105 protein-coding genes (1 of these 105 only partly in view) are annotated in these 114,141 nt (G+C 66.4%); 44 read left to right on the top strand and 61 right to left on the bottom strand.

Translation table 11 applies throughout. The features are described from left to right. The 3 genes from FQU96_RS00525 to FQU96_RS00515 form a co-directional block, all read right to left on the bottom strand. Positions 1-528, bottom strand: the 5' portion of a protein-coding gene (locus FQU96_RS00525; RefSeq protein WP_146538886.1) for a hypothetical protein. Its footprint begins 42 nt before the window's first position; only the first 528 of its 570 coding nucleotides appear in the window; it begins with the start codon at positions 526-528; its stop codon lies off the left edge, out of view. A 66-nt stretch (positions 529-594) separates the two neighbouring features. Next, a complete protein-coding gene (locus FQU96_RS00520) occupies positions 595-975 on the bottom strand; it encodes a histidine triad nucleotide-binding protein (RefSeq protein ID WP_146538885.1) in 381 nt (126 codons plus the stop codon). Between the two features lie 16 nt (positions 976-991). Next, positions 992-2,245 carry a penicillin-binding protein activator gene (locus FQU96_RS00515; RefSeq protein ID WP_146538884.1) on the bottom strand — a complete coding sequence of 418 codons (1,254 nt, stop codon included), beginning with the start codon at positions 2,243-2,245 and terminating at the stop codon, positions 992-994. Here FQU96_RS00515 and rsmI point away from each other — a divergent pair. The 6 genes from rsmI (at position 2,244) to FQU96_RS00485 (ending at position 7,581) form a co-directional block, all read left to right on the top strand. Beyond that, entirely contained in the window at positions 2,244-3,146 is a 903-nt protein-coding gene (gene rsmI / locus FQU96_RS00510) for a 16S rRNA (cytidine(1402)-2'-O)-methyltransferase (RefSeq protein ID WP_218574564.1), read from the top strand. The two genes, FQU96_RS00515 and rsmI, sit on opposite strands and share 2 nt — an antisense overlap. Beyond that, entirely contained in the window at positions 3,143-3,532 is a 390-nt protein-coding gene (locus FQU96_RS00505) for a YraN family protein (protein ID WP_146538883.1), read from the top strand. Before rsmI ends, FQU96_RS00505 begins: the two co-directional genes overlap by 4 nt. A 12-nt stretch (positions 3,533-3,544) precedes the next feature. Beyond that, positions 3,545-4,423 carry a SirB1 family protein gene (locus FQU96_RS00500; protein ID WP_178130219.1) on the top strand — a complete coding sequence of 293 codons (879 nt, stop codon included), beginning with the start codon at positions 3,545-3,547 and terminating at the stop codon, positions 4,421-4,423. A 37-nt stretch (positions 4,424-4,460) separates the two neighbouring features. Next, on the top strand, positions 4,461-5,411 hold the full coding sequence (gshB, locus tag FQU96_RS00495) for a glutathione synthase (protein WP_146538881.1): 951 nt from the start codon (positions 4,461-4,463) through the stop codon (positions 5,409-5,411). A 19-nt stretch (positions 5,412-5,430) separates the two neighbouring features. Continuing rightward, on the top strand, positions 5,431-6,009 hold the full coding sequence (locus FQU96_RS00490; RefSeq protein WP_146538880.1) for an ankyrin repeat domain-containing protein: 579 nt from the start codon (positions 5,431-5,433) through the stop codon (positions 6,007-6,009). Between the two features lie 183 nt (positions 6,010-6,192). Beyond that, the gene (locus tag FQU96_RS00485) at positions 6,193-7,581 is read left to right on the top strand and encodes a cytochrome B6 (protein WP_146538879.1); all 1,389 of its coding nucleotides are present in this window, start codon (positions 6,193-6,195) and stop codon (positions 7,579-7,581) included. Positions 7,582-7,590: 9 nt separating this feature from the next. On the opposite strand, the gene FQU96_RS00480 is transcribed toward FQU96_RS00485, so the two are convergent. From FQU96_RS00480 to FQU96_RS00465, 4 genes are all read right to left on the bottom strand, one after another. Then, complete coding sequence (locus tag FQU96_RS00480; protein WP_146538878.1) at positions 7,591-8,493, bottom strand: DUF882 domain-containing protein; 903 nt, start codon at positions 8,491-8,493, stop codon at positions 7,591-7,593. 113 nt (positions 8,494-8,606) lie between these two features. Continuing rightward, a complete protein-coding gene (locus FQU96_RS00475; protein ID WP_146538877.1) occupies positions 8,607-9,302 on the bottom strand; it encodes a lipid-binding SYLF domain-containing protein in 696 nt (231 codons plus the stop codon). 134 nt (positions 9,303-9,436) lie between these two features. Then, complete coding sequence (locus FQU96_RS00470) at positions 9,437-9,925, bottom strand: hypothetical protein (protein WP_146538876.1); 489 nt, start codon at positions 9,923-9,925, stop codon at positions 9,437-9,439. Between the two features lie 53 nt (positions 9,926-9,978). After that, on the bottom strand, positions 9,979-10,908 hold the full coding sequence (locus FQU96_RS00465) for a DMT family transporter (protein ID WP_146538875.1): 930 nt from the start codon (positions 10,906-10,908) through the stop codon (positions 9,979-9,981). Positions 10,909-11,098: 190 nt separating this feature from the next. On the opposite strand from FQU96_RS00465, the gene FQU96_RS00460 reads away from it, so the two are divergent. Together FQU96_RS00460 and glmS are read left to right on the top strand one after the other, a co-directional pair. After that, a complete protein-coding gene (locus FQU96_RS00460; protein WP_146538874.1) occupies positions 11,099-11,371 on the top strand; it encodes a hypothetical protein in 273 nt (90 codons plus the stop codon). 13 nt (positions 11,372-11,384) lie between these two features. Next, positions 11,385-13,202 (top strand): glutamine--fructose-6-phosphate transaminase (isomerizing), encoded by a 1,818-nt coding sequence (gene glmS, locus FQU96_RS00455; RefSeq protein ID WP_146538873.1) that lies wholly within the window; start codon positions 11,385-11,387, stop codon positions 13,200-13,202. Positions 13,203-13,208: 6 nt separating this feature from the next. Here glmS and cobU read toward each other — a convergent pair whose 3' ends face one another. From cobU to FQU96_RS00425, 6 genes are read right to left on the bottom strand one after another with little or no spacing between them, the layout of a single operon-like run. Further along, positions 13,209-13,754: a bifunctional adenosylcobinamide kinase/adenosylcobinamide-phosphate guanylyltransferase gene (gene cobU, locus FQU96_RS00450; protein WP_146538872.1), complete on the bottom strand. Its 546-nt coding sequence runs from the start codon at positions 13,752-13,754 to the stop codon at positions 13,209-13,211. Between the two features lie 7 nt (positions 13,755-13,761). Next, complete coding sequence (locus FQU96_RS00445) at positions 13,762-14,415, bottom strand: histidine phosphatase family protein (protein ID WP_146538871.1); 654 nt, start codon at positions 14,413-14,415, stop codon at positions 13,762-13,764. Further along, the gene (locus FQU96_RS00440; protein ID WP_146538870.1) at positions 14,415-15,251 is read right to left on the bottom strand and encodes an adenosylcobinamide-GDP ribazoletransferase; all 837 of its coding nucleotides are present in this window, start codon (positions 15,249-15,251) and stop codon (positions 14,415-14,417) included. Before FQU96_RS00440 ends, FQU96_RS00445 begins: the two co-directional genes overlap by 1 nt. Positions 15,252-15,291: 40 nt before the next feature. After that, positions 15,292-15,588: a hypothetical protein gene (locus tag FQU96_RS00435; protein ID WP_146538869.1), complete on the bottom strand. Its 297-nt coding sequence runs from the start codon at positions 15,586-15,588 to the stop codon at positions 15,292-15,294. Further along, positions 15,560-15,976: a hypothetical protein gene (locus tag FQU96_RS00430; protein WP_146538868.1), complete on the bottom strand. Its 417-nt coding sequence runs from the start codon at positions 15,974-15,976 to the stop codon at positions 15,560-15,562. Before FQU96_RS00430 ends, FQU96_RS00435 begins: the two co-directional genes overlap by 29 nt. Beyond that, positions 15,973-16,623: a TetR/AcrR family transcriptional regulator gene (locus FQU96_RS00425; protein ID WP_146538867.1), complete on the bottom strand. Its 651-nt coding sequence runs from the start codon at positions 16,621-16,623 to the stop codon at positions 15,973-15,975. The genes FQU96_RS00430 and FQU96_RS00425 overlap by 4 nt, the downstream gene beginning before the upstream one ends. Positions 16,624-16,774: 151 nt before the next feature. Between FQU96_RS00425 and FQU96_RS00420 the strand changes: the two genes are divergently transcribed. Next, positions 16,775-18,964, top strand: coding sequence for a TonB-dependent receptor (locus tag FQU96_RS00420; RefSeq protein ID WP_218574563.1), 2,190 nt, complete (start codon positions 16,775-16,777; stop codon positions 18,962-18,964). A 101-nt stretch (positions 18,965-19,065) separates the two neighbouring features. After that, a complete protein-coding gene (gene cobT, locus FQU96_RS00415) occupies positions 19,066-20,097 on the top strand; it encodes a nicotinate-nucleotide--dimethylbenzimidazole phosphoribosyltransferase (protein ID WP_146538866.1) in 1,032 nt (343 codons plus the stop codon). Here the strand turns inward: cobT and FQU96_RS00410 are convergent, their stop codons facing one another. Then, entirely contained in the window at positions 20,098-20,412 is a 315-nt protein-coding gene (locus FQU96_RS00410; RefSeq protein ID WP_146538865.1) for a YdhR family protein, read from the bottom strand. A 45-nt stretch (positions 20,413-20,457) separates the two neighbouring features. Continuing rightward, positions 20,458-21,945: an MFS transporter gene (locus FQU96_RS00405; RefSeq protein ID WP_146538864.1), complete on the bottom strand. Its 1,488-nt coding sequence runs from the start codon at positions 21,943-21,945 to the stop codon at positions 20,458-20,460. 123 nt (positions 21,946-22,068) lie between these two features. On the opposite strand from FQU96_RS00405, the gene FQU96_RS00400 reads away from it, so the two are divergent. The 3 genes from FQU96_RS00400 (at position 22,069) to FQU96_RS00390 (ending at position 24,501) form a co-directional block, all read left to right on the top strand. Next, positions 22,069-22,413, top strand: coding sequence for a YkvA family protein (locus FQU96_RS00400; protein ID WP_146538863.1), 345 nt, complete (start codon positions 22,069-22,071; stop codon positions 22,411-22,413). A 77-nt stretch (positions 22,414-22,490) separates the two neighbouring features. Further along, entirely contained in the window at positions 22,491-24,053 is a 1,563-nt protein-coding gene (rmuC, locus tag FQU96_RS00395; protein WP_146538862.1) for a DNA recombination protein RmuC, read from the top strand. Positions 24,054-24,120: 67 nt separating this feature from the next. Then, on the top strand, positions 24,121-24,501 hold the full coding sequence (locus FQU96_RS00390) for a VOC family protein (protein WP_146538861.1): 381 nt from the start codon (positions 24,121-24,123) through the stop codon (positions 24,499-24,501). A gap of 44 nt (positions 24,502-24,545) precedes the next feature. Here the strand turns inward: FQU96_RS00390 and FQU96_RS00385 are convergent, their stop codons facing one another. From FQU96_RS00385 to FQU96_RS00370, 4 genes are all read right to left on the bottom strand, one after another. Continuing rightward, positions 24,546-25,496 carry a DMT family transporter gene (locus FQU96_RS00385; RefSeq protein WP_178130218.1) on the bottom strand — a complete coding sequence of 317 codons (951 nt, stop codon included), beginning with the start codon at positions 25,494-25,496 and terminating at the stop codon, positions 24,546-24,548. A 143-nt stretch (positions 25,497-25,639) separates the two neighbouring features. Next, positions 25,640-26,080 (bottom strand): SRPBCC domain-containing protein, encoded by a 441-nt coding sequence (locus FQU96_RS00380; protein ID WP_146538859.1) that lies wholly within the window; start codon positions 26,078-26,080, stop codon positions 25,640-25,642. Positions 26,081-26,143: 63 nt separating this feature from the next. Then, positions 26,144-26,803: a CoA transferase subunit B gene (locus FQU96_RS00375; RefSeq protein WP_146538858.1), complete on the bottom strand. Its 660-nt coding sequence runs from the start codon at positions 26,801-26,803 to the stop codon at positions 26,144-26,146. A 21-nt stretch (positions 26,804-26,824) separates the two neighbouring features. Beyond that, positions 26,825-27,529, bottom strand: a complete 705-nt coding sequence (locus FQU96_RS00370; RefSeq protein WP_146538857.1) for a CoA transferase subunit A — start codon at positions 27,527-27,529, stop codon at positions 26,825-26,827. A gap of 150 nt (positions 27,530-27,679) precedes the next feature. On the opposite strand from FQU96_RS00370, the gene FQU96_RS00365 reads away from it, so the two are divergent. The 4 genes from FQU96_RS00365 to FQU96_RS00350 all read left to right on the top strand — a co-directional run bounded on the left by FQU96_RS00365 (position 27,680) and on the right by FQU96_RS00350 (position 31,059). After that, entirely contained in the window at positions 27,680-28,924 is a 1,245-nt protein-coding gene (locus FQU96_RS00365) for a CaiB/BaiF CoA-transferase family protein (protein ID WP_146538856.1), read from the top strand. 138 nt (positions 28,925-29,062) lie between these two features. Beyond that, positions 29,063-30,316 (top strand): threonine ammonia-lyase, encoded by a 1,254-nt coding sequence (locus tag FQU96_RS00360; protein WP_146538855.1) that lies wholly within the window; start codon positions 29,063-29,065, stop codon positions 30,314-30,316. Positions 30,317-30,331: 15 nt separating this feature from the next. Beyond that, positions 30,332-30,592, top strand: coding sequence for a hypothetical protein (locus FQU96_RS00355; protein ID WP_146538854.1), 261 nt, complete (start codon positions 30,332-30,334; stop codon positions 30,590-30,592). Beyond that, on the top strand, positions 30,589-31,059 hold the full coding sequence (locus tag FQU96_RS00350) for a DUF3592 domain-containing protein (protein ID WP_146538853.1): 471 nt from the start codon (positions 30,589-30,591) through the stop codon (positions 31,057-31,059). Before FQU96_RS00355 ends, FQU96_RS00350 begins: the two co-directional genes overlap by 4 nt. Here FQU96_RS00350 and FQU96_RS00345 read toward each other — a convergent pair. After that, positions 31,051-31,527 (bottom strand): DUF2269 domain-containing protein, encoded by a 477-nt coding sequence (locus FQU96_RS00345; protein WP_146538852.1) that lies wholly within the window; start codon positions 31,525-31,527, stop codon positions 31,051-31,053. The two genes, FQU96_RS00350 and FQU96_RS00345, sit on opposite strands and share 9 nt — an antisense overlap. Next, the gene (locus FQU96_RS00340) at positions 31,524-32,819 is read right to left on the bottom strand and encodes an NAD(P)H-binding protein (RefSeq protein ID WP_146538851.1); all 1,296 of its coding nucleotides are present in this window, start codon (positions 32,817-32,819) and stop codon (positions 31,524-31,526) included. Before FQU96_RS00340 ends, FQU96_RS00345 begins: the two co-directional genes overlap by 4 nt. Positions 32,820-32,978: 159 nt before the next feature. Between FQU96_RS00340 and purH the strand changes: the two genes are divergently transcribed. From purH to gcvA, 5 genes are all read left to right on the top strand, one after another. After that, on the top strand, positions 32,979-34,592 hold the full coding sequence (purH, locus tag FQU96_RS00335) for a bifunctional phosphoribosylaminoimidazolecarboxamide formyltransferase/IMP cyclohydrolase (protein WP_146538850.1): 1,614 nt from the start codon (positions 32,979-32,981) through the stop codon (positions 34,590-34,592). Between the two features lie 129 nt (positions 34,593-34,721). Then, complete coding sequence (locus tag FQU96_RS00330; protein ID WP_146538849.1) at positions 34,722-35,231, top strand: ImmA/IrrE family metallo-endopeptidase; 510 nt, start codon at positions 34,722-34,724, stop codon at positions 35,229-35,231. An 18-nt stretch (positions 35,232-35,249) separates the two neighbouring features. Beyond that, the gene (locus FQU96_RS00325) at positions 35,250-36,335 is read left to right on the top strand and encodes a hypothetical protein (RefSeq protein WP_146538848.1); all 1,086 of its coding nucleotides are present in this window, start codon (positions 35,250-35,252) and stop codon (positions 36,333-36,335) included. 57 nt (positions 36,336-36,392) lie between these two features. Further along, positions 36,393-38,414 (top strand): S9 family peptidase, encoded by a 2,022-nt coding sequence (locus tag FQU96_RS00320; protein WP_178130217.1) that lies wholly within the window; start codon positions 36,393-36,395, stop codon positions 38,412-38,414. 143 nt (positions 38,415-38,557) lie between these two features. Further along, a complete protein-coding gene (gene gcvA / locus FQU96_RS00315) occupies positions 38,558-39,511 on the top strand; it encodes a transcriptional regulator GcvA (RefSeq protein WP_146538846.1) in 954 nt (317 codons plus the stop codon). A 110-nt stretch (positions 39,512-39,621) separates the two neighbouring features. On the opposite strand, the gene FQU96_RS00310 is transcribed toward gcvA, so the two are convergent. The 7 genes from FQU96_RS00310 to FQU96_RS00280 form a co-directional block, all read right to left on the bottom strand. Next, complete coding sequence (locus FQU96_RS00310; protein WP_146538845.1) at positions 39,622-40,506, bottom strand: ABC transporter permease; 885 nt, start codon at positions 40,504-40,506, stop codon at positions 39,622-39,624. Continuing rightward, entirely contained in the window at positions 40,493-41,296 is an 804-nt protein-coding gene (locus tag FQU96_RS00305; protein ID WP_146538844.1) for an ABC transporter ATP-binding protein, read from the bottom strand. The genes FQU96_RS00310 and FQU96_RS00305 overlap by 14 nt, the downstream gene beginning before the upstream one ends. A 4-nt stretch (positions 41,297-41,300) precedes the next feature. Then, positions 41,301-42,326, bottom strand: a complete 1,026-nt coding sequence (locus FQU96_RS00300) for an ABC transporter substrate-binding protein (protein WP_146538843.1) — start codon at positions 42,324-42,326, stop codon at positions 41,301-41,303. Between the two features lie 90 nt (positions 42,327-42,416). Then, positions 42,417-42,674, bottom strand: a complete 258-nt coding sequence (locus tag FQU96_RS00295; RefSeq protein WP_146538842.1) for a hypothetical protein — start codon at positions 42,672-42,674, stop codon at positions 42,417-42,419. Next, positions 42,671-43,462 (bottom strand): ABC transporter ATP-binding protein, encoded by a 792-nt coding sequence (locus FQU96_RS00290; protein ID WP_146538841.1) that lies wholly within the window; start codon positions 43,460-43,462, stop codon positions 42,671-42,673. The genes FQU96_RS00295 and FQU96_RS00290 overlap by 4 nt, the downstream gene beginning before the upstream one ends. Then, a complete protein-coding gene (locus FQU96_RS00285) occupies positions 43,456-44,475 on the bottom strand; it encodes an ABC transporter permease (protein WP_146538840.1) in 1,020 nt (339 codons plus the stop codon). Before FQU96_RS00285 ends, FQU96_RS00290 begins: the two co-directional genes overlap by 7 nt. 11 nt (positions 44,476-44,486) lie before the next feature. Beyond that, the gene (locus FQU96_RS00280) at positions 44,487-45,506 is read right to left on the bottom strand and encodes an ABC transporter substrate-binding protein (protein ID WP_146538839.1); all 1,020 of its coding nucleotides are present in this window, start codon (positions 45,504-45,506) and stop codon (positions 44,487-44,489) included. Between the two features lie 158 nt (positions 45,507-45,664). Here FQU96_RS00280 and FQU96_RS00275 point away from each other — a divergent pair, with 158 nt between their 5' ends. Continuing rightward, positions 45,665-46,696 (top strand): MBL fold metallo-hydrolase, encoded by a 1,032-nt coding sequence (locus tag FQU96_RS00275; RefSeq protein WP_146538838.1) that lies wholly within the window; start codon positions 45,665-45,667, stop codon positions 46,694-46,696. 15 nt (positions 46,697-46,711) lie between these two features. On the opposite strand, the gene FQU96_RS00270 is transcribed toward FQU96_RS00275, so the two are convergent. The 3 genes from FQU96_RS00270 to FQU96_RS00260 all read right to left on the bottom strand — a co-directional run bounded on the left by FQU96_RS00270 (position 46,712) and on the right by FQU96_RS00260 (position 50,005). Next, positions 46,712-47,791: an AbrB family transcriptional regulator gene (locus FQU96_RS00270; RefSeq protein WP_146538837.1), complete on the bottom strand. Its 1,080-nt coding sequence runs from the start codon at positions 47,789-47,791 to the stop codon at positions 46,712-46,714. 154 nt (positions 47,792-47,945) lie between these two features. Then, positions 47,946-48,968, bottom strand: a complete 1,023-nt coding sequence (locus tag FQU96_RS00265) for a methionine synthase (protein ID WP_146538836.1) — start codon at positions 48,966-48,968, stop codon at positions 47,946-47,948. Between the two features lie 194 nt (positions 48,969-49,162). After that, complete coding sequence (locus tag FQU96_RS00260) at positions 49,163-50,005, bottom strand: AraC family transcriptional regulator (protein ID WP_146538835.1); 843 nt, start codon at positions 50,003-50,005, stop codon at positions 49,163-49,165. Positions 50,006-50,097: 92 nt separating this feature from the next. Between FQU96_RS00260 and FQU96_RS00255 the strand changes: the two genes are divergently transcribed. The 6 genes from FQU96_RS00255 to FQU96_RS00230 all read left to right on the top strand — a co-directional run bounded on the left by FQU96_RS00255 (position 50,098) and on the right by FQU96_RS00230 (position 56,275). Beyond that, a complete protein-coding gene (locus FQU96_RS00255; protein WP_146538834.1) occupies positions 50,098-50,508 on the top strand; it encodes a DUF2000 family protein in 411 nt (136 codons plus the stop codon). 217 nt (positions 50,509-50,725) lie between these two features. Continuing rightward, a complete protein-coding gene (locus tag FQU96_RS00250; protein ID WP_146538833.1) occupies positions 50,726-52,177 on the top strand; it encodes a Do family serine endopeptidase in 1,452 nt (483 codons plus the stop codon). Positions 52,178-52,274: 97 nt separating this feature from the next. Then, positions 52,275-52,937, top strand: a complete 663-nt coding sequence (locus FQU96_RS00245) for a response regulator (protein WP_146538832.1) — start codon at positions 52,275-52,277, stop codon at positions 52,935-52,937. Further along, positions 52,934-54,262: an ATP-binding protein gene (locus tag FQU96_RS00240; protein ID WP_146538831.1), complete on the top strand. Its 1,329-nt coding sequence runs from the start codon at positions 52,934-52,936 to the stop codon at positions 54,260-54,262. Before FQU96_RS00245 ends, FQU96_RS00240 begins: the two co-directional genes overlap by 4 nt. A 70-nt stretch (positions 54,263-54,332) precedes the next feature. Beyond that, positions 54,333-55,766 carry a DegQ family serine endoprotease gene (locus FQU96_RS00235; protein WP_146538830.1) on the top strand — a complete coding sequence of 478 codons (1,434 nt, stop codon included), beginning with the start codon at positions 54,333-54,335 and terminating at the stop codon, positions 55,764-55,766. Positions 55,767-55,840: 74 nt separating this feature from the next. After that, entirely contained in the window at positions 55,841-56,275 is a 435-nt protein-coding gene (locus FQU96_RS00230) for a carboxypeptidase regulatory-like domain-containing protein (RefSeq protein WP_146538829.1), read from the top strand. Positions 56,276-56,302: 27 nt separating this feature from the next. Here FQU96_RS00230 and FQU96_RS00225 read toward each other — a convergent pair whose 3' ends face one another. The 3 genes from FQU96_RS00225 to nth all read right to left on the bottom strand — a co-directional run bounded on the left by FQU96_RS00225 (position 56,303) and on the right by nth (position 59,516). After that, on the bottom strand, positions 56,303-57,493 hold the full coding sequence (locus tag FQU96_RS00225; RefSeq protein ID WP_178130216.1) for a CaiB/BaiF CoA-transferase family protein: 1,191 nt from the start codon (positions 57,491-57,493) through the stop codon (positions 56,303-56,305). A gap of 207 nt (positions 57,494-57,700) precedes the next feature. Next, positions 57,701-58,831 (bottom strand): 3-isopropylmalate dehydrogenase, encoded by a 1,131-nt coding sequence (gene leuB / locus FQU96_RS00220; protein ID WP_255467749.1) that lies wholly within the window; start codon positions 58,829-58,831, stop codon positions 57,701-57,703. A 37-nt stretch (positions 58,832-58,868) separates the two neighbouring features. Beyond that, positions 58,869-59,516, bottom strand: a complete 648-nt coding sequence (gene nth / locus FQU96_RS00215) for an endonuclease III (RefSeq protein WP_218574562.1) — start codon at positions 59,514-59,516, stop codon at positions 58,869-58,871. A 76-nt stretch (positions 59,517-59,592) separates the two neighbouring features. On the opposite strand from nth, the gene FQU96_RS00210 reads away from it, so the two are divergent. Further along, positions 59,593-60,093 carry a DUF2244 domain-containing protein gene (locus FQU96_RS00210; protein WP_146538826.1) on the top strand — a complete coding sequence of 167 codons (501 nt, stop codon included), beginning with the start codon at positions 59,593-59,595 and terminating at the stop codon, positions 60,091-60,093. Between the two features lie 4 nt (positions 60,094-60,097). On the opposite strand, the gene dapB is transcribed toward FQU96_RS00210, so the two are convergent. Beyond that, positions 60,098-60,901, bottom strand: a complete 804-nt coding sequence (gene dapB, locus FQU96_RS00205; protein WP_146538825.1) for a 4-hydroxy-tetrahydrodipicolinate reductase — start codon at positions 60,899-60,901, stop codon at positions 60,098-60,100. 112 nt (positions 60,902-61,013) lie between these two features. Between dapB and FQU96_RS00200 the strand changes: the two genes are divergently transcribed. Beyond that, on the top strand, positions 61,014-61,610 hold the full coding sequence (locus FQU96_RS00200) for a TetR/AcrR family transcriptional regulator (protein WP_146538824.1): 597 nt from the start codon (positions 61,014-61,016) through the stop codon (positions 61,608-61,610). A 93-nt stretch (positions 61,611-61,703) separates the two neighbouring features. Next, complete coding sequence (locus FQU96_RS00195; RefSeq protein WP_146538823.1) at positions 61,704-62,153, top strand: hypothetical protein; 450 nt, start codon at positions 61,704-61,706, stop codon at positions 62,151-62,153. A gap of 3 nt (positions 62,154-62,156) precedes the next feature. On the opposite strand, the gene FQU96_RS00190 is transcribed toward FQU96_RS00195, so the two are convergent. The 5 genes from FQU96_RS00190 to FQU96_RS00170 all read right to left on the bottom strand — a co-directional run bounded on the left by FQU96_RS00190 (position 62,157) and on the right by FQU96_RS00170 (position 67,723). Continuing rightward, positions 62,157-62,747 carry a DNA-3-methyladenine glycosylase I gene (locus tag FQU96_RS00190; RefSeq protein WP_146538822.1) on the bottom strand — a complete coding sequence of 197 codons (591 nt, stop codon included), beginning with the start codon at positions 62,745-62,747 and terminating at the stop codon, positions 62,157-62,159. Positions 62,748-62,849: 102 nt separating this feature from the next. Continuing rightward, the gene (gene dnaJ, locus FQU96_RS00185; RefSeq protein WP_146538821.1) at positions 62,850-63,980 is read right to left on the bottom strand and encodes a molecular chaperone DnaJ; all 1,131 of its coding nucleotides are present in this window, start codon (positions 63,978-63,980) and stop codon (positions 62,850-62,852) included. Positions 63,981-64,104: 124 nt separating this feature from the next. Beyond that, positions 64,105-66,042, bottom strand: coding sequence for a molecular chaperone DnaK (gene dnaK / locus FQU96_RS00180; RefSeq protein WP_146538820.1), 1,938 nt, complete (start codon positions 66,040-66,042; stop codon positions 64,105-64,107). Between the two features lie 253 nt (positions 66,043-66,295). Then, entirely contained in the window at positions 66,296-66,967 is a 672-nt protein-coding gene (gene grpE, locus FQU96_RS00175) for a nucleotide exchange factor GrpE (RefSeq protein ID WP_146538819.1), read from the bottom strand. A gap of 111 nt (positions 66,968-67,078) precedes the next feature. Continuing rightward, on the bottom strand, positions 67,079-67,723 hold the full coding sequence (locus tag FQU96_RS00170) for a LysE family translocator (protein ID WP_146538818.1): 645 nt from the start codon (positions 67,721-67,723) through the stop codon (positions 67,079-67,081). 177 nt (positions 67,724-67,900) lie between these two features. On the opposite strand from FQU96_RS00170, the gene FQU96_RS00165 reads away from it, so the two are divergent. Next, positions 67,901-68,524 (top strand): TetR/AcrR family transcriptional regulator, encoded by a 624-nt coding sequence (locus FQU96_RS00165; RefSeq protein ID WP_146538817.1) that lies wholly within the window; start codon positions 67,901-67,903, stop codon positions 68,522-68,524. A 67-nt stretch (positions 68,525-68,591) separates the two neighbouring features. Then, entirely contained in the window at positions 68,592-70,262 is a 1,671-nt protein-coding gene (locus FQU96_RS00160; RefSeq protein ID WP_146538816.1) for an acyl-CoA dehydrogenase family protein, read from the top strand. A gap of 3 nt (positions 70,263-70,265) precedes the next feature. On the opposite strand, the gene hrcA is transcribed toward FQU96_RS00160, so the two are convergent. Continuing rightward, positions 70,266-71,387 (bottom strand): heat-inducible transcriptional repressor HrcA, encoded by a 1,122-nt coding sequence (hrcA, locus tag FQU96_RS00155; protein ID WP_146538815.1) that lies wholly within the window; start codon positions 71,385-71,387, stop codon positions 70,266-70,268. 142 nt (positions 71,388-71,529) lie between these two features. On the opposite strand from hrcA, the gene rph reads away from it, so the two are divergent. The 3 genes from rph to hemW are packed head-to-tail and all read left to right on the top strand — an operon-like array spanning position 71,530 to position 74,105. Beyond that, complete coding sequence (gene rph, locus FQU96_RS00150; protein ID WP_146538814.1) at positions 71,530-72,252, top strand: ribonuclease PH; 723 nt, start codon at positions 71,530-71,532, stop codon at positions 72,250-72,252. 49 nt (positions 72,253-72,301) lie between these two features. Further along, the gene (locus FQU96_RS00145; RefSeq protein ID WP_255467747.1) at positions 72,302-72,883 is read left to right on the top strand and encodes a non-canonical purine NTP pyrophosphatase; all 582 of its coding nucleotides are present in this window, start codon (positions 72,302-72,304) and stop codon (positions 72,881-72,883) included. Positions 72,884-72,935: 52 nt separating this feature from the next. After that, on the top strand, positions 72,936-74,105 hold the full coding sequence (hemW, locus tag FQU96_RS00140; protein WP_178130215.1) for a radical SAM family heme chaperone HemW: 1,170 nt from the start codon (positions 72,936-72,938) through the stop codon (positions 74,103-74,105). Positions 74,106-74,169: 64 nt separating this feature from the next. Here the strand turns inward: hemW and FQU96_RS00135 are convergent, their stop codons facing one another. Then, positions 74,170-75,369, bottom strand: coding sequence for a porin (locus FQU96_RS00135; RefSeq protein WP_146538811.1), 1,200 nt, complete (start codon positions 75,367-75,369; stop codon positions 74,170-74,172). 528 nt (positions 75,370-75,897) lie between these two features. Here FQU96_RS00135 and FQU96_RS00130 point away from each other — a divergent pair. Beyond that, on the top strand, positions 75,898-76,464 hold the full coding sequence (locus tag FQU96_RS00130) for a DUF3576 domain-containing protein (protein WP_218574561.1): 567 nt from the start codon (positions 75,898-75,900) through the stop codon (positions 76,462-76,464). A gap of 129 nt (positions 76,465-76,593) precedes the next feature. Here FQU96_RS00130 and FQU96_RS00125 read toward each other — a convergent pair whose 3' ends face one another. Continuing rightward, positions 76,594-77,772, bottom strand: a complete 1,179-nt coding sequence (locus FQU96_RS00125) for an OmpA family protein (RefSeq protein WP_218574560.1) — start codon at positions 77,770-77,772, stop codon at positions 76,594-76,596. A 440-nt stretch (positions 77,773-78,212) separates the two neighbouring features. Between FQU96_RS00125 and leuS the strand changes: the two genes are divergently transcribed. After that, a complete protein-coding gene (gene leuS, locus FQU96_RS00120; protein WP_255467745.1) occupies positions 78,213-80,828 on the top strand; it encodes a leucine--tRNA ligase in 2,616 nt (871 codons plus the stop codon). A 37-nt stretch (positions 80,829-80,865) separates the two neighbouring features. Here leuS and FQU96_RS00115 read toward each other — a convergent pair whose 3' ends face one another. Together FQU96_RS00115 and FQU96_RS00110 are read right to left on the bottom strand one after the other, a co-directional pair. Continuing rightward, entirely contained in the window at positions 80,866-85,164 is a 4,299-nt protein-coding gene (locus FQU96_RS00115) for a translocation/assembly module TamB domain-containing protein (protein WP_146538810.1), read from the bottom strand. After that, positions 85,164-87,008, bottom strand: coding sequence for an autotransporter assembly complex family protein (locus FQU96_RS00110; RefSeq protein ID WP_178130214.1), 1,845 nt, complete (start codon positions 87,006-87,008; stop codon positions 85,164-85,166). Before FQU96_RS00110 ends, FQU96_RS00115 begins: the two co-directional genes overlap by 1 nt. A 446-nt stretch (positions 87,009-87,454) precedes the next feature. On the opposite strand from FQU96_RS00110, the gene lptE reads away from it, so the two are divergent. Genes lptE through FQU96_RS00095 form a run of 3 tightly spaced genes read left to right on the top strand, consistent with a single transcriptional unit; the run spans position 87,455 to position 89,816 of the window. After that, complete coding sequence (gene lptE, locus FQU96_RS00105) at positions 87,455-87,949, top strand: LPS assembly lipoprotein LptE (protein WP_146538808.1); 495 nt, start codon at positions 87,455-87,457, stop codon at positions 87,947-87,949. Between the two features lie 6 nt (positions 87,950-87,955). Further along, positions 87,956-89,035, top strand: coding sequence for a DNA polymerase III subunit delta (gene holA, locus FQU96_RS00100; protein ID WP_146538807.1), 1,080 nt, complete (start codon positions 87,956-87,958; stop codon positions 89,033-89,035). A 19-nt stretch (positions 89,036-89,054) separates the two neighbouring features. Beyond that, positions 89,055-89,816 carry an ADP-ribosylglycohydrolase family protein gene (locus tag FQU96_RS00095; protein WP_146538806.1) on the top strand — a complete coding sequence of 254 codons (762 nt, stop codon included), beginning with the start codon at positions 89,055-89,057 and terminating at the stop codon, positions 89,814-89,816. A 12-nt stretch (positions 89,817-89,828) separates the two neighbouring features. Here the strand turns inward: FQU96_RS00095 and FQU96_RS00090 are convergent, their stop codons facing one another. Both FQU96_RS00090 and FQU96_RS00085 read right to left on the bottom strand, forming a co-directional pair. Next, positions 89,829-90,545, bottom strand: a complete 717-nt coding sequence (locus tag FQU96_RS00090; RefSeq protein WP_146538805.1) for a haloacid dehalogenase type II — start codon at positions 90,543-90,545, stop codon at positions 89,829-89,831. Between the two features lie 185 nt (positions 90,546-90,730). Next, a complete protein-coding gene (locus FQU96_RS00085; protein WP_146538804.1) occupies positions 90,731-91,936 on the bottom strand; it encodes an adenylate/guanylate cyclase domain-containing protein in 1,206 nt (401 codons plus the stop codon). A gap of 133 nt (positions 91,937-92,069) precedes the next feature. Here FQU96_RS00085 and FQU96_RS00080 point away from each other — a divergent pair, with 133 nt between their 5' ends. Next, positions 92,070-93,101, top strand: coding sequence for an aldehyde reductase (locus tag FQU96_RS00080; protein WP_146538803.1), 1,032 nt, complete (start codon positions 92,070-92,072; stop codon positions 93,099-93,101). A 5-nt stretch (positions 93,102-93,106) separates the two neighbouring features. On the opposite strand, the gene FQU96_RS00075 is transcribed toward FQU96_RS00080, so the two are convergent. The 14 genes from FQU96_RS00075 to FQU96_RS00010 form a co-directional block, all read right to left on the bottom strand. Continuing rightward, entirely contained in the window at positions 93,107-94,132 is a 1,026-nt protein-coding gene (locus FQU96_RS00075; RefSeq protein ID WP_146538802.1) for a ParB/RepB/Spo0J family partition protein, read from the bottom strand. Between the two features lie 42 nt (positions 94,133-94,174). Continuing rightward, positions 94,175-95,029 carry a ParA family protein gene (locus FQU96_RS00070; protein ID WP_146538801.1) on the bottom strand — a complete coding sequence of 285 codons (855 nt, stop codon included), beginning with the start codon at positions 95,027-95,029 and terminating at the stop codon, positions 94,175-94,177. Positions 95,030-95,144: 115 nt separating this feature from the next. Beyond that, a complete protein-coding gene (rsmG, locus tag FQU96_RS00065) occupies positions 95,145-95,771 on the bottom strand; it encodes a 16S rRNA (guanine(527)-N(7))-methyltransferase RsmG (RefSeq protein WP_146538800.1) in 627 nt (208 codons plus the stop codon). Positions 95,772-96,744: 973 nt separating this feature from the next. Then, positions 96,745-98,712, bottom strand: coding sequence for a tRNA uridine-5-carboxymethylaminomethyl(34) synthesis enzyme MnmG (gene mnmG, locus FQU96_RS00060; protein WP_146539905.1), 1,968 nt, complete (start codon positions 98,710-98,712; stop codon positions 96,745-96,747). Between the two features lie 441 nt (positions 98,713-99,153). Then, positions 99,154-99,939 carry an SDR family NAD(P)-dependent oxidoreductase gene (locus FQU96_RS00055; protein WP_146538799.1) on the bottom strand — a complete coding sequence of 262 codons (786 nt, stop codon included), beginning with the start codon at positions 99,937-99,939 and terminating at the stop codon, positions 99,154-99,156. Positions 99,940-99,951: 12 nt separating this feature from the next. Next, positions 99,952-101,208, bottom strand: a complete 1,257-nt coding sequence (locus FQU96_RS00050) for an acetyl-CoA C-acetyltransferase (protein WP_146538798.1) — start codon at positions 101,206-101,208, stop codon at positions 99,952-99,954. A 178-nt stretch (positions 101,209-101,386) separates the two neighbouring features. Beyond that, positions 101,387-101,581 (bottom strand): DUF4175 domain-containing protein, encoded by a 195-nt coding sequence (locus tag FQU96_RS00045; RefSeq protein WP_146538797.1) that lies wholly within the window; start codon positions 101,579-101,581, stop codon positions 101,387-101,389. After that, the gene (locus FQU96_RS00040; RefSeq protein WP_146538796.1) at positions 101,578-102,732 is read right to left on the bottom strand and encodes a PepSY domain-containing protein; all 1,155 of its coding nucleotides are present in this window, start codon (positions 102,730-102,732) and stop codon (positions 101,578-101,580) included. Before FQU96_RS00040 ends, FQU96_RS00045 begins: the two co-directional genes overlap by 4 nt. A gap of 15 nt (positions 102,733-102,747) precedes the next feature. Continuing rightward, on the bottom strand, positions 102,748-105,078 hold the full coding sequence (locus tag FQU96_RS00035; RefSeq protein WP_178130213.1) for a TonB-dependent receptor: 2,331 nt from the start codon (positions 105,076-105,078) through the stop codon (positions 102,748-102,750). A 172-nt stretch (positions 105,079-105,250) separates the two neighbouring features. Then, a complete protein-coding gene (locus FQU96_RS00030) occupies positions 105,251-106,210 on the bottom strand; it encodes a FecR family protein (protein ID WP_146538794.1) in 960 nt (319 codons plus the stop codon). 60 nt (positions 106,211-106,270) lie between these two features. Next, on the bottom strand, positions 106,271-106,813 hold the full coding sequence (locus FQU96_RS00025) for an RNA polymerase sigma factor (RefSeq protein ID WP_146538793.1): 543 nt from the start codon (positions 106,811-106,813) through the stop codon (positions 106,271-106,273). Positions 106,814-106,905: 92 nt separating this feature from the next. Further along, entirely contained in the window at positions 106,906-108,747 is a 1,842-nt protein-coding gene (locus tag FQU96_RS00020) for a serine/threonine-protein kinase (RefSeq protein ID WP_178130211.1), read from the bottom strand. A gap of 66 nt (positions 108,748-108,813) precedes the next feature. After that, positions 108,814-110,286 carry a tRNA uridine-5-carboxymethylaminomethyl(34) synthesis GTPase MnmE gene (gene mnmE / locus FQU96_RS00015; RefSeq protein WP_146538791.1) on the bottom strand — a complete coding sequence of 491 codons (1,473 nt, stop codon included), beginning with the start codon at positions 110,284-110,286 and terminating at the stop codon, positions 108,814-108,816. A 70-nt stretch (positions 110,287-110,356) separates the two neighbouring features. Beyond that, positions 110,357-110,917 (bottom strand): helix-hairpin-helix domain-containing protein, encoded by a 561-nt coding sequence (locus FQU96_RS00010; RefSeq protein WP_178130210.1) that lies wholly within the window; start codon positions 110,915-110,917, stop codon positions 110,357-110,359. Positions 110,918-111,104: 187 nt separating this feature from the next. Between FQU96_RS00010 and FQU96_RS00005 the strand changes: the two genes are divergently transcribed. Further along, a complete protein-coding gene (locus FQU96_RS00005) occupies positions 111,105-113,942 on the top strand; it encodes a [protein-PII] uridylyltransferase (protein ID WP_146538789.1) in 2,838 nt (945 codons plus the stop codon). The last annotated feature ends 199 nt before the right edge of the window (positions 113,943-114,141 follow it).

The raw sequence follows: 114,141 nt of genomic DNA, 5'->3' as shown, positions 1-114,141 counted from the left end.
CAGCACGAACTGGGCCGCGTCCTGCGGCGCGCGCGTGACCTGCGACGCTTCCCAGACCACGCGGTTTCGGCTGATGTCGCGCGTGCGCAGCGCGATGCCGTCGCGCGTCACGCAGGTCATCACCTTGTGCCCCTTGGACGTCTCGAACTCATACTCATCGCACGTCTCGCCGGCGACTTTCGCCTCGCCTACGCGCTTGGCGTCACGATCCAGCATGTTCACGGCGTCGCTGGCGCGCTCGGGATCGATCTCCATGGCGATCTTCTGGCCCAGGCGCTGGCTGACGACGGTCGCCGTGCGCGCCGCGAGATCGACATAGATCGCTGCCTTTTTGCCGTCGACATGCGTGTCGATCCGCAACTTGCCGGCGCCGTGGCGCACCGTGGCCGGGTTGCTGCCCTTGCCCGACGTGATGGTTCCCTCGGCACTGTAGTCGGCGGTGGGCTTGGGCATCGTTTCAGCGCGCGGCGCGACCGACGGTACAGCCAGCGCCAGCATGGCGACAGGAAGGAAACCGAGGCGGTGCATAGGCTTACCTGCGAGCAAAAGTGGACACTGCACCCTGGCCGGCCATTGGGGCACCGGGATGGCGGCTCACGCGTCGTCCGGCCGCGGCATGTTGCCCATCCGGTGGCTCATCTGTCGGCCCCCGAAAATGTGAACGTGAAAATGAAACACGATCTGGCCGCCCTTGGGACCGTGATTGGCGACCAGGCGATAGCCCTCCGGCTCCAGGCCCAGGACCCGTGCCGTCTCGCCCACGGCACGCCAGAAGCCAACGACCAGGGCATCCGGCGCCCGGGCGGAGAAGTCGGCGTTCGACACGTAGTCGCCCTTGGGCACGACCAACACGTGGACCGGCGCCAGCGGATTGATGTCGTGAAACGCCAGCGCGTGTTCGTCCTCGTAGACTTTCCGGCACGGCAACTCACCGCGCAGGATGCGCGCAAAGATGTTGTTGCGATCGTACTCCATGCTTCCCCCTACCGGATCAGTTGGTCGGCTGGTCCAGGCTTGAGGGGGCGGGGTCGACAATGCGCACCCGCTCGTTGCCGATTTCCAGCACCGCCAGGGCCCGCTCGACCCGCCCGTCGGCGCGGAACCGGAACAGCCCGTCGAGGCCCTGGAAACCCGCGGGATCGGTCAACCCCGATGCCGTGAAGTCGCCGCCGGGCTTTGCCCGCGCCAGCCGGGCCGCCATGGTGACGGCGTCGTACGCCAAGGTCGCCAGACGATGCGGTGCTTTGCCATGCACAGCCTCGAACTTGCGCTCGAACTCGGCACGCCGCGAGGGATCCGGCGCTGCAAACCAGGCACCCGACAGGCCGCCCTCGGAGGCGATGGCCGGCGTATCCCAGACGCCCGTGCCGATGAGCTGGGCCTTCTTGGCGTCCGGATTGGTCGTCGTCAGGGCCTGCGTCGCGGCTGCCAGCGGCGGTCCCGCGACCGGCAGCAGCAAAGCGGTGGTGCCGCTGCCCTCGGCGGTGATGGCCTGCGTCACGCGATCGACGCCGCCGGTGAGGTTGCCGTCCTTGAAGTTGAAGCGCTCGGCCGCAGCGACCGTGCCGCCGCGCGATGTGACCGCATCACGCAAGGCCTGGGTCGCCTGCTGGCCGTAGGGTGTCGCCGGCGCGAAGGCGGCGAAGCGGCGGATGCCCTTGGACAGCGCATAGTCGGCCACACGACGGACCTGGGTCTGCACGCCCAGTCCCATCGGGTAGACGCCGGGCTGTGCCACGCCCTCGTCATTGGAGAAGCTCACCATCTCCAGGTTGGCGTCACGGGCGGCCAGCGCCGCCGCCGCCGTGGCCGGACCGAACAGCGGCCCCAGCAGGATCACCGCGCCGCTCTGCGCCGCCCGCTGCACGGCAGCCACGGCACGGTCGGGCGAGTCGCCGGTGTCGATCGGAATGATGGCGATGTCGCGACCGGCGCCATCGAAGATCGCCAGTTCCGCCGCCTCCAGCATCGAGTTGCCGATGTCACGCGCGCGTCCCGACAACGGCAGCAGCAGCGCGACCTTGAGCTTGCCGGTGGCCGTCACGCGCGGTGCCGGTTCTGGCCTGGGATCGGCATGCGCGATGGCGGGTGCTGGCGGCGGTGGCGGCGTGCTAGATTGCGGCGCCGTGGTGGTGGCACAAGCACCCAGCAACAGGCCGACGGCCGCCATGGCCAGCCATCCGGCGAAACCGGGTCCCGGGCCGCGGCCCATCGACGGACACGGCGCAAGCGAACGGAGCATCATGGCTGTCCCCACACGAGTAATGCCGGCAGCCGATGACCGTAGCGACGGCGCCGAAGCAAGTAAACCAGCGCCAGGCCTTTACCTTGTGGCGACGCCGATCGGCAACGCCCGCGACATCACGCTGCGTGCGTTGGACATCCTGCGTGCCGCTGACATCATCGCCTGCGAGGACACGCGGGTCACACGCACGCTGCTGACGCTTTACGGCATTTCAGCGACCGTGATCGCCTGTCACGACCACAACGAAGACACTGTCGCCGACCGAATCGTCACCGAGGTCCGCGCCGGCAATATCGTCGCACTGGTCAGCGACGCTGGCATGCCGCTGGTGTCGGACCCCGGTCATCGCGTGGTCCGGGCCGCGATCGACGCCGGCGTACCGGTCACCACCGTGCCTGGTCCGTCAGCGCCGCTGGCGGCCCTGGCATTGGCGGGACTGCCCAATGATCGCTTCCTGTTCGGCGGTTTCCTGCCGAACAAGCAACACGCGCGACGCGAAGCCATCACGGCGCTGGCGGCGGTGCCGGCGACCCTGGTGTTCTTCGAGTCCCCGCACCGCCTCGTCGAGGCCCTGGCCGATCTCGCCGCGTTGCTGGGCGCACGCCCGGCGGCGGTGGCCCGCGAACTCACCAAGCGCTTCGAGGAGGTGCGGCGGGGGCCGCTCGATGTGCTGGCGCAACACTATGGCGACAGCGGACCGCCCAAGGGCGAGATCGTCCTGGTGATCGCGCCGCCGGGACCGCAAGCGGGGCCAACCGAGGACGATATCGACATGGCCCTGCGTGAAGCGCTGGCAGCGACTGGCGTGCGCGAAGCAGCGGCGGAGGTGGCGGCGCGCTTCGGCCGACCGCGGCGCGAGGTCTACGCCCGCGCGCTGGCGCTGAAACGTCAACCCGAATGAAAGGCCGGCCGGCCCCCGGACCGCCCGCCGATCCGCGGCGGATCGCGGCTGACCGGATGGGCCGCTGGGCCGAATGGCGCTGCGTGTGGCGGCTGCGCCTGAGCGGGTATCGCGTGCTGGCCCGCCGATGGCGCGCAACGGCGGGCGAAATCGACATCGTGGTGCGGCGCGGCGACGTGGTGGCCTTCGTCGAGGTCAAGGCGCGGGCCAGCGCGACGGACGCCGCCTTCGCCTTGACAGAGCCACAGTGGCGGCGCATCGCTCGCGCGGCGGAGATGTTCATCGCGCGTCGTCAGGGGTTGGCGGGTTGCGCGATCAGGTTCGACGCCATGCTGGTAACGCCGCGCGGGTGGCCGACGCATGTCGTCGACGCCTGGCGGCCATAGCGACGGATGGCGATGGCGGGCACGTCGACGACTCATGTGAAGAGCGAACTGCTGGAGCGGCTGGCGGCCTTGTGCCCTGTCGACGATGCGACGATCGACGTTGTCGAAGCTGGCCTGGTTCTCTCGGCGCTGCGTCGTTCGGATCTCCAGCTGGCGCCCTATCGCACGCATATGGCCACGCTGTGCGCCGACGTCGCGGCACGGGTGCGCGACAGGCAGGCGCCACCGGATGCGCTGTGCGACGTGTTGGCGAACGGCCACGGCTATCGCGGCGACCGGGAGACCTACGATGACCTGCAGAACGCTGATTTGGCGAGCGTCATCGACCGCCGTCGCGGCCTGCCGGTCGCGCTGAGCCTGATCTGGCTGCAAGCGGCGCGGGCCCAGGGCTGGACCTGCGTCGGCGTGGCGTTCCCCGGACACTTCCTGATCCAGTTGGAAAGCGACGGTGTGCGCACCATCCTGGACCCCTTCAACGAGGGCACCGCGCTGGAACCGGCAGACCTGCGCCGGCTGCTGAAGACCGTGCATGGCGCCGATGCCGAACTGCGGCCCGAGTACGTGACCGCTTTGTCCGATCACGATGTCCTGCTGCGGTTGGAGAACAACATCAAGGTGCGCCAGCTGCGCAGTGGCGACAGTACCGGCGCCACGGCGACGCTGCAGCACATGACCGCCATCGCGCCGGATCGGCCCGAGCTCTGGTTCGAGGCCGGTGCGCTCAATGCGCAGATCGACGCCGTCGGCGCCGCCTGCCGCGCCTTCGACCGGTTCCTGGCAGTCGATGCCCAGACGCCGCCGTCCCAGGACATGGAGGTTTCGGCCGCCCGCGCCAAGGCCCGGCGCGACGCCACGGCTCTCTTGCGCGAATTGCGGCGGCGGCTTAACTGAGCCCGGTGCCGGTTCGACGGCGCCGGAGGATACGTGCATGGGTCTCGCTGTCGCTTTCCAGATGGACCACGTCTCGACCGTCGATATTGATGGTGATTCGACGTTCGTGCTGGCACTTGAAGCGCAGGCGCGTGGCCATACGCTGTATCACTACACGCCGGCCGATCTTTTCTTCCGCGACCGCAAGGTCATGGCGAAGGCACAGCCCATGACGGTCCGCCGCGAGAAAGGCCGACACTACCAGCTGGGCGAGGCCGAGATCCTCGACCTGGCGACGGTGGACGTGGTGTGGCTGCGGCAGGATCCGCCGTTCGACATGGCCTACATCACGACGACGCATCTGCTTGAGCATATCCATCCCAGGACGCTGGTGGTCAACGATCCGGCCCATGTCCGCAATGCGCCGGAAAAGCTGTTCGTGGCGCACTTCGACGGCCTCATGCCGCCGACCCTGATCGCGTCCGATGCGGCCCGCATCCGCGAATTCCGCAACGAGCACAAGGACATCATCCTGAAGCCGCTGTTCGGCAACGGCGGCGCCGGCGTGTTCCGCGTCAAGCCTGATGACGAGAACCTCAATTCGCTGCTGGAGATGTTCTCCAAGGCATCGCGCGAACCGATCATCGCGCAGCGCTACCTGCCGGAGGTCCGCAAGGGCGACAAGCGCATCATCCTGATCGACGGCGAGCCGGTCGGGGCCATCGACCGCGTGCCGGCGGCGGGCGAGTCACGCTCGAACATGCATGTCGGCGGCGTGCCGGTGAAAGCGACCCTGACCACGCGTGATCGCGATATCTGCGCGGCCATCGGCCCGGCGCTGAAGGAGCGCGGGTTGATCTTCGTGGGCATCGACGTGATCGGCGATTGGCTGACCGAGATCAATGTAACGTCGCCGACCGGCCTGCAGCAGATCGACCGCTTCGACGGCGTGAACCTGGAAGGCCGCATCTGGGATGTGATCGAGGCGAAGCGCGCGGCGGGCGCGTGAGACGAGTACGGAGGCGATCATGGCGCGTGGTACGACGATGATCCGTTTGGTGGCAGCATTGGCGCTGGGCACCGCCCATGCCGTCCCGGTTCACGCCCAGGTCGAAATCCTGTTGTCGCGGCCGATGGTGACGGCCGTCGAAAAAGGCGACCTCGCCGGCGTCCAGCAGGGTCTGCTGAAGGGTGAAAGCCCCAACCAGGTCGATGCGCAGCGCCAGCCGCTGCTGATCCTCGCCGTTTCCAAGGGCCATGTCGAAATCGCCGCCGCGCTGTTGAAGGGCGGTGCGATCGTCGACGGCACCGACCGCGAGGGCCGCACCGCCCTGATCCGCGCCGCCGAACGCAACGACCCCGAGATGGTGAAGGTCATTCTGACGCGCAATCCCCGCGTGAACGCCCAGGACCGCCAGGGCGTCTCCGCCCTGATGATGGCGGCACGCAACGGCTCGACCGAGATCGTGCGCGCGCTGATCGACAAGAAGGCCGACCCCAACGTATCAGACTACACTGGCCGCACCGCGATGACCTATGCGCGCGAGTCGCGCCGCGGCGGCGGCTCCATCACGGATCTCCTGCGCAAGGCCGGCGGCAGAGGCTGATCCTTTCCTCTCAACGCTGCGTTGCACGCGACTGTTCGCCGTCGCGTGAATCATCACACGCATGTCATCTTGAACGGATGACGGCCGTGATGTGATGCAACCATTGAGTGCGCTCGCGCATTGCGCATGTGGCCCGCGCGGCTGCCGTACTTGTCGACCTCGCGGGTGAGAGGGAGACCTGATATGCGCAAAGCCCTGTCAGCGACGCTTGCACTCGTCGCCGCTGGATTCGCGAGTGCGGCGCAGGCGCAAGTATCCGACAAGCCGCCGTCCAGCTATTCGCCCGTCGTTACGACCGAGCCCTTCGCGACGATCTTGTCGCGCATGCAGGCAGAAAAACCGGCCGTCATGCGACGGCAGTTCGACCTGCTGAACGAGCGCTACGATCTCGCCAACCGCGCCGCCGCCGGCGTGACGATGGCGCGCGGCAAGCCCGTGCAGGACGGCGTGCGCGTCAAGCTGCCGGCCGGGCAGTCATGGGATCGCCTGGGTGCGATGCGGCCGGAGGAGATCCGCGATCGTGACCAGTTCCCGAAGGGCTTCCTGCCGCTGCCGCACCCGAACCATCCCGAAGGCGGCATGGTGTTCCCGAAGTTTCACATCGATGAGATCAAGCGGCAGGAGGCGCGCGATCTCACCCGCTTCGACCTCGATTTCGACCTGCCCGACCACCTGCTGCCGGAGTTTCCGGCGCCGATCTTTCTCACGACGCGGCCGGACCTGGGCGATGTCGCGCAGGGCAAGCTGCTGACCATCGACAACTTCTTCGAACTGTTCAACGGCGTGCTCAATCCCAAGCAGCTCGAGGGCCTGCGGCTGCTGCTGACGCCCTTCCCGCAGCAGCAGTTCAACCAGACCGAGGACCGGCGCAGCGAGCGGCCCAGCCGCGGCGTGACCTGCTTCGACTGCCACGCCAACGGCCACACGAACGCATCGACGCACCTGGTGGGTGACATCCGCCCGCAACCGTTCCGCCATCGCATCGACACGCCGTCATTGCGCGGCGTCAACATCCAGCGCCTGTTCGGCTCGCAGCGGGCGCTGAAAAGCATCGAGGACTTCACCGAGTTCGAACAGCGCGCCGCCTATTTCGACGGCGACCCGGTGACCGCAACCAAGAAGGGCGTGAACGTGCTGGAGCGCGGCAGCCAGGTGCACTTCATGGCCGAATTCCAGGCCCTGCTCGACTTCCCGCCGGCGCCGAAACTCAATGTCATGGGCCGGCTGGACCGGTCGAAGGCGAACGAAAGCGAACTGCGCGGCGAGGCCATCTTCTTCGGCAAGGGCCAGTGCGCCGCCTGCCATGCGCCGCCGTACTACACTGACAATCTGATGCACAACCTGCGGGTCGAGCGCTTCTACAAGCCGCAGACCGTCAACGGCCGCATGGCGGCCGCCGACGGGCCGATCAAGACCTTTCCGTTGCGCGGCATCAAGGACTCACCGCCGTATCTGCACGACGGCCGCCTGCTGACGCTCGACGACACGGTCGAGTTCTTCAACCTGGTCCTCGAGCTCAAGCTGACACAGCCGGAGAAGACCGACCTGCTGGCCTTTCTCAGGGCCCTCTGACCGGCGGGCTTACCAGTACCGCACGGGGCCGGTGTCGAGGTGAACGAAGCCGCTGCGCGGATAGTAGCCGACACCGCCCAGACCCAGCATGCGCGCCGCCTGGCGGATCTGCCCGGCGGTGCGCCCCGGCAGCATGACGTCCATCGCCTGGCCGCGCATGTGCAGGCTGTCGGAGGCAACGCCGCTGCTGACGCTGGCCAGCCAGGCGTTGGTCTGCGGCGAGCGGTAGCCCGACAGCACGCGATACGTCGCCGTCGAGCCCAGCTGGCGGCGGACCTGCCACAGGATGTCGAACAGCTTGGGGTCCATCTGGACCTGATCGCCGGAGCGGCTGTCGCGCAGGAAGTCATTCAGGCGATCGAGTTCGGACTGCACGTACTGACCGCGGTGCCAGTAGGTGACGTTGAGCGACTCGCCAGTGTGTACGTTGTACAGCGACAAGGCGCGCGCCACACCATTGTCCGGCAGGGGGCTCGGCATGGTGAACGTCGGCATCCGCCCGAAGCGGGTGGACCGGCGCTTGTCCGGCAGGGCAACCGCGCTCCGGCTGGCCGCGGTGGGCCGCACCGCCAGGCGTGAATTGGGCCGTACCGTCCGGCCGGCCGCCCGCAGCTGGTTGTTCTTGGCCGCACGCACGCCGCGCGTCGCCGTCGCCGAGCGTTGGGCCGTCTTGACCGGCTGCACCCGCCGTGGCGATGGCCGGCGTGTCGAAGCGCTCTGGGCCGCCGGTTTCTTTCGGGGACTGGGCCGCGTCGTGGCACTCTGGGCGCCGCTGGTACTCTTGGGGGCTGCCTTGTGAACCGGCTTGGGCGACTTGGCCGGTGTTGTCGTCTTCGTCTGTGCCTGGGCTTCTAAGCCAGCACCGACACCGATGGCGAGCGCCAATACCAACGCGGCGATCTTTCCCAGCATGCGCAACTACTCTCAACGCGAGATGAAAAAAGAGGGCGTAGCCACGGCAACACCCGACGATGAGCCATGTCCCAGAAGGACGCGTGCGCCCCGACGGCGGGGCGAACGAAAGGTCAGAAGCGCGCCAGGTACTGGCGCAGCCCGTTGGCACCGGGATTCGTATAGCGACGCTCCGTGATCACGTCACGGCCGCGTGCACCCTGACCATAGTAGAGCGCATTCCAGTCGTTGTCAGGCTCCAGGTACGAACCATCCAGGGCCGCGCCGACATACAGGCCACTGGCCTTGGAATAGGCGACGATGTCGGCGCCCACGGCACCGGTCGTTGCACCGGCAATGCCGACGCCGGCATTGATCACCGTCACACCGCCTTCGGCGCCGAACTTGAACTTGCTCTCCAGCAGCGCGTTCAGGCCCTTGTCGGTGAGCACGATCAGCAGGATCTCCTGAACGCGACCGCCGACCTGCAGGCCGAGGCTGCCGGAGCCCATGGTCATAAACGCCGGATAGCTCCAGTCGTTGGCGCCGTTGCGGGCCAGCAGAACGCCGCGGCCGCCGGCACCACCGATCAGGAATGCAGCCTGGGTGAAGCTGGGCAGGATCAGCACGCCCCGCGCGCGCTTCAGCTGATTGATGGCTTCGGGGAATTCCTTGCTGTCGATGACGCGCTGCACGGAGGCGAGAGCATCGTTGACCAGTGCTTGGCGCTTGGCATCGGCCAGAGCCGGTGCCGCAGCGATTGCGGGAACGAGGGCCGCCGCCGAAGCGACGAGGGAACGACGCGACAGCGTCGGACGGGACGTCGGCATATTTTATTCTCCGTTTCTGGCCACAGCCGGCGGAGGGACGCCTTTTTTTGGGCTGCAGCATCGGTACCATAGCACTCCCGAGCCCGGTAATCATCGGCCTCACACGGGGCAGAAATGTGGCAAAAGCGGCAATCTCACTTGCCGAGCAGAACATGAGCGCGCGCGATCACGGTATCGATCGCGATGCGGTCGGGGTTCCACAGCGTTGCTGCCGGCAACGATGTGCCATCCGCCAGGTCGAGCCTCAGGCGATACACGAGCTCGCCGTCGCGACCCGGGCGCTGCGCCCGGGCGAAGCCCGTGATTTCGGCCGCCGTCCAGCGGCTCGTCGTGCGATGCAGGACCGTGCGGCGGACCAGGGAGACAACGCCCTGGGCACCATCGACATGCAGACGGGTGTCCGGCCGAGCCACCGCCCGCCACAGCCCCAGCAGGGCGATCAGGCCGGCGAAGGGCATGACCAGGAGCAGGAGCATATCGCGCCATTCGCCGCCGGGACGATAGTTGTCGTAGGCGATGTAGACGCAGAAGCCGGCAATGGCGAAATTGAAGATCCCGACCCACCGATCAAGGGTCGGGTGATCGTCGACCATGAGGTCGGTACCCACATCACGCACGCGCATGCAACAGCATAACCTGCCGTCGTTGCCGTGCCATCGCTAAGACGTAGGGTCGGTCACGCTTCCTTTGCAGCGCGCACGCGCCGCCACAGCCTGCCATCGATCGCCACCAACCCGCCGCCGATCAGGACAAGGCCGACCACGTGCCGCGACAGCAGGGGCTCGTCCAGCAGCAGCATGCCGAATGCCAGCGCGCTGGGTGGAATCAGGAACGTGACCAGCAGCAGGTTGGTCGCACCCGCTGTCGCCAGCAGGCGGAAATAGATGACGTAGGCCAGCGCCGTGCTGATGACGGCGAGGCCGACCAGCGCGGCGATGGCGGTGGTGCCGGGCGGTGCCAGCAGCCAGGGGCGATCAACCGCCAGCGCCAGCGGCAGCATCATGATGGTCGCCGCCGTGACCTGTCCAGTTGCGACCGACAGCGGCGCCAATCCCATGCGGGCGAAGCGACGACCGAAGATACCGGCGAAGGCATAGGACAGGGTTGCCAGCACGACCGCGATCATCGCCGGTACGTCGCCGCTGAAGCCGGCCACGGCCGAGGGACCGATCAGGGCGGCAACGCCGGCGATGCCGAGCAGCACACCCGCCAGTTTGCCGGCATTCATCTTCTCATCGCTGGTCAGCAGATGTGCGACGACGACGGTCCACAGCGGCGTCGTGGCGTTGAGAATCGAGGCGAGCCCGGCCCCGATTTGCATCTGGCCCCAGAAGATCAGGGTGAAGGGCAGGACGTTGTTGAGAAATCCCATGCCGATGAAGGCGAGCCAGCTGACGCGATCGGTCGGCAAACGCTGCCCCAGCACCAGCAGCAGCAGGTTCAGCGCCACCGCCGCCAGCGCGACACGTCCCAGGGTCACCGACAGCGGCGGGATCTCGCCCACCGCGACCTTGCCGAACAGGAACGAGCCGCCCCACAGCACGGACAAGGCGATGAGCAGCAGCCACTCGGCACCACCCATGGAACGCGACGAGGAAGACGGCATCGATCAACTCCGCTGCACCGGAAGCAGACCTATCGCCGGCGCCCGCTCCGCACCATCCGCCATCCCGCAAGAAATTGCTGCCAACCTGCAGCCCAGACTTTCAGTGGCTTCCGGTGGTGGTATTTGACCATTCCTGCCCGATTTCGGGCAAAATCTTTGCTTTCCATGACCTGAACCAGGATCCTGAGCCATGTCGGAGCCGAACGAGCTGGAGGAGCTGGTGGCGCATCTGGTGCGGACGAGCCGTTTGACCGCGCCCGAGGCGGCCAAGGTGGTCGACGAGGTGCTGGCGTTCCTGTCGGAGCAACCCGAGGACTTCGTGCGCCGCCGCCACCGCAGCCTGCAGCAGGAAGGCCTGTCCAACAGCGCGATCTTCGACCGGCTCAGCGTCGAGTTGGCACGCTGGCGATTTCGCGCCCCGGCTTACAGCGAGCGGCAACTGCGCCGCGTGATCTACGGTTGAGGAGAGACGCCGCATGTGCGGGATCGTTGGTTACATCGGCAAACGTGACGCCGCCCCCATCCTGATGGAAGGCCTCCATCGCCTGGAATACCGCGGCTATGACTCGGCCGGCATCGCGGTCGCGCGGGCAGGCGAGCTGCGCGTGGCCAAATGCAAAGGCCGCGTCCGCGACCTGGAGAAGATCCTGCCGGACCGCTTCAAGGGATCGCCCGGCATCGCCCACACCCGCTGGGCAACCCACGGCGAGCCCAGCGACCGCAATGCCCATCCGCACTGCGACAGCGCCAACCGGATCGCCGTGATCCATAACGGCATCATCGAGAACGCGACCGCCCTGCGCCGACGCCTCGCGGCGGAAGGCATCGTGTTTCGCTCCGAGACCGACACGGAAGTCCTGGCCCACCTGATCGCGAAGATGCCGCACGACTCGCTGGAAGGCGCGGTGCGTGCGGCCCTGCAGATGGTGGTGGGCGCCTATGGCCTGGCTGTGCTCGACGCGACGCGACCGAACGCGCTCGTCGTGGCGCGCAACGGCAGCCCGGTGGTGCTGGGAATCGGCGACCGCGAAATGTTCGTCGCCTCGGACCCGTCTGCCCTCGTGCGCCACACGCAGAGCGTCGTTCATCTCGACGACGGCGAGGTCGCCGTCCTGCGCGCCGACGGGTTCGAGACGTCGACGCTGGAGGGCGATCCGACGGCCAAGACGGCATCGACCATCGCCTGGACCGACGACGCCTTCGACAAGCTCGACTTCGACCACTTCATGCGCAAGGAGATCGCCGAACAGCCCGATGCCGCACGGCGCACGCTGAGCGGCCGCCTCGAACCGCGCTTCCAGACCGCGCATCTGGGCGGTCTGGCGCTGGATGCGCGCGAGTTGCTGGAGGTGCGGCGCATCAAGATCCTCGGCTGCGGCTCGGCCTGCATCTCCGCAACGATGGGCGCCCACCTGATCGAACAGCTGGCGCGCCTTCCCGCCCATGCCGAGCCGGCCTCGGAGTTCCGCTACCGCAACCCCGTGATCGAGCCCGACACGCTCTACATCGCCGTCAGCCAGTCCGGTGAAACGTTCGATACGCTGGCCGCGGTGCAGGAGGTCAAACGCAAGGGTGGACGGGTGCTGGGCATCGTCAACGTCGTCGGCAGCACCATTGCGCGCGAGTGCGGCCGCGGCATCTACCTGCATGCCGGACCCGAGGTCTCGGTGGTGTCGACCAAGACGTTCACTTGCACCGTGATGGCCTTCGCCCTGCTCGCCCTTCACCTCGGGCGAATCCGCGACCTGTCAACCGCGCACGGTGGACGTCTGCTGAAGGCACTGTCGGAACTGCCCGTCCAGATCGAGAGCATCCTGGCCCGCGATGCCGAGATTGCCGAGCTCGCCCGACAACTCCTCGCCTGCGAGCATGCCTATTTCATCGGCCGGGCCGCCGGCTATGCCGTGGCCATGGAAGGCGCGCTCAAGCTCAAGGAGGTGAGCTATCTGCACGCCGAGGCCTATCCCGCCTCCGAGCTCAAGCACGGCCCGCTGGCCCTGATCACACCACAGACGCCCACGATCGTGGTCATGCCGCGCGACGATCTGTTCACCAAGAACATCTCGACGGTCGAGGAGATCCGCGCCCGCGGCGGTCCGATCCTGGCGATCACCCACGCCGGCGATCTGCCCGTGAGCGTCGAGGGACGCTTCGATGTCCCGCGATCGGAACCGGAACTCGATCCGATTCTCCTGAACATCCCCCTGCAGCTGCTCGCGTATCACGTGGCCCTGCAGAAGGGGCGCGACATCGACAAGCCGCGCAACCTCGCCAAGTCGGTCACCGTCGAATGACGCGGTTCAGGCGCCTTTGACTGTCATCGGCAGGCCGGCCACCATGAACACGACGCGCTCTGCCTGCTGCGCCACGCGCATGTTCAACCGCCCGGCATCGTCACGAAAGCGGCGGGCCAATGCATTGTCGGGCACGATGCCCAGCCCGACCTCGTTGGCCACCAGCACGACATCGGATCGCATGTCGGCCAGCGCCGCCACCAACGCGTCGCCCGCCGCCACGACGTCGCGATCGCGCAGCATCAGGTTGGAGAGCCACAAGGTCAGACAGTCGACCAGGACCGTCCGCGCATCGGCGTGACGCCGCAACGCGGCGGCAAGCTCGACCGGCTCCTCGATGGTCTGCCAGTGGACCCCGCGCCGCGCGCGATGCAGCGCAACGCGGGCCGCCATCTCGGCATCGCCATGGCGGGCGCTGTCAGCCAGATCGGCAGTGGCGATCAGCAGCGACGGTCGCGGCGCGCCGCCCTGCGCGGTGCCATCGACCAGCCGTTCGGCATACGTGCTCTTGCCCGAACGCGCGCCCCCCAACACCAGCGTCGTGCCGGGCATCGACGGCTCACGCCAGCGCGCGGTGGAGGCGGTGCTCGACGGGCATCACGTTGGTGAACACCACCCGCCAGGCATGGTCGGGATCGGCATGCTCGTAGTGTTCGATCAACGACACCGAGACATTGTCGACCTCGAAACGCACTGCCTGCTCCGGGTCCAGCGTCATCGCATGCGCGATGGCGGCGCGGATCGTGCCGCCATGCGTGACGGCCACGATGTCCCGGCCGCGATGCTGCGCGGTGTGATCGAGAATGCCGGCGCGCGTGCGCTCGAACAGATCGACGAAGCTCTCGCCGCCCGGCGTCCGCACGGCGGGCGCGCCGAGCCAGAACAGATGGGTGTTATCGATGCGCAGGTCGACGTAGGTGCGCCCCTGCCAGTCGCCGAAATGCTGCTCGTTGAAACGGGTCTCCTCGAGCGGCTGGCAGTAATCGGCTCCGCACGAGCCCAGAACCGTCGCCGTCCGCTTGGCGCGCAGCAGGCCGCTGGTGATCCACACGGCGCCGCCCGGCAGCATGCGCGCCTGATGGCGGAACAATGCCTCGTTGGAGGTGTCGCAGTCCTTGTCCTGCTGGCCGTAGCAGCGGCCCTCCGGGTTCGGCACCGGCGCATGGCGCACCCACCACCAGCGCGTCACCGCATTGCCGTTCACCGCCGCCATCAACGCCCTCCACCGACACAAAGCGCTACCAGCGCCAGCACGGCGATCTCCACCACCTGCTGGGTCGCGCCCAAAGTGTCGCCGGTATAGCCGCCGATCCGCTGGCGCGCCACCGATGTGACACCGGCCGCCAGCGCCACGGCCAGCGGCGCCGACAGCAGGGCCGCCAGCGGCGCCACGGCGAGCAGCGCGACGAAGGCGATGCCGCCGCCGACCGCCAGGGTCCAGCCGGCAATTGCCGCCGGGGGTGACCCCAGCGCTGCGCCCAGCCCGTCGGATCGCGCCGGTTTTGAGCCGTTGATCGGCCATACCATGGCGCCGCGCGACAGGGCGTGCGTCGCCGCCAACGCCAGGAGACCGCCGCCGGTGCCGGCAACGACGATGATCTGCGTCAGCGCCGCGACCCGCAGCAGCAAGGAGAACATCAGTGCCAGGGCACCGTATGTGCCGATGCGACTGTCGCGCAGGATCTCCAGCCGCCGCGTGCGGTCGGCGTTGGCGACACCGAACGCATCGGTGGTGTCGGCCAGCCCGTCTTCATGCAACGCGCCGGTGAGGACCACAGCCGTCAGCAGGCCCACGACGGCGGCCAGCCACGGCGCCGCGCCCAGCCAGCGCGCGATGGCAAGATCGATCCCGGCGGCAAGGCCGATGGCCAGGCCCACGACCGGCCAGATGGGCAGCGTATCGACGGCGCGAAACCGCGGCGCGCCGCGACCCAGGGGCAGGCAGGTGAAGAAGGCAGCCGCTTCGCCAACCGCCTGCAGCCAGTCTTCGAGCGTGCGCGGGGCGGGGCGGGCGGAAGAGTCGACGGGGTCGGGACTGTCACTGGCCATGGCCGCCGATTGTAGCCCCTTGGCGGCACCGATGCTCGCCCTATGCGGGCGCCCGGCCGGCGGCCAGCGACCGAGCTGGACGGGGCCGCCGCCGGCGCCGGATCCGCACGACGAGGCGACGACGCCAGCGCCGCAGCCTGGGCAGGTCGACGGACAGGAGCGTGACGGCGGCGGACAGCAGGATCGGGCTGGTCGGGGTCGGGATCAGGCCACGCACCAGCAGCAGCGCGCTCAATGCGATGCGGACGCTGCGCCGCGCCGGTATGCGCAGCCGGTACCGGCCCAGACGCAGGTAGGCGGGTTCCGTCCTATTCGCCGCCGTCGACATCGACTTCACCGGCCAGCAATCGCCGCGCGGCTGTTTCAGCCTCGGCGAGGTCGCGCGCCGCGACAAAGTTCAGCCCGAAGGTCCTGGCAATGATGGCGCCCTGCGCCCGCAGCGCCAGCCGCTTCGCGAGGCTGGGCTCGACACTGACGAAGCCGCGGCACGACGCCGCGAAGGCCCCTTTGTTGACCTTGATCCACTGCGCCTTGCTCTTGCGGTCCTGCGGACTGTCCTCGCCGTGGCCGTCCACGAGCACCAGGACGAACGGATCGCCGCGCTGAACGAGCGCGTCCATTTCCGGCACCCACGTCCGCGTATAGCCGGCCGGCAGCCCATTCACGCTGATCCGGACGATCGGAAAATCCGAGATGTCATGGAGCTCGAACTGGAACGTGCTCACGATCGTCTCCGTCCCTTGGAGGACCCGCGACGGTTCATGCCTGCAGGCGGGCGGATGAGATCCAGGACGTGCTCGAGAAAATCCGAATCATCGAGCGCATCGGCGGCGGTTACGGCGAGCGCATCGCGGATCTCCGTCTGGCTGTGCAGCCAGAACTGCACAAGGCTGCCGGCAATGATCATGGCCAGGCCTGCCGGCATGTCGTTGCGGATGAAACCGGCGTCCTGCGCTTGCTTGAACAGCGGCACGCCGCGCCCTGTGATGGACACCGAGCGTGACCTGCGTTCCGCCGTGGCGCCCTCGAGCAGGCGCCACAGATTGAAGCGAAAGGCGGTCGGGTGCTCTTTCCAGTATTGCATGTAGCGGCGCAGCGCCTGCGGCACCGTATCGGGACCAGGCTCGCCCGGTGCCAGGGCTTCCCCGACATAGGCCAGGAAATCGGCTGAGATGCGCTCACCGACGAAATTCCACAGCGCCTCCTTGCCCTTGAAGTGATGGTGCACCAGCCCCTGTGACACGCCCGCGCGATGGGCGATGTCGCGCATCGTGGCGCCGTGAAATCCCGCCTCGGCGAACGCGATCAACGCCGCCTCGACAATGGTGTCCCGCGCATCGGCGAGCGTGAAAACAGGACGAAGTTCCGCCATCGGCACCGCCACGAATTCCAGATTCTTGCCGCCAGCATCAATCAGACTATTCGGCCAGTCAATTGACTGATCGTTTGATCAATGATACTGCGAGTCATTCGCAAAATAAAGCGGAAATGGGGACGGTGGGGTGATGTCAGCGCGTTTTCGAATGGACAGCAAACCCGGCCTGCCGGCATGGCGGCGCAGTGCCTGGATCGTATCGGCCTGCGGCGTGTTCTGGATGACGCCGAACATCGGCCTGCGCGCTCAGGAGCGACCCGTTCCACCGCCGCCGGACGTCATTCAGCTGGAGCCGGTCGATGTGACCGCACGCAAGCGTCGCGAGCCGGACCAGACCACACCCATCAGTGTCACGGTCATTGACCGCAAGACGATGGACATCCCGCCGACCGCATCGAATGCCGGCGTGGCACGCAGCGCGCCCAACACCAGCTTCGTCGATGTCGGCGGGCAGTCGACGAATTTCTTCAACATACGCGGCGGCGGTTCGTTCTCGCCGCTGTCGTCGGACGACACGACGGCCGTCGTCTATGTCGGCGATATGCCTCAGTCGGTCTATGGCGTTGCGGCGGACCTGCTCGACGTCGAACGCGTCGAGGTCCTGCGCGGCCCGCAGGGAACGTTGTTCGGCCGCAACACCCAGGCCGGCGCCATCAACATCGTGCCGCGGCCGCCCACATTCGATCAATCCTTCGCCGTGACCGGCGAGATCGGCACGCGGGGTTATCGCCTGGGCGAACTGGTCGCCAACACGCCGCTGGTTGCCGACCGCTTGGCGGCGCGGTTCGCCGCCCGCTACACCGCGTTCGGTGGCGACATCCCCAATGTCGTTGCCGGCGGCAAGGACGGCGCGCTGAACATCACGGCCACGCGCGGCTCGCTGATGTTCACGCCCGGCGACAGGACGACGGCGACACTGGCCATCAGCTACAATCGACAGAACGACACGGCGCCGCGTTTCCTGTTGCGCGATGCAGCGTCATTTCCCGTCAGTGCCGCCGATCCGCGCACCAAGGTGTCGGGTGATTCGCTGGGCCTTACGCTCAAGGTCAGTCACGACTTCGGACCGCTCGTGCTGGATTGGATCAGCGGCTTCCAGCGCAACGATTCGTCCCAGCGTCTCGATCAGACCGATGGCCTGGTGTTCAGCCGATTGACCGGCCTGCCTGGCGCAGTCTTCAACGTCAAAGGCGCCGACATCGCCGATATCGCGATCCGGGAAAACACCTATCTGCAGGAAGTCAGGCTGTCGGCATCGCCCGACAAGGCCGTGGCATGGACGGCCGGCTTCAATTTCTTCCGGTCTGAGGTCGTGGTCGATCGCTTCAGTCGCGCCGCCGTGCCGGCGTTTCAGAGATTGAACGGAAGCCAGGCCAACCGTTTCAGCACCAATAGCTATTCTGCGTTCGGGGAAGTCACGGTGCCGGTGGTCGATGGCCTGAAGGCGACCATGGGCCTCAGGCTGTCGCGCGAGGACAAGAGGGCGCGGTACCGTTTCCAGGGCAACGGCCTGCCCGGCGTCGTGACCGCCTTCTCGCAGAACGGCAGCCAATCCGACGGTTTCGCGACAGGCCGCGTTGCCTTGAGCTACGACTGGTCCGCCGGACTGATGACTTACGTTTCCGTGGCGCGAGGATACGTGACCGGCGGCTTTCCGGCGATCGCCAGCAACACGCCCCAAGGCAGGCCCGAGGCCACATTCCCTGCCTCGGCAAGCTGGACCTACGAGGTGGGGTTCAAGTCGACATGGCTGAACCGGCGGCTCGCGGTGAAGGGCGCACTGTTCTTCAACGACGTCAGGGACGGCCATCTGGTGGTGTTCGATCCGGCGCGCCTGCTGTTCACGACCGCGGCCCTGGACTATCGCAGCTATGGCGGCGAGGTCGAGTTTGCCGCGCGCCTGGCGCCGGGGTTCGATCTCTACGGCGGCGTCGGATACACGCACGCCAGGCTGCGTGACGTTCCGTCGGGTAGCTTGACCGGCGCCCGATCCGGAAACGATGTTCCCAACGTTCCGGCCCTGACCGCGAGTCTGGGCGGACAATACCGACTGCCGGGCAGCACGCTGGGCATCGGCGGCGAGGTTCTGCTGCGCGCCAACTGGCAGTATGTCGGCGCGCGACCCGTCGACGTGGCCAACAGTTTCAATCTGAAGTCATACCACGTGGTTAACGCAAGGCTTGGCTGGGAGGGCGAGCACGTCGGTGTCCATGCCTTCGCCTACAACCTGTTCAATTCGCGGTACGAGACCTTCGGTCAAAGCTTCGGTCCGACCACACAATCCGTTCGCGTGGGCCAGGGTCGCATCGTGGGTATTGGAACGACGATCAAGTTCTGAACCGGTGGAATCCGCTGGAGATGGTGCGCCGATTGTAGGACAACGGCGCCGCTTCGGCACACGCGTCAGCCGACACCTTGCTGCGGACTTGCGAACACCAGATGCCCTCGAGCGACTCTTCACCACCCGCCACGTTCGCCGAAATGCGCGCCGTGCTGGCGCAATTGCCGGAAGCCGATGAAGCTGCCCGCACCAAAGTGCGCCTGCGCCAGGCCGACCTCACCAAGCCGCTCGGGTCGTTGGGCCGGCTGGAGGAGATCACCGAATGGCTGGCGGCGTGGCAGGGCCGCGCGCAGCCTCGGTGCCAGCGGCCGCGCGTCTGCGTGTTCGCCGGCAGCCACGGTATCGTGGCGCGCGGTGTCTCGGCCTATCCCGCCGAGGTCAATGCGCAGATGGTGCAGAATTTCATCGCTGGCGGCGCTGCCATCAACCAGCTGACGGCCGCCATCGACGGCGACCTGCGGGTCTACGAAATGGACCTGCAAAACCCGGTCGGTGATTTCACCGAAGGCCCGGCGATGGACGAAGGGCGCTGCGCGCGTGCCATGGCCTACGGCATGATGGCGGCCGAGACCGGCATCGACGTGCTGTGCCTGGGCGAGATGGGCATCGGCAACACGACATCCGCTGCGGCGCTGTGCCTGGCGCTGTTCGGCGGTCGCGCCGAGGACTGGGTCGGACCGGGGACCGGCGTCTCCGGCGCAGCACTTGAACGCAAGATCGAGACGGTGCAACGGGGCATCGAGCGCCATCGCGCCGCGCTGGGTGATCCGCTGCAGGTGCTTGCCGCCGTCGGTGGCGAGGAGCTGGCGGCAATCTGTGGCGCCATCATCGCCGCCCGCATGGGACGCATCCCCGTGCTGCTCGATGGATACACCTGCACCGCCGCCGCCGCCGTGCTGCACACGCTCGATCCGCACGCGCTGGATCACTGCCTGGTGGCGCATCGCTCGGCCGAACCGGCGCACGCGGCCCTGTGCGCGCGGCTGGATCAGAAGCCGCTGCTCGATCTGGGCATGCGCCTGGGCGAAGGCAGCGGCGCGGCGGTGGCGGTCAGCTTGCTGAAGGCTGCCTGCGCCTGCCTCGACGGCATGGCGACTTTCAGTGGTGCCGGCGTTTCGGGCCCGGCCTGATCAGGCCGCCACCTTGGTGGTGCCGATCTCGTTGTCGACGATGACCGGCGCGTCGAAGAAGGTGATCGCGGGCTCCTTGCCGTAGCGTGCCTTGATGTAGGCCTTCCATTCCGCCGTGTACACGGCATCGGCCGCGGCGCGCGACTCCCAGAGGTAGACGCCACCGCCGATGCGTTGCTCGGCGTCCCACAGGTAGTACTTGCGCACCAATCCCTTCATCGCGCGGTACTTCGGTGCCGAGTCGGCGTAGAGCGTGCGCGCCTGTTCGGCAGTCACGTCCGATGGAAGCTGAAAATTGACGATGGCGACGATCATCGCTGCCTCCTGAGATGAACTGCGTGCGAGCAGCGACGCCGAGCGTCAATGGATGCGTTGCGCCTGCTCTTCGCGAACCTGCCATAGCAAAATGAAACCGACGACCAGAAAGGCCAACACCACCATCATGCCGAACCGGTTGGAGTTGGTGAGCCAGGTCACCACGCCGATCAGGGCCGGCGCCATGAACGTCGTCGCACGGCCCGACAGCGCGAACAGCCCGTAGAACTCACCCGACATCCCTGCTGGCGCCAGGCGTCCCACCAGGGTTCGGCTGGCTGCCTGCATCGGGCCCATGCAGATGCCGATCAGCAGGGCGAAGCCCATGAAGACCTGCTCCTGCAGCGATCCGAACAGACCACGGTCGGCAGCGGGCTCGGGCACACCGACAACAAACAGCACACCGGTGCGCGACACCGAGAGAATGCCGAGCGTGGCGATAATCGTACCGGCAATCGCGAACTGCACGGTGCGCTTCGATCCGATGCGATCATCGAGCCAGCCACCGGCGAAGGCGCCGAACACGCCCAGCACCGTGAGCACGATGCCGAACACGCCCAACGTCTCGGTGGGCCACAGAAAGGTCGCCGAGGCATAGACGCCGCCGAACGCGATCACGGCGGCGAGCCCGTCGTTGTAGATCATGTAGGCGACCAGATAGAGGAGCGGATTGCGATAGTGCCGCAGCTTGCGCAGTGTCCCGATCAAGGTTCGGAATCCCTGCCCTGCCGCATCGGCGACACCCAGGCCACTGCGCTTGCCGTCGGGTGTGAACAGGAACATCGGCAGCACGAAGATGAACAGCCACAGCGCCGATGCCGGGCCGATCAGCCGTTCGACCTCGTAGGCGGCGCGGTCGAGGCCGAACAGTGGCGGACTGCCGGGCGGCGCCAGGCCCAGCAGACTGGGACGGCTGACGGCCAGCACGATGAACAGCGACACCAGACCGCCGAGATAGCCCATGCCCCAGCCGAAACCGCTCAGCCAACCCATGCGCTCGGGCCGCACGATGTTGGGCAGGAAGGCATTGTTGAACACGATCGAGATCTCGGCGCCGATCGTGGCGAGGATGACGGCCAGCGAGATCAGCCCGATCCAGTCGGCATGCTCGGGACGCGCCCACCACAGGGCGATGCACCCCACCGCCAGCAGCAGCTGAAAGACGAGGATGAACGGCTTGCGCCGGCCGGCGGCGTCGGCCATCGACCCGAGAAACGGACTGAGCAAGGCGATGAAGAGGCCCGACGCCGATTGCGTGAAAGCCCAGGCCGACTGGCCGGCAGCCTGCGCCAACTGCGACAACTCGGCGGCGCTGCGATCGGGATAGGCCGTCTTCAGGGCGGCCAGCTCATGCTGGTAGACCAGCACATTGGCGAAGTAGGAACTGAAGATGAAGGTGGTGATGATGGTGAAGAATGGCTGGTTGGCCCAATCGAACAGGGCCCACGACACCTGACCCAGCTTTGAGGCCTCTGCCCGCGGCGCGCCGTCCGTCGATGCAGGTGCTGCCGCTTCACCGCGCGCAACCGCCATTCTGTCTCCCCGCCAAACCCGGCCGGCACCTTGTGGGCCGGCGACGCCCTTGGCAAGACAGCGATCTTGCGAAGAGCGGCAAGAATACCCAATTATCAGCGCGGCTCACTGGGAGGAGCCTCGATGCCAGACACCGACACGTTGGGCCGTGACACAGCCTTGGTACGCGACGGTTTCGTCAACAAGATCAAGGCGGTAGCGCGACGAATCCCATTTTCCGAGGATGCCGTGGCGGCGTGGTTCTGCACCCGCGATCCGGCCACGCCGTTCAAGGTGCGCGCGACGCTGATCGGGGCGCTGGCCTATTTCATCATGCCGATCGACATGGTCCCTGATGTCGTGCTGGGGCTGGGCTTCACCGACGATGCCGCCGTGCTGCTGGCGGCGCTGAAGGTGGTGGGCGGCAGCATCAGCGAAGCCCACCGCACGCGGGCGCGGCGCTGGCTGAAGTCGATCGACGTTACCTGACTGTCCCCAGGCGCCGCTGGTCCGATTGATCGTTGCGCGGTGATCTGCGACTCTTGTCGTAACAACAAGAGTTGCCGATGCCCCCACTACCGACTGTTCCGCCAGACCTGATCTGGCCGTTGTTCGTTGCCCTGCTGCTGGTTGGCCTCGTTCTTGGCCTGCTGCTGGGCTGGTGTGCGCGTGCGCGCGGTGAAAGAGCCGCGTTGGCCGATCGTGATGCTGCGCGCGCCGAGTTGGAGGGCCAGCGCGACCTGGCCGCCGAGACCCGTGCGCACTTGGCTGCGGTTCGCACGACCGCAGAGCGCGTGCCGGCGCTGGAGGACAAGCTGCAGGCGGCCGAGCGGCTTGCGGCGCACGCTGAACGTCTGCCCGCCATGGACCAAGAGCTGGTACTGCTGCGCGGCCGGGTCGAAGCGCTGGCCGCCGCCAAGACCAAGCTCGAGGAAACCCTGCGCAAGACCGAGGAAGCGCATGGCGAAAAGGTCACGGCGCTGACCGCGTTGCGCGCGGACGTCGAAACCAAGATGAAGGCGCTGGCCGATGCCGCGCTGCGCGACAGCCAGAGTTCGCTGATCGAGATCGCCAAGCAGCTGCTGGAAACGCACAAGCAGGCCGCCGATGCCGACCTGAAACAGCGCCAAGGCGCCATCGACGGGCTGGTGAAGCCGGTGGCCGAGTCGCTGGAGAAATACCAGCAGCGCCTGACGACCCTCGAACAGGAGAATGCCAAGGCGATGGGCGTGCTGTCGGCCGAACTGCGCAACGTCGTGCAGGGCCAGGAGACGGTGCGCGGCGAGGCGGCGAAACTCGCCAACGCGCTGCGCGCGGCGCCCAAGACCCGCGGCCGCTGGGGCGAACAGCAATTGCGACGCGCACTCGAGCTGTCGGGCATGAGCGAGCATGTCGACTTCGACCTCGAACATACCGTGGCGACGGATGACGGTTCACGGCTGCGGCCGGACGCGATCCTGCGCCTGCCGGGTGAGCGCAGCATCGTCATCGACGCCAAGACATCGCTGTCGGCCTACCTGGAGGCGCTGGAGACCACCGACGATGCGGCCCGCGATGCCAAGATGGCGGAGCATGCGCGCCAGGTCCGCACGCATGTCACCACGCTGGCCGGCAAGGCCTACTGGACGCAGTTCGAGGATGCGCCCGATTTCGTGGCGATGTTCATCCCCGGCGAAAATTTCTACAGCGCCGCCGTGGAACGCGATCCGACGCTGTTCGACGATGCCCTGCGCGAGCGCGTGCTGGTGGTGACGCCCACCACGCTGATCGCTCTGGCCAAGGCCGTGGCGTATGGCTGGCGCCAGCAGCGCATCGAGGAGAATGCCCGCCACATCAGCAAGCTTGGCCAGACACTCTACGAGCGCATCACGACCCTGTCGCAGCACCTCGCCACCGTCGGCCGCAACCTCAACAACGCCGTCAATGCCTATAACAGCTACGTCGGCAGCCTCGAGGGGCGCGTCCTGCCGGCGGTCCGCCAGCTGCGCGAGCTGGCGCCCGGCGAGGCCGCACGCGACCTGGCGGAGATACCCCTGATCGACACGCAGTCGCGCGACGTGCGCGACACGCCGCCGGCGGACAGCCCGGGGAGTGAGCGCGTCGGCGCACCGGCTCTCACGGACGTGTGAACGACCCGCTGTCGATTACCCGACCGACCCGACGTCCTTCCTGCTGACAACAACAGGGAGGATGTCCATGGCCGATGCGATGCGAACACATGGCTTGTTCAGCTGGAACGAGCTTCATGCCGCCAACGGCGATGCCATGAAGCGTTTCTATGCTGCCGTGATCGGATGGCGCTTCGAGGACATGGCGATGCCCGACGCCACCTACCCGGTGATCAAGGTTGGCGACGTCAGCGCTGGCGGCGTCGCGCCCGGCGCTGGCAGCTTCAAAGGCTGGTTGCCCTACATCACCGTGGATGACGTCGATGCCGCTGTCGCCAAGGCCACGGCAGCCGGCGGCACGGTGATCAGCCTCGCCGCCGATTCGCCACCGGTCGGCCGCATGGCGACCCTGGCCGATCCCGAAGGCACGGTTTTCGCCGTGATCAAGTACGCGCCGGAGATGTCCTGAGCGTGAATCATGCTCCTGGGGCGCGGGCGTCCCGCCCGCTCTCACTACGCCGGCGCCTTGTGCGGCTTGATCTCGGCGGTGATCTTCTTGCCGAGCTGCGCTTCGCGGTAGGCGATGTACAGGCCCGACGCGGCGATGATCAGGGTGCCCACCAGCGTCCAGATCGTCGGCAGTTCGGCGAACACCAGGAAGCCCATCAGCACCGAGATCGGCATGCGCAGGTAGTCGAACGGCGCCACGGCGGAGGCCTGGGCGATGGCGTAGCCGCGCACCCAGAAATACTGGCCGATCGTGGCGCACAGCCCGATGGCAGCCACGTAGAGCCACACGGTGGCCGACGGCCAGCGCCATACGGCAATGGCTGGCACGATCATCAGCATCGTCGAGATGGCGGCGAACGTCGCCAGCACGCGCAGCGCCGACTCGTGTGCCGACAGGCGTTTCACCATCATGGCCGAGACCGAGGTGAGCAGGGCCGCGGCAACGGCAACAAGGGCCGCCGACTGCAGCACATCGCCGCCGGGCCGCACCATGATCAGCACACCGAGGAAGCCGACGATGGTGGCCGACCACCGGCGCCAGCGCACCGTCTCGCCCATGAACAGGGCTGCGATCATGGTGATGAACAGCGGCGTCGAGAAACCGATCGACGTCGAGTCGGCCAGTGGCAGATGCGCTGCCGCATAGAAGCCGCACACCATCGAGCCGGTGCCCATGAAGGCGCGCGTGAAGTGCTGGCCCAGCCGCGGTGAGTCGAACGGGTTGACCCGCTGGCGGATCAGCAGCGGCACGATGAACAGCAGGCCGAAGGCGGCGCGAAAGAAGGAAACTTGCAGGCTGTCGAGTTCGCGCGCGGCGAGCCGGATGAAGACACTGACCAGGGTGAAGACCGCCCCGCTGGCGATCACCCACAGCGCACCGCGCAGGTTGGGGGGCAGGGCCCGTATGATGGCAAACAGCGGCAGGGCGGACAAACGGGCGACGGCGGCGGACATTACGGGCTCCGACGGATGCCGTGCTGCAAGCCCGAGCGCCCGTACAGATGTCACCATACGCTATGCATTATTTGAGCACCAGAACCGACACTGCATAGCTCGGATGCGGCGTGCCCGTGTAGGCTTTCACAAATCGGCCCCATTCAGGGCCCGGAGCGCTCCGCCCGCTCTTTCAGGGCCTTGTTCATGGATTCGAAACCGCCGCGGGTCGCCGACAGGGTGCCGCGGATCAGCCCCACCAGGAGGCCGGAAAAGGTCTCGCCATGCACGAAATGAACCGTGCCGCTGCGGTCCTCGATACGAAAGAAATGATCACCCTCGAACAGGCCCGGCATCAGCAGCCGGCCGCGCCAGCGCAGCTCGCGATTGACGTCGGCCACCAGCACCGTCGGCCGGAACATGATGGCGCGCTTGCCCGGCGGCTGGGTGTGGACCTCGAGCCAAGCCCCGACGGTCGGCTCGCCATAAGCCGAGACGATGTAGGGGTTCCAGGATGGGTAAGCCGGAAAGTCGGTCAGGATGTCCCAGACGCGTTCCGGCGGCGCCATGATGTCGATGGCGGTTTCAATATAGCGCTCAAACATCGGCCTGACCCGACTATGGCTGGGCGAGCGACAGGGGCGGCGCTAAGGGCCGCCCGCTGCCGGCTACGCCGCTTTCAGCGAGGCCGGGATGGTCAGCTTAGCCTGCGTCTTGGCCTTCACTTCATCGACGCTCACGCCGTCGGCCAGTTCGACCACGGTCACGCCGCCGTCGCCGGCCTTGTCGATGGCGAAGACGCCCAGTTCGGTGATGACCATGTCGACGACACGCTGGCCGGTCAGCGGCAGGCTGCACTGCTTCAGGAGCTTCGACTGGCCGTCCTTGGAGACGTGCTCCATCACGACGATGACGCGCTTGACGCCGGCGACCAGGTCCATGGCGCCGCCCATGCCCTTCACCATCTTGCCGGGAATCATCCAGTTGGCGAGATCGCCGTTCTCGGCCACTTCCATGGCGCCGAGAATCGTCAGGTCCATATGGCCGCCGCGGATCATCGCAAAGGAATCGGCGGACGAGAAATAGGCGGTGCCCTTGACCTCGGTCACCGTCTGCTTGCCGGCATTGATGATGTCGGGGTCGACTTCGTTCTCCAGCGGGAACGGTCCGACGCCCAGCATGCCGTTCTCGCTCTGCAGCGTGACGTCCATTTCCTCCGGCACGTAATTCGACACCAGGGTCGGGATGCCGATCCCGAGATTGACGTAGTAGCCGTCCTTCAGCTCTTTCGCGGCGCGGGCAGCGATCTGGTCACGGGTCCAGGGCATGTGTGCCTCCTCGAATTCGTCTTACGCGGCCTTGCGCACGGTGCGCTGCTCAATCTTCTTGTCGTACGGCGCGCCGCAGATCAGGCGCTTCACGTAGATGCCCGGCGTGTGCACATGGTCGGGATCGAGCGTGCCGGCCGGCACGATCTCTTCGACCTCGGCAACGGTGAAGCGCGACGCGGTGGCCATCATCGGATTGAAGTTACGCGCCGCCTTGCGATAGACGAGGTTGCCGACGGTATCGGCCTTCCACGCCTTGACCAGCGAAACGTCGGCGAACAGGCCGGTTTCCATCACGTACTTGCGGCCGTTGAACTCGCGCACTTCCTTGCCTTCGGCGATCACGGTGCCGACGCCGGTCGGCGTGAAGAACGCCGGCACGCCGGCGCCGCCGGCGCGAATGCGCTCAGACATGGTGCCTTGCGGGTTGAACTCCAGTTCCAGCTCGCCGGCCAGATACTGCTGGGCGAAAATCTTGTTCTCGCCGACATAGGACGAGATCATCTTCTTGATCTGGCGCGTTTCCAGCAGCAGGCCCAGGCCGGCGCCATCGACACCGGCATTGTTGCTGACGCAGGTCAGATTCTTCACGCCCGAGTCGCGCAGCGCCAGGATCAGCTTCTCCGGAATGCCGCAGAGGCCGAAACCGCCGCACATGACCATCATGTCGTCACGCACGATACCGTCGAGCGCCGATTTGGCGTCCTTGTAGACCTTGTTCGCCATGTCGGATGTATCCTCACCCCATGCTGCGCTGCAAAATCGCCAGACAGATATGAGCCGGCCGATGGGGGAGAGTCAATCGGACGCCGCGTCGTAGACGCCGGCTGCCCGGACCGCCATCATCGGCACGAACCGAGACCAAAGGATGGTGGGATGCCGGGTGCGCTGGACGGATTGAAGATTGTCGACATGACCATCGTGGCGCTGGGGCCCTATGCCACCATGCTGCTGGGCGAGCAGGGGGCCGAGATCATCAAGGTCGAATCGCCCGATGGCGATACAACGCGCCATGTCGGCCCGTCCAAGGTGACCAAGGGCATGGGCCCGCACCATATGTTCGTGAACCGCAACAAGCGCTCGCTGTGCCTGGATCTCAAGCAGCCGGCCGCCCGTGACGCCTTGTTCAAGGTGATCGCGAGTGCCGACGCGCTGATCTATTCGATCCGGCCGCAGGCGATGGTCCGCCTGGGCCTGGGTTATGACGCCGTGCGCCAGGTCAATCCCGGTATCTGCTACGTCGGTGCCTGTGGCTACGCCTCGGACGGTCCCTACGGACACCTGCCGGCCTATGACGATGCCATCCAGGCTTTGTCCGGGGTCGCGGCATTGATGGGCGGCGACGGCGCGCCGCGCTACGCACCTACGGTGATGGCCGACAAGACGGTCGGGCTGACCCTGGCCTACGCCGCGCTGTGCGCGCTGATGCACAAGGTCCGCACCGGCGAGGGCCAGAAGGTCGAAGTGCCGATGTTCGAGACCATGGTGTCGTGGCTGGCGCTGGAGCATCTGTGGGAACGCACGTTCAGCGATGATGGCACCCTGGGCTATCCGCGCGCACTGGCCGCCAGCCGCAAACCCTATCGCGCCCAGGACGGGTGGCTCGCCATCCTGCCCTACACCGATCGCCACTGGCGCAAGTTCTTCGAGATCGCCGGCCGGCCCGAGGTCATGAACGAACCGCGCTTTGCCACCATGAATGCGCGCAGCCAGAACGTCGAGGAGATGTACCAGCTGATCGAGGCACTGGCGCCGCAGAAGACGGTGGCCCAGTGGGTGGCGGCGCTGGAAGCGGCCGAGGTGCCGTGCATGCCGGTGAAGTCGCTCGATCAGCTGTTCGACGATCCGCACCTGAAATGGGCCGGCCTGTTCCACAAGACGCAGCATCACAGCGAGGGCGAGGTCACCATGATCGCGCCGCCGATCCGCTTCGACGCCACGCCCAGCACGCACCATCGCGGCGCCCCGCTGCTGGGCGAGGATTCGACCGTCGTCCTGCGAGAGGCCGGCGTGCCCGAAGCGGATATTGCCGCCCTGAAGAAGAGTGGTGCCATGATCGAACCCTCTCCGCCCGCGGAGCGGGGGGAGAGGGAGGGGCCCACGCGCAGCGTGGGAGGGTGAGGTGGGCGTTGAACCAGAACGTGCTCTTGTCCAGGAATTCTCGCTTGTCATCGGCACCCACCTCACCCTCCCATCGCTGGCGCGATGGGCCCCTCCCTCTCCCCCACTTCGTGGGCGGAGAGGTGTATGGTGCCCGCCATGAACGACACCCTGATCGCCACCGCGCCGCCGCCCACCGTCATGTTCGCCGACATCGAGGCTGCCGCCGCGTTGCTGGCCGGCCGGATCGCCCGTACCCCGACGCTGCACTCACACACGCTGTCCAACGAGCTGGGCTGCGGCGTGTGGGTGAAGTTCGAGAACCAGCAATTCACCGCCTCGTTCAAGGAACGTGGCGCACTGGTGAAACTCGCAAGCCTGACGCCCCAGGAGCGCCAGCGCGGTGTCATCGCGATGTCGGCCGGCAATCACGCCCAAGGCGTCGCCTATCACGCCGGCAAGCAGGGCATCCCGGCCACGATCGTGATGCCGTCCTTCACGCCTTACACCAAGGTGCGGCACACGCAGGGCCATGGCGCGCGCGTCGTGCTGCACGGTGACACCTTGTCCGAGGCGGGTGACGAGGCACGCCGTCTGGCCCAGGCCGAAGGCCTGGTGTTCGTCCATCCCTACGATGATCCCGCGATCGTCTCCGGCCAGGGCACGGTGGCGCTGGAGATGCTGCAGGACGCGCCCGACATCGACACCCTGGTCGTGCCGGTGGGCGGCGCCGGTCTGCTCGCCGGTTGCGCCGTCGCCGCCAAGGCGATGAAGCCCGACATCCGTGTCGTCGGCGTCGAGACCGCGGGTTATCCGGCGCTGTACCAGCACCTGCACGGCCAGCCTGTTACAGTGGGCGGCGAGACCATCGCCGAAGGCATCGCCGTGCGCGACACGGGCGCCTTGCCGCTGGCGTTATGCCGGCAACTGGTCGACGAAGTGCTGCTGGTCGACGAGGAGCACATCGAGCGCGCCATCGTGATGTTCCTGGAAATCGAGAAGACCGTGGCTGAAGGCGCCGGCGCCGCCGGCCTGGCAGCGCTCCTGGCCAACCGCGAGGCCTTCGCCGGCCGCAATGTCGGGCTGGTGCTGTGCGGCGGCAACATCGACACACGGCTGCTGGCCTCGATCCTGATGCGCGGACTGGTGCGCGATGGCCGTATCGTGCGGCTGCGCATCAAGATCAACGACAAGCCCGGCCAGCTGGCGCGCATCTCGCGCATCATCGCCGACATCGGCGCTAACGTGCTGGAAGTGTCGCACCAGCGCCTGTTCGGCGGCGTCGCCGCCAAATCCGCGACGCTGGAAGTGATCGTCGAAACGCGCGACGCCACCCAGGTGCGCGACATGATCACGGCGCTGGAAAACGCCACCTACAAGGTGACCTTGCTGGAGGGCAAGGCGGAGGGCTAGGGGCAGGCGGCGAGAATGACACGTCGGGCGCGATGGGCGATCGCCGGCGCGGCCTTGATAACCGCGGGCGTCGGCCTCGTCTTCCTGGGTTTCGTCTACGACGTGCTGTTCGCCGGCATCCCCTACCAGGACCCGCCGCCCGAGCTTGCGGCCGAGTATGATCGTCAGGCCCGAGTCGCCGAGCTCATCAGCTGGCTGGGTGTACCGTTGCTCGTGACCGGCGGCGTCGCGCTTCTCGTGACGCTTTTCATCGGTGAGGATCGGAGGCTGCCTTGAGCGCCGCAGTTCCGTTCTTGATGTCAGTCGCCCCGTTGTTGATATCCTTCGTCGTCGTGATCGGCGCACTGGGTGGCTTGGTCAAGGGCTTGCGCCGTCGCACTGAGACAATGCGGCTGCTACGCGACGGCAAGAAGGCAACAGCAGAGATGATTGGCACGGCGAGCCGTTGGGAAACCCGTGCGGGTGGCGATTGGCGCCCCTACGACTATCCGCTCTATCAATTCACCACGGATGCGGGCCAGGCCACGACGTACGAGTCGCCGACCCCGACATACGATGCAAAGCCCGGTTCCAAAGTCGTCATCCTGTATGATCCCGCTGAGCCGTCCCGAGCGCGCGTGCATACCTGGGCGGGCCTGCATCTCGTCTGGCTGGGCATAGTGACCATCAGTGGTGCAATCCTGCTTCTCGCCAGCTACGCGCTCTGCGCGCTGGCGTGGGCTATGATGCGCGGTTCACCATAGGGTCGGCTTCACGATCATCAACCCAAAGATAACGATCAGCGCGATGAACGCCGGCCAGCCCAGGGCGAACCATTGCCACATGATGCGGTGATAGCGGGCTGGCAACGCCTCACCCCGCGCCGCAGCGGCAACCGCCAGATCCCGCGCCCGCATCTGCAGGACGACAACCGGCACCCAGCATGCCAGCGCCAGCAGATAGAGGGCGTAGCTCACGACGAGCCAGGACTCCCAGGGACTGAAGCCGGCCATGAACACCATGGCAAGGCCCGTGACAGGCTGCACGATGCCTGATGTCAGCGTGAACAGCCAATCAGCCAGCACGACGTTGGCGGCCACTGTGGCGATGGTGCGCGCATCGCCGCGCCGGTGCGCCATCCACATGTGGAATGCCGTCCCCATGCCGGTGCCGAACAGGATCGTGCTGCTGAGAATGTGGACCCACTTCAGGGCCTGGTACGGATCGATCATCGCTCGCGCTCCAGCACCGCCCACACTGCGATCAACGCCAGGATCGGCAGGTTCTTCAGCAGCGGACCGAACGGGTGCAGCCACAGCGCGGGCACCAGCAGCGACAGCACGATCGTGTAGCCCGCGACCACGATGACCTGGAATGCCGCGAGCAAAGCTGGGCGCCAGCGGAAAAGGACCAGCAGACCAATCACGACGTCGAGCGCGCAGAACGCGTTGGCAAGCAGTGCGACCGGCATGCTCAGCCGATCGAGCATCGCCGACAGGTCGCGCCAGGCCTCGGGCGGCGCGAACCAGCCCAGAATGCCCGACAACAGCCACAGTGCCGCCAACGCAGCGCGCACGGCCGGCCGCAGCAGCGCCAGGCGCGCATGCCAGAGATCCTGCGTGCCGGCCGGCTGGCGCGCCAGGGCATCGTCCATCGTCCGCGGCTGGAAGCCGATCTCCGCCGCGAACCGGCCGTCGGGTTGGCTGCCGGCGTTTCCCGCCAGCAGCTGGTTCAGCGAGGCACTGCCCATGGGCCCGCCGCCGAACAGGTCGGCGATCCGCGCTGTGACCCGCACGAGCGGCACCGGCAGGGCGAGGAACCGCGCGGGCCGCAACCCCAGCCACCGCCGCAGCCTGCCGATCACATCGCGCAGGGACAACCGATCCGGCCCGACAGGCTCCAGGATCCGGCCGGCTTGGCGATCGGTACCCAGCACCCGGTCCACGGTTTCGACGAGATCGTCGACATGCATGGGCCGGAATGACGCCGAGCCGTCGCCGACCAGCGGCACGACCAGGGGCGACGCCGCCAGGCTGCGCAGCGTGGTCATCCCGCCGTAGCTGGTCGGCCCGTAGATCAGGGATGGCCGCAATACCGTGGCCTCCAGCGGCAGCGACAGCAGATGCTCATCGGCCCGCCGCTTGGTTTGCGCATAGGCGGTCGGGACATCCGCCACGGCGCTTACCGCCGAAATCTGGATCACCTTGCGCACGCCGGCCGCCACGCAGGCGTCGAACAAGGCGATCGGTGTGTCGGCATGGATCTGCGACATCACCTGCCCGCGCCGGTCATGCAGTACGCCCGCGCAGTTGATGACGGCATCGATGCCGGCCAGTCGTGGCAACCAGGCCTTGGGGCGACTGTCGCGATTGAAATCACAGGCAATCGACGTGGCATTCGGGAACCGACGGCGCAGCGCTTCGGGATCCCGCACGGCGGCCACGACCTGATGGCCCCGCGCTTGCAGGCCGGCCAGCAGATGGCTGCCGATGAAACCGTTGGCGCCGGTGAGAAGGATGCGCATGGTTCTGGTTCTACCGTCACCTACCGGCAGAGATGGCAAAAAAGCGCGGCTGCTGTGAGCATAGTCAGCCCTATCGGCCTGCGGCGCTGCGCATCTGGTCTGCGGACGGTGGGCCGGCTATAGAGCCGCCGCCACGCCCCGTCTTCGCAGGAAGCCGCCATGTCCGCGCCCGCCCAATACGTGCCCTCGCCCACACCCGACCGCGCCAAGATCGGCCGCGCCCTGATTTCGGTGTCCGACAAGGCAGGGCTGATCGACTTCGGCCGGTTCCTGGCCGGCCGCGGGGTCGAGATCCTGTCGACCGGCGGCTCGGCCAAGGCGCTGCGCGACGCCGGCATCAAGGTGACCGAAGTTTCCGATCACACCGGCTTCCCCGAGATCATGGACGGCCGCGTGAAGACGCTGCAGCCCTCCATCCACGGCGGCATCCTGGGGCGGCGCACCGACAAGACGCATGCCGCCGAAATGGCGGCGCACAAGATCGCGCCCATCGACCTGGTGGTGGTGAACCTCTACCCGTTCGAGGCCACCGTGGCGCGCGGTGCCGATGTCGCGACCTGCGTCGAGAACATCGATATCGGCGGCCCGGCCCTGATCCGCGCCGCCGCCAAAAACCATGATTTTGTGACCGTGGTGGTCGATCCCGCCGACTACGCCGCCATCCAGCAGGAAATGGAGGCCAACGACGGCGCCACCACCTTGGCGCTGCGCCGTAAGCTGGCCGCGACCGCCTTTGCCCGCACCGGCAGCTACGATGCCGCCATAGCGCAGTGGTTCGGCCAGCAGCTCGACACGCCGTTCCCGTCGCGTCTGGCGATCGGCGGCAGCCTGGTGCAGTCGCTGCGTTACGGCGAGAACCCGCACCAGCGCGCCGCCTTCTATAGCGACGGCAGCCAGCGGCCCGGCGTCGCCACGGCCCGGGTCGTGCAGGGCAAGGAGCTCTCCTACAACAACCTCGGCGACACCGAGGCGGCGTACGAGGCCGTAGCCGAGTTCGACCAGCCGGCCGTGGTCATCGTGAAGCACGCCAACCCGTGCGGCGTCGCCGTCGGCCCCGACCTCAAGACCGCCTATCTGCGTGCCTTCCGATGCGATCCGGTGTCGCCGTTCGGCGGCATCGTGGCGATGAACCGGCCGCTCGATGCACCGCTGGCCGACGAACTGGCCAAGATCTTCCTGGAGGTGATCATTGCGCCCGACGCCACGGAAGAGGCGCAGGCCATCATCGGCAAGAAGAAGAACCTGCGGCTGCTGCTGGCCGGCGGCCTGCCCGACCCGGCAACGCCGCGCATGACGTTCAAGAGCATCGCGGGCGGCATCCTGCTGCAGACGTCCGACAACGGTCACGTGTCGCGCGATGCCCTGAAAGTGGTCACCAAGCGGGCGCCCACGGCGAAGGAGCTGGACGACCTGCTGTTCGCCTTCCGCGTCTGCAAGCACGTGAAATCCAACGCCATCGTCTACGCCAAGGACGGCGCCACCGTCGGCATCGGCGCCGGCCAGATGAGCCGGGTCGATTCCAGCCGCATCGCGGCTTGGAAGGCCGAGGAAGCGGCCAAGGCCGCCGGCCTGTCCGAGAGCCTGGCCAAGGGCAGCGTCGTTGCTTCCGACGCCTTCTTCCCGTTCGCCGACGGACTGCTGGCCGCCGCCGCCGCGGGGGCAACCGCGGTGATCCAGCCCGGCGGCTCGATGCGCGATGCCGAAGTGATTGCCGCCGCCGACGACAAGGGCCTGGCCATGGTCGTCACCGGGATGCGGCATTTCAGGCACTAAATAATTGATATTGAACGGAATTCCCGCGCCGTAGAAACATCCGGTGCGGATTTCTATATATTGGGGGCGTCTGCTATAGTGGCGTGCCAGAGAGGTTGTACTCGTCGCATCGCCTCGGGGATGTTCTGAATGAGCGTCAACTACGCGTCGCCCTCACCCTGTAACGCCGGCAAGGCCGCGATCATGGCCGCCGCCGAGAAGTTCGCCCGTGACGCGGAGATGCAGCCGGGTGATCCGCTGGAGGCGATCGTCGAGCGCCTGGGCGGCCGCGTCTGTTACAAGGCCCTGGATGATGCCGACCTCGAGGACGGCTCCATCGTCGTGGAAGAACAGGGCAAGTTCACCATCACCCTGCCGACCTACACCGGCGCCGCGCGTGACCGGTTCACGATCGCCCACGAATTAGGTCACTACTTCCTGCACTATCCGCGCTGCTGCGCGCCGATGGCGGCCAAGCGTTACGGCAGCGATCGCGTGGAATGGGAGGCGAACTGGTTCGCGGCCGGCCTGCTGATGCCGTCGGCACAGTTCCAGGCCGCGTTCGAGACCCACGCCGGTGACATCACCAAGCTGGCGGCGCTGTTCGGCGTGTCCTTGCAGGCGGCAACGATTCGGGCGCAGGGGCTTGGCCTGCTCTAGGCCCCAGCCCCACCGGAGATGGACGAGCGCTACGATTTCCTGACGCCGCGCCTGCGGCTGTTCCTCAGTCTCGACATCCAGGGATCGACGTCCTTCAAGTACCAGGTCACGCCTGAGACGTTCGAGGCGTGGCTGCCGATCATCCACTGGTTCTACATCGAGACGCAGGCCGCTCTTCAGCGCACCTGGCTGAAGGCGGCAGGCCGCTTCCGCCACGCCGACCCTGGACCCGAACCCCTTCTTTGGAAGTCGGCCGGCGATGAGCTGCTGTTCGTCAAGGAGATCACGCACCCGTTGCAGTGCCTGGCGGCGGTGCTGGCGTTCCGGGACGTTCTGGCTTTGCAGGATATCGACCTGCAGCGCCGCAGCAGCGGGCGTCTGCGGCTCAAGGCCACGGCGTGGCTCGCCGGGTTCCCCAACGTAAACAAGGAAATCCCGCTGGTCGGCTCCTACGCGCCCGACTCCGAGCCGCACGGCAACGACACCATGGTCCGCATCGCGCGCTTCGGGCACGGCACGCCGGCGCATCAACGCGACTTCGTCGGGCCATCGATCGATCTCGGCTTCCGGTTGACGGAGCTGGCCACACCGCGCCGCTTCGTCGTGTCGGTCGAGCTCGCCTATCTGCTGGCGGACATGATGATCCGCCACCAGCTGATCGATCGCCTGAACCTGCAGGTCGAAGAAGGACAGGTGCTGCGCGGCATCCTGAACGACCAGGAATATCCGCTGATCTGGATCGACATGCTGGCGCATACAGCCGCGCGCAACAGCCTCGAAAGACTGATGAGCCGCCCGACCTGTGACGTCGACGTGCTGCACGAGGTCTGCGCCCAGTTCATCCGTGCCGCCCCCATTCTGGTGATGCCGTACGTCGTCGTCGACGGCATCTGCATCTATGGCACCGTGCCACCGCAGCACGTCGAGGCACTGGCCACCCTGCGCCGGCGCATCAGCCAGGAACTCAGCAAGGAAGAGCAGTTCGTCCATGACCAGGCGAGCGAGGAAGGTCCCGGTTCGCTCGATGCCGAGTTGTCGAAGAACCTGGAGGAACAGGCGGCGAAGGTGCGCGACAGCCTGAGGCGCGACGACAAGGGTGCCTGACCGTCACGCAGGCCGCCGAACGGCATGCTATGGTCGGCGCCCTCTTCGAGGTCGCCCATGAATACCCTGCCGTTCCCGCGACGCCGCTTCATGCGGGGGATTGCCGCCGCCGGCGGCGCGGTGCTGGCCAGCCACGTGCGCTCGCCCGCGCACGCGGCGCCCACCATGCCGCTGGTCGACCGCCAGGTCTTTTTCGACAACCCCGACTACGGCAGCGTCATCATCAGCCCCGATGGCCGACGGCTGGCGTGGCTGGCGCCGATCGGCAGCGTACGCAATCTATGGACGGCGCCGATCAACGATCTTGCCGCGGCGCGGCCACTGACCCGCGTCACCGACCGCAGCCTGGGTTACATCCGATGGGCGCACACCAATCGTCACGTCGTGTTCTTCCAGGAGCGCGACGGTGATGAGAACTGGCGGGCGTCCAGCGTCGACATCGAGTCGGGCGCGATCGTGCCCCTGACACCCGAGCACGGCGTGCGGTCCTTCATCCAGGAGACGGATCGGCGTTTTCCCGAAGAGATGCTGTTGCGTCACAACCAGCGCGACCGCAGCCGCTTCGATCTCTTTCGCACCAATGTCGTGACCGGCCGCAGCGAGCTGGTCTACGAGAATCGCGACTATGTCGGCCTGGTCACCGACAGCCGGTTCCAGCTGCGGCTGGCGTTTCGCTTCGATACGGACGGCAGCGTCGCCTACGTCGAACACCAGGGCGACGAGCGCTGGACTCCGTTCATGACGGTGCCGATCTCGGACATCGACTCGACAGGCCCGCTCGATTTCAGCGACGACGGCGCCACGCTCTACATGCTGGACTCGCGCGGTCGCGACAAGGCGGCACTAGTCGCGCTCGACATGGCGACACGACAGACTCGCGTTCTGGCCGAAGATGACGAGGCCGACATCACGGAGGCGTCGTTCGATCCCGCGACGCGCCGGCCGCTGGCGGCGCTCGCCGTGCGCGCCCGCGCCAACTGGCAGGCACTCGAGCCCGCGGCGCGCGAGGAGTTCACGCGGTTCGCTGCCTATGGTCCGGGTGACGTCACGATCACCAGTCGCAGTGCCGACAACGGCAAGGTGGTCGCCTACTACGAGCGCGACAACGCCAGCGGCGAATTCGTCCTGTTCGACCGTGCCGCGCGACAGGTCCGCTCACTGTTCATCCAGCGCCCCCGGCTGACGAACGTCGCGCTGCAACCGATGACACCGGTTGCGTTCACGGCGCGCGACGGCCTGCGCATCAACGGCTATCTCACCCGGCCCGCCGCGCCGGCTGCGTCTGCCGATGGCAAGCTGCCGCTGGTCCTGGTGATCCATGGCGGGCCCTATGCGCGCGACCGCTGGGGCTATTACCCGACGCACCAGTGGCTGGCCGACCGCGGCTATGCCGTGCTGAGCGTGAACTACCGGGGCTCCACCGGCTACGGCAAAGCCTTCGTCACCGCCGCCGATCGCGAATGGGGCGGCAAGATGCACGATGACCTGATCGACGCCGTGACCTGGGCCGTGAGCAGCGGTTGGGCCGATCCCAAGCGCATCGGCTTCTATGGCGCCAGCTACGGCGGCTACGCGGCGCTGACGGCGGCCACGAAAACACCTGACGTGTTCGCCTGCATCGTCGACATCTTCGGCATCTCGAACCTGGTGACCTTCATGGCGACCATCCCGCCCTACTGGGGGCCGTGGTTCAGCGTGTGGAAGAACCGGTTGGGCGATCCCGACACGGAAGAGGGCCGTGCCTTCCTACGCGAACGCTCGCCGCTGACGCACATCGCGCGGGCCAAACGACCGATCCTGGTCGCGCAGGGAATGAAGGATGTACGTGTCGTGGCGGCCGAGTCCGAACAGATGGTGCGTGCACTCCAGCAGCGCCGGGTGCCGGTCACCTACCTCACATTCCCCGACGAAGGACATGGCTTTTCACGACCGGAGAACCGGTTTGCGTTTTACGCCGTGACCGAGGCGTTCCTGGCCCGCCATCTGGGCGGCCGTTTCCAGGTCGTGACCGAAGATTTCGCCGGCTCCAGCCTCAAGATCGAAACTGGCGGTGAACTGATTCCGGGTTTGCCGCCGTAATCGCGAAGATATGCTCACTCTCGCATAAGAAGAACTGTCGCATTCATTAAGCTCTCACTTGCACATCGCGCGGCCGTCGACGATATGCATTCAGTCGGCGTCCTTTGCCGGCGACACGACGTCATCCTTTCCGAATATAGGCGATGCGCATTTCTCTCAGCCGGCTGCCGCCGCTCAACTCGCTACGGGCGTTCGTGGTGGCAGCGAAGCACATGAGCTTCTCCAAGGCGGCTGGCGAACTCCACGTCACGCCGGCCGCGATCAGCCAGCAGATCAAGCAGCTGGAGGATCAGCTTGGCTGCGAGCTGTTCCGGCGCTCCAATCGCAACCTGGTCCTGACGGATGAAGGCCAGGCCTGTCTGCCGGGGCTGGCGGATGCGTTCGAGCGCATCGTGCAGGCGCTGGAGCAGATCGATGCCGCCGGTCAGGCCGGGCCGTTGACGGTGTCGGTGGCGCCTTCGTTTGCCGCCAAGTGGCTGGTGCCGCGCCTCGATAATTTTCGCACGGTTCATCCGGAGATCGACGTGCGCATCAGCGCCTCGATGCATCTGGTTGATTTCGACGTCGAGGACGTCGACTGCGCCATCCGTTACGGCGCCGGCGATTATGGCGATCTCTTCTCCGAGAAGATCATCGAGGAGACCGTCTTTCCCGTGTGCAGTCCGACGCTGGCGCGCACCGGCGGCGCTCTCAAGAAGCCGCGGGATCTCGCCCGCTTCACCCTGCTGCACGACGACAGCCCCGACCAGGACCCGAGCTGCCCCGACTGGCGCATGTGGCTGAAGGCCGCCGGCGTCACGGATGTCGACGCCACGCGGGGTATGCGCTTGAACCAGTCGAGCCTGGTGCTTGAAGCCGCGACCGCCGGTCACGGTGTGGCGTTGGCCAAAGGCACGCTGGCAGCCGAGGATCTGCGCACCGGTCGGCTGGTGCGCCCGTTCAACGTCACCCAGACGCTCGACTTCGCCTACTATCTCGTCTGCCCGCGGCGCAAGACGTCACTGGCCAAGGTCGTCGCCCTCCTGCGCTGGCTACGGGCCCAGACCGGCAACGACGAAACCCTGATCGACGCCTCGCTGACATCGTCGTCGCTGTAGCAGCGATCGTCATCCCGAACGCAGCGAGGGATCTCCTGAAAATGGAGTCCCTGTTCGCGCGAGATCCCTCGCTGCGCTCGGGATGACGGTTTGCCCGGACATGATTTCCTTTAGCGCTGCATGCCCCAGCGGCGCACCGTCACGCGTTCGATCGCACGGAAGATGACACCTTCGACCAGCAGACCCAGCGCGATGACGGTGAGCAGGCCAGCGAAAACGTTCGGGATCTCGAGCTGATTGCGGTTTTCGAAGATATACCAGCCCAGGCCGCCACCGCCTGAACTGACGCCGAACACCAGCTCGGCCGCGATCAAGGTGCGCCAGGCAAAGGCCCAGCTGATCTTCAGCCCCGACAGGATGGCGGGAAACGCCGCCGGAAAGAGAATCTTCACGGCGAACCGTGCGCCGCGCAGCCCGAAGCTCTGGCCCGTCAATCGCAGGGTTTCCCCAACGCCCCGGAAGCCGGCGTGCGTGTTGAGTGCCAACGGCCACAGCACCGCGTGAATGAGCACGAACAGGATGCTGCCCTGGCCAAGACCGAACCACAGCAACGCCAGCGGCAGCAAGGCGATCGCCGGCAATGGATTGAACATCGCCGTCAGCAGGTTCAGCAGGTCGCTGCCCAGCCGCGTCGAGATCGCCAGCAGCGTCAGGATGCCCGCAACGACGATGCCGGCCGCATAGCCCAGCACGAGGACGCGGACCGACGTCCACGCACGCGACAACAGCGGACCCGTCACGAGACCGTTCCATACGGCATCCAGCGTTTCAGAGAACGACGGCAGCACGAGATTGTTGTTCAGCGACGTGGCGTAGACCTGCCAGAGCGCCGCCAGCAGGACGAGAAGTGTCGCCTGCCGCACGGCGTCGATGCGATAGACGCGTTCCCACAAGGTCAGCGGCGCATCGATGCGCAGGCCGGCTGGTATGTCACCGATCTCGCGCACGAACTCGGGCCGATCGGCAGGCTGTGACCGCACGCTAGCGGCCGCCATGAACGGTCCTCACCGCGCGCCCCGTCGCATCATCGCCAAACAGCAGGTGATGGATGCGTCGGTCGAGCGCCGCGCGCGCCTCGATGCCGGCCGGCACATTCAGTTCGGCGCGCACGCGGCCGGGATGCGGCGAGAGCACCAGGATGCGACTGCCGACGATGGTCGCCTCCTCGATCGAGTGCGTGACGAAGACGAGCGTGAATCCCACATCGTCCCACAATGCCAGCAGCTCTTCCTGCATGCGCCGGCGCGTCAGCGCATCAAGGGCCGCGAACGGTTCGTCCATCAGCAGGATCTTGGGCTCGAGCGCCATGGCGCGTGCCAGTGCCACGCGCTGCTTCATGCCACCCGACAACATGTGCGGATAGAGATCGGCGAACGTCGCCAAGCCAACACGCTCGAGGTTGAGTTGCGCGCGCTCATGGGCATCGCGCCGCGACACGCCGGTTTCCACCAGTGCGAAGACGACGTTGTCGCGCACGGTCTTCCACGGCAGGAGCTGATCGAACTCCTGAAACACCATGATGCGGTCCGGACCGGCCGACCGCACCGGCCGGGACTCCAGCAGGATGTCGCCCTCGACCGGCCGGATGAAGCCTGCGATCGACTTCAGCAAGGTCGACTTGCCGCAACCCGACGGCCCCAGCATGACGAAGCGATCGCCGGGATGAACGTCGAAACTGGCGCGGTAGACCGCGGTGACGAGATGCTCGGCCGTCTTGTACTGCACCGTGACGCCGCGCACCGCGAGCAGCGGCTGCGGCAATACCGCGACGGATGCGCTGCTCATGGCGTCAGCTGCCAGGCTGGTCGTGGATCTCGGGGAAGAAATAGTCCTGCCATGTCCCGGGACGGGTCTTGAGCACACCGGTGCGGAACATGAAGTCGCCGAACTTGGCGGTGTTCACCGGTACGGCGCTGTAGCGCATGGCAGGTTTCTCCAGCACGCCACGGATATAGTCGGCCGTCAGGCTGGATTTCTCCTCTTCGACGAAAAGGCGCGCGGCCAGCGCCTTGTCGCGCGCGATCAGCGCCTGCGCATCGCGCAGCCCCTCGATCACGGCGCGATAAACCTTGGGATTGGCCTCGCGCACCTTGGCCGTGGTGATCACCGACGTCACCGTGCCGAGACCGCCCAGGATATCCTCGGACGACAGCAGACGATGAATGCCCGCCTGGTCGAGCTGCTGGTAGCTGAACGGTGAATTGCCGAAATGCCCGGTGACCTCCGTCTTGCCGCTCAGAAGCGCCACATGCGCCTCGGGGTGCGGCAGTGTTACGGTGAACCTGTCGAGGCGTTCGTGCTGACCGGGGCCGAAGGCCTGTTCAGCCGCCATGCGCAGCAGCACGGCCTGGTGCGACACCTTCACCGCCGGCAGTGCGATGCGATCGCTGTCCTTGATGTCGGCCAGGGTCTTCAGGTCCGGGCGATTGACGTTCAGGAACAGCGCCGATGCGTCCAGCGCCACCACGGCCCGTACGCCAAGGTTGGTGCGTGTCTTGTCCCACAGCGTGAACAGGGGACCCAGGCCCGCCGCGCCGAACTCGATGCTGCCCGACAGCAAGGCATCGTTCACGGCCGCACCGCTGCCGAGGCGGACCCAGTTCACCTTCAGATCGCTGATGCCGGCTTCAGCCGCACGCTTCTCGATGAATTTCTGATTGCGCGCGACGATCAGAGGCAGATAGGCCAGACCGAATTGCTGGGCGATCCGCACCTCGGTGATTTCTGCCCGTACCGGTGGCGCGGCGGCGCCGAACACGACCGCCAACCCGCTGACGACAGCGGCCAGACGCGTCAGCGCCTTCAGTTTGAACATGCCAGCCCCCGGGACAATTTGCGTTCACGGTAGTCATAGCCATCCCGCCCGCCGCGGCCAAAACAGACATTCTTAAGTATGGGTTAAGAATTACTGTGGGCTGATCGCATTGACCGCCGCGGCCAGGGTCGCCGGCGTCCGGCACTGGGCCGCGCTGGCATCCTGCAGCAATGCCGCGACAGTGCCATCGTCACCGGTGCCGTCATCGATGGCGCCCACCGCCAGCAGGCCCAGGAGCATGAGGGATGTGCTGCCCAGCGCAGCCAGCCAGAAGCGCAGGGGCAACCAATCGATATGGATCAGGTCCATCGCCAGCCTCCGCAGCGGCGTCAACAGCATCGCACTCACGGCGCGCACCCCAGCAACTCGAGGAGACGACGCCGCAGATCGACCAGGTACGGATCGTCGCGATGGCGTGGATAGGCGCTGTCGACGACGATCTCCGCCTTGATGCGCGCCGGCCGGTCGCTGAAGACGATCACGCGATTGGCCATGAAGAGGGCCTCTTCGACATCGTGGGTCACCAGCAGCGCGGTGAAACCGGCATCGCGCCACAGGCGCACCAGTTCGGTCTGCATGCTGATGCGGGTCAGCGAATCGAGCTTGCCCAGCGGCTCGTCGAGGATCAGCAGGCTGGGCTCGTTGACCAGGGCGCGCGCCAACGCCGCGCGCTGCGCCATGCCACCGGACAGCTGGTGCGGATAGGCCCGATCGAAACCGGACAGGCCCACCAGTTCGAGCGCATCGTCGATGCGCGCCCGCTGGCTGCGCAACAGCCCGCGCGCCTCCAGGCCCAGCGCCACGTTGCCGTAGACCGTGCGCCACGGATAGAGCGTGGGATCCTGGAACACCACGACCCGCGATGGATCGGGGCCCTCGATCGGGGTGCCGTCGACCAGCAGCGCACCGCTGCGCGGACGATCGAGGCCGGCAACCAGCCGCAGCAAGGTCGACTTGCCGCAGCCGCTGGGCCCCAGCAGCGCCACCAGCTCACCCGGTTCGGCCTGCAGGGTGACACCGTCGAGCACCGGCAGCGTCTTGCCCTCGAGCTCGAAGTGATGGCTGACGTCGCGCACTTCCAGCCGCGTGCCAGCACGGCCGCGTGGCGCGGCGAGACGAACGTCGGCGGCTACCATCGGACCAATCCCCGTTGCCAGGCCAGCAGATGATCGCGCACGCGAAACAGCAGGGTGATCAGGCCGGAGCACATCAGCGCCATCACCAGCAGGGCGGCGTACATGTTGCCGTAGGACGCCCAGCCCTGCGCCCACTGCAGATACCAGCCCAGGCCGGCCTTCACGCCCAACATCTCGGCGACGACCAGCACCGCGAATGAGGCACCCAGTCCCATGAACAGGCCGACGAAGACGTGCGGCAACGCTGCCGGGATCGCCACCTTCAGCACCAGGAAGCGGCCGTTGGCACCGAGTGTGCGTGCGACATCGTAGTAGGCGCCGCTGACGCCGGCGACGCCGGACCAGGTCAGGATGGTGACCGGAAAGGCGGTGGCCAGCGCGATCAGGAAGATGCTGGCGCTCCAGCTCGACGGGAAGGCGAAGAAGGCCAGCGGCAACCACGCGGTGGCGGGCAGCGGGCCGATCAGGCGCAGCACCGGATGCACCCAGTAGCCGACGGCGCGCGACCAGCCCAGCGAGACGCCCAGCAGGAAGCCGGTGGCGGCGCCCAGCAGGTAACCGATGGCCAGCAGGCGCAACGAGTGCAGAACGCTGGTGCCCAGACGCAGCCAGTCGTCGGTGTAGACCTCGATCAGCGCCTGCGGCGGCGGAAAGAAGGGTTGCGGCAGGACGGGGAACTTGGCGGTCACGGCTTCCCATGCCGCGATCGCCAGGGGAATCACGATCAGCCATGGCGTCGCCGCCCGCAGTCGCATTGCGAGCGGATCGACCCAGCGCGCCGCGATTGCAGCGACGGCCAATGCCGCCGCGATGACCATCAGGGCGATCGCGAATTCATCCGTGCGCGACCAGTCGCCGACATCGGGCCGGCTTGTCGTCACGAGGCTGGCGATCAGCCAGGCCGCCGCCGCGGCCAATCCGCCGAACCAGACGCTGCCGGCGGCGCGGTCCTGGCGGTCGACACTGGCTGTATGTGCTGATGCGGCCAGTGTCGTGATATCGGTGTCCGTCATGATCGAACCGCTCAGCTCAGCACGTCGGCGTAGACGCGCTCGGCGAACTTGTCGCTGTTGGTGCCGGGCTTGATCACCTGCACCAGCTTCAGCTCATCGGCGTAGCGCGCGATCTCGCCCTTGAAGTCGGTGCCGACGGGATGATGGTGGTGCGTGTGGCTGCGCAGCATCGCAGCCAGGTCAGCGACGCTGGCGGTCGAATACTGCGAGAAGACACCGGCGGCTTCGTCGGGATGATGGGCCACCCACCCGCCGGCTTCGAGCAGCGCGCGCGTGAGCGCCGTCGCGGTCGCGCGATCCTGCTTCACCAGGCTACCGCGCACGCCCAGCACGCAGCAGGAGCGGTGCTGGTATTCACCGATCAGGTTGGTCGCCACCTCGGCAAGGTCGAACTTGCGCTGCGTCAGCCAGGCGATCGGATCGCCGGCCGCCAGGGCCTGCGCCTCGCCTTTCTGGACGGCCAGGCCCAGCAGATCGGCAGGGTACTGGCGCCACTCGACGTCCTTGATCGGATCGATCCCGTTCTGCTGCAGCAGGATGGAGAAGAAGTTCTTGTCCGGCGCCGCCATGTCGCTGACCGCCACCGTCTTGCCGCGCAGGCTCTTCAGGTCGGTGATGCCGGCGGCCTTCGATCCCAGAAGCCGCATGCAGCCGCCATGGATGCCGGCCGTCAGCTTCACGTCGAAGCCCTGCTCCAGCGGCTTCAGCCACCGCAACGCCATGCCCACGCCGGCATCGGCCTTGCCGGTGGCGATCGCCTCCAGCAGCTGATCGGTCGAGCCGCCGAAGTTGATCAGCTCGACCTTCAGGCCGTGCTTCTCGAAGTGCCCGCGCTGGGCCGCCACCGGCACCGCCACCGTGCAGATGGAGTTGGCGTTCCAGGTCAGTTTGATGGGCGTCGCCGCGCGGGCGCCGCCGATGCCGTGCAGGACCAGCGGCGCGCCGATACCGGCCACCCCGGCAATGACCGCCCCCTGCAATACGGCGCGGCGCGACAGACGCGCGCCATTCTCCCCTCGAACCTTGGCCATGACGGACACTCCTTGCGCATCGGCAAAGCGGGGGCCGTGCCCTCCGCAGCGTGGAGCGGGAGAGTAGGAAGCGCGTGCGGCCGGCAACAAACGATGAATTCTTGAAGAGCGCTTTAGCCAGGCTTGATGCGGATCATCGCAACATCCATGTTCTGGGCATGGCTTCTGCTGGCCTGCCGCAACCCCCGCCGATCGCAACCGGCGACCGACCCGATCATCATACGCGGCGCGGCTTTCGCAATCCGCCGGGCAGTCCGCGCGACCACGGCACCTTGGGCCATCTCTGGGTCATCCTGCGCTATCTGTGGCTGACGCGGCATGTGCCACGGCGGCCGGCGATACCGAGCGGATTCGTGTTGCCGCGCGAGGCCGTGCTCGCCGGGCTGCGCCAGCACCGCGGCAGCAACAGCATCACCTGGCTGGGGCACGCCTGCTTCCTGATCCGGCTGGGCGGCCGCACCATCCTCACCGATCCGTTCCTGGGCGATTACGCTGCGCCGATCGAGGGGTTTGGACCGCGCCGCTTCACGCCACCGGCGCTGCGCGTGCGCGACCTGCCGGCGCTCGATGTGGTGCTGATCTCGCACAACCACTATGACCACTTCGACATCGCCACCCTGTCGGACCGGCGTTTCCCGCGCGGCGCGCGCGTGATTGCGCCGCTGGGCCTGGGCCCGCGCTTGCTGGAACTGGGTTACGACGTCACCGAGGTCGACTGGCACCACGAGCTGACCCTGGGCAGTGACCGCAACGCCCGGCTGCGGGTCGTGGCGACACCGGCCGTGCATTTCTCCGGGCGCGGCCTGTTCGATCGCAACCGTACGCTCTGGTGCGGTTTCGCGCTGGAGGGCGACGGCCAACGCCTGTATTTCGGCGGCGACAGTGCTTTCGGGCCGGTGTTCGCCGACATCGGCGCGCGGCATGGCCCGTTCGATGCAGCCATTCTCGGCGTCGGCGCCTACGAACCACGCGCGATCTTCCGGCGCAGCCATGCCTCGCCCGAGGAAGCCGCCGAGATGGGTCGCCTGCTGGGCGCGCGCAAGATCGTGGGCATGCACTACGGCAGCATCGTGCTGTCGGGCGAACCGGCGTTCGAGCCGCCGCAGCGCCTGCGCGCGGCGGCCGGCGCCGCCGGCTATGCCGACGAGGACATCTGGACCTTGCGCATCGGCGAGACCCGCGCGTTGTAGCGGCGTGCCCCCAGGTTACATCGTGCGGCGAGCGATGAAACGCGCCAGGGCCGGGCCGATCAGAATCACGATCATGAAGCGCAGGGTCTGCAGCGCCATGACGAAGGGCAGATCGACCTGGCGGCTGGACGCGGCAATGATCGCCACCGAATCCATGCCGCCCGGACTGGTGGCAAGATAGGCGGTCAGCGGGTCGATCCCCAGCATCCGGGTCAGCAGGAAGGCCAGCGCGGCGCAGAAGCCGATCAACACGGTGATGCTGAGCATGATCTGCGGCAGGGCGCGCCAGGCGTGCCCGAGGATCGCGCGCGTGAAGCCCAGGCCGATGTTCCAGCCGAGCAGCGCATAGGTGATCGCCAGCAGCCATTCCGGCAGCTCGATGCGCACCAGGCCCGTGGCATGCAGGACGGCGCCGATCACCATGGGCACCATGAAGTTGCCGGCCGGCAGGCGCGAGATGCGTCCGAGGACGGCACCGACACCGGCGAGCGCCAGGGTTTCCCCGAAAGCCAGCGCGTCAATGGCAGGGAACCAGACGATGGGGTGCGCTGGGGCGGCCGAACCCTCGATCCAGAACCGGCCGAAGATCGAAGCCGCGATGGCGACGCAGACGACGCGCAGGTACTGCATGAAGGCGACCAGCCGCACGTCGGCGCCGAAGGACTCCGACACCACCATCATCGCCGTCGCGGCGCCGGGAGAGGTTCCCCAGATCGCCGTCGTACCCGGCAGGACCTGCCATCGCGTCATCAACCAGCCCAGCGTGGTGCTGGCCAGGATCACCGCCAGCACAACCGCGAGAAAGAGCGGCCAGTCCTTCAGGAACGACACCAGGATGTCGGCCGTCATGGCGCGCGCCATGAGGCAGCCGACGATCGCCTGCGCGCCGAAATAGGGCAGCCGCGGCACACGGATCGTGGCGCTGTTGGCGCCAAAGACGACGCCGGCGATCATCGGTCCCATCAGCAGCGCCGCCGGCAATCCGGCGAATTCCAGGACAGCCGCCAGGGCGGCCGAGCAGAGCAGCAGGCCACTCCATTGCGCCACCGCCGGCAGTCGGGCCAGCCATCCCGGTTCGTCCGAACGTGCGCGCATCAGCGCTCTAAGGCTCCTTCCACCGGACCGGGACCTGCTCCCCGTGGCGCCATGAAAGCCATGACGTACCTTGCGTCGTCTTTACGCCTTTGTCGTCAAATCCCCTCACCGTTTTCGTGTGACGTCCTATGCGACAAACGTGCCTTGCCGCAGTCTACCGTCCCAGTTCCTTGCGCACGATCGCGGCGCCCTGGGCAAGGGCACGGAGCTTGGCGTAAGCAATATCGCGGGCCATGGGGGCCATGCCGCAATTGGTGCAGGGCTGAATCCGCTCGGCATCGACGTGCTTCATCGCGGCCCGGATTGTCGATGCGACCTCCTCCGGCGTCTCGACGGAGTCGGTGGCCACGTCGATGGCACCGACCAGGACGGTCTTGGTCTTGAGCAGCGCGATCAACTCCAGCGGCACCCTGGAATGAGCGCACTCCAGCGACACCTGGTCGATGCGGCTGCGATCCAGATATGGAAACGTGCGCTCGTACTGGCGCCATTGATCACCCAGCGTCGCCTTCCATTGGATGTTGGCGTCGATGCCGTAGCCGTAACAGATATGGACGGCCGTGCGACAGGTGAGCCCTTCGGCGGCGCGGTGCAGCGCCTCGATGCCCCATTCCGGCACCTCGTCCATGTAGACGTTGAATGCCGGTTCGTCGAACTGCACGACATCGACGCCGATGTCTTGCAGCTCACGCGCCTCCTCGTTGAGCAGGGACGCGAAGGCAAAGGCCATCTCGACCTTGTCGCGATAGTGTTCATTGGCCAGCGTGTCGACGATGGTCATCGGGCCGGGCAGGGTGAATTTGAGCCGGCGCGTCGCCGCCGCGCGCGCGGCGCGGGCCTCGTCAGCATGCACGGAACGGCGGCGTTTCAACGGCCCGGTGACCGTCGGGCAGTCGGCCTCGTAGCGGTTGTTGCGAATGCCGATGCGCCTCTTGCGCGCGAAGTCGACCCCGTCGATGTCGACCAGGAAACCATGCACGAAGTGCTGGCGGGCCTGCTCGCCATCGCTGACGATGTCGAGGCCGCAGCGCTCCTGCTCAGCGATCGCAAGCCTTGTGGCGTCGAGCTTGGCCTCGAGCAGAGCCGTGTCGGCGACGTTCCATGGCGCCCAGAGCACACCGGACTGCGCCAGCCAGGACGGCTTGGGCAGGCTGCCGGCCAACGTCGTTTCAAGCATTGTTGCCTCCCGTCATTTGCGATCAGGCTACCACGGCTGATGCTTCAAAGCGCGGGAACCGGCACTGCGACGGCACGTTCATCCGGTGGGACATGAACGAAAGGACTGCGAAACATGGGCCGCGCAGCGATACTGTGGCTTCTCGGCGTGCCGATCCCCGTCCTGTTGCTGATGTGGGCCTTGGGATGGTTGAGCTAGGACGGACTGCCCGGCACTGACGGGAACCCGGACGCGACACGCGCAAAACGGCCAGGCGACATGCCGAAGCGCCGCTTCAGATTGCGCGTGAGGTGGCTCTGATCGACAAAGCCGGCGGCAATGGCCGCTTCGGCTGCCGGCATGCCGGCAACGAGATCACGCTGCGCCTGCGCCAGCCGGCGTGCCAGCAGATAGGCATACGGCGAAACGCCATAGGCGCGGCGGAAAGCGCGACAGAGCGCGAAGCGACTGATGCCCGCAATCCCGGCAAGTTCATCGAGCGACCAGTGCCGCCGCGGTGCGTCGGCCAGCGCATCGCGCACGCGCGCCAACCTGTCCGGCGCCAACGACATGGCCTTCCCGCTCGCAAGACCGCGCGCCAGCGTCTGCCAGAGGCGCACCAGTGCCTCGTCCTGCCGCAGTCCCGGCTCGCCGCCCAGGGCGTCCCACAGATCCGAGAATGATCGACGCAATATGGCGTCGCGCAGCAGCGGCTCGGGTGCGAACGGCAGGTGCGATCCCAGCTCGGCCTCGCGCAGAAGGTCCAAGCCGTAGCCGGGATCGAGATAGATCATGCGATAGGTGAAGCCGTCCTCGGCGCCGCACTCGCCGTCATGCGGCTCGCCCGGATGCAGGATGATCATGCCGCCGGTGGTGCTGTCGTGTTGCTGGCCGCGATAGCGGAAGCGCTGCACGCCAGTGTCGGTAGTGCCGATCGCCAGCGTGTCGTGGGCGTGGCGATCGAAGGCATGGGCGCGGAAATAGGCGCGCAGCGTCTCCACGCCGCGACGCGGCTGGCGGTAGCGGGCCCAGTCCCGATTGAGTGCGCGCGTGCTCATCGCTCCCTTCCCAGGTGCAAGATCGTACAAGAGAGCGCCTGCCGCCGCAGCTAGAGCTTCCACGCACCCTGCGGGAACCAGCGGAACAGACCATGCAGTTCGACACCAAGATAGCCATCGCCGTGCACCAGGACCTGGCGGTTTGGCAGAAACTTAACGTGGCGGCATTCCTGACCAGCGCCATCACCGGAGCCACGCGGGAGCTCGTGGGCGAGACGTATCGCGATGCGTCCGGCAACCTCTATCTGCCCATGTCGCGGCAGCCGATCCTGGTGTTTGCCGGTACCAGCGAGGCTCTGAAAGCCGCGCATCGCCGGGCGTTGGAACGCAACGAGCGCATCGCGATCTATACGCGCGAGCTGTTCGTCACCGGCCACGACGAGGCCAACCGGGCGGCCGTCGCTGCCGTCGCCGTCGATGATCTCGACCTCGTCGGCATGGCCCTGCGCGCCGAACGCAAGATCGTCGACAAGATCTTGAAAGGATTGACATTGCATCCCTAGCGGACCCGGCTCACGGCATGGTCACAGCGCCTCACAAGGTCGCGACCCGCCGTCGCACGACGCTGGAAAGAGGCGACCCGGACGAACACGTAGAGAGGGCACAGCCACGCATCCTGCCGGCCGACCGGAGCGTTAACTGTCAGCCTGGGGTGGGCTGGCATCCGCTCCCCGTCCGCCAGGCGGCCGTTTCGCGCGATCGCGGCCGACGGAGAATGCCATGCCCAGCCGAGTCACGAGCCGCAGCCTGGTTATCGCCGCCTTCCTGGCGGCACTTGCCGGCACTGTCAGCCTCTTCGACCCGGCGCACAACGTCGGGCCCGTGGCGCGCGCCGCCAGCGGGTTCGATGGGGCGGTGCCTGCAACGGTGCCGGTCGCTGGTCCCGACTTTTCGGGCATTGTCGAGCGCTATGGACCGGCCGTGGTCAACGTTGCGGTCGAGGGTACGGGGCGATCGCCCGTTGACGAGGAGGCTTCCCCTCCGGATCACGGGTTGACGCCCGGCGAGCCACGCGGCTCGCGATCGCCCGCACGTCCTGGCGACCAACCGGTGTTCGGGCTGGGTTCGGGCTTCATCATCAGCCAGGACGGCATGATCCTGACCAGCGCCCATGTCGTTGCGGGCGCCACGGAGATCACCGTGCGGCTATCCGACCAGCGCGAGTTCACCGCCAAGGTCGTTGGCCTTGATCGGCCGACCGACGTCGCCGTCGTGAAGATCGATGCCCAGGATCTGCCGACCGTGGCGATCGGTGACGCCAGCCGCCTCCGGGTCGGGTCCTGGGTGCTGGCGATCGGTTCACCCTTCGGCTTCGACAGCACAGCCACCGCCGGCATCGTGTCGGCGACGGCCCGCGCACTGCCGCAACAGGCGTACGTGCCCTTCATCCAGACCGATGTGCCGGTGAATCCCGGCAATTCCGGCGGACCGCTGTTCAACGCCAACGGCGAAGTGATCGGCATCAACGCCCAGATCTATACCGACACCGGCGGGTTCCAGGGTTTGTCATTCGCCATTCCGATCGATATCGCGATCAAAGTCGCCCACAAACTGGCCGCCGACGGCGCGATCACGCGTGGATGGCTGGGTGCCGGCGTGCAGGAGTTGACGCAGCCACTGGCCGATGCCTTCGGCTTGCCCAAGCCGCGTGGCGCCTTGATCAGCAATGTCGACAAACGCGGACCCGCCGCGGCCGCGGGCCTGCACGTGGGCGACGTGGTCACGGCCGTTGACGGCGTAGCGATCACACGCTCCTTCGATCTGCCGCCCAAGGTTGCCGACATGGCGCCGGGAACGCGCACAACGTTCGACATCTGGCGTCGGGGCACCGCCACACAGCTGAGCATCACGGTCGGGGAATTGAAGGTTGCGCCGACACCGGCGCCGGCTAAGCCGGCCGTCGGCCAGGGCCGGCTGGGCCTGTCCGTGCGCGCTCTCTCGCCGCAGGAAGCACAAGCGATCGACGAAAGCGGCGGCCTGCTGGTCCAGGCGGTTTCCGGACCGGCCGCGCGCGCCGGCATGCTGGCAGGCGACGTCATCTTGGCCTTCAATGGCGAGCCGGTGAGCAGCGTCGCCTCGCTGCGGGCGCTGGCGGAAAAGAGCGGCGGCCACGCCGCGTTGCTGATCCGCCGCGAAGGTGCCACGTTGTATCTGCCGCTGACATTGGGTTGACCGCTCCACCTTCCGCGCCGTTTCCACCGCCCGCGAATATCGGTTACCTATTCGTCATTGTGGCGCGGACAGGCGCGCGACGCGGTGAGGTCGGCAAATGCGACTGCTTGTGGTCGAAGACGACCGCATGATCGGCGAGAGTGTGCGCACGGCGCTGCGCCAGGAAGGCTACGCCGTCGACTGGGTGCGCGATGGCGCCGACGGCGACGCAGCGCTGCAGGCCGAACGCTATGATCTGATCCTGCTCGACCTCGGCCTGCCGGGCAAAGGCGGGCTCGATCTGCTCAAGACCGCGCGCGCTCGCGGCGACGCAATGCCGGTGCTGGTCATGACGGCGCGCGACGCGATCGGCGATCGTGTGGCAGGCCTCGACGCCGGTGCCGATGACTATCTCGTCAAACCCTTCGACCTCGACGAGTTGCTGGCGCGCGTGCGGGCCTTGCTGCGCCGCCCGTCGGGCCGGCGCGATGTCGTGTTGCGACACGGCGATCTGGTCCTCGATCCGGCGCGTCACGAGACCACGTTGGCCGGCGCCCCAGTCAAGCTGACCGCCCGCGAGTTCGCGCTGCTGCGCATGCTGTTGCAGCGGCCGGGTGCTCCCTCATCGCGCCGCCGTCTCGAGGAAGCGATCTATGGCTGGGGCGAAGAGGTCGAGAGCAACGCGATCGAGGTGCACATCCATGCGCTGCGTCGCAAGCTCGGCGCGACCTGGATCCAGACGGTTCGCGGCGTGGGCTATATGGTACCGCGCCGGCCATGAGGTCGATCCGCCGCAATCTGCTCTTCGTCCTGATGGCCGCGGCGACCGCCATCGTCGTGCTGAGCGCCGTGGTCACGTACCGCATCGCGCGCCAGGAGGTTGACGGGATCTTCGACTATCAGCTGCGTCAGGTAGCGCTGTCGGTGGGCGAGCGGACGTCCGACATACCGTTTCTGCCCGGCATCGATACACCGGATCCGGCGCTCGACGTCGTCGTTCAGATCTGGAGCCGCGAGGGCGTCACTCTCTACTTCTCGCATCCGCATCGCGTGCTGCCCAACTGGGCGCGCATGGGATACGCCAACGTGGCGACGTCGGAGGGAACGTGGCGCGTGTTCGCCTTGCAATTGCAGGGCAGGACGGTCCAGGTCGCGCAGCCGATGAGCGTGCGCCAACACCAGGCGCTGTCGGCGGCATTGCGCATCCTCGTCCCCTCGATACTGCTGCTGCCGGCGCTCGCGATCGGAATATGGATGGCCGTCGGCCGCGGCTTGCGGCCGCTCGAAGCGCTCGCTGCCGAATTGAGCCGACGTCAGCCCGCAACATTGGGGCGTCTGACGTTGCCCGCGACGCCGTCAGAAATCGCACCTGTCGTGGCCGCGCTCAACGATCTGCTGGCGCGCCTGGACAAGGCATCGACGGCGCAGCGGGCGTTCGTCGCTGACGCCGCCCATGAGCTGCGCACCCCACTCGCTGCCGTGCGCCTGCAGGCGCAGCTGGTCGAACGCGTTACCGATGATTCGGTCCGCGCCAAAGCGCTGACCGAACTCAAGCGCGGATTGGACCGTATGACCCACGTGGTCCAGCAGTTGCTGACGTTGGCGCGTCAGGAGCCCGGCGCTGCCGGTGCAGAACCGGTCATCGTCGACCTCGCGACGCTCGCGCGTGATGCCATCGCGAACCATGTCGATATCGCCATGGCGAAGACCATCGACCTCGGCGCCATGTCACTCGACGACAGGGCGCGCATCGCAGGCGATCCGGCCGCGCTCGGCGTCTTGCTGGACAATTTGTTGGACAACGCCATTCGCTACACGCCAGCGAGCGGCAGGGTCGATGTCACCGTCGGCGTCGACGCCGGCCGGTCTTTCCTGGACGTCTCGGATTCGGGCCCCGGCATTCCGGAGAAGGATCGTCCGCACGTCTTCGACCGCTTCTATCGCGGCCAAGGTGCCGGGGAGCCCGGGAGTGGTCTTGGCCTCGCGATCGTCAAGGCGATCGCCGACCGCCATCATGCCGACGTCGTGCTGGGCACGGCGCAGCACGGTGGTCTGGCCGTCCGCGTCATCTTCGCCGCCTTCGATCCGGCGCTAAGCAAACCTTAAGGTTCGTCCCCTACATCGGCTTCGTTGAACCAGTCCGGTGCCCCCTCGGCCCGACGATACGGAGTCCGATATGCCCAGGAAGATCTTGACCCGCAGTCTCGCGGCCGCCGCCATCGCCTCCGCACTCGGTGGCGCAATCATCGGTCTGGCGCCCCAGACGCTCACCTCGTCAGTGGCACTCGCCGCGGGCCGGGACGAACAGCCGGCAAGAACGGCAGCGCCTGTGGCCGGGCCCGATTTCTCGTCGATCGTCGAGCGATTTGGTCCCGCCGTGGTCAACGTCCAGGTCGAAGGCACGGCGAAAGCAACGGCTGATGACGACGGGCCGTTTCCCGGCATGCCGCGCGACTTTGGCCGGCGCTTCGGGCGCCCTGATCGGCCCGTCCGTGGACTCGGGTCGGGCTTTATTGTCGAGTCCAACGGACTGATCCTCACCAACGCGCATGTCGTGCAGAACGCCAAGACGGTGATCGTCAAGCTATCCGACCAGCGGGAGTTTCCCGCCAAGGTCGTCGGCATCGATCGTGCCACCGACGTCGCTGTCCTGAAGATTGCCGCCAAGGACCTGCCGACCGTCACCATCGGCGATGCCAGTCGCATTCGCGTGGGTGAATGGGTCCTGGCCATCGGCTCGCCCTACGGCTTCGAGAACACGGTCACCGCCGGCATCGTTTCGGCGACGGCGCGTGGCCTGCCGAATCAGTCCTATGTGCCCTTTATTCAGACAGACGTACCCGTCAACCCCGGCAACTCCGGCGGTCCGCTGTTCAATACCCGTGGCGAAGTGGTCGGCATCAATTCCCAGATCTACTCCGACACCGGCGGCTACCAGGGCTTGTCGTTCGCAATTCCGATCGACGTCGCCATGAAGATCGAGAAGCAGCTCGTTGCAACCGGCACCGTCCATCGCGGTTGGATCGGCGCCACTGTCCAGGACGTCACGCAACCTCTCGCCGAGGCGTTCGGCCTGCCGAAGCCTGGCGGCGTTTTGGTCAGCAGCGTCGAGACAGACAGTCCGGCCGCCAAGGCCGGCTTGCAGGCCGGCGACGTGATTCTCACACTGGACGGCGGCGCGTTGATGCGCTCCGGCGACCTGCCGCCGCGGATCGCGGACCTGTCGCCCGGCACCAGGGCGACGCTGAGCGTCTGGCGGCGCGGCGAAGCCAAGGAGATGACATTGGCCATCGGCGAGCGTCACGCGGACGCCCAGCCGCAGGCCGACAATGCGCAGCCCGCGCAGGGTCGTCTTGGGTTGGCGGTGCGGTCGCTGTCGCCGGAAGAAGCCCGGTCGATCAACGAAGCCGGTGGTCTGCTGGTCGAGTCGGTGTCGGGACCGGCGGCGCGCGCCGGTGTCCAGCCCGGCGATGTCGTGCTCGCCCTCAACGGTGAGACGGTGAGCACGGTCGATGGCCTGCGCGTGCTGGCGGCCAAGGCGCATGATCGCGCGGCCCTGCTGATCCGCCGCGACGATGCCAAGATCTTCGTGCCGCTCAACCTCGGTTAGAAGCGGCACGTCGTGTGGCTGCCCGGCGAACGCAACCCGTGGCCGGACAGCCTTTCTCAAGCAGGAGTACGACCATGAAACCGTTCGTCATTCGATCGATCTTCGCCGCACCTGTCGTTGGCCTGGCCTTGGTGGCGTCGTTCGCCCCGGGTGTCCAGGCGCGCACGTTGCCGACTGAACAAATGCGCGGCGGCGTTCATTTCATCTCTGGCGGAATCGGAGCCGACGAGTCCGCCGCCATGCAGCGGGCTGCCGCCCACTATGCCCTGGAACTCGTCTTCGCGGCGCGCGACGGCGCCAACCGCGGCGACTATCTCGCGTACGTGCCCGTGACCATTCGCGACTCCGATGGTCGCACGGTGCTGCACACCCGCACGCGTGGCCCCTATCTGCTCGCTAACCTGCCGGATGGCACGTACAACGTGATCGCCACCGAGCACGGCGTTGCCAAGCAGCAAGTGGTGCACGTGTCGCCCGGCACGCACCAGAGCGTTGTCTTCGAGTGGTGAGTCTTTTCGCTGGCAGCGCGCGGCAGCCTACTCTGCCGCGCGTGCCGGTGGTGGCGCCGCACCAATGGCCTTGTTCGTGACCATCCCGTCGATCTGCGCCGCCGTATACCCCAGCTCTCGCAGGATATCCCGGCTGTGTTCGCCGATGTGCGGTGCGTGGTGCCGTTCGGGATCCTCGTGCGCTGCCGGCAAGCCCGGGATGTTCGCCACCGGCATGCGCGCGAAGCCATCCTGCTTGATCCAGTCGACGGCGCCGCTGTCGCGCACGTGGGGATGATCCAGGTAATCCTGGTAGTTGTTCACGCGCTCGCAGAACACGTCGTTGGGCTGCAGCAACGCAATCCATTCCTCGGTGGTGCGGGTGGGCATGGTCTCATTGAGCGCCTTGATGATTTTGGGCGCGTTCTTGATGCGGTCCTCGTGGGTCTGCAGCGCCGGATCGTCGGCGACATCGAGCCGGCCGATCAACTCGAACATCTTGCGGAAGTGATGCGGCCGCATGGCGCTCACCATGATGTAGCCGTTGCTGGTCTTGTAGCTGCCGGCCGGCATGTAGAGCGGCTGCGGTTTGCCCTCGGTATGCACCCATTCCATCAGCTTGGCGCCCTGCCACGCGGCGGCCGAGCGCATCAGACTGGAATCGATGTAGCTTCCCTCACCGAAACGGAACTGGCGCAGGATCGCCGTCGACAGCGCCTGGAAGGTGTAGAGGCCGGTCGTCACGTCGACCGCGATCATACCCTGTCGCCACGGCGTGCCGTCGGGCAGCCGGTTCATCACCATCATGCCGCCGAAGGCCTGGATCAGGCCGTCCACCGTCGGCCGCTTGCTGTAGGGACCGGTCTGGCCGAAGCCCGATACCGAGCAATAGACCACGCTGGGATTGGCTTTCTTGATGGCTTCGTAGCCAAAGCCCAGGCGCGTGATGACGCCGGGCCGGAAACTCTCGACCACGACGGCGGCCTTGGCGGCAATCTTGTTCACCACCGCGATGGCATCGGGTGCCTTCAGGTCCAGGGCCAGGGAGCGTTTGCCGCGGTTGAAGGCGATGGAGTGCGCACAGTGATCGCCCTCGATCTTGCCCAGTCCCCGCCCCCAATCGCCTTCCAGCGGTTCGATCTTGATGACGTCGGCGCCGTGCAGCGCCAACAGCATGGTCGCGTGCGGGCCGGCAACGCCCTGGCTGAAATCGAGAACCGTGAGGCCGGAAAAGGCCATGCGATCCATCATTGTCGGGAACCCCATCGAGCAGTGGCCTGTACCCACGCTGGCTAAACGATTGTTCACCGGCCGTCCACAATGAGGCCGGCAGGGGTGCCATGCGAGTGGTCGCGCTCAAGCGTGGCCATCAATGGCGCCCATTGGGAGTCATAAAAGAAGCTTTCCTTACTTCCTTTAGTAAGGATAACGGTATTCCGAGCGACCTTACGCACGACCGAGCGCATTGAGGACGGCGTCGCCCATCGCTATCGTGGAAAGGCTGGCCGCGCCGCGGACGGCGAGGTCGGCCGTGCGGGCCCCATCGCCTAGCACCACGTCGACGGCGCGCTCCAGCCGCTCGGCCTCAGCAGGAAGTTCCAGGGTTTCACGCAGGCACATGGCGAAGCTGAGGATCGCCGCCAGCGGGTTGGCGACGCCCTTGCCCGCGATGTCAGGCGCACTGCCGTGGATCGGCTCGTAGAGCGCCCGGCGGCCGTGGCTGCCCCGCGCTGACAGCGACGCCGATGGCAGCATGCCCAGGGAACCGGTGATCATCGCACCGCAGTCCGACAGCAGGTCCCCGAAGAGGTTGTCCGTCACGATGACGTCGAACTGCTTCGGCCAGCGGATGAGCTGCATGGCGCAATTGTCGGCCAGCATGTGATGGAGCTCGACATCGCCATACTCGGCGTCATGCACCCGCTGCACGATGCGCCGCCACATGGCTCCCGCTTCCATGACGTTGCCCTTGTCCACCGAATGCACCCTGCCCGGCTTGCCTTCGGCGCGCCGGCGCCGGGCCAGGTCGAACGCAAAGCGCGCCACGCGCTCCACCTCGTCGCTGGTGTAGACATGGGTGTTCACGCCACGCTCGCGGCCGTCGGGCAGCGTTTCGACCCCACGCGGCTCGCCGAAATAGACGCCGCCAGTCAGCTCACGCACGAACACGAGGTCGACACCCTCGACCACCTCGCGCTTCAGGGTCGATGCATCGAGCAGGCCGGGGATCGCGCGGATCGGACGCAGGTTGGCGAACGTGTCCAGACTCTTGCGCAATCGCAGCAGGCTGCCCTTTCGCCGCTCCCCGGGCGGAATCTTCGTCGCCTGGTCCAGCGAATCCATGGCGCCGAAGAGGATGGCATGGGCGGCCTCGATCTCCGCCCACGTCTCATCCGGCATCAGCGAACCGTATGCCTGCCAGGACGCCAGACCGAAGTGCCGCTGGCGCAACTCGATCGGCAGATGGCGCTTGTCCCGGAACCAGGCGGCGACGCGCCCGACCTCGCCCATCACCTCGGGCCCAATGCCGTCCCCGGGTAAAATCAACAGGCGGTAGGTATTGGCTGAGCTGGTCACAGGACGACTCCGAGCACTGGTCCGAGGCACACGACGGTCAGACCGCGATCGTCTTGCCCTTGAACCCGCAAATATCAGCAACGACGCATGTCGGGCAGCTGGGCGAGCGTGCCCGGCAGACATAGCGGCCGTGCAGGATCAGCCAATGATGGGCATGGCGCAGGTACTGTTGTGGCGTCCGCTTCAGCAGTTTGAGCTCGACCTCCAGCGGAGTCTTGCCCGGCGCCAGGCCGGTGCGGTTTCCGACCCGGAAGACATGCGTATCGACGGCGATGGTCGGCTCACCGAAGGCGATGTTGAGAACGACATTGGCGGTCTTGCGACCGACACCCGGCAACGCCTCCAGAGCCTCGCGATCGTGCGGAACCGTGCCGTCGTACTGGTCGATCAGGATCTTCGACAGGCCGATCACGTTCTTGGCCTTGCCGCGGTAAAGGCCGATCGTCTTGATGTAGTGGGTCAGCCCGGCTTCACCCAGCGCCAGCATCTGCTGTGGCGTCGTCACCTTGGCAAACAGCGGTCGCGTCGCCTTGTTCACGCCGGCGTCGGTCGCCTGGGCCGAAAGCACGACCGACACCAGAAGCTGGTAGATGTTGTCATGCTCGAGCTCGCCCTTCGGTTCGGGATCGCGCTCCTGCAGTCGCCGGTAGAACTCTTCGATCTGGGCCGGCTTCAGCTGGGCCATTCCCTACTCCCTCGCGTCCATCCGACGCATCATGTCGCCCGTGGCCGTCCGGCGCATCGGTCGCTAAGGTGTAGCGATGAGCGAGGCTGTCGCACAAGCCGTGCATTTCAACGCCACGCTGGTGCCGCACCGCAGCCTGTCGCGACGCGGCTTCCGGTTGCTCATCACTGTGCTGCTGGTCGCCAATCTGTTGATCGGCCTGCCGATCTTTCTGCTGGGCGCCTGGCCGGTGATCGGCTTCATGGGGCTTGATGTCGCGCTGGTGATCGTGCTGTTCCGGCTCAACTACAAAAGCGGCCGGCTCACGGAAACACTGACCCTGACCGACGATGCCCTCATCGTCACCCGCATCGACCCGGAAGGCCTGGTCGAGGAGAGCCGGCTCGACGCCTACTGGCTGCGGGTCGAGATGGACGACCCGCCCGAACACGAAAGCCGGCTGACCCTGATCTCACGCGGCAATCGGCTGGTGGTCGGCCGGTTCCTGACGCCCGACGAGCGGCTGGAGGTGGCCAAGGCACTGCGCACCGCCATCGCGGGCGTCAAGGCACCGACCTACGATCATCACTGGAATTGACGTCCTACCCCGCCAGCCCGAGCACGTCCTTCATGGTGTACAGGCCCGGCTTGCGCGTCACGACCCACTGTGCCGCCTTGAGCGCACCGTTGGCGTAGATCTCGCGGCTGAAGGCGCGGTGCGTCAGTTCCAGCCGTTCGCCGATGCCGGCATACATCACGGTGTGAAAGCCGACCTCATCGCCGCCGCGCAAGGTGGCGAAACCGATCTCACCCACCGGCCGTGCGCCGGTATGGCCATCACGCGTCTTGCGCCAGACGGCCTCCAACTGGACCTGTCGGCCTGCTGCGGCGGCGTGGCCCAGCGCCAGTGCCGTGCCGGACGGCGCATCAATCTTGTGTCGGTGATGCATTTCCAGCACGTCGATATCGTAGTCCGGGTCGAGCAGAGCGGCGGTACGCTCGACCAGCGCCATCAGCACATTGACGCCCAGCGACATGTTCGCCGCCCAGACGATCGGCACACTTTGTGCGGCGACTTCGATGCGCTTGGCCTGATCGGGGGCAAGGCCCGTCGTACCGATCACCATCGCCACGCCCTTCGCGGCGGCAATCTCGGCATGCGCAACCGTCGCTTCGGGGACCGTGAAATCGATCACCACCTGGGCCGCAGCAATCGCGCTGGCCGTGTCATCGGTGATCTTCACTCCCAGCGCCTCGAGACCTGCCACCTCGCCCGCGTCACGACTCAGTGCCTTGCCGCCCGGTGCCTCGACGGCCGCCGCAAGCTTGGCGCCCGGCGACTTGGCGATCTGCCGCACCAGCATCTGGCCCATCCGTCCGCTGGCGCCCGTGATGGTGATGTCCATGTTGCCCCTCCACGCTTCCGGCTTGTTGTAGCGCGTCGGAACAACCAAGGCGAGGTCGTGTGTGCGCACATCGCTTGCCGAACCGGCACGATCACACTAAGGCTCGCCGGTCATGACTGGTGCTCAACCACCCACGGACGCGACCCGCGATCGCATTCTCGATGCGGCGCTGGCCTGCCTGCGGCGCTACGGCGGCGCCAAGACGAAGATCGAGGATATTGCCAGCGAAGCCGGCCTGGCGCGGACCGGAGTCTATCGATACTTCTCGAACAAGCGCGAGATCGTCGCCGCACTCGCCGACCGATGGATGACCGAAGATAACGGCGCGTTAGCGAAGATCGCTGCCGACCGCAACGTGGCCGCCGGCATCAGGATCGAACGCATGGCCAGGGCGACAGCACGCGCCGTGCGCACGCGATACCTGGCGGAGACCTGCCTGATGGAGGTCATCGACCAGGTTATTCGCAATCTCACTTCGCTGATCCAGCAGCATCGGGCCGAGACCCGCGGGCTCTACCAGCAGGTCATCGGTGAGGGCCTGGCGTCCGGCGAGTTCACATCGGTCGAGCCGGCACGTGACGCTGCCGCCTTGATGGATGCGTTGGAGATGTTCGCCAATCCGGCGTCGGCGCAACTCATCCCCTCGGCGCAACTCGAACGGCGCGCCGGTGCCGTCGCTACTCTCGCCGTACGCGGTTTTGGCAAATAAGACATTTGACAAATTTTGTCTTATGTCTTGTCATGATGCTCCACGAAAGGACGCGTCATGAAACGAAGCTTGCGGCGTATCCGGATTCGCACAATGGCGTGGACCGTGCTCCACGTTGCGGCGTGGCTGGCGCGCCGCCCGGCATGGCAAGAACGAACGCTGCACTTCATGCGCCGCCTCGCCGATTCGGCAGCGGCACGTGGGCGAGTAGGCCCCGCGGCGGATCTCGCGGATCTGGGACGGCAGTGGCAGAAGGCGTTCGGCGGCAAGGCCAAACACCCGGTGACGGCGATCACGAACGACACCGTCTATGGCGAGATCCACACCCATTGCCCTCTACGCGGCACAGGCGACACACAGGCCTGTTGGCGCATGATGGAGTTCGACCGGGCCGTGTTGGCCAAGGCCGGCGGCCAGTTCGTTGTGCTGCGTTCGCAGGCAGAACCGGGCGTTACGGTCTGCCAGGTGGCCATGCGTACGGCGGCGGCGCGTCTCGATGACCTTGTGCCGGCGCATGTGCGCGCCGTCGGCTCCGGTCGATAAGTGTTACGAAGCGATGCTGCAGCAGCCAATGACATGGTCGTCGACCATGCCCGTGGCCTGCATGAAGGCATAGCAGATGGTCGGCCCGACGAAGCGGAAGCCGAGTTTGGTCAGCGCCTTGGACATCGCCTCGCTCTCGCGAGTCTGCGCCGGCACCTGCTTCAGCGTCCGCGGACGGTTAACCTTCGGCTCACCGCCGACAAACGACCACAGAAATGACACCGGATCCTCCCGCTCGGCCAGCGCCAGCCAGGCACGCGCGTTGGTGACGCTGGCGTCGACCTTGCTGCGGTTGCGCACGATGCCAGGATCGGCCAGCAGCCGTTCCAGCTTCTTGGGCGTGTAGCGGGTGATCCTGGCGGGATCGAAGCCGTCATAAACCTTGCGATAGTGCGCCCGCTTGCGCAGGACGGTCAGCCATGACAGGCCGGCCTGACAGCCCTCGAGGATCAGCAGCTCGAACAGCGCGTGCGGTGCACGATGCGGTCGTCCCCACTCGTCATCGTGATACGGAAGATAGAGCGGATCATCGCTCACCCAGCCGCAGCGCGGCTTGCCGTCGGCCAGTGTGACAAGATTGTGTTTCAAGACCATGCGACGCTCCCGACGGCGACACCGCCTGCAGCATGCCCCAGAAATGCCAACGCCGGCCAGAGGCCGGCGTCCGCGCGCATCGGGATATCCTGGGACGAGCGTCTAGTCGCCGCCGAACATCTCCTTGACCTTGTTGAAGAAGCCTTCCGATTCCGGCGAGGTGTCGTTGCCCTTGCCAGCCGATTCGAACTCCTTCAGCAGTTCCTTCTGGCGCGCCGTGAGATTCACCGGCGTTTCGACCAGGGTCTCGATGTAGAGATCACCCTTCTGGGTCGTGCGCAGCACCGGCATGCCCTTGCCGCGCAGGCGGAACTGATGGCCGGCCTGTGTGCCGGCCGGGATCGATACCCGCGCCATCTTGCCGTCCAGCGTCGGCACTTCGATCGAGCCGCCGAGTGCGGCCTGCACCATGCTGATCGGCACCCGGCACAACAAATCAGCGCCGTCGCGCTCGTAAAGCCGGTGTTTGCGCACCGACAGAAAGACGTAGAGATCACCCGTCGGCCCGCCACGGGCGCCCGCTTCGCCTTCACCCGCCAATCGAATGCGCGTGCCATCCTCGACACCGGCCGGAATCTTGACGTTGAGCGTCTTGTCCTTGCGGACGCGGCCAGCACCGTGACAGACGCGGCAGGGCTTTTCGATCTTCTGCCCAGCGCCGTGACACGTCGGACAGGTTCGCTCGATGGTGAAGAACCCCTGCTGCATGCGCACGCGACCGCGGCCCTGGCAGGTCGGACAGTTGACCGGCCGCGAACCCGGTTCAGCACCGCTGCCGTGGCAGGTGTCGCAGCTCACGGAGCTCGGCACACGCACGCTGGCGTCGCTACCGGCAAAGGCCTCTTCCAGCGAAATTTCCAGGTTGTAGCGCAGGTCGTTGCCGCGCGCCGGACCACTGCTGCGTCCGCGACCGCCGGTGTCGCCACCGAACATCTGCTCGAAGATATCGCTGAAATCGAAACCGCCGCCGCCGAACGGGCCGCCGCCTGGTCCGTTCGGGCCGGCACCGCCCTCGAAGGCGGCCGCGCCGTAGCGGTCATAGGCTGCGCGCTTCTGCTCGTCCTTCAGGATGTCGTAGGCGTGGTTGATTTCCTTGAACTTCTTTTCGGCCGCCTTATCACCCGGATTGCGGTCCGGGTGGTATTGCATCGCGAGCTTGCGGTACGACTTCTTGATCTCGTCCGCACCCGCGCTGCGCCCAACGCCAAGCAGTTCGTAGAAGTCCTGCGCCATGCGGCCTGTTCCTCGGGCAACGGCCCAGCGGGCACCGTCGCATCTCCCCCCGGAGACTGTTCTGGCCCGCAGTCCCCTCGTAGAGGGATGCGGGCCAGAGCTTTCATACCGTTATTGCCGCGGCTCAGCCAGTGCCGCTCTTCTTCTTGCTGCTGTCGGTCACGTCTTCGAAATCGGCATCCACGACCTTGTCGTCCTTATTGGCCGGCTCCGCGCCCGCAGGGCCGGCGCTCGGACCAGCGGCCGAAGCGTCCGGCTGCTGGGCCTTGTACATGGCCTCGCCGAGCTTCATGGCCGCCTGGGCCAACGCGTTGGTCTTGGACTTGATCTCCTCGGTATCCTCGCCCGCCATCACGGACTTCAACGCTTCCATGGCGCTTTCGATGGCGGCCTTGTCGGCGGCCGGCACCTTGTCGCCATGCTCCTGCACGTTCTTCTGCGTCGAATGCACCAGGCTCTCGGCCTGATTGCGGGCATCGATCAGTTCGCGCTTGCGCTTGTCCTCGGCTGCGTTGGCTTCCGCCTCCTTGATCATGCGCTGGATGTCGGCATCGCTCAGCCCACCCGAGGCCTGGATGCGAATCTGCTGCTCCTTGCTGGTGGCCTTGTCCTTGGCCGACACCTGCACGATGCCGTTGGCGTCGATGTCGAACGTGACCTCGACCTGCGGCATGCCGCGCGGCGCCGGCGGGATGCCGACCAGGTCGAACTGGCCCAGCAGCTTGTTGTGCGCTGCAATCTCGCGCTCGCCCTGGAAGACCCGGATCGTCACCGCCGTCTGGTTGTCGTCGGCGGTCGAGAAGATCTGGCTCTTCTTGGTCGGGATCGTCGTGTTGCGGTCGATCAGGCGCGTGAAGACACCGCCCAGCGTCTCGATGCCCAGCGACAGCGGGGTCACGTCGAGCAACAGGACGTCCTTGACCTCGCCCTTCAGCACTGCGCCCTGCACCGCGGCGCCGACCGCGACGACTTCGTCCGGGTTGACGTTACGGGCCGGCTCCTTGCCGAAGAAGCCCTTCACCGTCTCGATGACCTTGGGCATGCGGGTCATGCCGCCGACCAGGATCACCTCGTCGATCTGACCGGCGCTGACACCGGCGTCCTTCAGCGCCGCGCGGCACGGCTCCAGCGTGCGCTGCACCAGGTCTTCGACCAGCGCCTCGAGCTTGGCGCGCGACAGCTTCAGCACCAGATGCTTCGGACCCGAGGCATCGGCCGTAATGAACGGCAGATTGATCTCGGTCTCCTTGCTGTTGGACAGCTCGATCTTGGCCTTCTCGGCGGCTTCCTTCAGACGCTGCAGCGCCAGCTTGTCGCCGCGCAGGTCGATGCCGTTGTCCTTTTTGAACTCATCGGCCAGGTAGTCGATGATCCGCTTGTCGAAGTCTTCGCCACCCAGGAACGTGTCGCCGTTGGTGGCCTTCACCTCGAACACACCATCGCCGATTTCGAGTATCGAAACGTCGAACGTGCCGCCGCCAAGGTCATACACGGCGATCAGGCCGGACTTCTTCTTGTCCATGCCATAGGCCAGCGCGGCCGCGGTCGGCTCGTTGATGATGCGCAGCACGTCGAGGCCCGCGATCTTGCCGGCGTCCTTGGTCGCCTGGCGCTGGGCATCGTTGAAGTAGGCCGGCACAGTGATCACAGCCTGCGTCACGGCGGCGCCGAGATAGGCTTCGGCCGTCTCCTTCATCTTGGTGAGGATGAAGGCAGAGACCTGGCTGGGGCTGTACTGCTGGCCGTCGGCCTCGACCCAGGCATCGCCGTTGGCGGCCTTCACGATCTTGAAGGGAACCATCGAGGCTTCCTTCTGGACCATCGGATCTTCGAACCGACGGCCGATCAGGCGCTTGACGGCATAAAGGGTCTTCATCGGGTTGGTGACGCCCTGGCGCTTCGCGGCCTGGCCGACCAACCGCTCGCCGGAATCGGCGAAGGCAACCATCGAGGGGGTGGTACGCGCACCCTCGGAATTCTCAATAACCCGGGTGTCGCCCCCTTCCATGACGGCGACGCACGAGTTGGTCGTGCCCAGGTCAATACCAATAACCTTCGACATTGCTAGCCTCTCTCTTCTGTGGCGGGCCGGACCAGCCCTGACGGCACTGAATCGGCTCCCTGGAGCTGGGATTATCGCGACACTGGCAATAACCCGTGTGCAACATGGGCTATATAGGGTGCAACGGTGGCGCTGCAACGGGTCGTTTGGGCCGGCCGCAGGGCATTTTGGCCTGCTGGAGGCCTAAATCGCGCGATTTAGGCCAGTGCGGCGCAGAAATGGCCGCACCGCTGCCTTATGTGAAGAGCGGGCATCATGCCCCGTCGGCATCCACCGCCGCATTGGCCGGCTCCGGCTCGGCAGACGTCGGCGCGGCGACCGGCCCCCCTTTGGCCACAACGACCATGGCAGCCCGCAACAAGCGGTCGTTCAGCGTGTAGCCATCCATGAAGACCTGGGCGACCGAGTTGTTGGGCCGGGTCGGGTCCTGGACTTCGCTGACCGCTTGGTGCAACTGCGGGTCGAACGGGGCACCCAGTGCCGCGATTTTCTTGATGCCATGGCGATCGAACACGCTGAGCAGTTCACGCTCCGTCGCCTGAACGCCGGTCACGACGTTCTTCAGCCGATCATCCAGGCCCTCGCCGTTGGGCGGCAGCGACGCCAGCGCCCGGCTGAGATTGTCGGCGACCGACAGCAGATCCTTGGCGAACCGCGACACGGCGAACTTGTGCGCTTCTTCGACGTCGAGCTTGGCCCGGCGGCGTGCATTCTGCGCGTCGGCGGCCGAGCGCATCCAGGTGTCGCGCGCGGTGGCCAGTTCCGCCTCGAGCGCCTCAATCTTGGCTTCGGCTGCCGCGCGGATGACCTGGGCAGGATCGGCGGCGTCCGAACGTGTCGCGCCGGGCGCGTCGGGAATATCGAAACCGGTGTCATCGGGCGCTGGAGCGCCGGGCGACTTGTTCTTTGCGGGTTCGGTCGGCATGACTTTTCCTGTCGGCCTGAACAATTCTGAAAACGGCGGCGGCGAGACCAAAGCCCCGCCGCATGCCCCGCACTTAGGGTCTGTGACGGTCCGGGTCAAGCCAGTGCGCGGTCAGCGCTGCTCTGCGGCCAACCGCAGGCCAAGCCCGACCAGGACGGCACCTGTCAGGCCGTCCAGGATCTGGCGCACGCGGCGTCGGCGCAGGAACGCGCCGGCACGAGCCACTGCCGTCGCATAGACCAGCAACCAGACGAAGGTCATGGCACTGAAGACCAGCCCCAGGATGACGAGCGACGCGAACGAGGCGTCGCCCGGCGGTGTGAACTGGGGCAGCAGGCTGGGAAAGAACGCAGCCATCTTCGGGTTGCCGAGATCGCTCACCAGGCCCTGACGATAGGCCCGCCACGGCGCCAACCGCCGAACCGCAGACACCTCGCCGAGGCCTCTTGGAGCAGGCTGCGATCGAAAGGCCGCCAGCAGCGACTGAGCGCCCAGAAAAATCAGATAAGCGGCGCCAGCAAACTTCACGGCCAGGAATACCGGTTCCGACGCCAGCAGCAGTGCAACGACGCCGACACTGGTCGACAACGCCCAGATGGCCAGGCCCGTGGCGACGCCCAGGGCGGTGAAAATGCCGCCCACACGGCCACCCAGCAGCGTGTTGCGGACCGTGACGGCTGTGTCGGGGCCCGGGGTCATGATGACCAGGGCAGCGACGCCGAGATAGGCGACGAAGAGATGGGAGAAGATGTCCATGGCCTGCCGTCTCGTGCTTTGAAGCGCGCGCCCCCGGTAGGGCCGAATGGCGGCAACGCCTCCTGGCTCAAACGATACATCAAATCTGCGGACTATAAAGTGAATATATGTTCAATTCATACCCGCTCGCGTACCATGGCACCGGCCCGGGCATCACGTGGAGGGATCTGAGTTTCAATGGCTTATCGCAAGACAGAACGGGTGCAGGAGCAGCTGGCCGATAAACGCTTGCGCATCCTGAACGCAGCGCGGCAGCTGGTGAGCGATGGCGGCTTCCAGGAAGCGCCTATCACCGCAGTGGCCGCGCTGGCTGGGGTCGCGACCGGTACCGTCTACCGATACTTTGCATCCAAAGCCGAGCTGTTTGCCGAGGTCGTCAGCGAAACCTCCCAGCGCGAGCTGGAGGTGGTATCGGCCATCGTGATGTCCGATGGTCCGGCGACGCGGCGACTGGCCGATGCCGTGCGCACATTCGCACGGCGGTCGCTGCGCGGTCGACGGCTGGCCTATGCCTTGATCGCCGAGCCGGTCGACCGCGAGATCGATGCGACGCGGCTGAAATACCGGCGTGCCCTGGGCCGCGTCTTCGAAACCATCGTCGAGCAGGGCATTCGCAGCGGCGAGTTTCCGCAGCAGAACGTACCCGCCGCGGCCGCCTGCCTCGTCGGCGCCTGCATGGAGGGTCTGGTGGGGCCCCTGTCGCCCGAGAGCCTGGCCCTGGAGGACGACGGGCAGGTACTGATCGACAGCATCATCGCCTTCTGCCTGCGCGCCGTATCGGGCACGACGGGGTCAGCTTGACTCTTGTAGTGAATCATAGTTCATTTCTTTAAGAAGTGAATCTTAGTTCACTACAAGGGAGGCTCGCATGCCCGCACCATTCGCGACGGATCCCGTCACCCACGAGGTGACCAATCAGGTGCCGCCGCTGGTCGACTACAACGCCTACACCCAAGACGCCGTGCTGGTGGCAGCGCTCGATCGCGAGGGCGGTGGCTGGGCAACCGGCGAGGCCCGTGCGCTGGGCGCCACGGTCGGCAGCGCAGCGGTACAGGAGGCGGCGCGGCTAGCGAACCGCCATACGCCCGAACTCAGGACGCATGACCGCACGGGCCATCGCATCGATTTCGTCGAGTACCACCCTGCCTATCACGAGCTGATGCGCCATGCCTTCGGTGCCGGTGTGCATTCCTTCGCGTGGACGCACGACCGTACCGGATCGCATGTGGCGCGTGCGGCTCTCAGCTACCTGTGGAACCAGGCCGAAAACGGCACCGCGTGCCCGACCGGCATGAACTATTCGGCGATCCCCCTGCTCGCGAAGACACCGTCGGTCGCCCGCGAGTGGATCCCGGCGCTGAACGCCACGCACTACGATCCGCGGCCGATCCCGATCACCCAGAAGACGGCCGCGACCATCGGCATGACCCTGACCGAGAAGCAGGGTGGCTCGGACCTGCGCGCCAACGCGACGCGCGCGCAGGCCCTGGGCCGCGCCGAACCCGGTGAGCCCTATGAGATCAGCGGCCACAAATGGTTCTGCTCGGCACCCATGTGCGACGCCTTCTACACGCTGGCCTACACCGACAAGGGCCCAACCTGCTTCCTGGTGCCCCGGTCGCTGCCGGACGGACAGCGCAACCGGTTCTTCATCCAGCGCCTCAAGGACAAGCTGGGCAACCGCTCCAATGCGTCCTCGGAGGTCGAGTTCAACCGCACCTTCGCCTGGGCCCTGTGCGAGGAAGGCCGCGGCATCGCAGCCGCCATCGAGATGATCCATCTCACGCGGCTCGACTTCGCGATCGGCTCCGCCGGATTGATGCGCCAGGCCCTGACCCAGGCCCTGCATCACACGGCACACCGGCGCGCTTTCCAGCGCGCATTGGCCGACCAGCCCTTGATGCGCAACGTGCTGGCCGACCTCGCCATCGAAAGCGAAGGACATACCGTGCTGGCCTTCCGGCTGGCGCGGGCCTGTGACGCAGCACGCCGGGGTGATGCCGAGGCGGCGCTGTTCGAACGTATCGCCACGCCCGTGGCCAAGTACTGGGCCTGCAAGCGCGCGGCGCCCTTCGTGCACGAAGCGCTGGAGTGCCATGGCGGCAACGGCTTCGTCGAAGAGCACGTCATGCCCCGGCTCTATCGCGAAGCGCCCCTGAACGGCATCTGGGAAGGGTCCGGCAACATCGTCGTGCTGGACGTGCTGCGCGCCATCCGCCGCAACCCGCCGGCGCTGGCGGCCCTCTTCGCCGATATCGGTCGGGCGCGCGGCAACGATCGTCGGCTTGACGCCATTGCCGATCGCCTCGAGGCCGATTTGCGCAATACCGCCGATATCGAAACGCGTGGCCGGTCACTGGTCGAACGCTTGGCCCTGGCGCTGCAGGGCGCCCTGCTGGTCCAGCATGCGCCCCACGCCGTCGCTGATGCCTTCTGCGCGTCGCGCCTCGACGGTTACGGGGGCCACGCCTTTGGCACGTTACCGTCGGGGCTCGATCTCAGTGCCATCGTCGAACGGGCGCGGGTCGCAGCAGCCTGACGCCTAACCCACCAGCCGTCCGACAACCTTGGCCGTATAGTCGACCATTGGCACGATGCGCGCATAGTTGATCCGGGTCGGCCCCACAACGCCGATGGCGCCGACGATCCGCTCCTGGCTGTTGCGAAACGGCGCCACGATGACGGAGCATCCGGCATGGCCGAACAGCGGGTTTTCGGCACCGATGAAGATCTTCACGCCTTCGGCGCCGCCCGCCAGCTCCAGCAGCCGCTTGAACGATTCACCGCGTTCCAACGCATCGAACAGGCGCCGGACATTCTCGAGATCCTCCAGCGCCGTGACATCCTCCAATAGCCGCGCCTGACCGCGCACGATCAGCGCCGAGCCCGGCTCGCCGCTCCAGGTCGCGAGCCCCGCCTCGACGATTCGCTGGGTCAGTGCGTCGAGCTGCGCCCGCTGGGCGCTCAGTTCGGTTTCGATGATGCGACGGGCCTCGTCGAGATTGCGGCCCACCAGACGCGCCGACAGGTAGTTGGTGGCCTCGATCAGAACCGATGGCGGCAAACCCAGCGGCGTTTCGATGATGCGGTTCTCGACCGTCCCGTTCTCGGTGACGATCACGACGAGCGCGCGGCCGGGCCCGAGATTGACGAACTCGATATGCTTCAGCGGCTGCTCGATGCGCGGTGCGATGACCATGCCGGCGCAGCGCGACAGGCCGGACAGCAGGCTGGATGCCTCGCCCAGCACGTCCTGGACGCTGCGGCCAACGGCGGCGCAACGGCCATCGATATTATCGCGCTCCTCCTGCGACAAGTTGCCGATCTCGAGCAGGCCATCGACGAACAGGCGCAGGCCGGCGTCGGTCGGAACCCGGCCCGCCGACGTGTGAGGTGCAAACAGCAACCCGGCGTCCTGCAGGTCGGCCATGACATTGCGGATGGTGGCCGGCGACAGTTGCTCGGTCAGGCGCCGGGTCAGGGTGCGCGAACCGACCGGTTCACCGCTCTCGACATAGGCCTCGACGATACGCCGGAAGACCTCGCGCGCCCGCTCGTTGAGCTCGGCGACGGGCGCGCCCGCACCAGCCAGCGTGCGCGCGATGCTGGTTTCGAGCCGCGACGCGGCGGTCTGGGAAGGTTCTACACGGTTGACGCGGCTCATTGCTGGCTGCACCTCCGATGACCAAAGAGTTAGGCTTGGGTGTGTCCTGCGTCAACGCGCGATCGCACCGCAGCAAATAGTAGTTGTCGGCCCAATACGTTCCGGTGTTGGTGTCGTCAGCACAACAGGAAAAGAGACCATCATGCGCCCATCCGGCCGCGCGCCCGACCAGCTCCGCCGTATCGAACTCGTCCCCGGCTTCTCGCGCCATGCCGAAGGCTCGTGTCTGGCCAAATTCGGCGACACGCACGTGCTGTGCACGGCCAGCGTCGAGGACAAGGTACCAGGCTTCCTGCGCAACACCGGTCGCGGCTGGGTGACGGCCGAGTACGGCATGCTACCGCGCTCGACCCATACCCGCACCGACCGTGAAGCGGCGCGCGGCCGCCAGTCAGGCCGCACACAGGAGATCCAACGCCTGATCGGGCGGGCGTTGCGCGCCGTGATCGACCTGGAAGCGATGCCCGATACGACGATCAAGATCGATTGCGATGTGCTGCAAGCCGATGGCGGCACACGCACCGCCAGCGTCACGGGCGCCTGGGTGGCGCTGCGCCTGGCCGTCGACGGGCTGGTGCGCGGCGGCAAACTGGCGCGCAATCCCGTGGCAGGCCAGGTGGCCGCGGTTTCGTGCGGTATTCATGAGGGCACGCCGGTGCTGGATCTCGACTATCCCGAGGATTCCAGCGCCCAGGCCGATGCCAACTTCGTCCTGACCGGCACCGGCGGCATCGTCGAGGTGCAGGGCACAGCCGAGAAGGACCCTTTCAGCGAAGCGGAATTCCTGGCGCTGCTGGCATTGGCCCGCAAGGGGATCGGCGAACTGTGCGCGGCTCAGCGCACGGCGCTGGGCCTCTCGGCCTGAGATCCGGGGGCCAAGAGTGGTGCGCCGTTTGACAGGACAAAAGCTCGTCGTGGCCACGCATAACCGCGGCAAGGCCGACGAGATCCGCCAGCTGCTCCGCGGCTATGACGTCGCCGTCGTATCGGCGGCCGACCTGGGGCTTGCAGCGCCTGAGGAAACCGGCGTGACGTTCGAGGACAATGCGACACTCAAGGCGCGCGCCGCGGCCGCCGCAGCCGGACTGCCGGCGCTGGCCGACGATTCCGGTCTGTGTGTCGCGGCACTGGATGGTCAGCCCGGCGTGGTCACGGCAGATTGGGAGGGCCCGACGCGGGATGCTTTGGTCGGCATGACCCGCATCCAGCGCGAACTACAGGCGCGCGACATCCCCGACACGCCGGAGGCCCGGCGTGCAACCTTTGTCTGTGTGCTGGCGCTGGCATGGCCCGACGGCCACTGCGACGTGGTGCGCGGCGAGATGCCGGGCCATATCGTTTGGCCGCCGCGCGGCAACGGCGGCCACGGCTATGATCCGACGTTTCGGCCTGAGGGCTCGCCGCTGACGTGCGCTGAGCTGGAACCGTCAGCCAAGAATGCGATCAGCCACCGTGGCGCGGCGTTTCGCAAGCTGATCGCCGCGTGCTTCGGGTGACAACGCCAGCGCGGGTCAGTATGGATCCACGCTGCTGCCGAGCATAGGCACCATGCCCGACCCGCTCTTCGCCATCTATGTGCATTGGCCGTTCTGCCGGTCGAAGTGCCCGTACTGCGACTTCAACAGCCACGTTCGCGATACCGTCGATCAGCGCCGCTGGCGCAACGCACTGCAGGCGGAGTTGTGGCACTACGCGGCGCAGACCGCCGGCCGCACCGTTACCAGCATCTTCTTCGGCGGCGGCACGCCATCCCTGATGCCGCCGGAGACCGTGGCCGCCGTCATCGCGTCGATCCGGAACCTGTGGTCGGTGGCGGACGACGTCGAGATCACGCTGGAAGCCAATCCGACGTCGGTCGAAGCTGGTCGGTTCCAGGCGCTGCGCGGTGCCGGCGTCAACCGCGTGTCACTGGGTGTCCAGGCCTTCGACCGTGACGCGCTTCACTTTCTCGGTCGGGAACACGACGTCGACGAAGCCGTTGCCGCACTGACGTTGGCGCGCGACGCGTTTCCGCGCCACTCGTTCGATCTGATCTACGCTCGCCCGGGGCAGACCGTCGATCGATGGCAAGCCGAGCTGAAGCATGCGCTGGGCTTCGTCCGCGATCACCTGTCGGTCTACCAGCTCACCATCGAGCGCGGGACGCGCTTCTGGCAGGACCATGCGCGCGGCCTGTTCACCCTGCCGGACGAGGACACGCAGGCGGCCCTGTTCGAGACGACGCAGGCGCAACTGAGCGACGCCGGCCTGCCCGCCTACGAGATCTCCAATCACGCCCGTTCCGGTGGGACCTGCCGGCACAATCTCACCTATTGGCGCTACGAGGACTATGTCGGCGTCGGCCCCGGCGCCCATGGCCGTCTCACGCGGGCTGATGCGGGTACCGTGCGCAAGCGCGCCACACGTCAAGTGACAGGGCCCGAGGCATGGCTTGAACAGGTCGAGGCGGACGGCCATGCCACGGTCGAGGACAGCACAGTCGATGGTCCCGATCTGATCGCGGAAGCGATGATGATGGGACTGCGCCTCGTGGACGGGATCGATCGCGCTGCCTTCCGGCGCGTCACCGGTGTCGATCCGGTCGCCGCTTGTGATGCACAGGCTTTGCGACAGTTGATTGAAGGCGGTTTCGTCGTGGCTGATGAGCATGGGCTGCGTGCCACGCCGACTGGTCGCCAGGTGCTTAACGCGGTCCTGGCGCGCCTGTTGGCACGGTAGGCACCACACAAAAAGAGAGCGGGCCGAAGCCCGCTCTCCCTACTCAGACCCGAGAGTATCGGTATCAGAAGGTCAAAGCCGTACCGAGGATGACGGCCCAGGAGTCCGCCTTCTCGCTCTTGGTCTGGCCCGAGCCCATGTAGTAGATCACGCCGCCCGTGAGCTTGATGCCCGGCGAGAGCGCGTAGTTGGTGCCGATTTCGAAGTAATCGAGCTTGTCCTTGCCCGGTGCGCCCGCGGTGCCGCCGTTGGCGTCCTTGTTGCGGCCGCCCCACCAGCCCGCTGACAGCTGCCACGGACCCGTTTCGTACATGAGCGACGCGGTGTACCAGTTCGTGGCGTTCTTGCCCCGCAGGCCGTTGTTGTCGCGACCAGCACCGCCGCCCAGCGTGAAGCCGGAGAAGCCGATCTGCGCACCGACTGCCCACGACTTGTAACGGCCGAAGATGTTCGGGTTCGCCGCGTTGTTCACGCCAGCTGCGCCACGATCAAAGCCCGCGGTCGCATAGGCGCCGTACAACGCGATCGACACGTCACCGAACTTGTTCAGGTAGTTCGCCGAGATGTCGAGACCGTTGTGCCAAGCGTTGCCGTTGCGCGGGCAGTTGCTGAAGTTGCCACCCGCCGTGCGCGAGCGACAATCGGCCGCCGACGCCGTGGCGGAGAACGACGGCGTGTACGAGAAGCCGATCTGGAAGCCGGCAAAGCGCGGCGTGAAGTAGGTCAGCTTGTTGGAGTCACCGCTGAAACCGGCATTGTGGGCAGCGCCGGTGCCAAGGATGTTGCCGCCACGACCAGCGTTTTGGGCAGTGCTGAAAGCACTACCAAAGTAGTTGAAGTTGTGGTCGTTGAAGCCCCAGCCGATCAACGCTGACGGCGACGAGTACTGCATCTTGAACGACGCCGAGTCGGTGCCGCCGAATTCGATGCGGCCCCAATCGCCGAACGCGAAGATGTACTCTTCGTCGAGCTGATCGTTGGTGCTCGTGGAACCACCGCCCTGCGACCAAGCTTCCAACTCGACGCGGATACCAATCGACGTTCCGTTGTCCAGCTTCGTCGTACCGGTGAACCAGATTTCGCCTTCGTACTTGAAGTTCTCCGGGCGATAGCTGCCGGCAGCATCCCTGTCAGTATGACCGATGGCGATCATCGCCTGGAAATAACCACGCAGTTCGAGCTTGATCGGGTCGGCGGCCATCGCCGGCGCGGCGATGAGACCACCGGCGACCAGCGCGGTCGTGCCCAGTAGTGCTTTTTTCATGTTCTCCCTCTCTCGTGGGTCTGAAGTACGCTACGCAGGTCGGACCGTGTTGGCCGGTTCGAGGGGTCTAAGCCTGAGCCGGCCAACAAACCGCCCCCGCCACGAACGGACGACGACTCATGTAACCACCGGGTCGTAATCAGGGTCAAGAAACCAAAGGGCTTTGACATGATTCTTTCGGAAGGTGTGTCTATTCGGCAACAGATTGTGGCTCCACCATTATTTGCCATTTACGAATGCCCTGAGCCGGCGGAGTTGAGACTTCAAATTAAGCGAATAATCAATTCACATTCTCTGTGAGTTTTTAATCGAGACGGACGTTCGGCAACGTTGATTCGGGAATTGGAATCGCCCGAAATGCCCCCACTCACAGATGAAAATATTCAATCACTTCCATGGTCCGGCGTGTCAGCGGCCTTGCCGCCCAATCGGAAGTGCCCCTATAACAAACGACATGGGCAGTCATGCCCGACGTCTGAGGCAGCGGCCGGATTCAGGGAGTGTTCGGTCGCGCAGGAGCAGTACTCGATGATTCGTATCGTCCGCCCGGGTGCAGCGGCACTCGCCGGTCTTGTCGTCATGGTGACAATGGGTGGCCTGGTTGGGTGCAGTCAAAACCAGGGCTCGGATTCCGAGACGATCGACCGGCGCCGCGATGCCATTCAGCGGGGCATCGGTGGCCGTACGCAGCCGTCGGACAGTGGACTCTTCGGTCCCGGTGGGCTGTTCGGTTCGCGGGACGACAAGAGGAAAGGCCTGGACGAACCCGGTATTGCGGTCAACGCCTACCTGTGGCGTGCCTCGCTCGATACGGTTTCCTTCATGCCGCTGGCATCGGCCGATCCCTTTGGCGGAACAATCATCACTGATTGGTACACACCACCGGAAAACCCCAACGAACGGATGAAGGTTCAGGTCACGATCCTGGATCGCGACCTGCGCGCTGATGGTGTGCGCGCGTCCGTCTTCCGCCAGACCATGGCGGGCAATCGCGGCTGGGTGGATGCCAACGTCGATCCCCGGACCAGCCTGGAGCTGGAAAACCAGATTCTGACCCGCGCCCGGCAACTGCGTATCGCGCAGACCGGCCAATAAGCTAGCGCGGCGATTCCGTCCCAGCGGGGAAGTCCGCCGGGGAGGGGAGCGACGCCGGTCGTCGCTGGAAGTCAAAGCAAAACGGGCGCCCCTCGGGGCGCCCGTCGCTTTTCGATCCTGTCGGATCGCTTAGTTCAGGACGATCTCGACACGGCGGTTCTGCGGCTCGCGCACGCCGTCGGCCGTCGGGACCAGCGGTTGGCTCTCGCCACGGCCAACCACGACGATCTGCGTCGCCGGGATACCGTTGCGCACCAGCTGATCCTTCACCGCGTTGGCGCGGCGCAGGGACAGGGCCATGTTGTAGGCGTCGGTGCCGGCGCGATCGGTGTGACCCGTCACGTCGATCCGCGTCGTGCGGCCCGCCTTGGCCTGATCGGCCGCCTGCTTGATCGTGTTGACTGCCGTCGGCGTCAGGTTCGACCGGTCAAAGTCGAAGAAGACGATGAACGAGCGGACTTGACCCGGCGGGGTGACCGGCGGTGCCGCAACGCCCGGAGGCGGTGCGCCCCAGTTGTAGGCCAGACGCACGAACGGTCCGTGGACCAGCTCACCCGAGCGACCCTTCGGGCCGCCGCCACCTTGCGCCAAGGCGTGGTTCACACCGTCGAACCACTCCAACTTATAGCCGACACCCAGATGGACCAGCGGCGACACCTCGACGTCGATGCCGATGCGCGCGCCGATATCCCAAACCAGACGCTTGCTGTTCAGGGCGCCACCCGGCGGGACGCTCGTGCTGCCCTTCGTCTTGCTGTACAGGAACGACGTATCGACGCCGCCGAACAGGCTGACGATATCCGTCAGACGGAGCGAGCCATCGACACCGATCTTCGGACCGATGCCCCAGGAGTACGAGCCATAGCCGAAGAGCGGCGCAACGCTATCCGAGAACGAAGAGCGCCACTGCTGATAACGCACGCCGATGAACGGCCGCACACCGTAACCGGGGCCCGTGATGTTGTAGCCGACTTCGCCGTCGACGTTCCAATAGGTGTTCTTCGTGCCATGCCAATCGAAGACACCGGCGCCCTTGCCCTTGTTACGATCGAAGTACCGGCCGCCCAACGCGAGATCGAACGCGCCGTCGAAGCGATAGCCGAGCTTGCCGTCAATGCCCCAGCCGTTGCCACGGCCGGCCTTGCCGCCGAGGTTAAACGCCTCGCTGACGCCCGTCTTGCCCGGCAGAATGTACATGCCGTCGAGGTAGCCAAAGAAACCAGGTCCGGTCTGCACTTGGGCCTGGGCCGCTCCGGCCATCAGGACGCCGAGGGAGACACCTGCCAGCAATGTTTTCCGCATACCCATTCCCCTCTCTCGTTTAACGCCTATCCCTAGGGACCGCTCCGCAGGGATGGCGGTCTCTCTCTTCCTGCCGTCGAACAATCTAACCCGGACCACGCGCTAGCCTAAAGTCTTGATCTGCAGTTTCAGTGCACGCGGCGTTGGAATTCTGAAAGGTGTGGCATTCCCGCAACATATGACCCGATCATCCCAGGTTCGCGTGACAGGAAGGCGACCCCAACCGCGGTTCGACACCCTACCGTAGCCAAGGACGCGGCCGAACCAAATCAGAGAATGTCCCGTCGCAGGATTTATTTCATGTTTTTGCACTGCAAGATTACTTAATGGCTGCATGACAACGACCTTGACGCCGCTGGGATGGCACGGCATGCGCTGCGATCCGGTTTTCGCAAGGTGATGTGCTGCCTCCGCAGTCGCACCAGCGCGCAGTGGGAGTAGGGATCGTGTCGCAACTGACCAGCACCGAGGGCCGTAACGAGCCGGTGCGCTACAATTTCCGCGAGACCGAGGCGGCGTGGCAGAAGACCTGGGCGGCGCGCGGAACCTTCACGGCGGTCGCCGACCCGTCGAAGCCCAAATACTATGTCCTGGAGATGTTCCCCTATCCGTCGGGGCGCATCCACATGGGTCACGTCCGCAACTATACCCAGGGTGACGTGGTGGCGCGGTATCGCCGCGCCAAGGGCTTCAACGTGCTGCACCCGATGGGATGGGACGCCTTCGGCCTGCCGGCCGAGAACGCGGCGATGGAAAAGAAGGTCCACCCCAAGACCTGGACCTATCAGAACATCGAAGCCATGAAGGCCCAGCTCAAGGTCATGGGCCTGTCTCTGGACTGGAGCCGCGAGGTCGCGACCTGCGATCCCACCTACTACCGGCACCAGCAGAAGATGTTCCTCGACTTCTGGAAAGCCGGGCTGGCGTACCGCAAGGAGGCCTGGGTCAACTGGGATCCGGTCGACAACACGGTGCTGGCCAACGAGCAGGTGATCGACGGCAAGGGCTGGCGCACCGGCGCCACGGTCGAACGGCGCAAACTGGCGCAGTGGAACCTCAAGATCACGCACTTTGCCGACGAACTGCTGAAGCGCCTCGATACCATGGAGCGCTGGCCCGAGAAGGTGCGCCTGATGCAGGCCAACTGGATCGGCAAGAGCGAAGGGGCCAGGGTCTTCTTCGAATTGACGGGCCCGGGCGTAACCGCTGGCGAAACGCTGGAGATCTTCACGACGCGGCCCGATACGCTGTTCGGCGCTTCGTTCATGGCCATCTCGCCCGACCATCCGCTGGCAACCCGCCTGGCGCAGAGCGACACGGCGCTGGCCGACTTCATTGCCGACTGCCGCCGCACTGGCACCAGCGCCGCCGAGATCGAGACCGCCGAGAAGAAGGGCTATCGCACGGCGGTGTCGGTAAAGCACATCGTCAAACCCGGCGAGACCCTGCCAGTCTATGTCGCCAACTTCGTGTTGATGGACTACGGCACCGGCGCCATCTTCGGTTGCCCGGCTGGCGATCAGCGCGACCTCGACTTCGCCCGCAAGTACGGCCTGCCGGTCATCCCGGTTGTGCTGCCGCCCGGTGAGAATGCAGCCGAGTTCGTGATCCGCGACGTGGCCTACGTCGACGACGGCACGCTCTACAATTCGGGCTTCCTCAACGGCTTGCCCGTGGCCGAGGCCAAGCGCGCCATCGTCCGCCACCTGGAGGAGAAGGGGGCCGGCAAGGGCACGGTACAATACAAGCTGCGCGACTGGCTGGTGTCGCGGCAGCGCTACTGGGGTTGCCCGATCCCGGCGATCCATTGCGAGAGCTGCGGCGTCGTGCCGGTACCGGAAGCAGACCTGCCGGTGACCCTGCCGGAGGATGTCGAGTTCGACACGCCCGGCAACCCGCTGGACCGGCACCCGACCTGGAAGCACGTCAACTGTCCGTCATGCGGCAAGCCGGCGCGGCGCGAGACCGACACGTTCGACACGTTCATCGATTCAAGCTGGTACTTCGACCGCTTCACGTCGGCCACATGCGCTACGGCGCCGTTCGACAAGGCCGAGCACGAGTACTGGATGCCGGTCGATCAGTATATCGGTGGCGTCGAGCACGCGATCCTGCATCTGCTGTATTCGCGCTTCTGGACGCGCGCCATGCGCACGGTCGGCCTGGCTGATCGCGACGAGCCTTTTGCCGGGCTGTTCACGCAGGGGATGGTCTGCCACGAAACCTACCGCGCCGCCGACGGCACTTGGCTGTTCCCGGATGAGGTGAAGCGCAACGACGCCGGCAGCGTCGTGCGGCTGAGCGACGGATCGCCCGTCAGCGTCGGCCGCTCCGAGAAGATGTCGAAGTCGAAGAAGAACGTCGTCGATCCCGACCAGATCATCCGCGACTACGGCGCCGACACCGCACGCTGGTTCATGTTGTCGGACTCGCCGCCCGAGCGCGACCTGGAGTGGACCGAAGCCGGCGTCGCCGGTGCCTGGCGATTCCAGCAGCGGCTCTATCGCCTGCTGAGCGGCGCCATTGCCGATCTGCCGCCGGCGACCGAGGCGAAGCCGGCGACCTTCTCCGACGCGGCGATGACGCTGCGGCGGGCAGCGCACCGCGCGATCGTCGGCGTGGGCGAAGACATCGAGCGCTTTCATTTCAACAAGGGCGTCGCGCGTCTCTATGAACTCGCCAACGCGATCGAGGCGTTCAAGCCGTCGTCCATCGACGATCGCTGGGCGCTGCGCGAGACGCTCGACATTTTCGTTCGTCTGATCGGGCCGATGACGCCCCATCTCGGCGAAGAGCTGTGGCGGATGCTCGGCGGCCAGGGCTTGCTGGCCGACACATCATGGCCCGTTCCGGATCCGGCGCTGCTGGCCGACGACGAGGTCACCATGGCCATCCAGGTGAACGGCAAGCTGCGCGCCACCATGCGGCTGGCGAAGGACGTGGCCAAGGATGTCGCCGAAGCGCAGGCGCTGGGATTGCCCGAGACTCAGCGCGCCATGGCGGGCAAGCCGGCGAAAAAGATCGTCGTCGTCCCCAACCGCATCGTCAACATCGTGGTGTGATCGTTCTTTCCTCCCCACCTCGTGGGGAGGAAAGACGTCAGTAGTCGTATTCCAGGGCGACACCGGCGCGACCGGTCGAGTTGGTGCCGACCTCGGTTTCGATCTTCACGTTGGGGATGACCTCGACCTGGACGACACCGCGCGTGTCGCCCTGCAGGCCCTGCCGGCCGCCGATATAGACTCCCGGCGCGATGTAGCGGCCACCTTCCACGGTGGCGCTGCTGACGCCCTCGGATTTGCCGGACCCATCTCCGCCGGTCCCGATGCCCAGCCGATCCAGGCCCAGCGCCTGGCGCACCGAATCGATACCGCCGCCACCGCCGCCGCCGGTCAATTCCGCCACCGCCTGTGCGATCTGCGCCAACTGGGAAGGCCCGAGTTCGGCGGCGCCCTTGCCGAACAGGAACTGCGCCAGGATCTCGTCCTGCGGCAGCTGGGGCGTCGAGCTCAGCACGATCTTGGGATCGGTCGCCGGTCCGGTCACCTTGATTTCGATGGTGACGTTGCCGTTGCGCGACGACGCGACGAAATCGATCATCGGCAGGATGCGATCGGCCGTCACCAGGCTGACCGTGCCGCGCGTGAAGTTCACGGTCCGGCCCAGGATGGCGAGCGTTCCCCGGCGCAGCCGCAGGCCACCGATCACGGCCGGCGCGGCGCTGGTGCCCGTCACCGTCAGATCGCCGGCGACCTCGGCATCCAGACCCTTACCGCGCACGAAAATGGCTTGCGGCGCATTGATCTTCAGGTCGAGCGTGATGGGCTTGGCCGGCGCCGATGCTGCCACCGGCTTGGGCGCGCCTTTGCCGATTTCCTTGACGGGCACGCTGGGCACGGCCTTGGCGGCGCCCCCCATGGCGGCGCTGATCTCGGCCCGGTCGATCTGGATCGGCCCCTGGACCGTGAGGCCGTCGGCCAGCGAACCGAAGATTCGCAGCGATGTCGTGACTTCCGCCAGCAGATCCCGTCGCCCGACCACGCGGGCGCGGCGGGTCTCGATGCGCAGATCGAGCGGCAGTGTCATCTTGGGATCCAGGCGCACGTCGCCGCTGACCGCAATATCGCCCTTGCCGACCGACGGAAGGTTGAACCGCTCGATGATCACGCGATCGTCGGCCAGCCGGATGAGACCGGTGCCCTGCGACAGCACCAGGCCCTGGGATGGCATCGCCAGCTTCAGGTCTTCCAGGCGTACCGAGCCGGAACCGCTGGGCCGACCACCGCGGCTGGCCAGCGTCACGTCGACAATCGCGTTGCCGCCCAGCTGTTGGATATCCGGGCCGGCCAGGCTGGCGAGCATGGCCAGATCGATCGGCCCCTTGATGGCGATGCGGGCATCGGGTGTCCCGCCCTGGGCCGGCAATTGCGCCGTGACGTTGAATGCCAGATTGCTGGCACCGGCAGCGAGTTGCGCCTCGACCGTGGCTTGCCGGTTGCGCATGGCCGCCTTGCCGGTCAGCGACGCGGCCGGAATCGTCGCCATGGCGATGCTGCGCATCTTGGCGTCGCGGATGGCGTAGGTCGCGTCGACCTCGGGATTGGCGCTGGCGCCGCGCATGCGGACCTGGGCCTGCAGGGCGCCGCTCATCTGCAGCTCGGCGCCGGCGAGCGCCGCGAGTTCGGCCAGGGGCAGGGCGGTGATATCGACCGACAGGTCGCTGTTGCGCGGATCGAACGTGCCGCCAGCCCGGATCTGGCCGCCGGCGAAATCCAGTCGGGTGGGTTCGATGACGGTGCGGCCACCGGTCTGGCGGATCTGCGTGGGCTGCGCCAGCGCCAACGTCCTGCCGCCGCGCGTTGCCTTCAGGCTGTCGATGTCGAGGACCGTCTCGTCACCGTTCAGCCGCGCCTTGATGGCGGTGCTGGCCTGCAGGCCGGTTCCGGACACATCGGCGGTTGCCGCGATCGCGGTGCGATCGCCATTGGCCTTGAGTGATACGGTGTGAACTTCAGCGACGCCGCGCAGCGCGTTGATGGCGACAGTGGCATCAAAGGCGGTGCGACCCAGCGGATCGGTGACGGTGGCGTCGCCCTTCAACGTGCCGATACCGAGCGTGCCGGCTGCCAGGTTCGTGCCGCGCAACGCGATTTTCATGCGGCCATCATTCGCCGCCGGGTCGGGATCGACCGCAAGCTCCAGCCGGCCGCCCAGGGGCTGGCCCGCCAGGGCGCTGAAATCCTTGAGATCCTCGACCACCAGACGAGCCGTACCGGAGGCCGACGTGCGATCCATCATCAAATCGCGGATCGACAGGCTCAGCTTGCCCAGCGACGCCTCGAATGTCGGGATCGACAGGCGCTGGCCTGCCGTCGCGGTCACCTGGCCCTTGGCGCGGAGCGGTCGGTCGCCGGTGGTGCCGTCGAGCTGCAGCGTGCCGTCCAGGCCGTCCTGGCGCAGCGCGACATTCGCATCGACATCGAGGCGCTCGATCGTCGTGCCCTCGAGCTTCGCCTCGGCGAGCTGCGCCTTGAGCTTCACGGTCCGGCGCTCATCGCCCGCATCGACGTGAATATCGCTGCGCAGGCTGCCGGTGAAGCGCGGATCGATGGCGGCAAGCTTCGGCAACGCAATGGCCACGTCGAGCGCGCCGGTGGCGCCGCGCCCCGTACCACTGCCCTTGATCGAGAACGCGTCCGATTCGACGGTCGACGGCTCGAGGCGCCAGTTGCCGCTCTGCTGATCGAAGGTGCCGTTCGCCGTCAGGCGCACGGCCGGTGCCAGCAGCGCGGGTGGCACATTCGGCACGACGGCATCGCGCAGGTTGGCCTCAACGGCGAACGTCTGCGCCTCGAGCGTGCCGCTGACGCGGGCTTTCAGCTGCGCCGCGCCGCTCATCGGTTGACCGGCGAGCGCCGACACGGCCTTGAGATCGGGAACCTCCACCGTCGTGGTCGCATCGATGCGCTTGTCCGGCGCCATGGTGCCGGATGCCGTGGCGTTGGCCAGCGACGACGTGAAATTGAAGGCCGACAGGTTGATCTGACCCGCCGCGTTGCGCTCGCCGCTCGCGGTGATGCGCAGGTCGCTCGCCGATGCATCCGCGCCGCTGGCCAGCGGCCATGCGACGGACCCGATGGTGCCGTCGATGCCGCCGCGCAGCGCCGGGCCAGCCGACAGGTTGGCGCCCTGGATCGACGCCTTCAGGTCGACGCCCTTGATGGTTCCGGGTGCCACCTTCAGCTCCGCGGCCTTGACCGCCAGCGTGCCGTCGAGCGCCTTCAGCGTGCCGTTCGCCTGCATCTCCAGCTGCAGTCCCTGCCAGCCGGCGCCCGGCATGATGGCGGCCAGCATGGCGGGATCGCCGCCAGTCGCCGTCACGCGCAGCTGCAGTCGCTCGTCGCCGGGGTTGTATGTGCCGCTGGCCGCGGCGTCCAACGGCGCGCTCGCAATCCGTACGCTGCGGATGTCGATATTGCCGGCTGTCGCCAGCAGAACGTCGGCGTCGATCTTGACCGGTCGAGCGAGCGCTGCTGACCAGACCGGATCGGGCAGCTTGCCGCCCTGCAGCTCGAGCGCCACCGTCACCTGGCGTCCCGCGGAATCGGATCGCATGCCGCCCGACCCGTTCACGCGCAACGCGTCGCCGGCCTCGAACGTGATCTCGCCTTGGGCGCTGGTACGCGATCCTTCGGCCTTGACCTTGCCCGCCGTGCGCGCCAGGTCGGGTCGGCCCAGCATGACCGCGACCACGCCGCCCTGGCCTTCGTCGAAATCGCCTTCGATGGTCCCCACGCCCCGCGCGGCATCGTAACCGGAGCGCACCGCGAGGCGTCCCTGGCCATCGCTGCGCGTGGCTGTCAGCTGCAGGTTGTTGCCGCCCGCCGTGCCATGGATGCGGGCGGCACCCTCGATGCGCCAGCGTGACTCGATCCCCATCAGCGGGGCACCGAGATGCAACTCGTCGACCGCCAGCGATCCCACTGTCAGACGCAACGGCAGATCACCCCCACCGCCATCGGCCGCCGTTTCCTGTGGCGGTGGCGGATTGGCCGGTGGCTCGGGCGGACGGCGCACGTCGATGCGCGCGGCGCGGATGGTCTCGATATCGAGGCGACCCGCGAAAAGCGGCAGGAACGACCACGACAACTGCGCGTCATCGACCGCAAGCCAGACGCCCTTGGCGTCGGCCATCTCGACCTTGGCCAGGCGCAGGTTGGTCGGGAAGAATCCGGATGGCCCCTCGATGCGCAACGTGCTGTCCGGCGTCGAGGCGACCTTCGACACCATGTCGAACAGGGCGCGCTGGCCGGCACCGGTCTGCAATGCCACGAACAACAGGACGACGACGCCGACCACACCGGCGACGATGCGGAGCAGGAGTCGGCGGATACGCATCAGAAGGCCTGCCCGATACTGATGTAGATGCCAAACCAGGAATCACCCGACCGGCGATTGAGCGGCGTGGCGACATCGGCGCGAATCGGGCCGAAGTCGCTGTAGTAGCGCACGCCCACGCCGGCACCGATCCGTGGTGACTCGCCCTTGCTGCCGGGCAGGGAGCTGGCGTACGCCGTGCCGGCGTCGACGAAGGCGACGGCCCCGAACGTGCTGGTCAGTCGTTGCCGAACCTCGACGCTGCCCTCGACGATACTCTGGCCACCCAGCGGGTCGCGATTGGAGTCGCGTGGTCCGGCGCTTTGATAGGCGAAGCCACGCACCGATCCGCCGCCGCCGGCATAGAACAACTTGTCGGGTGGCACCGCATCCTTGCGCGCGCCGGGCATGCTGCCCACCGACGCCCGCAACGCGAGAACCGTCGTGCCGCTGCCCGTCATGTCGAAATAGGTGCTGCCGGTTGCCCGCATTTTCACGAATGGCTTGGCGATATCGTGCACCTGGAAGTAGGGCGTGACATCCACGAGCAGCCGATAGCCGCGTGTCGGATCGAGCGCGTCGTTGGACCGGTCCAGCGTGGCGCCGAGCGGCAGGCCCAGCAGCAGGTACGTTTTACGCCCGAGCCTGTCGGTCTCCACCACTTCACTCTCGAACGACACGCCCGCCCGAACGATAAGCCCCTTGTTGACGAGACGATCGATACTGCCGCTCACCAGTGCCGAGCGGCGGCGATAAGCGTCGGTGATCTCGCGAAGAACGCCGCCCTGGAGATTGAGCGCCTGATCGAGCCGCAGGAAATCGGGCTTGCGGTACTGGGCGGCCACCGCGAAGCCGGTATCGGCCAGCTTGTTCTCGACGAGCCGCGTCGCTTCTGCCGACAGGCGCAGCGAGTCGGCCACGCCAGTCAGGTTGCGATGAAGCCAGTAGGCACGCAGGCCGGCACCTTCGGATGTGGCGTAACTGACGGAGAAACCGATCGTGCGCGGCAGCCGCTCGACAACCTCGACCTCGACCGGCAGCTGACCCTGGGCGTCCAGCTCCTTGCCCCGGATGATGTTGATGCTGCCGAAGATGCCCAGCTCGGTCAGACGAGCGCGCAGGTCCTCGATCCGATCGGGATGATACGGCTCACCCGGCCGAAACGGCACGCGGTTCTCCACGAACGCGGCGTCGGTGCGCTGCAGGCCCCGGAACGTCACCGTGCCCATGGTCGCCGGCGGACCGGGCTCGACGCGCCACGTGATGCGCGCCGTGTTGGTATCGCGGTTGACGATGACCTCGCGGTTCGCAATCCGCGCGAGCGCATAGCCCTGACGCTGGAGCTGCGACAGCAGTTCATCATCGGTGGCCAGGATCTTGGCGGCAACGGCTGGCTGGCCCACGGCGAGCGGAAACTTGTCGCGTACCAGGACAGGCTTGGACGTCCCCGGTACGACCACATCCATGCTCTGCACCGTGAAGCGCGGGCCGGTTTCGACCGCCACGTCGACCCTGACATCGGTACCCTTCGGCAGCGCGTCGATGGCATCCAGGGCCATCGGGTCGTCGATGTCCGAGCCTGCGGCGCGCGCCTCGACGCGCGAGGCGTAGTAGCCTTGCGATCGCAGCGACTTGACCACCAAATCACGCTGGCCCTGCGCCCGTTGCAGGATCGTGACGGCCGTGGCGCCGCCGGTCTGCTGCTCGGCGTCGACCTTGATCAGCGCCTCCAGTTCCTCGCGCAGCGCCGCATCGACGTCACCGTTGAACCGCAGCTCGACCACGGTCTTGCCATGTGTCGCCGGCGCCGCGGTCGTCGGTGGCGCGGCGGGCGGGGCATCTGACGTCTGCGCCACAGCCGCCATGGATGCCAGCGCCAGCGCAAGGGCACTCGCGGGAGGCGTTATCCTCCGGGACAATGCGATCGACCGAATGCCGACGCGGCGAAGTAGACCGAGTTTATCCTGCATCCCGATGAGACCGTACCCCAGATCGCACCCAAAGAAACAGCTCCGGTGCGCGACCGGCGGCATGTCGGCCCACACCCACACCATTGTCTCGATGCGGCCTTGGTCTGGTATCGCAGCTATCATCCCACAACATCAAGGCTGCAGCGCGCATACGGTTCCTTCCGCCGTTGCCGGATGGCGCATACTGCACGATAGTGGCGATACCCGGGCTGCGCCCGAGAACTCTTGTTTGAAAAATCTCAGGGGCCTGAAACGTGCGCCTGCTCTCGCGTTTGCATCGTCATGAAATCACATCGGCCAGCCAATACACGGCGCGGTGGTGCACTGCACTGGCGTTGGCCATGATGCTGACCGCCTGCGGGTTCGAACCCATGTATGCCGAACGCACCGGAACGCCACCGGCGGGCACACCGGGACAGGGGGGCGGTGTACAGAGCGATATGTCCGGCACACGCGTCGCGACCATCCAGGACCGCGTCGGCCAGATGCTGCGCAACCAACTCATCGACCGCCTCAATCCGCAGGGCGAGCCCGCGACCCCGCTCTACTATCTCACGGTGCGGCTGAACGAGCAGAAGGACGAGGTCTTGACGCGCAGCGATCAGTTCTCGACTGCGACCAATCTGCGCTTGAATGCCGACTACGACATCCGCGATCCGCAGGGCAACGTGCTGACCACCGGCTACAGCCGCGCCATCACCCGCTACAACACGCTGCAGTCGCAGTACGGCACCATCGCCGCCGAGGACAACGCGCGCGAGCGCGCCAGTCGCGAAGTCGCCGATGACATCCGTGCCAAGCTCGCCGTGTTCTACGCCCATCGCCGTGGCCTATGATCGGCCATGGACGTCAAGGCCGCCCAGTCTGAGTCCTTCGTCGCCGGCTATCTGCGCAAGCCCGACCCAGCCCTGCGCGTGGCGCTGATCTATGGCAACGACGAGGGCATGGTCGCCGAGCGCGGCCGATCGCTGGCGCAATCAATCTGCCCCGACCTCACCGATGCGTTCCGGGTGGTCGAGCTGACCGGCCCTCAGCTCAAGGACGATCCGGCGCGACTCGCTGATGAATTCCAGTCGCTGTCGTTGATCGGCGGCCGGCGGGTGGTGCGCGTGCGGCCGGCCGGCGACGAGTCGAGCAACGCCGTCGAGGCCGTATTCGCCGCTACCGCCGGCGATGCACTGATCGTGCTGGAGGCCAGCAACCTGGCCCCGACGTCGACCTTGCGAAAACTGGTGGCGGCCGCCGACGCCGGTGCTGCCATCGCCTGCTTCGAGGACGGCGAGCGGGCCCTTGAAGGCCTGGTCGAATCGGTGTTGAGTGCCGCCGGCCTGCGCGCCGACAACGATGCGCGCGACTATCTCATCGACAATCTCGGCGGTGACCGCGGTCTCTCGCGCAGCGAGTTGGAAAAGCTCGCGCTCTACAAGGGTATCGCCAAGAGCGATACACCGGCAGCGGACCGCACCGTCACCGTCGCCGACGCGCAAGCCGTGATCGGCGACAGCGCCGCGATCGGCCTCGATGATGCGGTCTACGCCGCTTTCGACGGCGATCCCGGTGCGCTCGACCGGGCACTGGACCGCGTCTTCGCCGAGGGCATGGCGCCGGCGGCGGCGGTGCGGGCGCTGCAGCGTCATACCGACATGCTGCACCGGCTGGCGGGCGCCATCGACGGCGGCGCCCGCCCCGACGATGCGATCATGCGGCTGCGACCGCCGCCGCATTTCAGCCGGCGCGCCGCTCTCCAGCGCCAGGCCCGCCTGTGGCCCGCGCAGCGGCTGGGCGACCTGATCGACCTGCTGCTGGAAGCGGACATGCAGTGCAAGACCACGGGCCTGCCCGACGAGGCGATCCTGCGCCGGGCGGCATTGCGGATCGCGCAAGGCGCGCGAGCGCTGGCCAAGGCACCGGCCCGTCGCTGATTTCTCGAGGAGGCCGTCCATGCTGGGCGCCATCGCCGGAGACATCGTTGGTTCGCGGTTCGAAGGCAGGGATCCACCGAAACGCGATTTCGCGCTGTTCCATCCGCAGTGCCGGTTCACCGACGACAGCGTGTGTACGCTGGCCGTCGCCGACGCCTTGATGGGCGATCGTGATTTCGCCGGCAGCTTGCGCGCCTTCACGCAGCTGCATCCGGATCGCGGCTACGGCGGCATGTTCCTGGCGTGGGCCTTCACCGATGACGCTCCTGCCTACGGCAGTTGGGGCAACGGTGCACCGATGCGTGTCGCCGCCGTCGGCTGGCTGGCACGAGACGAAATAGAAGCCCGCGATTTGGCCGCGGCGCAGGCCAGCGTGACCCACAACCATCCCGCCGCCATCGCTGGCGCGCAGGCCGTCGCGCTCGCGATCCTGCTCGCGCGATCGGGCGTGCCGCGCGCCGAATTGCGGCAGCGCATGATTACCGACTTCGGTTACGACCTTGCGCCGGAGCGGGCGCTGGTCGGCGGTGGTTTCGATGTCTCGGCCGCCGGCACCGTACCGCCGGCACTCACGGCGGCCTTTGAGACCGACAGCTGGGAAGCCGCCGTGCGCACGGCTGTGTGCCTGGGCGGCGACACGGACACGCTGGCTTGCATCGCGGGCTCGGTTGCCGAAGCGATCCACGGCCTACCCGCCGACATCGCCGCCGCTGTGCCCAGCTACCTGACTCCTGATCTGCGTGACGTCGTCACGCGATTTACCGCTGCCGTCGGGTCCTGACAATCACGGGCGTCAGCAACCGAGCTTCTGCGCCAGGTTGATGAAACTCTCGGCGGGGATGTCGACGACGCTGGCATCGGCCACCAGGTCGGTCTTCTGGTCGGGCCCGTGCTCGGTGGGGCGTGCGACGAATGCCGTCGCCAGGCCCTGGGCCTTGGCTGCCTTCAGATCACCGTTGTGCGCCGCCACCATCAGCACCTGCGCCGGCTCCAGGTCGAGCATGCGGCAAGCGGCCAGGTAGGCCTCGGGCGTCGGCTTGAAAGCGCGCGCCGTCTCGGCGCCCAGCACGCAGTCCCACGGCAGACCGGCACGTTTGGCCATGTTCACGATCAAGGCGATGTTGCCGTTGGAGCAGGGCGCGATGATGTGCTTGGTTTTCAATCGCGTCAGACCCGCAACCGCATCGGGCCACGGATCGAGCCGGTGCCAGGCGCGATTCATATGGTCGATGTCCGCCTCGCTCAGTTCCTTGATCGCGAACTCGCCGATCAGCCGCACGAGGCTTTCACGATGCAGCACATCGAGGATGGTGAAAGGGCGCCGGCCGCTGCGCACTTCTTCCATGGCCGGCTGGTAGAGTTTGCGCCAGGCCACGGCGAAGGCGAGCCAATCGATGCCGGTGATGCCTTTGCTGGCGGCAAACGCCGCAAGATCCCGGCTGACGCTGGTCCGCCAATCGACCACGGTGCCGAAGACGTCGAAGATGCAGGCCTTGATGTCGGCTGCCATGAGTCCCTCGCTTCACGATCTGAGCGCCGATCAAGAACCAAGTCGGGCGCCCTGTCGAGGGTCCGTGTTGGCGCGATCGGCGCGCATGGAGGGGATCAGGCGCCGCCTGCAATCGACGCAATCAGGGGACTCACCGGTCTACTACATCTGAACCAGCGCATGGACCTTTCCGCGATGGACCAGGTTCAACCGCCCTCGATGTCCAGCGTGAACAATTCCTGGGGGCGAGCGACACCGCGCAAGGCGTAGCGTCCCAGTGATACGAGTTCACCTCGCCGCGGACCGCATTCGGCGGCGAACGGCGACGAGACGAGAAGCTTCTGATCCAACGTACGGCTGAGGGCCGCGATGCGCGACGTCTCATTGACCGCCGTTCCCAGCACGGTGAAGTCGAGCCGTGTGGCACTTCCGAAATTGCCGTACAGCACCTCGCCCACATGCAAGGCCAAGGTGACGTCCGTGATCGGCAGCCCAGCCGCGCTTCGCGATGCCTTGAGGGCATCGACGCGCGTGCGCATCACCCGCGTCGCATCGAGCGCGCGACCGCACGCAGCGACGAGGTTGTCGTCGCGGAAGATCGCCAGAATGCCGTCGCCGATGAATTTCAGGACATCGCCGCCATGCACCTCGATCGCCTCGACCACGACCTCGGCGTAAGCATTGAGCATTGCCAGCAGCTGATCGGCAGGATTCTCGTCGGCGATCCGCGTGAAACTGGTGAGGTCGCTTGACCAGATCACCGCATGAACCGACTCGGCCTGGCCGCGCACGATATTGCCGGCCAACACGCGGCCGGCCGCGTCAGTGCCCAGATACGTGGCCAGGAATGTCCGGCCTAGCAAAGCCATCCGCTGGGCATGCAGCGCCAGTGCCAACGCCGGCATGGCGCCGCGCAACCGCACGAGATCATGATCGGTGAAGCCGCTCTCTCGATCGGTGGCAAAGGATGCGTAAACCTCCTCGACCTGTCCGACACACAGCATGCCGCCGAATGCCACCACCGTCGCGAGATAGTCGCTCGCCCCTTGCTGCTTCAGATCTGGCAGAACCGGAAACCGCGCGACCGCAGCTGCGTCGTCGAGCTTCAACCGCAGTTCGGACGCACCGGCTTGCATCATCGCGTAGAAGGGACTCGTCCGCCATTCGTCGGCGGGCAGGCTGCCGTCACCGCGCAGGACATCGGTGTCCGTGGTGGGATCACCACGCCGCCAGCGCAGCGTGCGTGCCGCCAACGTCGGATGCAGCATGTCCGATCCAACGAACACGCGAAAAACCGGCACGCCTTCCGCCAACAGCCGTTCGCAAAAGCCATGCAACAGTGCAACATCGCCGATGCCGCGCAGGCCCTCGGTGATCAGCCAGTCCTGGAGTGACGTGGACGCATTCGACATACCGCGGATGCTAGCACGATCCCCCGGCCAGGCTCACATGCGCACCTCGGCCGCCCTATACGCGATATCTGTTCATTGATTACTGAAAGGGGAAGAGCTAATAATCGCCTTAATTCCCTAAAGGGAGGATGTCATGAACGATGCCACCACCGTGCTGGTCACGGGTGGATCGGGGTTCATCGGCGCCTGGTGCATCATCGGCCTGTTGCAGCGCGGCTATCGCGTCCGTGCCACGGTGCGCGACCTGAAGCGTTCGGCCGAGGTCCGGGCCATGGTTGGAACCGAGGTCGATCCGGCGGACCGGCTGTCGCTCGTGGCCGCCGATCTATCGGATGATCGCGGCTGGGGCGGCGCCGTGCAGGATTGTGCCTATGTGCTGCACGTCGCCTCGCCGTTTCCGCCATCGCAACCGCGCGACGCTAACGAACTGATCGTGCCGGCGCGTGATGGCGCGTTGCGTGTGCTGCGCGCCAGTGTCGCCGGCGGCGTCCAACGCGTGGTGCTGACCTCCTCGACGGCGTCGGTCACGTACTGCCGGCAGACGCCGCGACCCGATCCGCTGACGGAAGAGCATTGGACCGATCCGACACACCCCGATGCCACGCCCTACGTCCAGTCCAAGACCATCGCCGAGCGCGCCGCCTGGGACTTCATGCGCGACAACGGCGGCGCCACGACCTTGAGCGTGGTCAATCCGTGCGCCGTGCTTGGACCTGTGCTGGGACGTGACTTCTCGTATTCCGTGCAGATCGTCGAACGCCTGATGAAGGGCGATCTGCCGGGCTCGCCACGCCTGGGTTTTCCTCTGGTCGACGTCCGCGATATCGCCGACCTCCACATCAGTGCCATGACCGCACCACAGGCAGCCGGCGAGCGATTCATCGGTGCCGGCCGGTTCATGTGGATGGCCGATGTTACGCACGTGCTGAAGGACAGGCTCGGTCCGGCGGCACGCAAGGTACCAACGCGCACATTGCCCAGCTGGCTGGTCCGGCTCGTAGCGCTCGTCGACCAGGGACTACGCCCTGTCGTGAGCGAACTCGACAAGCGGCGCAACTATGCGTCGGACAAGGCTCGCCAGGTGCTGGGGTGGACGCCGCGCCCGCTCGAAGACTCAATCGTCGATTGTGCCCGGAGCCTGATCAAACATGGCGTGGTGCGGTAGGGCGGTTACCGGCGTCGCGTCAGACGCTCCACGACGTCGTCCATCTGATCGAAGTTGTCCATCCAGATGGTGAGCTGAGTCTGTTCCGCGGGACCGGTAACGTCGATCGTCACCTTCAGGCCCAGAGCCTCCTCGATCGAGCGTTCCAGCCCGCGAGTCTCGGCCGTCTTGCCTTTGCTCGAGGCGCCGGGTGCAGCGACGGGCCCGGCAGCGTCCTTGTTGCCGCCCGACGCCGTCGGCGGTTGTCCCGCCGCGGTCCATGATGGCGGCAGGCCGCGCCCGTCCCAGCCAGCCTTGCTGGCTTCCTTCGCGTCGGCGGCAAGCTGCTCGGCACGGCGCGCCGTCAGCTTTTTGGTGATGATGTAGTCGGCCAGGAAGGCCGGATCGGGCGTGCCGATCAGCGCACGTGCGTGGCCCATGTCGAGGCGGCCTTGCTCGATGTGAACCTGGACGGCCGCCGGCAATTCCAGCAGCCGCAGAATGTTGGCGACATGACTGCGGCTTTTGCCGATGGTCTCCGCCAGGCGTTCCTGGGTGTGACGGAACTCATCGACCAGGCGCCGATACGCGCGCGCTTCCTCGATCGGGGTCAGGTCGGCGCGCTGAACGTTCTCGATCAGCGCGATCTCGAGAACCTCGCGATCATCCAGCGGACGGACGACGACAGGAACGTCATGCAGCTGGGCCTGCTGCGCGGCACGCCAGCGCCGTTCGCCGGCGACGATCTCGTACCGGTTCGGCGTGTCGGCAACCGGCCGCACCAGCAGGGGCTGCACCAGGCCATGGGCTTTGATGCTATCGGCCAGCTGCGCGATCTGCGCCGGATCGAACACCGTCCGCGGCTGATACCGGCTGGCTTTCAGCCATGTGATCGGGATCGTGGTGACACCCGGCCCCAGCGCGGATGCTGGCGGCGCTGGTTCGGACGACGGTGCACTCGACGGCGGTGGCGGTGGCGCCGCCTGCACATCGTCGCCCAGCAAGGCCGCGAGCCCGCGTCCCAATCCGCGCGGCTTGGGTTCCTTGGTCATGACATCCATCTCATCGAGGACACGCTTTGGTTGTAGTCTTGATCACGCGGCCTGAGGCCGTGCCGGCACACCATTGCGACGACGATGCAGCAGTTCGCTCGCCAACAGAATGTAAGCCTGCGAGCCGGTGCAGGTGTGATCGTAGAGCAGGACAGGCAGGCCGTGCGACGGAGCCTCGGAAACCCGGACGTTTCTGGGGATGGTGGTCCCAAAGACGACATCGGCGAAGTGCCCGCGTACGTCGCGTTCGACCTGTTGGGCCAACGTGTTGCGTCGGTCCATCATGGTGAGGACGACACCGTCGATGTACAATTTTGGGTTGAGTGCTCGACGCACACGCTCGATCGTACGCGTCAACTGCCCCAAGCCCTCCAGGGCGAAGAACTCACACTGCAGCGGCACCAGGACAGCCTCCGCCGCAGCCAGGGCGTTGACCGTCAGCAGGCCCAAGGAGGGAGGACAGTCGATCAGCAGGACATCCCAATGACTGAGCTTGCCCTCGAGCGCATCCCGCAGGCGGAACTCACGGTTCTCGAGGTCGATCAACTCCAACTCCGCGCCGGCCAGATTGACGCTGGCGGGCACGACTTCGAGATTGGGGATTCGGGTTGCCGCTATGGCTTGCGGTAGTTGAGCGAAACCACACAATAACTCGTAGGTACCTGTCCCTCGGGCACTGATGTCGACGCCCAGTCCAGTCGACGCGTTGCCTTGGGGATCGAGGTCGATCAGCAGCACCTTCTGGCCGACGGCAGCCAAGGCGGTCGCAAGATTGATCGCCGTTGTGGTCTTGCCGACACCACCCTTCTGGTTGGCAATCGCATACACACGCGGCGGCGACGAAGCCGCTGAAGGTGGTAGGGCCGAGACGGTGGCAGAGGAGGGGGCGTCGGCCATCAGCACTATGGATTGTGGTGGGCAGTCAGAAGAGACTTATCATTTAGTGTTCGCAGACAGCAAGGATACCCGTCTTGGATGATGGGGAACCGCGTGCCCAGCGGCGGCACGGCGCTCAGCGTCGGGATCGCAGGCGGGCGATCCTCAGGATCGCGGCGTCCGGCGCCGTCACACTGGGCACGCGGTCTATGTCCATCATCCAGGAGCGTTCGGCGTCGGTCAATTCGGCATCAAGCCCTTTGCCCTTGTGGAAAAGGCAAATAGTGGGGTCAGTTACGAATTGATGAGCCCAATCCAGCAGCTTGGGCAGCGGCGCCAAGGCCCGCGCAGTGACAATATCGGCTGCGTTTGTACCGGTTGCCTCGATCCGCTGGTTGAGGATGCTGGCATTCGGCGCCGCACGCCGCGCGACGTCACCCAGGAAGGCCGATTTGCGAACGTCCGATTCAACCAGTCGGACTGACAGATCCGGGCGGACAATCGCGAGGGTCAAGCCGGGGAATCCGGCACCGGACCCAAGATCGACCAGGGTTCGGGCATCGGGTGGAATCAGAGGCAGAACCTGCAGGCTATCCAGGATATGGCGCCCCCAGATATCGCCAAGGGTGCTGTTGGCAACCAGGTTGATGGCCGGTTGCCACTTTCGAAGCGCCTCGACATGCAGGTCGAGGCGCTCCCACGTCTCCGGTGGTAGCGCCAGACCGAGTTTGGCAGCGGCTGCGGTGGCTTCTTCGCGGGTCATTGTTCCACATGAAACAATCGAGTGCGCCCGTCATAGAGGTTTTCGGGCGCGGCGCGAACCCTGCACGACCGAAACTGCCTCGGACCGAGACCCCAGCGAACCGCGAGGGCTTCCTGGCCATCTGCGGCGGGTCATCCCACCACGATCCGGTATGTTCCACGTGAAACGCGTTGGCAGAGGTTCAACAAGGTGAGGCCCTTGGATGGTGAGGGAAGCGAAGGGGACCCGCCAATGCCTCTGGTCTTGGGTCAGCAACGTCGCCCACAGGCGGCACGAAGCAGAGCCGACTTTTTGCTGCGGAATTCCACGAAGGTGTGTCGCCGGCACCACCTGTGCCGTATGTCCGTGTTTCACGTGAAACACATCCAAGGGACCTTTCCCTGAGCGCCTCAAGGGCCGGAATGAGGATGATGACGCTTCAGGTACGGACTGTACGCCCTATCCTGTGCCCACCTGAGCATCCAACTTTGAGGCGCGGCGGCGCATGCTCATGGCATCGCGACCCGCTACATCTGCGGGATGCGTCTCCAGAAAGAGCCATGGCGCAGCCTGGCCACGGCCTGTGGCATGTGGATCCTGAGGGGCGCCGGCCGTTCTCGGTCCTCGAAGCTCACGGACAGCGCTACGTTGGGCGTGTCGATCCCTGGTTACCGGAAGGGAGACCGGCCCGGAGATCGGCAGGGTGATTGACGGTTCGGCCTGGGGTTCGACTACGCACCGAGGCTGCCGATCTCCCAGGTGTTTGACAGCTCCACCGGACGCACGTCATTCACGTGAACGAACCAGCCAACACGACGTCGATCACCGTTGCCGCGAAGCTCGGTTCCGATAGGCTCCGGTCAGAGTGAACACAGGGAAAGCCGTCGGCAATCTATGGTCAATCGCGCGACACTTGGCGCTCGAAACGAACACGCCGACAGTCGGTGATCTGTCAGGGTCATCCATAAACCGCCGGAAATTCCTGAGCTGACCGCTACGCCGCTCGTGACCGTCGGCGAACGTGCTTCAGGAGAGCCACAAGGGCCGCCGGCGTCACGCCGGCGATCCGGGCCGCCTGGCCGAGTGTCCCGGGTCGCTGGGCCATGAGCTTCTGGCGAATTTCGGCCGACAGGCTGCCGATCGCGCCGTAGTCGAGGTTGCCGGGCAGGTGCAGAGCCTCGTCGCGCCGATAGGCTTCGATGTCGGCCTGCTGTCGACCAAGATAGCCTTGATAAAGGGCATCGATCTCAAGCTGCTCGGCAATGGCAGGGCTGATCGCCGACAGTGCCGGCCACACGGACGCCAGCCGCGCGATGGACATACCGGGATAACCGAGCAGGTCGATCGCCGACCGGACAACCCCATCCTGATTGACTGAAATGCCGTGCTTGACCAGTGCCGACGGGCTCATCAGCAGCGATTGTCCCAGATCGCGCGCCGCCGCCAGCGCGGCCGTCTTGGTTGCATGGGCCGCCCGTCGCTCAAGGCCGACACAACCGACCGCCAACCCGCGCTGGGTCAGCCGCTGGTCGGCATTGTCCGTGCGCAGCCGCAGCCGGTACTCGGCGCGCGACGTAAACATCCGGTACGGTTCCGGCGCTCCCTGGGTCACCAGGTCATCGACCATCACGCCGATATAGGCGTCGGCACGATCCAGCACGAACCCATCCGCGATGCCTGCCCCCGAGCCGCGCCCTGCCCGTAGAGCGGCATTGACGCCGGCCACGATTCCCTGCGCCGCGGCTTCCTCGTATCCGGTCGTCCCGTTGATCTGGCCGGCCAGATACAGGCCCGGGATACGGCGTGTTTCCAGCGTCGGCCAGAGTTCGCGCGGGTCGACGTAGTCGTATTCGATGGCATAGCCCGGCCGGAGCATTGTCGCCCGGTCCAGTCCCGGAATGGTCTTCAGCAGATCGCGCTGAACCTCGCGCGGCAGCGAGGTGGAGATCCCGTTGGGGTAGACAGTGACGTCGTCCAGGCCTTCCGGCTCGAGAAAAATCTGATGTCGATCCCGCTGGCCAAAACGGACCACTTTGTCCTCAATTGAAGGACAATAGCGCGGGCCCGTCGAGTCGATCTGCCCCGAATACATGGGCGCGCGGTGCAGGTTGGCCTGGATCAGGGCATGAGTGGCTGGCGTCGTGGAAGTAAGGAAGCAGGAAATCTGCGGGACCGTGATCTCCGACGTCAAATAGGAGAAGGGCAGGGGCGGATCATCGCCCTTCTGTTCCTCCAGAGCCGCCCAATCGATCGTACGGCCATCGAGCCGCGGTGGCGTTCCGGTCTTGAGCCGACCCAGTCGGAAACCGAAACGGGCAAGGGTTGCCGCCAACCCTGACGCCGGCGGTTCCAGCGCATCGAGCGAGGCCGCCGCGGCGGACGCCGGCAGATCGGCGGGTCCACCCTGACTCCGCTGACCGCGCGCCCGCCCCGCCGGAATCTTGACCTCGCCGCAGTGGATGAGGCCGCGCAGGAACGTGCCGGTGGTGATCACCACCGCGCCGCCGCGGATCTGTTCGCCCGCCGCCGTCACCACACCACAGATCTGACCGGCGGAATCGAGCAACACGTCCTCGATCGCGGCGGCGTGGATCTCCAGGTTTTCCTGTTCGGCCAACAACGCCTGGACGGCGCTTCGATAGAGCGCCCGATCCGCCTGGGCGCGAGGTCCGCGTACGGCCGGCCCCTTGCTGGCATTGAGCATCCGGAACTGGATGCCGGCCCGATCGATGGCGCGCGCCATGATGCCATCCAGTGCATCGATCTCGCGCACCAGATGTCCCTTGCCCAGGCCCCCGATCGCGGGATTACAGGACATTTCCCCGATCGTCGCCCGGTCGTGCGTCACCAGCACCGTGCGCGCACCCATGCGCGCCGCGGCGGCAGCCGCTTCGGTGCCGGCATGTCCGCCGCCGACCACGATCACGTCATAGGACGCTTGTGCTGTGCCGCCGCTCGTCATGCGGCGCACAGTGGGAATCCTGCTCCCCGAGTCAAGTCATACGTGGCCCGGCACCCCGCCGAGCACCACGCACCCGACAACTGAGTTCCCACCGGCTACGCCGACCACAAGCACTGAACGGCGCACGGTGGCGTGTGCAGACGCTGGGGGCGCGCCACTCCGTGGCGCGTCATGTATCGACCCAGACGAAGACGCGCGACGGAGTCGCGTGCCCCCAGCGTGTGATCGAGCCGCCTTGGCCAGTTCCCTTCAGGATATGATCCATTCCTTCCCGGGGGGAAGGATAGATCTCAAGCGCCCAGAGGCTGTGATCTTATCGCCGCGCGCTGTCATTCCGAGCGTAGCGAGGAATCTTTCAGCAGTTTTTCGCGCCGTTCGCGGCCGAAAAGATCCCTCGCTACGCTCGGGATGACAGGCGTAGGCTCAAAAAATCACAGGCTGTCAGCGGGGCGCCATACGGATCGCACCGTCCAGACGGACGTCCTCACCGTTGAAATAGCCGTTCTCGATCATGGTCAGCGCGAGGTGCGCGAACTCATCCGCACCGCCCAGCCGCTTGGGATAGGGGACGGATGCCCGCAATCCGGCCTTCACACTTTCCGGCGCGCGCGCCAGCAGCGGGGTGTCGAAAATGCCGGGAAGGATTGTGTTCACCCGGATGTTCTCGCCCGACAGGTCGCGTGCGATCGGAAGGGTCATGCCGACGACGCCGGCCTTCGACGCGGTGTACGCGACCTGGCCCATCTGCCCATCTTCCGCTGCCACGGACGCGGTGTTCACGATCGCGCCACGGTCACCGTCCTCCTGCGGCGCCAGGGTCAACATGCCTGCCGCCGATTTGGTGATGCACCGGAAGGTTCCGACCAGGTTGATCTCGATGATGCGGTAGAAATTCTCCATCGGATATTCCTTGATCGAGCCATCCTCCCGCGCCCGACTCGCGGTCTTGGCAGCACCGCCGCCCACGCCGGCGCAATTCACCAGGATACGTTCCTGGCCGTGGGCAGCGCGCGCCTTGGCGAACCCCGCGACGACGGATTCCTCGTTTGCGACATTCACCTCGCAGTAAATGCCGCCGATCTCGGCGGCGACGGCAGTGCCGAGCTCGCGATTGAGATCGAAGAGCGCAACCTTAACGCCCTTGGCGGCAAGTGCGCGCGCCGTCGCGGCGCCAAGGCCGGACGCACCACCGGTAACGACCGCGGCAACCGAGGAATCGAGTTTCATGTCTTATCCCTCTCAGGCTTGAATGCGCTCGATGACAATGGCTGGCGCCATGCCGCCGGCGGCGCACATCGTCACGAGGCCATAACGTCCGCCGCTGCGTTCGAGTTCATCAAGCGCCGTGCCGATCAGGATCGAACCCGTCGCACCGATCGGGTGTCCGAGCGCAATGGCGCCGCCGTTGATGTTGACCTTCTTTCGATCGAGGCCGAGGTCACGAATGAACTTCTCGGCGACAACCGCGAAGGCCTCGTTGATCTCCCAGACGTCGATATCCTCCTTACGCAAACCGGCCTTGGCGAGAACCTTCTTCGCCGCGGGAACAGGCGCGTTCAGCATGAGGGTCGGGTCGTCGCCCTGATTGGCATAGGCCACGATGCGGGCGCGCGGCTTGAGGCCATGCTTCTGCGCGTACGCCTTCGAGGTGATCAGGACAGCCGCGGCGCCATCAACGACGCCGGAACTGTTGCCGGCATGATGGGTACCTTTCCAGTCGAGGTCGGGATAGCGCCGTTGAATCTGCTTCTTGAACGTTGTCCCTTCGCCAAGATCCGCATCGGCGAGCTGTTCGAAGCTCGGCTTCAGAGCGGCGAGCCCTTCGGCCGTCGTTTCCGGGCGCGGGAACTCTTCGCGATCGAGGGCGACACTGCCATCGGCGTTGTACACGGGGACCACCGACCGCGTGAAACGCCCCTCGTCGATGGCCCTTTTGGCCCGCTGCTGGCTCACAAGCGCCAGGGCGTCGCAGGCCTCCCGGCTGATCCCTTCACGCGCGGCAATGGCATCACCGCACACGCCCTGATGCGACTGCGGGTGGACCGCGTCGAGTACCGCGTTGCCGGCACCCATCATCCGGGGCGGTGTGCCTGCCCGGATCCGCTCGGCGGCCAGGCTCTGCTGGTAGCTCATCATCTCGGTGCCGCCGGCGATGACACAGTCCTCCATCCCCGACATCACCGACGCAGCGGCAAGATTGACGGAGGTGATCCCGCCACCGCAAAACCGGTCCAGCGTCGTGCCGCTGGCGGCGATGTCGTAACCGGCCGCGAGCGCCGACATCCGGCCGAGGTCACCGCCCTGTTTGCCTTCCTGCGTCGAGGTCGACCAGATGATGTCGTCCACGGTCGCCGTGTCGAGCTTGTTTCGATCCTTGAGCGCCTTCAAGACCGTCGCCGCAAGCTGCTGCGGATGCAGGTGCGCCAGTGCGCCCTTGCCCGGCTTGCCCACTCCTCGCGGTGTCCGCACGGCATCAACGATAAAGGCTTCAGGCATGGCGCACCTCATCTCCGACGATTTCTGAAGCTTTAGCCGAGCGCGACGCCGGAATCTCGACCAGGAAGACAGGCGTTCCGCACCGCAACACCGCGCAGCACGACGCCGGTCGCGGCAGCCGCCGCGACAGTCGAACCGAATCGCCGACCTGGGCGTCCGCCAGACGCCGATGAGTGTGTTACCGGCGCCGCAACCAGATCGCCCACGCAGCCACTACCATCGGTAGCGCCAGTGTGATCCACGACAACGCATCCCACACGCCGTCCGCCAACAGCGCTGAGATCAGGCCGATGACGGTGGCAACAGCCAGCAGTAGGGGCACACCAAAGACGCGCCACATCGACATCGTCGAATCGGTCGAGCGTAACGTCATCGTTCTGCCCTCACGACCCCATCATCTTGCGTCAGCGTCGCCAACCGCACGTCGATCGATACGCCGCGTCGGGCGATCCAGAGATAGAGGCCGCTACCCAGCACCACGATCGACACGATGTCGAGCAGGGCCCACACGATCTTCAGCGGCAGGCCGCCATAGTCGCCGAAGTGCAGCGGCTGCGAGACCAGCAGCGCCGTGATGTACCACGGCATCTTACGCGTATCGGTCAACCCGGCCGTCCGCGCGTCGACCAGGACGGGCTGGATGAGGCGCTTGGTCAACGCCTCTTCGCCGCGCATCGCCACCATGTAGTGATGACCGCTGCTGAACAGCGTGCCGGGAAAGGCAACGAAGCTCGGCTGCATGCCCGGCGCCGCTCCCTGCGCGGTGACCATCGCCTTGTCGAGCGACCCCGGCTTGTCGACCGGCGGTTGGCCGGCATAGGGCTTCACCATGTCGCCGAGCTGATCGAAGCGCCAGAGCTGGATCAGCAGATCGGCCCAGGTGTTGATGACCCCGGTGCCGCCCACCACCAGCACCCAGCCCACGGTCACGACGCCCAGCAGGTTGTGCAGGTCGAGCCAGCGCGTGCGTGACGTCTTCTCCCGGCGCACGGTGCCGAACGGCAGCTTGCGCATGAAGGGTGCGTAGAGCACCACACCCGACACGATCGCAACCACGAACAAGATGCCCATCAGGCCAAGGAACAGTTTGCCGGGCAACCCGGCAAACATGTCCACGTGCAGGCTCAGCATGATGTCCATGAAACCGAGCCGGCTGCCGGGCTCCATCAGCAGCGCGGCCGTGCGCGCATCGAAGATCATCACGTGGCCCTTGTCGAACGGCTCGACCAGGGTCTTGGCGATGCTGAGGATCACGACGTTGGGCTCATCCGGGTCCCAGACCAGGAACTGCACCACCTGGCCGGGCCGCCGTTCCAGGCCGGCGGCGATGACCCTGTCGAGGCTGGCCTTCGGTGTGTCCGCCGCCATCGCCGGTGGTTCGGGCTTGTCACCGAGCAGGTGCTCGATCTCCTCGTGGAAGATCAGCGGCAAACCCGTGATGCACAGCAGCAACAGAAAAGCCGTGCACACCAGGCTCGACCATTTGTGCACCCAAGACCACTTGCGGATCGCACCCGGGCTCATCGCCGACCTCGTCGATCAGAACGTCGCCTGCACGCCGATACCGAACCAGCGTGGACGCAGGATGTTGGCCTCTTTCTCCACGCCGAACGGCCAGATCGCGGTCGGCTTTCCCGAATTGAACAGATTGTTCACGAAGGCAAAGACGCGGGCGTTGCCATAGCTGAAGCCCGCCTGCGCATTGACCACGACATAGGGATCGACGCGGCCACGCGGATTGCTGGTGGCTCCCGGATTCGCGTTGGCACTGGAATAGTACGACGACGAGTAGCGGCCATCGACACTGATATCGAAGCCGCTGCTGTGCTTGTAGCTCGCACCGGCCGTGGCCGTGAATTTCGGTGACCGCGGCAGTGCTTCGCCCGTGATCCCGGAGCCGGCGTACTTCAAGATCTTCGTCTTCAAGAGGCCGACTTCACCGAAAAATTCCAGACCCGGCAGTGCCAGCCAGCGCGCGCCAAACTCTGCGCCGTACGTCTCCACAGACTTGGCGTTGCGGATCTCGGTCGACGTCGCACTCAGCGCAAACGGAAGCTGCATGTCCTTATAGCGCGAGTAGAAGACATTGCCCGTCAGCTGAAGACGTTTGTCGAAGAGTTCGGCACGCGTATAAGCCTCGTAATTCCACACGTATTCCGGCTTATAGGTGTAGGCGACCTGGGGCGGGTTGAAGCTCACACCAGCACCACCGCCGTTGTAACCCCGCGACACCGTGGCGCCGACCGTCAGCTCGTTGGTGACGTGCCAGGCAAGCCCGACCTTGGGCAGAAACTCGGTGTAGGTTTCGTTGAAGTTCACATCGAACAGCGGCGCGTTGCCGCCGACACGCCGGCGGTGCTCACGCTCCAGACGGCCGCCCAGCGTAAGATCGAGGTCGCCGAACATCCGCAGCGTCGCTTCGCCATAGGCGGCCAACGTCGTCGTGCGGTCATCCCACCGGTTGAGGCTGATAAAATCCAGCCAGTCGTCCTGATTGGCCCGAAAGAAGTAGAGGCCGGCGAAGCCTTTCAGGCGTCCGTCCATTCCAGTGAACTGCAATCGCGGTTCCGCCAGGAACTCACGGCTGTGCACGTAGGCCGGTCCATCAATGCGGTCCTTCACCAGCCGCTTCACCTTCACATCAGCCAGTGAGAATGTGTTTTGGAAGGTCAATGCGTCGGAAATCTTCCATGTCGTTTCCATAACACCGCTGGTCGCGGTCGGCTGAAACACCGGCATGTCCGACGACGACGTCGTCGGCCGATGGTCGCGGTACGGCTCCTTCACGAGGTCAGTCTGCGGACCACGATAGTCCTGGTGGGTTACCGTGATCAGTGTCGAGAAGCCGGGCAGCGCTTCCGGCTGAATCAGCACCTTGCCGCGCACCGTCAGCGACCGGTAGTCGCCTGGATCCTTGGCGCCACCGAAGCCCTGGAAATGCACGAAGCTATCGTAGGCCTTGTAGTCGACGGCCAGACGGAACGCGAGTTCATCCTTGACCAGCGGTGCCGACGCGACGGCCGAATACTGCTGCTGGTTCTGGTTGCCGAAGATCACACGGCCGCCGATCTCCGTTTCCGTAAGAGACGGATCGCGTGTCTTGACGACGATGGCGCCGCCGATCGAGTTGCGTCCCTGCAAGGTGCTTTGTGGACCGCGGAACACCTCGACACGCTCGACGTCCCAGAGCGACAGGTCGCCAAAGATCGCCTCGTTGAAGCTGAGTGGCCGGCCGTCCACGGTGTAGGTGATGCGCGGCCGGATGCCGCCGACGAAGGCGTCGACGCCTTGCGCCGGGCCGGTACCGTCGATGCCACGGATCGCCGGCGCCAGGTTGCTGGACTCGGTCGACACGACGTTGGGAATCCGCGCCAGCACGTCGTTGGTGCTGGCAACGCCGGGCCGCTTGCGGTCGAGCTCCGACGGGCCGAAGACGCTCACGCTGCTGGCCGTGTCACGCAGCGAACGCTGCACCTTCTCGCCCGCCACCGTGATGGGTGCCAGCGTGGTGATATCCGGCGACAACGCAGACGCCTGGACCTTCTCGAGCGTTGCCGCGCGTGGTCCGGTGAACCGGGTCAGCAGCCCAGTGCCACCCACCAGCCGCCGCAGCGCTTCTTCAGGCGCCATCGAGCCGGACACGCCGGGTGACTGCAGGCCGCTGGTGATGCGGCTGTCGTAGATGACCTGCACGCCGGTGGCGGCGGCATAGGCTGCCAGGGCCGAATCCAGCGGCTGAGCCGGAATGTTGAACTGCTGTGCTTGCGCGACCAGGGGAGGTGCTGTCGGGGGTGACTGCGCTGCGGCCGGTACACCGGCTGACATCGCCAGCAGGACCAGCGGCCATTGCCACGGCGTATGAGTTCCCACGCGCTCCGCCTTCCGACGTCCGCGCGCCACGGATGCCTTCCCAGTCGTTGTCCTCATTGGTCCCCCAAGAACACGCACATTCACTGCCCATATCGCGAATGCGAATGGGTCTTACTTTCATTGACGTGCGGAGACCCTCGTGACCGAATCGCGCTGAAAGAACTTTTTTCGCCTAGCGGAGGATGACCACACCTGCCGGCAGGTAGGTCGCGTGCAGGCCCAGGCTGTGCTCGATGTGAGCCAGCGCCTCGTCGAGCCGGTCGAGGTGAAAGACGCCGGTCACCTTGCGCCGGGCGGCCGCCGCGCTGTCGATCCAGACCCGGCCGCGGCGGTAGCGGTTGATCTCATCGACGACATGACCCAGCGTGCGGTCGCGAAACACCAGCATGCCGCCCCGCCAGGCGTTCTCTGCAGCAATGTCGACCCGCATGTCGGAACGCACACCGTTGCCATCATAGGTGACCACGCCACCGGCCGGCAGACGGACGTCCGCACCCGCCGACACCGCGACAGCACCTTCCTCGCAGATCACCCGGGTGATCTCACCCTGGCGACGCACGGCAAACAGGGTGCCTGTGGCCATCGTCGTCCCGGCGCCGGCAGCCACCACAAAGGGACGCTGTGGGTCCTGGACGACGGCAAACGACGCCTCGCCGTCAATCAGCACAACCCGACGCTGCTGCGCCGTGAACGCAACGGACAGGCTGGTGCGGGTGTTGAGCGTTGCCACGCTGCCGTCCGGCAGCGCTACCCGCTTCTGCTCGCCTGTCGCCGTGTAATGATCCGCCAACCAGCCACGCGCCGAAGGCAGATAGCCCAGCCCGACTCCGGCCACCATCACCGCGGCCGCCGCCGCGACCAGCGCGCCACCCGCCATCATCGCGCGCCGGCCTCGCAGCGGCGGCCGCGACGTCACCGCTGTTGCGGGCAATCGCACGGCCTGACCGGTGCGCTTCCACAGCACCGCGGCGGAGCGAAAGGCAGCCTCATGTGCCGGACTGCGTCGCCGCCAGGCTGCCACGGCATCGGCATCCTCGTGCGTCGCCGTGCCAGAGGTCAAACGAACAACCCAAACACGCGCCTCGCGCGCAAGGGCGTCGGCCCTCGCTGTGTCATCAGGAAAATCCGACATGAACCCGACCGCTTCCCGCGCCTGAACACAACCATGACGCTAGTGCGCTATTCCCGTCTATCAAGACGATTCGGGTGCACGAGGACCGAAGCGGCGAACGAGGTTTTTTTCCAGGCGTCGGGCACAGTGCTCCAGCGCGCGCTGCACATTGATCTCCACAGCCCGTGTGGAAATGCCGTGCCGCTCGGCAATCTCGCGATGGGTTTGCGCGCCCAGGCGCGCCGCCAGGAAAATCGCGCGACGCCGTGCCGGCAGTTCATCGAGCGCCCGTTGCAGGAATGCCAGCTCATCGCGCGACGCCGCGATTGCGGATGCATCCGGCGCTTCGTCGGGCACGTCGAGCAGCGCGTCGATCTCGCCGGCGGCCAGCGGCCGGCGGGCCTCGCTGCGCTGGTGGTCCACCGCCAGGTTGGCCGCGATCCGGAACAGATACGCACGCGGATTGGCGATCGCCGGCGCACCACCACTGGCGATGCGCAGCCAGGCTTCCTGCGTCAGGTCCTCCGCCGTGGCATCGTTGCCCAGCCGGCGCGCCAGGAACCGGGTCAACGCGTCGCGCTGCTCGGTGAAAACGGCCAGAAGTTTCTGGTACGGGTCGGACATCCTGCTCCGCCATGGCTGCGGCGGTGCCGACCATCGGGAATTGGCACGCTAGCTCCATTGAGAACGATTCGCAACGATCGGCCGCGCCCGCATCATTGTTTCGAGAGGCTGAGCGTGCAATTGGCGGATCCGTCGGACCATCCCGGAGACCGAACGGCTCCTGCGGCCTCTACGCTGGTTTCGGTTGAGCGTCCGTTCAGTTCTCCCTGGACAGACGCTCCCGGACGCCGATCGGAAGCACCGAGCAAGGACACTCTGACGCGATCACCCCGCAGCTCGAGTGCGAGTTCGAGGGGATTGCGGCGGTAGGTGCCACGACCATTGCCGATCGTCAGCTCAATCGTCTGGTTGCGAGACAGCAGATCGTCGCACCGCAGTGTTCCCGTCCATCGACCATCATAGGCGGACACGCCGTCGGCCGGTGGTGCTGCCGTCGCGGACTGGGGCTGGCGTCTCCGTTCCTCGTCGGCGCGCCGCGTCTCCTCAGCCCGGCGCGCTTCATCCTGTCGACGCAGATCCTCGTCGTAGCGACTGAGCGCTGGCGCCGCCTGACGGTACAACATTGGCAGCTGCACGGCGGTCAGAAAGCCGGTGTCCATCACATTTTGGTTTTTCTGCCACAGCGCGATCATCTGCCGGGTACGGGCACCGAAATACCCATCACTGCCACGCGTATCATGGCCCAACGACGTGAGTGCGATCTGCACCCGCCGCCGATCCTGCTCCGACAGTCGCAAGGCGGCTTCGGCCGCTTCTGCTTGCCGTCGTGCCTCGGAATCGGCTTTTGCCTTGTCTTCCACGGGCTTGCGCGCCGCGTCTTCCTGCGGCGGCAGAACAGCAGACTGGCCTTGTCGCGGTGCCTCCACCGCGGGCCGAAAACTCATCCAGGCGATCGTCGCACCCACCGCCATCACGCCGCACGCCATCGCTGCTGCCAGTCTGGGGCGGAGTTTCGTCGGCGCCTGCAGGGGTACCAGCGGCTCATGCATCCGCCGGGTGATCGTATCCCGCGGCATGACCGTTGCCGCCGGCGGCATGACCGCCATCATCCGTCGCCAGGCCCCGATCGTCTGTGGCCGCTCCCCTGCCTTCAACCTGAGACCGGCGTCGATCACCGTCAGCAGGCTGGCCGTGTAGTGCCCACGGCCGAGCACGGCGGCTGGCGCCAGACGGTCGTCCGCCATCCGTTGCAGCGCCGGCGGCGGCGGCGTGCCAGCGACGCAACGGTACAGAGTCGCGGCCATACCGTAGATGTCGGTCCACGGTCCTTGTCTGCCCGCTGTCGCCTGCTCGGGCGCGGCGTAACCCGGCGTCACGATGGCCGTCATCGCCTGCGTGCGCCCCTGCAGTGCCAAGCGCGACGCACCGAAGTCGATCAGGGTCGGCAGGCCATTGCTGTCGATCAGGATATTGGATGGCGTGATATCGCGATGCACGAAGCCCGCCTCATGCACCCGCTCCAAGCCGTCCAGCAGGGGCGTCAAAAAATGCTCGATCACCGTCTGCGTCAACCGCTCCGTGCGCCGCAGACGCGCCTCCAGCGTCTCGCCCCGCACCAGTGCCATGACCATGTAGGCCGTGCCGTTCGCCTCGAGGAAATCGTGCACGCCGACGATACCCGGCGCCGCCTCCAGTCGCGCCAGAGTCCGCGCTTCATCGAGAAAGCGCTCGCGGCCCCAATGGAAATCATCGGCCGCCTTCGCCGTGCGCGGTAGAACCGTCAGACCGCCCAGCCGCTTGGCGCAACTCGTCGGTAGATACTCCTTGATCGCAACCTCGCGATCCAGCTGCGTGTCGCGCGCGCGATAGGTGATACCGAAGCCGCCCTGGCCCAGTACGTCGACAATCTCGTACTTGGCGATGAGCGTACCCACCGGCAGGACGCCGAACGGATCACCATCGTCGGACTGTGGTTGCAGGAGAGATCCCGTCACACGATCGCCTCCCATCGTGTACGGTATCGATGGTCCAACAACCGCTGGTTTGACGCAAGGCGACGCTTACTTGCCGATGCAAAAATCGCGGAAGATCACATCGAGCAGGTCCTCGACGCCAACGCGGCCGGTGATCCGGCCCAGCGCCCGCGCGGCCAGCCGCACATCCTCGGCCATCAGTTCGGGCAGCGCCGCCTGGGTCGGCGGCGCCAGCGCACGGTCGAGCGCGGCCAGGCAATGCGTCAGCGCTTCCCGATGGCGCGCCCGTGTCAGCGGCGGCGGCGCCAGCACACGATCACGCGCTGCCGTATCCGCATCGCCATCCGGTGCCTCGCCCAACAACCGTGCCACAGCGGTCCCGAGCCGCTTGAGCAGCGCCGGCACGCCTTCGCCGGTCTGCGCCGAGACGGCGACATGCGGCGGCTGAGGGCCAGCAGCGGCGCGGTCTGTCACCAGGTCGATCTTGTTGACGACGATCACATCGACCGCCGGCTGCCATGTCGTCAGAGCGCCGCGGGCGGCGGCGGCCATCGCCGGCCAGTCAGCGGCCTGTCCGGCCTGCGCCGCGGCCGGAACAACCAGCACGCGCAGGTCGGCATCTTCGGCGCGGGCGCGGGCGCGACGTACCCCTTCCACTTCGATGGGATCGACGGTATCGCGCAGACCCGCAGTGTCGGCGACAGTGACGGGATAGCCGTCGAGGTCGAGATGGACGTCGATCACATCGCGTGTCGTGCCGGCCACGGTCGAGACGATCGCCGCCTCGCGCTGCGCAATCAGGTTCAGCAGCGACGACTTGCCGGCGTTGGGCGGTCCGACGATGGCGATCGAGACACCATCGCGCAGCCGCTCGCCCCGCCGGTCGTCCAGGTGGCCGGCAATCGCGGCCCTCAGCACCACCAGGTCGGGCCGCACCGCCCCGGCGATGCCGTGCGGCAGGTCTTCGTCGGGAAAATCGATGTCGGCTTCCAGGTGAGCCAGCGCCCGCAGCAGCACCGTGCGCCAGTCCTCGTACAACAGCCCCAACGCGCCATCGACCTGGCGCAATGCCTGGCGCCGCTGGGCCGCGGTCTCGGCGCCGACCAGGTCGGCAATGCCCTCGGCGGCGGTCAGGTCGAGCTTGCCATGCTCGAAGGCGCGGCGCGTGAACTCGCCCGGTTCAGCCAGCCGGCAGAACGGCAGCCGGGCAATCGCCGCCAGCGCCGCCTCGATGACGGCGCGGCCGCCGTGGAGATGAAATTCGGCGACATCCTCGCCGGTATAGGATCGTGGCGCTGCAAAACGCATGGCCAACCCGCGATCGATCACCTCCCCGGTCACCGGGTCCAGGAACGGTCGCAGTACCGGCTGGCGCGGTGGCGGCAGTGCAGGATCACGCGCCGAGCCGCCGCGGGCAAAAGCGCCGGGTTCCGTCAGGAAAACGAAGGCATCGCCCACGCGCGGGCCGGACAGGCGGATGACCGCCACGCCGGCGCCACCGCGCCGCGCCGGCAGCGCCGACGCCAGGGCATAGATCGTATCGCTCCCCGCGGTGGTCATGAGCGGGCGATACTATGAGCTACAGGCTGATCGCTCCAGTCATCCAGACGGCTGACCGACGCGACCGTTTTTACTGCTTGGGCTCGGCGGCCGGTGTCGGCAGCGGCACCGGGGCACCAGCCGGCGTCTTGGCGGCCGGGGCCGCGCCCTTGGCCTTGGCCACCGGCGCGCTGGGCGCCACGCCCGATGCCGTGATGCAGGACCTGATCTTGTCGTACACCGCTTTCTTGAGGACCTTCTTCTTCACCAGATCCTCAGGCGCCGCATAAGGCCGAGCCTTCACGATGGCATTGGCGCGCTGCACGCCGATCTGCGGCAGCTTCTTCAGGCTGTCGGTGGAGGCGCTGTTGACGTCGACTTTCTCATCGGGGCAGGTGGTGGCCTGCGCCGGCTTGGTGGTTGCCGGCTTGGTGCCCGGCGTCGGCGTCTTGGCCGGCTCGGTCTTGGTCGAGGGCGCCGGTGTTGACGGCGGCGTGGGGGTGGACGGCGGCGTTGCCGATGGCGCCGGTGGGGCAGACGGCGTGCCACTGGGTGGCGGCAGCGGCTGGGACTGAACCTGCGCCAGCAACGGGGTCGCCAGCAATACGGTGCCGGCCAGCAACGCCGGCAGAACGAGTCTGATACGAGCCATGATCTTTTCCTCCATAACGGCCCGAGGGGAGGGCCGGACGCAATAAACTTGCACAGCCAACCGTTTATCGGTTGAGGGCGGCGGGCTCGCAGGCCCTAGATCGCCGCCGCAAGACGGCAAAAGTGCGGCATCGGCCGGCCCCTGTCACCGGTTGCGCGTGGCCTGTAAGATGGGCACAAGGAGCACCATGGCCGCCGGCCACTACGACCACATCCCGCGCCGCCGCGACATCATCGACCGCAAGGCCCTGATGGCGGCAATCGAAACGCTGCTGGACGATGCACCGGCCGGCACCGAGCCACCGCGCGCGCCCACGCTGGCGCTGTTCAAGGAGGCGCTGGCCAAGGGACGGGCCGAGATCCGCCATCGGTTCTACGGCGACAGCAGCGACCGCACCGGCGGAGCCACCCGTGGCCTCAACGACGGACCGGCCGTACTGGCGGCAACCTCGTTCCTGATGGACCAGCTGCTGCGGGTGTTGTTCGACCTTGCCAACGAACATGCCTTCCCCGCCGCCAACCCCAGCATGGCCGAACAGATCACGCTGGTGGCGACCGGCGGCTATGGTCGCGCTGAGCTGGCGCCTCAGTCGGATATCGATCTCCTGTTCCTGCTGCCTTACAAGCAGACGCCGCGCGGCGAACAGATCGTCGAGTACATTCTCTACCTGTTGTGGGATCTGGGGCTGAAGGTGGGGCATGCGACTCGTTCGGTCGAGGAGTGTATCCGCCAAGCTGACAGGGACGTGACGATCCGCACTGCGCTGCTGGAAGCCCGCTATCTGTGGGGCGAGCAGGCGTTGTTCGAAACCTTGCGCCGTGAGTTTTCGCAGAAGTTCCTGGTCGGCGAGGGCCTGGACTTTCTCGAGGCCAAGCTGGCCGAACGCGATTCGCGGCATCAGCGCATGGGCGATTCCCGCTATGTCGTGGAGCCCAACGTCAAGGAAGGCAAAGGCGGCCTGCGCGACCTGCAGACGCTGTACTGGATCGCCAAATATCTGTACCGCGTCGCCGATGTCGCCGGCATGGTCGACAAGCATGTGCTGACGTCAGGCGAAGCACGCCAGTTCCGGCGCGCCGAGCAGTTCCTCGTGACGGTACGCTGCCATATCCACTACCTGACCGGACGGCCCGACGATCGCCTGCCGTTCGACCTGCAGCGCGAGATCGCGCGGCTGCTGGGCTATGCCGATCGGCCCGGCTCGCGCGGTGTCGAGCGCTTCATGAAGCACTATTACCTGCACGCCAAGACGGTGGGCGACCTGACGCGCATCTTCGTGGCGGCGCTGGAGGATTCACGCCGGCGCAAGCCGCGCCTGCGCGTGCTGTGGGAGACCTTGCGACCCAAGCAGCTGGAAGGCTTCCGCATCGACGGCCAACGGCTGGCGGTGGCCGGCATCGACGACTTCGCCAAGGATCCGGTCTGCTTCCTGCGCCTGTTCCATGTCGCGCAGGAAAACGACATCGACATCCATCCCGCGACCTTGCGGCTGATCACCCAGAACATCAAGCTGGTCGACGCCCGGCTGCGCGACAACCCGGAGGCCAATCGCCTGTTCATGGCGATGCTGACCTCGCGCAAGGATCCCGAGACGACCTTGCGGCGGCTCAATGAAGCCGGCGTCTTCGGCCGCTTCATTCCTGACTTCGGCCGTGTCGTGGCGCAGACCCAGCACGACATGTACCACACGTACACGGTCGACGAGCACACGATCCGCGCCATCGGCATCCTGTCGCGCATCGAGGCCGGCACGCTGACGGAAGACCTGCCGGTATCGTCCGATATCGTGCACAAGGTGCTGTCGCGCGAGGTGCTCTATCTCTCGGTGCTGCTGCATGACATCGCCAAGGGCCGCGGCGGCGATCATTCGGTGCTGGGCGCCGAGGTGGCCAACCAGCTCGGCCCGCGGCTGGGTCTCGATCCAGCCGAAACCGAAACCGTTGCCTGGCTGGTGCGCTATCACTTGGCGATGTCGGGCACGGCGTTCCAGCGCGACCTGCTGGACCCCAAGACCATCACCGATTTCGCCCAGCTGGTGCAATCGCCCGAGCGGCTGCGCCTGCTGCTGGTGCTGACCGTCTGCGACATCCGCGCCGTCGGCCCCAATGTCTGGAACGGCTGGAAGGCGGCGCTGCTGCGGCAGCTCTATTTCGCCACCGAACAGGTCCTTTCGGGCGGCACCCTGCAAGGCGGTCGCCGCACCCGGGTCAGCTGGGCCCAGACCGAGACGGCCAAGCTGCTGTCGGACTGGAGCGACGCCGACAAGGACGCCCTGGCGGCCAGCGCCAGCGCCGCCTACTGGCTGTCGTTCGAGCCCCCGGTCCTGGCGCGCCACGCGCGCATGGTCCGCGAGGCCGAGCGCACCGGTGCGCACCTGCGCATCGAGCACCGCGTCGATCCCGTCCGCTCGGCCACCGAGGTTACGATCTACACCGTCGACACGCACGGCCTGTTCGCCCGTCTGGCCGGCGCCATGGCGGTGTCGGGCGCGACCATCGTCGATGCCAAGATCTTCACGCTCAACAGCGGCATGGCGCTCGACACGTTCTGGATCCAGGACCTCGAGGGCAAGCCCTACGACCGGCCCGACCGGCTGGCGCGCCTGCGGGCACGCATCGAGCTTGCCCTGGTCAACCGGTTGGACATCGCCATCGAACTGCAGCGCCAGCAGCCGAACTACCCGACGCGGGACCGGGTCTTCACCGTCGAACCGCGGGTACTGATCGACAACAACGCCTCCAACAACCACACGGTGCTGGAGGTGAACGGACGCGACCGGCCCGGCTTCCTGCATGTCGTGACGCGGGCATTGACCGGCCTCAACCTGCAGATCGCCTCGGCCCATATCACGACCTACGGCGAACGCGCCGTCGACGTCTTCTACGTCAAGGACGTGTTCGGCCTGAAGGTGGTGAACCCCCGCAAGCTGTCCGAAATCGAGACGACGATCGAAGAGGCGATCCGCGCCTTCGACGCCACGTTCCAACGCCAGACGCCGGCGGCCCGCCACACCGCGGCGGAATAGTCCTCCCCCACCGCGCGCTCCCGTATTCACACATCGTGCTCGTTATCGGGAAACGCAAACGCGGGCTGGACAGGCGGCGCGCTGCGCCGGGGATCCGCTGCCGGGTGTGCCGGCGTGGAACGGGATCGACGATCCGCGCGAGACATCCCGAAGATTTATTGTCGATGTCGATCTTTGGACTCTTGTCGGCGCCGCACCC

Source organism: Reyranella sp. CPCC 100927, assembly GCF_007859315.1.
Lineage (GTDB): Bacteria > Pseudomonadota > Alphaproteobacteria > Reyranellales > Reyranellaceae > Vineibacter.
The sequence above is the reverse complement of the archived record's forward strand: the minus strand, read 5'-3'. Positions and strand labels throughout refer to the sequence as shown.

Bases quoted from the DNA above. Each gene is read 5' to 3' on its own strand.
- FQU96_RS00250 (WP_146538833.1), top strand. From the start codon at position 50,726: ATGCCCAGCCGAGTCACGAGCCGCAGCCTGGTTATCGCCGCCTTCCTG.
- FQU96_RS00255 (WP_146538834.1), top strand. From the start codon at position 50,098: ATGCAGTTCGACACCAAGATAGCCATCGCCGTGCACCAGGACCTGGCG.
- FQU96_RS00010 (WP_178130210.1), bottom strand. From the start codon at position 110,917: ATGGCTCGTATCAGACTCGTTCTGCCGGCGTTGCTGGCCGGCACCGTA.
- FQU96_RS00030 (WP_146538794.1), bottom strand. From the start codon at position 106,210: ATGTCGGATTTTCCTGATGACACAGCGAGGGCCGACGCCCTTGCGCGC.
- lptE (WP_146538808.1), top strand. From the start codon at position 87,455: ATGATGCTGACCGCCTGCGGGTTCGAACCCATGTATGCCGAACGCACC.
- FQU96_RS00465 (WP_146538875.1), bottom strand. From the start codon at position 10,908: ATGCCGTCTTCCTCGTCGCGTTCCATGGGTGGTGCCGAGTGGCTGCTG.
- FQU96_RS00115 (WP_146538810.1), bottom strand. From the start codon at position 85,164: ATGCGTATCCGCCGACTCCTGCTCCGCATCGTCGCCGGTGTGGTCGGC.
- FQU96_RS00260 (WP_146538835.1), bottom strand. From the start codon at position 50,005: ATGAGCACGCGCGCACTCAATCGGGACTGGGCCCGCTACCGCCAGCCG.
- FQU96_RS00275 (WP_146538838.1), top strand. From the start codon at position 45,665: ATGGCTTCTGCTGGCCTGCCGCAACCCCCGCCGATCGCAACCGGCGAC.
- FQU96_RS00490 (WP_146538880.1), top strand. From the start codon at position 5,431: ATGGCGCGTGGTACGACGATGATCCGTTTGGTGGCAGCATTGGCGCTG.
- FQU96_RS00280 (WP_146538839.1), bottom strand. From the start codon at position 45,506: ATGGCCAAGGTTCGAGGGGAGAATGGCGCGCGTCTGTCGCGCCGCGCC.
- FQU96_RS00375 (WP_146538858.1), bottom strand. From the start codon at position 26,803: ATGCCCTGGACCCGTGACCAGATCGCTGCCCGCGCCGCGAAAGAGCTG.
- FQU96_RS00460 (WP_146538874.1), top strand. From the start codon at position 11,099: ATGTCGGAGCCGAACGAGCTGGAGGAGCTGGTGGCGCATCTGGTGCGG.
- FQU96_RS00240 (WP_146538831.1), top strand. From the start codon at position 52,934: ATGAGGTCGATCCGCCGCAATCTGCTCTTCGTCCTGATGGCCGCGGCG.
- FQU96_RS00500 (WP_178130219.1), top strand. From the start codon at position 3,545: ATGGCGGGCACGTCGACGACTCATGTGAAGAGCGAACTGCTGGAGCGG.
- FQU96_RS00005 (WP_146538789.1), top strand. From the start codon at position 111,105: ATGGCCGCCGGCCACTACGACCACATCCCGCGCCGCCGCGACATCATC.
- FQU96_RS00440 (WP_146538870.1), bottom strand. From the start codon at position 15,251: ATGGCCAGTGACAGTCCCGACCCCGTCGACTCTTCCGCCCGCCCCGCC.
- FQU96_RS00125 (WP_218574560.1), bottom strand. From the start codon at position 77,772: ATGGGTATGCGGAAAACATTGCTGGCAGGTGTCTCCCTCGGCGTCCTG.
- FQU96_RS00225 (WP_178130216.1), bottom strand. From the start codon at position 57,493: ATGGCCTTTTCCGGCCTCACGGTTCTCGATTTCAGCCAGGGCGTTGCC.
- FQU96_RS00245 (WP_146538832.1), top strand. From the start codon at position 52,275: ATGCGACTGCTTGTGGTCGAAGACGACCGCATGATCGGCGAGAGTGTG.
- FQU96_RS00075 (WP_146538802.1), bottom strand. From the start codon at position 94,132: ATGACCAAGGAACCCAAGCCGCGCGGATTGGGACGCGGGCTCGCGGCC.
- FQU96_RS00345 (WP_146538852.1), bottom strand. From the start codon at position 31,527: ATGATCGATCCGTACCAGGCCCTGAAGTGGGTCCACATTCTCAGCAGC.
- FQU96_RS00330 (WP_146538849.1), top strand. From the start codon at position 34,722: ATGAGCGTCAACTACGCGTCGCCCTCACCCTGTAACGCCGGCAAGGCC.
- rsmG (WP_146538800.1), bottom strand. From the start codon at position 95,771: ATGACCCGCGAAGAAGCCACCGCAGCCGCTGCCAAACTCGGTCTGGCG.
- FQU96_RS00310 (WP_146538845.1), bottom strand. From the start codon at position 40,506: ATGGCGGCCGCTAGCGTGCGGTCACAGCCTGCCGATCGGCCCGAGTTC.
- FQU96_RS00230 (WP_146538829.1), top strand. From the start codon at position 55,841: ATGAAACCGTTCGTCATTCGATCGATCTTCGCCGCACCTGTCGTTGGC.
- FQU96_RS00355 (WP_146538854.1), top strand. From the start codon at position 30,332: ATGACACGTCGGGCGCGATGGGCGATCGCCGGCGCGGCCTTGATAACC.
- FQU96_RS00340 (WP_146538851.1), bottom strand. From the start codon at position 32,819: ATGCGCATCCTTCTCACCGGCGCCAACGGTTTCATCGGCAGCCATCTG.
- FQU96_RS00070 (WP_146538801.1), bottom strand. From the start codon at position 95,029: ATGGCCGACGCCCCCTCCTCTGCCACCGTCTCGGCCCTACCACCTTCA.
- FQU96_RS00130 (WP_218574561.1), top strand. From the start codon at position 75,898: ATGATTCGTATCGTCCGCCCGGGTGCAGCGGCACTCGCCGGTCTTGTC.
- FQU96_RS00235 (WP_146538830.1), top strand. From the start codon at position 54,333: ATGCCCAGGAAGATCTTGACCCGCAGTCTCGCGGCCGCCGCCATCGCC.
- FQU96_RS00195 (WP_146538823.1), top strand. From the start codon at position 61,704: ATGGCGTGGACCGTGCTCCACGTTGCGGCGTGGCTGGCGCGCCGCCCG.
- FQU96_RS00095 (WP_146538806.1), top strand. From the start codon at position 89,055: ATGCTGGGCGCCATCGCCGGAGACATCGTTGGTTCGCGGTTCGAAGGC.
- FQU96_RS00300 (WP_146538843.1), bottom strand. From the start codon at position 42,326: ATGTTCAAACTGAAGGCGCTGACGCGTCTGGCCGCTGTCGTCAGCGGG.
- FQU96_RS00410 (WP_146538865.1), bottom strand. From the start codon at position 20,412: ATGATCGTCGCCATCGTCAATTTTCAGCTTCCATCGGACGTGACTGCC.
- rph (WP_146538814.1), top strand. From the start codon at position 71,530: ATGCGCCCATCCGGCCGCGCGCCCGACCAGCTCCGCCGTATCGAACTC.
- FQU96_RS00320 (WP_178130217.1), top strand. From the start codon at position 36,393: ATGAATACCCTGCCGTTCCCGCGACGCCGCTTCATGCGGGGGATTGCC.
- gshB (WP_146538881.1), top strand. From the start codon at position 4,461: ATGGGTCTCGCTGTCGCTTTCCAGATGGACCACGTCTCGACCGTCGAT.
- FQU96_RS00425 (WP_146538867.1), bottom strand. From the start codon at position 16,623: ATGGCGGAACTTCGTCCTGTTTTCACGCTCGCCGATGCGCGGGACACC.
- FQU96_RS00135 (WP_146538811.1), bottom strand. From the start codon at position 75,369: ATGAAAAAAGCACTACTGGGCACGACCGCGCTGGTCGCCGGTGGTCTC.
- FQU96_RS00210 (WP_146538826.1), top strand. From the start codon at position 59,593: ATGAGCGAGGCTGTCGCACAAGCCGTGCATTTCAACGCCACGCTGGTG.
- rmuC (WP_146538862.1), top strand. From the start codon at position 22,491: ATGCCCCCACTACCGACTGTTCCGCCAGACCTGATCTGGCCGTTGTTC.
- FQU96_RS00085 (WP_146538804.1), bottom strand. From the start codon at position 91,936: ATGTCGAATGCGTCCACGTCACTCCAGGACTGGCTGATCACCGAGGGC.
- grpE (WP_146538819.1), bottom strand. From the start codon at position 66,967: ATGCCGACCGAACCCGCAAAGAACAAGTCGCCCGGCGCTCCAGCGCCC.
- FQU96_RS00265 (WP_146538836.1), bottom strand. From the start codon at position 48,968: ATGCTTGAAACGACGTTGGCCGGCAGCCTGCCCAAGCCGTCCTGGCTG.
- FQU96_RS00385 (WP_178130218.1), bottom strand. From the start codon at position 25,496: ATGTCCGCCGCCGTCGCCCGTTTGTCCGCCCTGCCGCTGTTTGCCATC.
- FQU96_RS00190 (WP_146538822.1), bottom strand. From the start codon at position 62,747: ATGGTCTTGAAACACAATCTTGTCACACTGGCCGACGGCAAGCCGCGC.
- rsmI (WP_218574564.1), top strand. From the start codon at position 2,244: ATGGCTGTCCCCACACGAGTAATGCCGGCAGCCGATGACCGTAGCGAC.
- FQU96_RS00285 (WP_146538840.1), bottom strand. From the start codon at position 44,475: ATGACGGACACCGATATCACGACACTGGCCGCATCAGCACATACAGCC.
- FQU96_RS00480 (WP_146538878.1), bottom strand. From the start codon at position 8,493: ATGCTGGGAAAGATCGCCGCGTTGGTATTGGCGCTCGCCATCGGTGTC.
- FQU96_RS00485 (WP_146538879.1), top strand. From the start codon at position 6,193: ATGCGCAAAGCCCTGTCAGCGACGCTTGCACTCGTCGCCGCTGGATTC.
- FQU96_RS00040 (WP_146538796.1), bottom strand. From the start codon at position 102,732: ATGAGCCCGGGTGCGATCCGCAAGTGGTCTTGGGTGCACAAATGGTCG.
- FQU96_RS00305 (WP_146538844.1), bottom strand. From the start codon at position 41,296: ATGAGCAGCGCATCCGTCGCGGTATTGCCGCAGCCGCTGCTCGCGGTG.
- FQU96_RS00475 (WP_146538877.1), bottom strand. From the start codon at position 9,302: ATGCCGACGTCCCGTCCGACGCTGTCGCGTCGTTCCCTCGTCGCTTCG.
- FQU96_RS00055 (WP_146538799.1), bottom strand. From the start codon at position 99,939: ATGAAACTCGATTCCTCGGTTGCCGCGGTCGTTACCGGTGGTGCGTCC.
- hemW (WP_178130215.1), top strand. From the start codon at position 72,936: ATGCCCGACCCGCTCTTCGCCATCTATGTGCATTGGCCGTTCTGCCGG.
- FQU96_RS00470 (WP_146538876.1), bottom strand. From the start codon at position 9,925: ATGCGCGTGCGTGATGTGGGTACCGACCTCATGGTCGACGATCACCCG.
- FQU96_RS00520 (WP_146538885.1), bottom strand. From the start codon at position 975: ATGGAGTACGATCGCAACAACATCTTTGCGCGCATCCTGCGCGGTGAG.
- dnaK (WP_146538820.1), bottom strand. From the start codon at position 66,042: ATGTCGAAGGTTATTGGTATTGACCTGGGCACGACCAACTCGTGCGTC.
- glmS (WP_146538873.1), top strand. From the start codon at position 11,385: ATGTGCGGGATCGTTGGTTACATCGGCAAACGTGACGCCGCCCCCATC.
- cobU (WP_146538872.1), bottom strand. From the start codon at position 13,754: ATGCCCGGCACGACGCTGGTGTTGGGGGGCGCGCGTTCGGGCAAGAGC.
- hrcA (WP_146538815.1), bottom strand. From the start codon at position 71,387: ATGAGCCGCGTCAACCGTGTAGAACCTTCCCAGACCGCCGCGTCGCGG.
- FQU96_RS00165 (WP_146538817.1), top strand. From the start codon at position 67,901: ATGGCTTATCGCAAGACAGAACGGGTGCAGGAGCAGCTGGCCGATAAA.
- FQU96_RS00325 (WP_146538848.1), top strand. From the start codon at position 35,250: ATGGACGAGCGCTACGATTTCCTGACGCCGCGCCTGCGGCTGTTCCTC.
- mnmG (WP_146539905.1), bottom strand. From the start codon at position 98,712: ATGACGAGCGGCGGCACAGCACAAGCGTCCTATGACGTGATCGTGGTC.
- FQU96_RS00380 (WP_146538859.1), bottom strand. From the start codon at position 26,080: ATGTTTGAGCGCTATATTGAAACCGCCATCGACATCATGGCGCCGCCG.
- FQU96_RS00025 (WP_146538793.1), bottom strand. From the start codon at position 106,813: ATGTCCGACCCGTACCAGAAACTTCTGGCCGTTTTCACCGAGCAGCGC.
- FQU96_RS00110 (WP_178130214.1), bottom strand. From the start codon at position 87,008: ATGGCGGCTGTGGCGCAGACGTCAGATGCCCCGCCCGCCGCGCCACCG.
- FQU96_RS00390 (WP_146538861.1), top strand. From the start codon at position 24,121: ATGGCCGATGCGATGCGAACACATGGCTTGTTCAGCTGGAACGAGCTT.
- FQU96_RS00405 (WP_146538864.1), bottom strand. From the start codon at position 21,945: ATGGCGGTTGCGCGCGGTGAAGCGGCAGCACCTGCATCGACGGACGGC.
- holA (WP_146538807.1), top strand. From the start codon at position 87,956: ATGGACGTCAAGGCCGCCCAGTCTGAGTCCTTCGTCGCCGGCTATCTG.
- FQU96_RS00160 (WP_146538816.1), top strand. From the start codon at position 68,592: ATGCCCGCACCATTCGCGACGGATCCCGTCACCCACGAGGTGACCAAT.
- FQU96_RS00090 (WP_146538805.1), bottom strand. From the start codon at position 90,545: ATGGCAGCCGACATCAAGGCCTGCATCTTCGACGTCTTCGGCACCGTG.
- purH (WP_146538850.1), top strand. From the start codon at position 32,979: ATGTCCGCGCCCGCCCAATACGTGCCCTCGCCCACACCCGACCGCGCC.
- dapB (WP_146538825.1), bottom strand. From the start codon at position 60,901: ATGGACATCACCATCACGGGCGCCAGCGGACGGATGGGCCAGATGCTG.
- dnaJ (WP_146538821.1), bottom strand. From the start codon at position 63,980: ATGGCGCAGGACTTCTACGAACTGCTTGGCGTTGGGCGCAGCGCGGGT.
- FQU96_RS00360 (WP_146538855.1), top strand. From the start codon at position 29,063: ATGAACGACACCCTGATCGCCACCGCGCCGCCGCCCACCGTCATGTTC.
- FQU96_RS00515 (WP_146538884.1), bottom strand. From the start codon at position 2,245: ATGATGCTCCGTTCGCTTGCGCCGTGTCCGTCGATGGGCCGCGGCCCG.
- FQU96_RS00050 (WP_146538798.1), bottom strand. From the start codon at position 101,208: ATGCCTGAAGCCTTTATCGTTGATGCCGTGCGGACACCGCGAGGAGTG.
- FQU96_RS00365 (WP_146538856.1), top strand. From the start codon at position 27,680: ATGCCGGGTGCGCTGGACGGATTGAAGATTGTCGACATGACCATCGTG.
- mnmE (WP_146538791.1), bottom strand. From the start codon at position 110,286: ATGACCACCGCGGGGAGCGATACGATCTATGCCCTGGCGTCGGCGCTG.
- nth (WP_218574562.1), bottom strand. From the start codon at position 59,516: ATGGCCCAGCTGAAGCCGGCCCAGATCGAAGAGTTCTACCGGCGACTG.
- FQU96_RS00370 (WP_146538857.1), bottom strand. From the start codon at position 27,529: ATGGCGAACAAGGTCTACAAGGACGCCAAATCGGCGCTCGACGGTATC.
- cobT (WP_146538866.1), top strand. From the start codon at position 19,066: ATGCCCTCGAGCGACTCTTCACCACCCGCCACGTTCGCCGAAATGCGC.
- FQU96_RS00290 (WP_146538841.1), bottom strand. From the start codon at position 43,462: ATGGTAGCCGCCGACGTTCGTCTCGCCGCGCCACGCGGCCGTGCTGGC.
- FQU96_RS00420 (WP_218574563.1), top strand. From the start codon at position 16,775: ATGGACAGCAAACCCGGCCTGCCGGCATGGCGGCGCAGTGCCTGGATC.
- FQU96_RS00080 (WP_146538803.1), top strand. From the start codon at position 92,070: ATGAACGATGCCACCACCGTGCTGGTCACGGGTGGATCGGGGTTCATC.
- FQU96_RS00445 (WP_146538871.1), bottom strand. From the start codon at position 14,415: ATGGCGGCGGTGAACGGCAATGCGGTGACGCGCTGGTGGTGGGTGCGC.
- FQU96_RS00505 (WP_146538883.1), top strand. From the start codon at position 3,143: ATGAAAGGCCGGCCGGCCCCCGGACCGCCCGCCGATCCGCGGCGGATC.
- FQU96_RS00170 (WP_146538818.1), bottom strand. From the start codon at position 67,723: ATGGACATCTTCTCCCATCTCTTCGTCGCCTATCTCGGCGTCGCTGCC.
- FQU96_RS00045 (WP_146538797.1), bottom strand. From the start codon at position 101,581: ATGACGTTACGCTCGACCGATTCGACGATGTCGATGTGGCGCGTCTTT.
- FQU96_RS00200 (WP_146538824.1), top strand. From the start codon at position 61,014: ATGACTGGTGCTCAACCACCCACGGACGCGACCCGCGATCGCATTCTC.
- FQU96_RS00400 (WP_146538863.1), top strand. From the start codon at position 22,069: ATGCCAGACACCGACACGTTGGGCCGTGACACAGCCTTGGTACGCGAC.
- gcvA (WP_146538846.1), top strand. From the start codon at position 38,558: ATGCGCATTTCTCTCAGCCGGCTGCCGCCGCTCAACTCGCTACGGGCG.
- FQU96_RS00270 (WP_146538837.1), bottom strand. From the start codon at position 47,791: ATGCGCGCACGTTCGGACGAACCGGGATGGCTGGCCCGACTGCCGGCG.